The sequence below is a fragment of the Pseudomonas sp. NPDC077649 genome (assembly GCF_044542855.1).
Classification (GTDB): Bacteria; Pseudomonadota; Gammaproteobacteria; order Pseudomonadales; family Pseudomonadaceae; genus Aquipseudomonas.
Genome location: NZ_JBITVF010000001.1, coordinates 1156171 through 1268979, shown reverse-complemented (window position 1 = coordinate 1268979; position 112809 = coordinate 1156171). Strand labels below are relative to the sequence as shown.

The window sequence follows — 112809 nt, the reverse complement described above, 5'->3', positions numbered from 1 at the left end:
TAGCAAAGCGTCTCTCCAAAGCGGTGATCGCCAACTACGACAGAGTAAACGAGAAGGTCTTGTTCATCAAAATGACGCACGCGTATCTTCTTCGGTCTTTCTTTGGCTTCGTGGCTCTGCTCCTCATCCAAGCCAGCTGGCCTATGGGAGCGTCCATCGTCGACGTGGTCTTTGAATACTTCGAGTCGAGTGAGAAACTCTCCAGCCTAATCATGTGCTTTTCATGATCATTAGAGTTTAGGTAGCGCCTTTTTAAGGTGCCTGAGTCCTCGGTTAGAAAGTAAAAAGCAGCTAGTATTCACCAATGGTGAACAATGGAAACTGCAATATCACGAATTTGCCCGGTTTCATGTGCGAAATTATGGAGAGCGTTGCTCGGTGAAAATTAGAAAGATTACGATCAAGAACTTTCGTGGGGTGAAAGAGCTTGACTGGAACCTTCCAGCAGCCGATATCTTCTGCCTCATAGGGAAAGGTGATTCTTCCAAGTCAACTATCTTGGAAGCAGTCCGATATGCGTTCTACCCTCAATGGAACCTCTCCCTCAGCGACTCGGATTTCTATCAATGCAAGGTTGAGAACTCCATCGTCATCGAAGTCACGATAGGCGACTTGATTGAAGAATTCTGCTCGCTCAACAAGTACGGCAACTACCTCCGGGGCTGGGACGCAGCAGCACTGAAGCTCACGGACGAGCCGGATGACCATCTAGAGAATGTTTTGACCGTACGGCTCACGGTTGAGAAGGATTTGGAGCCAAAGTGGATCGCGCTCTGCGACCGCAGTCCCGAAGGTGTTCCGTTCAAGCAAGCCGACAGAAATAAAGTCAGTGTGGGCCTCATCGGTGCATACAGTGAGAGGCAACTTTCGTGGGCGACTGGAACTGCGTTAGCCAAGCTGACTGAAGCACAGAGTCTGAATGAATTGCTGGCGAACGCCTCCAGGTCTGCCAGGACGTCGCTGGACGCTGATCGGCCAGTCACTCTTAAGAACTTTGACGCTGCGGCTGCGAAGTCGCAGGAGCTAGCTAAGCTGCTGGGTGTCCCCGTACTGGACACCTACAAGGCTCACCTCGATCTGACCTCCATAAACCTAAAGGTGGGCGGGCTGGCCTTGCATGACGGCGACCTGCCGCTGCGTCAGTTGGGCCTTGGATCGCGCCGCATGCTACTGTGTGGCATTCAGACGGTGGGCCTGGAAGAAGGCCATATCACCTTGTTTGATGAGGTGGAGTTTGGCTTGGAGCCGCATCGGATCACCCGTCTCATCAAGCACGTTAGAGATGACAAGCGCGGGCAGTACTTCCTCACGACCCATTCTCCTATCGTGCTGCGCGAACTCACGGTGAAAGAGCTTCACATCGTTCACAACAAGGGCGGTGTGGTTCAGATCATTTCTGCTGCCAAAGAGGGCCTTGAAGAGCACGAGATGCAGGGGAAGATTCGGTCAAGCACCGAAGCATTTCTGGCGAAGAAGGTGGTGGTGTGCGAAGGCGCTACAGAGGTCGGCTTCCTGAGAGGTTTTGACGACTACCAGGTAGAGAACAAGAAGGATCCGTTTTCTTTCCACGGCGTAGCGCTGCTAGATGCGAAAGGAGCCAGCAAGGTGAAGGCACTTGCGAAGGCTTTCAAATCTCTTTGCTATGACGTGGCGGTGCTCGCAGATAGTGACGCTGAGGATCAGTTTTCTCGCGCCGATGAGGAAGAGCTTATTGAGTTGGGAATTCCGGTCCAGGTGTGGAGCGAGAAGCTTTCACTGGAGGAGCGGGCTTTCCAAGATCTGCCGTGGGCCAATGTGTTGGCCAGTGTGAGGCTCGCTCAAGAGGAGCTAGGCCTCCCTACCCACGAGCAGGTGCGATCCAAGTTCCTTGAGGACCTGGACAAGGACATTGGCACGTGGAAAGACAGTCTCAAGCTCCGAATTGCCATAGGTGTCGCGGCGAAGAAGGCCGGTTGGTTCAAGGACACCACCAAAGGAGACCTATGGTTCAAGGCTATAAGCCCGGCCTTCCAGGACGCTGCTTTCGGCAAAAAGAATCTTGCGCTTGAACTCGGCAAGCTTTGGGCGTGGGCAGAGCATGTCTGAGGAACTGGCAATCAAGCTCAACGATTGCACAACCAAAGGGTATGTGATCGCGCCTGCTGGATACGGAAAGACGCATCTCATCGCATTGGCAGTGCGGGCTTCTGGCGGCAGGCAACTGATCTTGACCCACACCTTTGCGGGCGTGAACTCGATCAAGACCAAGATGACTGCACTTGGTGTTCCTGCCTCCAAATATCAGGTGGACACGATTGCAAGCTGGTCGCTGCGCCTTTGCTTGGCTTACCCCAAGACTTCGAGGTGGGAGACGGAAAATCCGACCAGCAAGCAGTGGAACAAGCTCTATGGGTGCTGTTCTGGTTTGCTGGAGAAGAAGTTCATTCGTCATGTGGTAGCGGCCACCTACGCTGGCGTCTATGTAGACGAGTATCAGGACTGCTCCGATTCGCAGCACTCGCTTGTCTGCGCCTTGGCAGAGTTCTTGCCCTGCCGGATATTGGGCGACCCCATGCAGGCCATCTTTGACTTTGACGAAGGCAAGCCTGTGGACTGGGATGCGAGCGTCTATCCCACTTTTGGCTGTTTGGGTCAGTTGGAGACTCCTTGGCGCTGGGAGAGAGCAGGAGAGCCAGAGCTTGGTGCTTGGCTAAAGGGGGCGCGAAAGAAAATAGAGCAGGGCCAGAAGATTGACCTGCTTGGCGAGCTACCACCCAGCGTGGTTCGTGTCTACACCAAGCCCGAATACCTTGCTTCACAACAGTATTCGTCGCTCTGTGAACTGCTAGGTCACAACGAGAGCGTGATTGCTCTGCATGGTGGGGACCCGCGCTCCAAAAACAAGACTCACCGCTTGGCCCAAACCATGGCTGGACGGTTTTCCTCCATTGAAGAAGTTGAAGGTAAAGACCTTCACTCGTTCCTCAAGAAGTTTGGAGCCGCGAAGACCGTCCAGGCAGGCTTTCTTCTCGCATTAGATTTTGCAAAGAAGTGTTTCACTGGCGTGAGCAACGCATTGACTGCCGGCACCAAACGAGGGGAGGTGGCGAAACAAAGTAAAGGGACCAAATACCCATTGGTCTTGCATGCGGCGAATGACTACCTGAACAACCCAACAAGCAGCCACCTCAAGTCATTCTTCCTGGCATTGAAGGCCAACCCAGAGACTTCGGCCTATCGCCGTGATCTGCTGTATCGCCTCCTCAACGTGCTGAAGATGCACATTGACGGTGAAGGAGTAACTCTCTCAGAGGCTGCAAACATGTACCAGCGCGAGATGAGGCATACGGGACGACCTATCAGCCACCGAAAGCTCATCGGGACAACACTGCTGGTCAAGGGCCTAGAGTACGATCATGCGGTCGTTCTCGATGCGGACGCACTTGACGCCAAGGATCTGTATGTCGCGATGACTCGTGGATCGAAGTCCCTCACCATCATTGGGACAAGCAGATATTTGCCAGCGGAATAGTCATGACGCCATGACTGAGTAGAATCGGCGGCCCTGAGGACGCATAGTGAGGCCCTCTAAGCCTGAGCGCATCAGTCCGCTTTTGGCCGGTTTCTGCCTAATGCGACCGGCCGCTACGAGTCGACTGTCGCCGCTCGTGGCTGTCTGAAACCAGCACTCTGTTCAGACGGGCTTTCTCCGATTGAAAAAAGATCTTTGCGCGACTCGACAGCATAACCTTAATTTTCTGACTCGTAGCCATGGCTACCTCAAAGACTTTCTGGAATCTATATTTATCTGCAAGAGGTCAACTGAGTTCAGATGCTTAGTCCTATGGTACAACCATCAGCGCCTGCTGAGTTCAATCGGATATATCCCACCTGCGGAGGCTGAGGCAAACTTCCACCAGCAACAAGCAGGTCATGCCATGGCGGCCTGACTCCAATAGCCCCTCCTCCCGGTGACACTCAAGTTACCTGTGGTAGCCCTGTAGAGCCTCCTGATTACAATCCCCCCCGCAACCGGGGTGAAAATACCGGTCACGAGTTAGCGAAATAAGCGGTCACGTTCACTGAAATCCGCATCTTCGGAAGTAGCCCTGGGTAGTTACCTGGTTTGCTTTCGTACGTGCCCAAGCAGAACCTGGATCGGGTGGGGAATAACCCGCCCCTCTTGGCGCTTTACCTGGCTGCGGCACGAATAGCCGTCAGCGACCAGCCGTCCCTCTATACCATGCGTCACTACTAGCGGCTGCCAGGACTGGCTGTAGATGGTGTCGGAGGTTTTCGCATTTCTGATTTCGTGGCCATAGGTGCCGGACATCCCGCAGCAGCCACTCGGCAGCACTTGAAGCTTCAAGCCCATATGCTCAAACACCTTCTGCCACAAGCTGACGCTACCTGGTTCGTTGGTCTTCTCCGTGCAATGCGGAAGGAACTTATAGGTCTCGACAGACGGCCCGCTGGGGAGCGGCTGAAGGACGCAGGCCAACCACTCTTGTGGCAGGAGCACGTTCGGTGCCAACCCATCGCCGAGGGTCTTCCGGTACTCCTGCCGATAGACGAGGGTCATCGCAGGATCTAGGCCTACAAGGGGTACTCCGTAGTCCTGTAGTTGACGCAGCGACTTCGCGTTGAACTGAGCGGCTTTCTCGAATGCCCGTAAGAAGCCTTGGACTTGGAGAGGCTTCCCATTGGGGGCAAATGGAGCAAGGAAAACACGGAAGCCGAGTCGAGTAATCAGCTCGATCCAGTCTGCGGCTAGCTGGGTTTCGAAGTAGCGCGTGAAGGCATCCTGAATAAGTACGACGCTGTGCTTACGCTGGTCGGCGGTCAGTGCTGCAAGTTTTTCGGGCGTGGCAATCTCAACGTGCCAACGCTCACATGCCGACTGGAAATCGAATTGGCTCAGCAAAGGACTGTCCACCATCCCGGCGATCTTCTCGAGAAGGTATCGCACTGGATGGGCCCCCATCAGCGCGTTGTAGATGCGCGGGACTCTGGCGAAATAGGGAATGCTGAACTCCAGCGAGCCAATCAGGTAGTCCTTCAGCGGACGCAGGTACCGGCTGTGGTAAAGCTCCAGAAACCGTGTTCGGAACTCAGGGACATTCACCTTGACCGGGCATTGTCCGGCACACGACTTACAGGCCAGGCAACCAGACATGGCGTCGTAAACCTCGTGCGAGAAATCCTTTTGGCCAGCCATACGAGCAATTGAGTTGGCAGTTCGACGGAAGAAATCGCTGACACCATTCGATGACCGAACTCGCTGACTGACAGCGAGGACATCGACTTCATTTTCACCCTGCAAACGCAGCCACTCGCGGAGCATAGCGGCTCGCCCTTTGGGCGAGTGAATCCTGTTGCGGGTAGCCTTCCAGGACGGACACATTGCGTCATCGAAGTCGTAGTTGTAGCAGGCACCGTTGCCATTGCAGTGTACGGCTGATTCGTAGTTTGCCCACACGCGCTCGTCGATCACGCGGTCTAGCTCTCCCCGCAACTGGACTTCGTCCACCAGGGTCAGCCGTGCCGTAGGCGCTGAACTCGGCGTAGCAATTTTCCCTGGGTTGAACTGGTTGTATGGATCGAAGGAGGCCTTGAGCTCCTGAAGTGCGGGGTACAGCTCACCGAAGTAGTCGGGAACATACTGCGAGCGTAGCCCCTTGCCATGCTCACCCCAGAGCAGGCCACCATACTTTTGCGTGAGGGCGGCCACTGCATCGGAGATCGGGCGAATCAGCGCCGCTTGAGCAGGATCCTTCATATCCAGTATCGGTCGCACGTGTAGCACACCCGCGTCGACATGGCCGAACATGCCGTACTGGAGTTCGTAGCTATCCAGTAGTGCACGGAACTCTTGGATGAAGTCGGCGAGGTTTTCCGGGGGCACCGCCGTGTCCTCAACGAACGGCTGCGGTCTCGCCTCACCAGGCACATTCCCGAGCAATCCCACGGCCCGCTTACGCATGGTATAGACCCGTTTCACCGCTGCTTCACCAATGGCCAGGGTATGGCCAAGCCGAAGAACGGATTGGTCGGTACTCAGGTGCTCTACGAACTCATGAACGCGCTGCTCGAGTTCGGCGAAATCGTCCCCGCAGAACTCGATCAGGTTGATCCCTAATGTCGGTTCGCACCCGTTCTCTGGGAAGTACTCGGATACCCCGTGCCAAACAATATCCTTCATGGCCAACAGCAGTACCTTCGAATCCACCGTCTCGATGGACAGAGGCTTCAGCTCCATCAGGGCCTTTGCGTCGCGGAGCGCGTCCATGAAGCTGGCATAGCGGACGTTCACCAGAATGGTGTGTTGCGGAATCGGCAGCACGCTGAGTTTGGCCTCAACAATGAAGCCTAAGGAGCCCTCCGAACCACACAGCACGCTGTTGAGATTGAAGCGTCCGTCCGCTTCGCGCAGGTGCACCAAGTCGTAGCCAGTAAGACATCGATTCAGCTTCGGAAATTTGACCGCAATTAAATCAGCTTGAGTGTCGGCAATACTGCTAGCACATCGGTACACCTCTCCGATTCGATCCTTACGCGCCCTGGCAAGCCGCAGGTCGTTCTCGCTCAGGGCCTTGCTGTGAAGGCGATCGCCCCCAAGCAGCACGGTAGAGAGTTCAAGGACGTGGTCACGTGTTTTGCCGTAGGTGCAACTGCCTTGCCCACTTGCGTCAGTATTGATCATGCCGCCGATAGTGGCTCGATTGGACGTCGATAGCTCCGGGGCGAAGAACAGTCCATGTGTTTTTAGGGCCGCATTGAGCTGATCTTTGACGACACCACCTTGTACGCGAGCCCAGCGCTCCTCGACATTAATCTCCAGAATGCGATTCATATGACGAGATATATCCACCACAATCCCGTCAGTCAGCGACTGGCCGTTGGTACCCGTACCGCCCCCGCGAGGAGTGAGTACTACCTGCCTGTGATCAGGCTGCGCCGCGAGGTTCGCGAGTAGCTCGACATCCGCTACATCCTTCGGGAAAACCGCCGCGTGGGGCAACCGCTGGTAGATCGAGTTGTCGGTGGCCAAAACCGTGCGCGCGCCGTAGTCGCGGGCTATTTCACCGCGAAATCCCCCCGTTTCCAGTGCGCGGAGAAAGCCATCGTATTGCACGTGCGGTTCACTGTTGGGTGGCAGGACGGCAATCATGGAAGTTACCCTTGGCAGGAAAGCGACAGATCGCTGGAAATAGGTGCCATAGCCACCGCTGTAGGGTCGCCAACGAATGGAAAGGAAAAACTGGGAGGACGGCAAAACCATCCTCCCCCGCAGCGTCAGGCGCGGTCAGCCTCTTCCAGGATTAGGTCGGCCGCGCGCTCAGCAACGGCCATCACTGCGCCCTGAATGTTGCCCGAGATCATCGAAGGCATGACGGAGGCATCTACCACACGAAGCCCTTTCAAGCCACGCACGTGGAGTGTCGAATCCACTACGGCACCCTCGTCCTCGCCCATCCGACAGGTACCCAACGGGTGATAGATGGTCTGGCCGTTCTCGCGAGCGAAGTCCAGCCATTGGCTGTCAGTACGAGTGGCCGAGCCAGGGCTCACTTCTTGTTCGACCAAGTCACGCATGGCAGGTTGCTCCATGATCCGTCGAGCGACCTTCATCCCATTGACCATGCTGGTTCGGTCTTCTTCTTCGGCAAGGAAGTTCGGCCGAATGGCGGGCATTTCGTTAGGGTCGGCAGACTGGATGTGAATGCTGCCTTTCGACTTCGGCCGCAGTTGGCTTACGCCGATAGTCAGCCCCGGATGCTTGTCCAGAATGCGTTCGGCTGCGTTTGCATAACTGGCATGGACGACAAAGAATTGCACGTCAGGCGTCGGCATTGATGGCTCGGTCTTGATAAAGCCATGTACCAGGCCGGTTCCCAGCGTCAGGATCCCAGTTCGCTTCGTGAAGTACTCGGTCACTGCCAACCCAAGCCGCCACCCTCGTGCCATTTCATTGAGCGTGACTATGCCGTCCTTGAGGCGCCAGTTCATGCGAGTGGCGAAGTGATCGATGTAATTCTCGCCAACACCATTCAGCTCATGTCGAACCTTGATACCGACGTCCGCCAGAACATCTGCGCGCCCAATTCCTGACAACTCCAACAGATGGGGAGTCTGGATAGCACCGCTACAAAGGATTACCTCTCGGTTTGCTTTGACCGTGAACTCCTTACCGTTCTTCCGATAGGTGAGGCCGCGACAGTGCTGACCTTCTAGCTCAATACGCAGCACATGAGCATTGGTTTCGATGTGAAGATTGCTGCGCTTGCGCGCACGCTTCAGGTAACCATCCACCACACTCCACCGACGCCCTTGGCGCTGAAGGACTTGGTAGTAGCCGAAACCAGCCTGATCATTGCCGTTGTAATCCTCGTTGTAACTATGGCCGTCCTGAAGAGCCGCCTCCATGAACGCATCCGACACAGGGAAACGCTCACTTACCTGGTGAACATGCATCGGGCCGTCGTGACCACGATTCTCGCCGCCTTGAGCGTAGTTCTCGAACTTATTGAAGTAGGGTTTCAGGGTGTCGAAATTCCAGCCCTTGGCCCCAAGCTGTTCCCAGTGATCGTAATCACCCTTCTGTCCGCGCACGTAGATCCCACCATTGATCAACGTTGAGCCGCCAAGCCCCTTGCCTCGTGGCACCGAGATTTCCCGTCCCAAGGTTCCATCTTCCGCTTGAGTCTTGAAGCGCCAGTTGTACTTCTTGTTTGTCAGCAGTTTGCTGAACCCTGCGGGGATGGGTATCCAGAAACCATTGGGTTCTCCACCAGCTTCCAGAACCAGTACACGGAAACGTCCAGAGGTAGTAAGGCGATCAGCCAGAATGCAGCCGGCTGTTCCGCCGCCAACGATGATGTAGTCGAATGTGCTCATGGTTACGCTCGTTCTTATTTGGACGCCATAACGGCTGCCATCAGCTCAATTTGACAAAGCAACATTGGGAGACCTTGGTGCACCCGGCAGCCGACCTCTTTGGCCGCAGCCAGCAGAGGTGTGATTGCCGGTTGCATGATGATCTCGGCCACGATCTGGTTCGAAGTCAGCTTGCTGGCATCGCAGGGCAAGGCATCACCTGGTCGTAGGCCCAGCGAGGTACCGTTCACGACAAGGTCATGATCTGAAGGATCGGAGGTACCGACTGAAAGCTCGACGGCAGGAAAGGAAGCGGCGATGCGCTCGACAAGGTCTTGCGCCTTCTTCGCCGTCCGGTTGGCGATGGTCAGGCGCTTCACGCCGGCTTCCGCCAACGCAAAGGCGATTGCATTAGCAGCACCACCCGCGCCGGCAAGATAGGCAGAAAGGCCCTTCGGCTCAATCCCCGCTTGACGTAAACCAGCTACGAAACCGGCGCCATCCAGGATGTCGCCATGCAGCTTGCCCGCTTTGGTTCGGGTCACGACGTTCACTGCACCGACAACCCGTGCAGCTTCAGTGACCGAGTCGCAAAGGTCGACGATGGTGGTTTTGTGCGGGACGGTAACGATGAAGCCTTCCAGGCTTTGAATTCCCCGTAGCCCTGCGACCACAGTAGGCAGATCTTCCGGGGCTACATGAAAGGGAACTAGGACACCATCTTCTCCACGGGCAGAAAAGAGATCGTTCATCGCCGCCGGGGTTTTCACATGATGAATGGGGTCAGCGATGATGGCGTAGACCTTGGTATTGCCACTGATACTGTTGATATTGGTCATGGCGTCACGCGAGTGTGTAGGCAGTTTTCACGGAGGTGTAAAACTCGCGAGCATAGGTACCCTGCTCCCGAGACCCATAGCTCGAATCCTTCCTCCCCCCAAATGGCGCATGGTAATCCACGCCGGCGGTAGGAACGTTCACCATCACCATCCCGGCTGTAGAACGTTCCTTAAAGTCCGAGGCGTGCTTCAGCGAGGTGGTACAGATGCCGGATGACAGGCCAAACTCTGTGTCGTTGGCGACAGCAATGGCCTCTTCGTAGTCCTTCACCCGAATCACGCTCGCCACCGGCCCGAATACCTCTTCCCGGTTGATTCGCATCTGATTGTCGGTATCGACGATCAGGGCCGGAGAGAGGTAGTAACCAGGCGTGGCGCGCTGAAGAAGCTCTCCGCCGAACACGACTCGCCCCCCCTCCTCGCGAGCGATCTGGATGTAGTCGCAGTCCTGTTTAAGTTGTGCCTGCGAAACAACCGGGCCAATGTCGCACCCTTTCGCCAAGGCGTTATCGACCTTGAGTCCGGCCAGGCGCTGAGCAACTGCCTCAACGAATCTGTCGTGGATGCCGTCCTCAACGATGAGTCGGCTCGAAGCGGTACAGCGTTGACCAGTGGAAAAGTAGGAGCCAGATACTGCGACCTCGACAGCCTGTTCGAGGTTGGCGTCATTCAGGATGACCAGGGGATTCTTGCCCCCCATCTCCAACTGGACTTTGGCTCCTCGCTCGACGCAGGTCAGGCCTATGCGGCGGCCGGTACCAGTAGACCCGGTGAAGGTGATGGCTTTGACCTTTCTCGATTTGGCCAAGACATCTCCGACTTTGGAGCCCGGCCCCATGACCAAGTTGAAAACGCCCGCTGGGAGCTGGCCGGCCCTAACGATTATCTCGGACAGCGCCCAGGCGCTGCCGGGAACCAGATCAGCAGGCTTGAAGACTACGGAGTTTCCGAAGGCGAGTGCCGGAGCGATCTTCCACGCGGGAATTGCGATCGGAAAGTTCCAAGGGGTGATGATGCCGATAACACCTTCCGGCTCGCGGCGAACATCTGCCTCGACGCCTAGGCGAATTGGGATCAGCCGCTCACCTGAGAGGCGAAGGGCTTCGCCTGCAAAGAACTTGAAGACACGTCCCGCCCGGACAACCTCTCCGATACCTTCTGGGAGCGTCTTGCCCTCTTCACGCGCCAATAGCGTTCCGAGCTCTTCACGGCGACTCAAAATTTCAGTTCCAATGCGATCCAGTGCGTCGCTGCGTTGTTCTGCAGTCAGTTTTCGCCATTCCTGAGCCGCATCGTATGCCGCATCAATCGCGAGTTCTGCTTGGGCAGTATCTGCTCTCGCATATTCGCCAACAATATCGTTCGTATCGGACGGGTTGATATTTAGATTTATATCAACACCTGAAGCCCATTCCCCGGCAATGTAATTCTTATGCATGCATGCTCCTGTGGATGGAAAAGGTGAAGTTGCTTACAAGGAAGAAAAAACTTCAAAACGCAATACGGCGCGAAAGCAAGTTTCGTGAAAAAAGACCCCAAAAGCCCCAGCAGACGTCATTAGTAAAAGCAACGCTCGGTTTTCACCTTAGAAAAACAACGGACGTCTCGGATTATGGCCAGACAGTATTTCAGGACTTTTACCAAGTCTAGGTCTTTGACTGTGACAGGGGGTCATACCCAGTATGACGAAAACACGCAAATGGATAAGTCATTACTGAGACTAGGATTTTCGCCAAAATTCAGTCGAAAAATTGCTCAACCTAACTATATTTCCATGCACTCAGCAGCAGGCGAGTCAGGTACCGCCCATGAATCCACATCATAGACGGTGTGACTCTTGGCTTATTTCTGTGACTACAAGCTTGAGCTACGCTGCCAACAACTGGAGACCTTAAATAGTAACTCTTAGCTCCGGCCATACAAATAATCCCTTGTGAGGAGTCCACGATGAGTACCACGCCGAAACCTGATGAACTCGCGATTCCCTACCAACTGCCCCAAGCACCCTTCATGTCAGCCGACATGGTGCATCCGGGTGTCATGACCAAATGGCTTGAGGACGACAAACTCTGGGTGCCCGTAACCAAGAGCGTTTCCTTCAAGCCACTGCTGCTGAGCGTGAGCGGCGGTTACTACATTAACCTGCTGCGTGTTCGCCAAGCAGGCGTCCTGTCACGTCATCGTCACACTGGTGCAGTGCATGCCATCGTGCTGAAGGGTCGTTGGTACTACCTGGAGCACGACTGGGTCGCCGAGGAAGGCTCCTTTGCCTACGAGCCGCCGGGTGAAACCCATACGCTGTTCGTCCCAGCAGATGTGGAAGAAATGATCACTTGGTTCCACGTTCAAGGCGGGTACACCTACGTGGATCCGCAAGGTGTGGCTGTCGGCTACGAGGACGTGTTCACGAAACTTGAAGCCGCCCGCAAGCACTACAAGGAGATCGGGCTGCCGGATGATTACATCGAGCAGTTCATTCGCTGATCTTCGCCTTATCTGAAAAAGCGCGCTTTGGGTGCGCTTTTTCTTTAAGTGCAAGTTATGGGCTGCCAGCCTGATATCATCGAGGCAGAAATGGCGCTGAGTGACCTCATGGATAACTACTCGCAGATGCTTGCCTTCATATGGGCTACCGAACACGGGAATTTTTCGGCGGCTGCACGCGCCCATGACATGTCACCGTCAGCGATCAGCAAACTCATATCTCGCCTGGAAGATCGACTCCAAGTTCGGTTGTTCCAACGCGGCACACGCAGCCTCACCTTGACGGAGGAAGGCAGTGCGTACCTGCGAAGTGCCAAAGCCGTAATGGATGCGATGGCCGAAGCGGACTCCTTGGCCGAGGCTTTACCGTCTAGGGTAAGCGGCACCTTGCGGTTGCACACCATGACGACGTTCGCCAAGCATCAAATCATCCCTTGGCTATCGGACTTCCTAAAGCAGTATCCCGCTCTGTCCGTCGAGATTCAGGTGGGCGCCCAGTATGTCGACCAGTTCGAGCAGGGGCTGGATCTCGCCATCCATAGTGGGGTGTTGCCCAGTTCATCGCGGATAGCGAGGAAGATCGGTGAAAGTGAATGGGTCACCTGTGCATCGCCCGAGTACCTGGCCGCCCACGGAGAGCCTCAGCATCCGCAAGACTTGCTGCAACACAGCTGCTTTAACTTCAGTTTCGACAGTCCTTGGAATAACTGGTCGTTCAAAGTGGCCGGTGAGCCCGTGACAGTGCCCGTAGTGCCGAAATCCACATTTGCTCAGGGAGATCTGCTGCGTGAGATGGCTTTGGCCGGTGCGGGGATCGTCAGACTGGCTGATTTCCATATCGGGGCCGACATCAAGGCAGGAAGGCTGGTGCCACTGCTGAGCGATTTCCGATTGGGAATCAAGGAGCCTATCTACATGATCTATTCCAACCGAAAGAACCTGAGCCCAAGGATCAAGGTGTTTCGGGACTTCCTGGAAGCAAGGCTAAAAGAGCATCCTTGGACCCTCTTAGCCGCCGCGGGGTAGCCATCTGTGGTGTAAGAGGTCACTGACGACGCAACCTTCTTCGTGCGTACCCCTCCCTTAAACCCGATGCTGACAGCAGTATGAGGTGGCTCGTACACCCCGGGCACCTTCACCGTCGAACGGCATATCCGTGGCAAGTGGGTCTGCGCCAAGTGTGAACCCCAGTGCCTGCGCAGGTGATCGACAAGGGCATCCCGACTGCTGGGCTACTGGCTCAGGTCATAGTGGCCAAGTTCGCCGATCACCTGCCGCTGTACCGCCAGGAAAAGATCTTCGCCCGCGCCGGGCTGGCCATCGCGCGTTCAACACTGGCGCAGTGGGTCGGCGCTTGCGGCGTCCAGTTTCAACCCCTGGTCGATGCCCTGCGCGACTGCCTGCTCCAGCAGGACGTCATCCACGCCGACGCCCCCCCCCAGTGCAGATGCTCGCCCCGGGTAAGCAGAAAACCCAGCGGGCTTACGTCTGGGCCTATGCACCCAGCCCCTTCGCCGACTAAGGCTGTGATCTACGACTTCAGGCCGAGCCGGGCCGGCGAGCACGCGCGCAGCTTCCTCCTGGGCGACTGGCAAGGCAAACTGGTCTGCGACGACTTCGCCGGCTACAAGGCCAGCTTCGAGCAAGGCATGACCGAGATCGGCTGCATGGCCCAAGCCCGGGGCAAGTTCTTCGATCTGCATGTCGCCAACCAAAGCCAACTGGCCGGGCAGGCCCTCCAGTACATCGGTCAGCTGTACAAGGTGGAGCGCGAAGGGCGAGAGCTGCTCGCCGAACAGCGAAACTGCGCCAGGACAAAGCCAGGCCGATCATCGATGGCCTGCATAGCTGGATGCTTGGGCAGCGGCAGAAGGTGCCGGAAGGCAGCGCGATCGACGCCCTGTTCCAACTGTCCATGGCGGCGAGCAACCTGGTACGCCTGCCGAAGTTGCTGGCTGCAGGCACAGCGGCATGAACGCGCTGACAGGAGAGGTGCACCCGGAGCCTGCCAAAACGGGCTATTTCACCCGTTCAGCACCCCTTGATAGGGTTTGATCGACTGCGAGCAATGCCGCTGCAAAGCCGTGCTCGCAATCATCACGCCGAGTTTCAACAGGCTGCTAGAGGATCAGCGCATTAACCAGCCACCGGCCACATCGATTACCTGGCCAGTAATGAAGTCGCTTTCATTCGACGTTAGGAAGCATGCTGCCTGTGCCACCTCATCGGGTTGCCCCAATCGGCGAAGCGGTGTCTCTGCGATGACCGCCTCATTGGCTTCATCAGAGACTGATTTGACCATCGGCGTTTCGATACGCCCAGGGGCCAGAGCATTGACATTAATGCCGTGCGGGCCCAGTTCACCGGCCAAGTGACGCGTGAATCCAATAATGGCAGCCTTGGTAGCGCTGTAATGAGCTGCCACGATCGGCAGGAAGGCACTACCTGCGACCGAGGACATATTCACGATGCGTCCATAGCGCTGTTCAACCATGTTGGGAGACAGTGCTCGAGCCAGGTTGAACGATCCGGTGAGATTGATCCCAACGACCCAGTTCCACTCCTCCGGTGACATCGACCAGATCGAGGCGGGTTGCCCATCGTGCTTTGGCGAAACCCCGGCGTTGTTGATCAGAGTGTCGACCGAACCAAGTTCGGAAGTGAGCGCCTGGCATGCGATTTCGCATTGCGCGAAATCCGAGACGTCGGCCTGATGCCAAGCAACCTTGTAGCCTTGCTCCCGCAGAGCCATTCCTCGCTGGCTCACCTTCACTTCGTCAGCGTCCAACAGGGCGACCGCGGCGCCCTCAACGCAGTACCGCTCAGCGATTGCTGCGCCGATACCACTCGCCGCACCGGTCACTAATACAACACGCCCATGATGGCGAAGATTATTCACTCCATTCATCTGCATCTCTCCGAAAGCCATAGGCCTACAGGCCCAGGTAAGCCCGCTTCACATGTGGGTTATCGAGAAGTTCTTGTCCTGTACCCGACAGGGCAATTTCACCGTTCTCCAGCACATAACCCCGATGTGCGATACGCAGCGTATGGACGATATTTTGCTCAACGATCAGCACCGTTGTGCCGAGATCCAGAATTTTGTCGATGATTCCGAAAACCTGGGAAACCAGCAGCGGAGAAAGTCCCAGAGATGGTTCGTCGAACATCAGTAGTTTGGGATCTGCCATCAGCCCACGGGCAATGGCCACCATCTGCTGTTCCCCGCCCGACAGAGAGCCAGCATTCTGGTCGAGTCGTTCACGCACCCGAGGGAATAGGTCTAGCACCTGCTCCAGACGCTGCTTGTAACCTGCCCTGGCGCCCTTCTTGTAGGCACCCATCAGCAGGTTGTCGCGAACGCTGATGAAGGGGAACAGCTGCCGGCCTTCGGGAATCAGGGTGATACCTGCGTCAACGATTTCATCGGGTCTTTTACCGTCGATGCGCTGTCCTTCAAACTCGATGCTTCCTTGGGATGGCTTAACGATTCCGCAGAGACTACGCAGGGTCGTGGTCTTGCCCGCACCGTTGGCCCCCACGATGGTGACGACCTCGCCTTTCTTGACTTCGATCGAGACGCCCCGCAGCACCTCAGTGCCGTCATAGCCCGAGTGAACATTGGTGAGCTTAAGCATGGCTGTACTCCTTACCCAGGTATGCCTCGATGACTTGGGGATCATTCACCACGTCGTTTGGTGCGCCCTGCGTGAGCAGACTGCCGGAGCTGATCACGATGATGCGGTCAGACAGGCTCATGGTCGCTTGCATGATGTGCTCGATCATCAGCACGCTGACGCCTGTATCACGGACGCGCCGAATGATTTCGATCGCCTTGGTTACGTCGGCAGGGTTGAGTCCTGCCATAACCTCATCTAGCAGTAGTACACGGGGACGAGTTGCCAGAGCTCGGGCCATTTCTAGACGCTTCATGCCACCCACTGTGAGGTTGCGTGCTCTGGTATCCAGCAACTTGGTGAGGTCGGTCAGTTCGGCGACCTCGTGGGCAATGAGTCGAGCTTCCTCCGGGTCGCTGGTATGCATGAATGCGCCCAGCATAATGTTTTCGCAAACGCTCAGGTCAGCGAAAGGCTGGACGATCTGGAAGGTGCGCCCAATACCGGCAACCGCGAACTGAGCCGGGTTGTTTGGAGTGATCCATTCTCCCTCGGCAGTTCGTACACGAACCTCACCCTTGGATGGCAGGATGAAACCGGACAGCTGGTTGAATACCGTGGTCTTGCCGGCACCGTTAGGCCCGATCACACCCACTATCTCACCTTCATGAAGGGTGAGTGACACATTGTTGGTTGCGTGCAGACCACCGAAGAATTTGTGCAGGTTTTCCGCAACCAGGATCGGCTGACCTTTGGTTGGGCTTGCCTTAACAGGAGCCGGGGCAGATTGCGGTTTGGGTTGTACTTCACGCTTACCGGGAAGGCTGTCAATCCACTTACAGACTCGAGCCCCGAATTGGCCGACCAGACCGCGCGGAATGGTGAGCACTACCGCGACGAGTACCAGTCCATAGACTAAACCATGGAGGCCGCTGCTCATATCACCTAGCCAGCCGCGCGCCAGCTCAGCCAATGGCAATACCAGCAGGGTGCCTACCAGTGGCCCGGAAACAGTACCGAGGCCGCCAATCAGTGCGAACATAGCAACCTGAATCGACATCTCCAGGGAGAACATGGCACCCGGTTCGATGAAGGTGAGATACATCGCATGAAAGCTGCCGATCAGGCTGGTCAAGAATGCTGAGATAATCACCGCAGTCAGTTTGACTCGCACTGCACTGACACCCACAGCCTGGGCAGCGTCCTCACGCTCACGCACCGCGATCAGATAGTAGCCAAGGCGCGAATTCTTGATCTTCAAGCACACTAGGAGCGTCACAATCAGAAACCCAAACGCAATCAGCAGATAAGGCCAACGCTCACGGAACAGCATCCATTCCAGACCAAGTTGCAGAGGAACTGCCAGGCCAGCTGCACCGCCAGTCAGGTCATGCTGATTGATGGCCAACAACCGAATGACCTCTAGCACTGCGATAGTGGCCAGAGCGAAGAAGGGGCCACGTAGGCGGAAGCACGGCCAGCTGATCACGACAGCCAACAAGGTCGACAGTACCGCACCTACAAACATACCTATCCAAGGGCTAAGCCCCAGGTTGATGACCAGCAAAGTGGCCGTGTAGGCACCCACGCCATAGAAGGCGGCATGTCCCAAGGACAACTGGCCGGCGAAGCCACCGACAATGTTCCAGGCACTGGCAAGAGCTGCATAGCTGCACACCAGAATGAACAGGTGATACACGAAAGGAGAGTCGATCGAGAGCGGAATGATCAACAACAGCGACAATACGAGCGCGCTCATGTAAACGCGGGGATGAGTTAGATTCATGGTGTCGCGCTCCTTATTCCGAGCCACGGCCCGCACCGAACAAACCGGTGGGGCGGAAAATCAGAATGCCGAGAAAGATCAGGAAGTACACGACCTCCTTCAGATCCGGGGCAATGTAGTAACCAGCGAGGCTATCGACGATGCCGATCAGCAGCGAACCCAGCAAAGCACCGGAGAGACTTCCCAGACCGCCGAGCACGACGATGACGAAGGCTGTCAACACGAAGAAGGTACCTACTGTGGGAAAGACGGGGTATTGCGGAGCAATCATGCCCGCAGCAATCCCGAGGCACCCGCAGCCCAGTCCGAAGGCGAAGATGTAGATGTTTTTGACGTTTACGCCCATCAACTGAGCAGCATTTCGATGCTGAGCAGTTGCCCGCACCGCACGCCCCAGGAAGGTGTTCTGCAAGAACCATTGCAAGGCACCAATCAACAGGAGCGATACAACAAACGTCGCTACCTGACCGGTACTTGCGCGGAAGCCTACGACGCTCATAGTTCCAGTGCCGAGACCGGAGGGGTTCGAAACCGTAAGCACGTTGGCACCGAAGGCCATCAGAGCGGCATTCATGAGCGCGATAGAGACGCCTACAGTTGCAAATATCTGAATGTGCCCTTCAGCACTAAGCAACGGTTGAATAATGAACCGCTGCATGGCTGCACCTGCCGCAAAAAGCAACAAAGTAGCTGGCACAACAGCCATGTAGGGATGAAGCCCGAAGTGCTGGTTCAGCAGATAGACGGCGTAGAGACCGACCATCAGGAACTCTCCGTGGGCGAAGTTCACCACACGGACAATCCCGAAAATCAGAGTCAAGCCAATGCTGATAATGGCCAAAGTGCCGCCAAGCAGAATACCGTTCAGCACTAGCTGCAGGAAGATTTCCATTTTAATGCACCCTCAAGTAGAGCGAGCGAAGCCGTGGGCTCACAGAGAGCCCATCGAGCTTCCAGTTCATCAGGGTTGAGCCACTAAATACGGCTTGGCGACCGCTGCAGCTTCCGGGTAGACGGTTTTCAGCTTTCCGCCTTGCCACTGCATGATGGCAATCTCGGCACGCTGGTTCTGACCGCGCTCATCGAACTTGGCACCGATCCCAGCGGCGGTCTTGCCTACCTCAATATCGACCTTGGAAACGGCTTCACGGATAGCGTCTGGGTTCAGGGACTCCGCCTGCTCCATGGCGTCGAGGAAAATCTTCGCGCCCACATAGTTGATCAGGCTATGACCGGAACGCGGCTCAGTGCCATATCGAGCTTGATAGGCTTCAGCGAACTCACGAATGCCAGGTGCACCGCTCTCGTTAGTTTCGAACTGCGGGAAGTCCACATCAAGGACGCCCTCCATGTTCTGCGCGCCGACCACCTTGAGCGTGTCTTGCATCGAGTAGCCACCACCAGCACCGATTAGCGCTTTTGGGGCAAACCCGGCTTCACGAATCTGCCGGAAGAACAGTGTCGTATCGTTCTGATAGGAGGTCTGAAGCACGATGTCAGCCTCCGCTCCCTTCAAGCGTAGAACCAGGGATGAGAGGTCGACTGCTTTCGCCGAATAGGGAAGCACTTCAACTACATTAAGGCCCTGTTCTTGGGCAATCTGCTTTTGGAAGGTAGCAATCGTTGTACCGTAGAGGGCGTCCTCGTGAATGATGGCGACCTTCAGGTTTTTGGGATCGAGACCCAGCGTCGGGGCAACAATCTCGGTTATCGCCTTGATGGTGCCCTCCGCAAAGTTCTTCGCCGTGGGATTGCTACGGAAGATGTACTTCAGGCCACGATCAGTGATGTTGTCCGCCACCGCACCGAGTTCGAAGTAGGGCACCCCGGCTAACTCGGTAACCTGCGTAGCGGCAAAAGCTAGAGCAGAGGAATAACTACCAAACACCGCGCTTACGCCTTCGACGGCGGTTAGTTTCCGCGCCGCCCCCACCGCCTGTGCGGCATCTACCGCATCGGCCTTGATCAACTTGATCTGTTCGCCCTTCACACCACCTGCGGCATTTCGCTCTGCGATGGCGATTTCCAGACCTCGATAGCTTTCGTCGCCCAGCAACGCGAGGCCACCGCTGAAGGGGTAGAGCGCACCGACTTTGATGTCTGCATAGGCAGAAATGGATGAACCCAGCACCATGGCGGCCAGGGTAGTTTTGATCCAGCGATTCGATTTCATTGTTTTCTCCTGGCTGGGCGCCTAGCACGTCTTGACGCCACTTGAACCGGTTCAAGTTTTGGTTTCAAAAAACGCCTTGCGGCGCCAGGATCCCTCTTGAACGGCAGATTTTTGGACTTGTTGTGTACCAAGATTTTTTTTGAAGCGGTTCATTTTCTACGCCTCAGGATGCCATACTGTCAAGCAGGAGATCTCACCATGACCCAGAACCAGAAACCCAAACTGAGGGACGTCGCCAGACTTGCCGGCGTTTCTGTAGGTAGCGCATCGCGTGCTCTTTCTGCGCCGAACGCAGTCAAACCGCTGACCTTGGCAAAGGTGGAGGCTGCTGTCCGTGAACTCGGTTACGTGCGGGACGGTGCGGCTCGAGCCCTAGCTTTAAGGCGCACATACAGTATTGGTGCCGTATTCCCGACCTTAAACAACCCAATTTTTGCCGACGTTGTTCAGTTCCTGCATCAACGCTTGTATGAGCGGAAGTACCAACTGATCGTTGCATCTCACGAGTACAACCGGGCCCGTGAGGTCGAGAGCATCAACAACCTGATTGACCGGGGCGTGGAGGGAATCCTGCTCGTTGGCACGGATCACGATCCTGCCGTCTTTGAAAGCCTACGAATTGCAAAACGCCCTTTTATTCTCATGTGGTCACTGGATGAGTGCCGAGATCATTACTGCGTCGGCTTTAGCAACGAGAAATGCGGCACGTTGATCGCCCGCCATCTCCTTGAGCTAGGACACACCCGCATCGCCGTGCTGGGTAGTGATCACCAATACAACGAACGCATCCGTTTCAGGCTAAAGGGGATTCGCGACACAATGCGGGAAAAGGGCTTAGATCTCCCAGATTCGCATGTCATTCTGCAGCCATTCTCGATAGAGGGAGGCCGCGCCGGGCTACGTTTAGCGATGGAGCTAGAGCCTAGACCAACTGCATTGATCTGTAGCACAGACATTCAAAGCATAGGTGCCAATGCCGAAGCCCAAAGCATGAACATTCGCGTACCGACCGACCTATCGATCACGGGGTTCGACGACATCAGTTTCTCAGCAGTCTCTTCTCCGCCTCTGACAACTGTGCGCATCGGGATCGCAGACATTGGCCGAATCAGTGCCGATAACATCGTTTCTCTAATAGAAGGAAAGGCTGTAGCCCGGCAAGAACGAATTCAGGTCGATCTCGTTGTTCGCGAGAGCACCGCTCCGCCTTTAAGGAAATCCTGAAGAAGACTTCCCGAATTTAGTGAAATACGCCGATCCCATTGCCCGAGTTTCCCGATAAAACAGATGACCTTTGCCGACGCCGAGTACTCCGGCAAGCAGAAGCGCTTGGCCTTGCTCTGGATATCGTCCTCGTTGGGTACACCATCTTTCACCGGCCGACGCGGGCGTAGCAGGCGCATATCGTCGTCAGCCCAGTGCCTATTGTCCTCCGGTGTCAGGACTTGGAAATCCATTTTGAACCAGCGCATGCCCTAGTATTCGCTCACCCCTGCCTCCTTCGCTCTCGACGCCATAATCATTCTGATCCTCATAGCCGCTCGGCTGGATAAGATCGCAGGGCATTGAAAATTCGCGCCACACGATGCACGCAGCTGATAGCACTGCGCCACTGAATGACTCTACCTTGTACCTGTACCGCCCGGGTAGAGCATGGGCTCATCAAGGGAGCGGCAACCACGATAGGCCGCTCCTTGTCGATGAGCGCCGTCTTCGTGGCGCATGTGATGGCTTACCGCAGTGCTATCCTGAAAAGGTCGCCCAAAAGAGCTTTCTTCCCCCGAACGCAGTGCCTGTGATGAAAACTGGTCTGAAGCGGCCCCTTCGGAATCGCCTTCATCAATTTTGTAAACTTGGTGAGCCAATCACCAGAGCTGCGGTCTCATCTCCTGCCGCCTCGATAGCTCAAAGTTGGCGCACGCGCTCCTAGCTGCCAACCACCGCCGCTATCTGCCCATTATGATCGAGCTGTGGTCAGGTCAGATGCAATTTCGTATCCCGCAGGAGCCGGGGTAACGCGAGCCTCTTAATCGGACCGAGCCAATCGCCTGAAGGGGCAACTTGTTCCAGGCACTCAAGAGCGTAAGTGCTTTGTTGGGAGGTTCTATGAAAGTCACAGCGTTGGAGCCAGCCGAGTCTGTCAGTGATGTCCTTTGCGATGTTTGTCGTGATAGTACGCGGGTTGAAGGGTATGGACTGCAATTCGGAACCCTTAGTGCGCGTTGGGGATTCGGCTCGGCTCATGATGGTGAGCGTTATGAGATCCATCTGTGCGAGCCCTGTTTTTTCAGAACACTCTCCGGCCTGCGGCGTGATCGCATGGTGAACGCCATGTTCAGTGACGAGGACGAAGACTTAAGCAATTTCGGGCTAATTGCGCGAGACGACTTTTTCAACGACGGCGGTGGTTCATCCAATTGAGTCGATAGTCTCGCAGATCGTGTTCAAGGCAACTTCTAATCGGTAGTGAGTGGCTAAACCTGCCGTGCTGAGGCATGTCTAAAACTACTGCCTGTAGGATCGCAAGGCGCATAGAAGGCTAAACACCTCTCAGGAGTGGGAGCTTGAAATCCCAGGTATTCGCTCCGGCTTCCTGCAGGGGGCAACACCCCTCGCGTATTGCACGCTCCCAGCTAAGTCGTTTCCGTCAGATCATGGCACCAACAGTCTGTATTTTATTTTCTTTGGCCGGAAGCGGGGAGACACGGCCTCCCAAGTAGCTCTTTTCCCGGTAGGATACCGCGGTAAAGTGTTGTCACGATGAAGCGTCTCCTCTCTCTAACAAAAGGCTTACCCATGTCCAAACTTGCTGAATTCAAAGCCCTTGAAGCTCAACTTTCCGCCCAACTCAAGCAGCTCGATGCGCTGAAGAATGATGGTGAATTGCAGCGCGAAATCGAGTTCGAGGAAAAACTCCGTGGGCTCATGGCTGAGTACGGTGTCAACCTAAGCGGCATTATTTCTCTTCTGGATCCGCAAACACGCCTGAGTTCGATTACCGCCGTGCCGGCAGCACGCAACCAACGCCGGCAGCGCCAGGTCAAGGTCTATAAGAACCCAGAAACCGGTGAGGTGGTTCAGACAAAGGGCGGCAACCACAAAGTACTGAAGGCTTGGAAAGAGCAGTACGGAGCTGAGAAAGTGGACGGATGGCTGCAATAACGCAGCGTCTTCAAGGAAGGAAAAGCCAGGCACTGCCTGGCTTTTCTCTTTATGAACCCCTACCCCCTTGCCATCCCGATGAGGGATGCCAATCTGGATAACCATATCGGCCGTACTTGAGATAGTCGGCAGACTCGAGGCCAAGAGGAATCGGAGTAAACCCGGAGGGTACAGCGGGTAGCTGTTGTCTGCTGACGGCGAATCCAATTGTGGACGTGTATCGTTGAGGCCGCACCAGCACCCGAGGCACTGGCCTGGGCGCCCTCATCGACGATCTGGATCTTGAAGGATTTGGGCTAGGAGCGATGCTCGCCTGGTATGGGGCATTCTAAAGGGCTTCAAATGGTGTCCACCAAAAAAAGGTGGACACCCTGCCGCTAGTTAGAAGAATTGGGGAGGTGTGTTGGCCAGACTCTTACATCTAACCCAGCCCCCACACTACGGACGGCGTAGTTCGCCAAAAGGCATGTCTGGCTCAATGTAACGTAAGGCCGCCTTGGCATCACGCCAACCGACATAGCTCATCAAGGCTTTGGTACTCCACTGGTTGCGGCTAGCCCAGGTCGCAAATCCTCGACGCAATGAATGGCTGCTATACCGCTCACTGTGCAAACCACTGCACACCATCACCCGACGGAGAATTCGAGAGATGCTGTACGCGTGCAGCCCTTCTGCCGCCAGATTGCCCCAACGATCAACAGCACGAAACACCGGCCCCTGGCTCACCCCCAATACGTCAATCCAGTCCTGATAGGCTTGAACGGGGCATAGGCGCTCTAAAGCCGGCACGGAGAAAGATTGTCCACGATTGTCTCGGTCACCTTTACTGCTAGGTAAAAACAGCGTCATGCCCTCCCCGCCCCTCGCCTGAACAAACTCCACACGGAGCCTACACAGATCATCACTGCGGAAAGCACGCCAGAAGCCCAGCAAGATTAGGGCGCGATCCCGGCGACACTGCAGTAGCGCTTTGTTATCCGCAGCCTCCTGCGCTAAAAGCCAGTCGATACAGCGAGTCAGCTCGGCCAATTGCAGCGGTTCAGCCTGACGCTCAAGTCGGGGGTGCAGGGCCTGAATGCCTCGGAGCACGTCGCGTACTTGAGGCGCCTTGGTCGGATCGACAAAGCCCTGGTTCAGGTGCCACCTAGCCAACGCGGCGAGATTCGCGCGCAGGGTTGAGGTGGCCAGGGTGTCGGCGTAGTCCGCCAAGTAGCGAGCCACGGCCTCACTGGTGGCAGGCAAGAAGCCCCCCCAGGTTACCTCGAAATGCTCAAGCGCCTGGCTGTAACGGCGCTGGGTACTCTCGCGTCGGGCAGCCTGCCGGTAGCGCTCCACCTTCTCCGTCATCGCAACACCCTCCGGCGTACCGGGGAAACCACCTCTGTGGCCTAAATCGGAGCTGAGGTTTGAGAATCACCCATTCTCAAACGCCAGTTCGTCCGAATTTCAACCATCGCACTGCACAGCGGTACAGGTGTAATTCCATACTGGAAAAACAGTATGAAATTGTCGGAGTAACAACATGGCTCGTGCAGGTATCAACAAGGCGCTGGTGCAGCAGGCCCGTGATGCTCTACTCGCCCGCGACCAGCGTCCCAGCATCGAGGCGGTGCGCATTGAGCTTGGCAACACCGGCTCGAAAAGCACTATTCAGCGCTTCCTAAAAGAGCTGGCCAGCGAGGAGCCACGTCCGCCGACGGTCTGCCTGAGTGAAGAATTGCAGACAGTTATTAGCAGTTTTATCAGCAGTGTAGCGGAGCGTCTTGCTAGCGAAGCCCAGGACGCGGTGGCAGCCGATCGTGCTCGTCTAGAACGGCAACAAGCGGCCTATGCCCACCAACGCGATATTGATCAGGCCCGTCACAACGAACTGCAGAATACGCATCAGCTTATCCTTCAGGAACGTCGTGAAAGCCAAGTCCGTGAACGTGCCGTAGGCGAACAGCTGCAACAGCTGGAAGTCGAACGACAGCGACTGCTAAGCGCCGAACAGCATTACCTAGAGCTGCTCGGCGAACGGGCCAAACAGATCCAATCACTCGAAGAAAAACACCAACACTCGCGTGAGGCTTTGGCCCACTATCGGCAGCAACAGCTCCGCCAACGCGAGGAAGAAATCAATCGTCACGAATCCCAAGTGCAGCAGCTGCAAAAAGAGCAACGACGCCTGCAGGAACAACTGTTGCTCAAGCAGGAGGAGCTAAACCAGCTGTACCGTGATTTGGAACGACTTCACACCGAACAACGGCTTCGAAGCCAGGAGCTGCACAGCCAAGCGCAGGAGCTCGCCCGCTGGCCCCAGCTGCACCAAAAGCTGCAGGCCGCGCTGCAGGAAGAACAAGAACGATGCCGGACGCTGCAACTTCAAATATCGATTCTGCACGAGAAGGCACGACGCTATGTGCTTGATCATCGCCAAGATCGCCGTGACCTAAGAGCCCAGGCGCGACAAATTGGGCAACTGCATACCCTACTATCAGGGCAGAGCAATATCTAAACAACGCCATGGCCAATGTGGGAATGCCATGAGCTTGATCACCAGCCGTATGCATTTCCACATCCGCTGAATTCATTCCATGGCCATCTTCCCCACGAAACAGGTACCATCACGCGAAGCGTCCGTTCTGGTGGCGAAATGCCTGCACACGGGGGAACAGCTGGATTCCCTACACGCGCTTGACCTACAGTCGAGCAGCCTACAATCCTCCAGCTAGTTTTTTTATTGGGCGAGCTCGCCGAGAGCGTTGCCGCGAGAACGTACCGAAGCTAACTCCAGAGAGTTCAGCTTGGCCAATGGCTGACCTTAAGCGCCAGGGAGGCTCAGATGAGCGATGATGTAGTTGAGAACGGTAGCAGTGACCTGCCCAGCGTTGAGATAGCTACCCCAACCTCCGAGAACTTGATTGTCGAAGATACGTCGCCAATCGAGCCAATCGAACCGGCGCCAGTCAAAACGGTGAAGATTCAAACCACCGTCGTCGCCAAGCTCAACCTCGCCGACTACCAGAATGCTGTTCCGCTAATCCGTGAACTACGCGTCATCAACGAGACCACAACGAAGTACAGCGATCTAGAGCTTACGCTGTCCTCCGATCCAGCAGTTTTCAAGCCGAAAACCTGGCATATCTCTGAGCTCGGGGCGACGGTTTTTCGGCAAATTCCAGGACTCGACCTGGCCGTCGACGGAGGCATGCTCGCCAAACTGACCGAGGCCGAGCACTCGACACTCAACTTCGTCCTGACCTGCAGAGCCGACTCTCCTGAAGAGCCCCGCACAGTCATTGCTCAGACTGAACTCCCGCTGGAGGTATTGCCACGGAATCAGTGGGGGGGACTGGCCCACCTTCCGGAATTAACAGCCGCGTTCGTGCAGCCCAACGATCTGGCCGTGGAGGCCCTGCTTAAGAAGGCGGCCGAACTGTTGCGCAAGAACGGCAAGAATGCCGCTCTTGATGGTTATACCAGCGGCCCAGAGCATGCCTGGGAAATCGTTTCCGCAGTCTGGAGTACGGTGGTGTCCATGGGTCTGGACTATGCGCTGCCACCGGCCAGTTTCGAGAGAGACGGGCAGAAAGTGCGAAGCCCTAGCCACCTGACTGAGCACGGTCTTGCGACCTGCTTCGACACCACCATGCTGTTTTGTGCCCTACTTGAGCAAGCAGGCCTTAATCCTCTGATCATCTTTACGCATGGCCACGCGTTTGCCGGCGTATGGCTGAAGAACGAAGAGTTCACGACAACCGTCGTCGACGATATCGCCGCGCTGCGTAAGCGCATGAAGCTCAACGAACTCGTGCTGTTCGAAACCACCCTCGTAACCCAGCGTCCGTCGGTGGGGTTGCGTTACGCCATCGAGCGTGGCGCGGATCACCTTGCAGAAGGTAAAGAGGCTACGTTCGAAATGGCGCTCGACATTCGTCGAGCACGCTTGCAGCGAATCAAGCCAATGGCCAGCGGCGATGCGCAGGTTCATGGCAGTGGTGCCGCTCAAGAAGAAACCACTCCAGTGGTTGCGCCCGAGATCGAAGCGCCCATGGCCTTACCGAGCGACGTCGCAGATACCATGGATGTCGCCGGCCTCGACCCTCGGGATCGTCTCGGTCGCTGGCAGCGCAAGCTGCTCGACCTGTCTCTACGAAACAACCTGCTCAATTTCAAAGCCGGAAAAAAAGCGCTGAAGCTGGAGGCGCCTAACCCAAGTGCGCTCGAAGATCTGTTAGCCACCGGCAAGCAAATCAAACTGATGACACGACCGGATCTGATGGATGGCGCTGATCCGCGCGACAAGGAGCTTTACGAAGCCCGTGAGCATGAAAACGTTCGGAGGCAACACGCCCTGGATGCACTTAAGCGCAATGAGGTATTCATCGCCCTGTCGCAAGCAGAACTCGACAGCCGCTTGATCGAGCTGTACCGGGGAGCCAGGACCAACCTTCAGGAAGGGGGCGCCAACACCCTGTTCCTCGCTCTTGGATTCCTTTCATGGACACGGGAGGATCGGGACAACCAACGCTATCGTGCACCGCTGATCCTGATTCCGGTGACGCTGGAGCGGAAAAGTGCGCGCTCGGGCTTTACGATCATCCTGCATGACGACGAACCACGCTTTAACCCGACCCTGATCGAAATGCTGCGCCAGGACTATGATCTGAACCTTGGCGTTGCCGAGGGCGAGTTGCCGCGAGACGAATCGGGCCTGGACATCGATGCGATCTGGCGCAATGTCGCGCATGCAGTCAAGGACATCAAAGGCTGGGAAGTGAGCGAGGACGTTGTTCTCTCAATGTTTTCCTTCGCCAAATATCTGATGTGGAAGGATCTCACCGAGCGCACCGATGCTCTGCGGGACAACCCAGTGGTGCGTCATCTGCTGGATACGCCCCGCGACGCGTATGCCTCAGCCACCAATACCCCCTTCCCTGCCAGCAACAGGCTCGACGCCGAGTACAGTCCGAAGCAGGTTTTCTGCCCCCTGCCCTATGACTCTTCTCAGCTGTCGGCGGTGCTGGCTGCGTCACAGCAGAAGGACTTCGTCCTGATTGGGCCGCCGGGAACCGGCAAAAGCCAAACCATCGTGAACATGATCGCCCAGTTCATCGCCGAAGATAAGCGCGTGCTTTTCGTCTCGGAGAAGATCGCAGCGCTCAATGTGGTGTACCGCCGCCTACGCGAAGTGGGGCTGGGCGAGTTCTGCCTGGAGGTCCACTCCAATAAGGCGAGCAAGACGGATGTGCTGTCGCAACTCAATGCCGCTTGGCAGGCTCGCGGCAACGCGGACGCTGAGACCTGGAAAGTCGAGGCCGAACGCCTTGAGTCGCTGCGCACGGGCCTCAACATCTATGTCGATCGATTGCACCATCGTTACCCAAATGGGCTGAGCATCTACGACGCAATCGGCGCCACCATCGCCGGCCAAGACCTGCCCGTCGTTTCGCTGTCATGGCCCTCACCGCTGATGCACGACCGAGAGGCGTTGCATCGCCTGCTGGAAATCACTGATCGCCTGGAAGTAAATGCGCAATCGATTGGGTACCACAAGCTGACCGAACACCCCCTTGGCGCTATTAGCCAGCACGATTGGTCACCAACCTGGCAGCAGCAGGTAATCCTAGCCGCGCGCGACGTTATCCCAGCAATCAATTCGACTGCGATGGACGCAGCAAACTTCATTGGGGCGGCTAACCTTCCCAACGCAGAGCTCACTCTTACCGTGCGCGACGGCCTCTCCGCTCTCGCCACCACCCTGCCCCAGGCAGCCGGACAGGATTGGCGATTCGCCCTTAGGCCAGATGCCCGCCTCATTGCACAGCGCCTACAACAAGGTTGTGAGCTGGTTAACTTGCATCGCGAGATCAACGGCAAGCTTCCAGCGCCCTGGTCGCAAACCACGATTACTGCGTGCCAAGATGGCTTGGAGCTTCTTGAACAGTACACCCGGCTGACGCAGTCGTTGCCGGAGCCACTCTCCGTTCCGACCATGGTCGTGCTGTCACAGGCACTCAAGCTGTTTGACGAAATCGCAGCACTGCTTCAGTGCCTATCGGTTACCTACGGCCCCGGCATTGAAGATCTGGATGTCGCCGCGTTACTTGACGAATGGAACCAGGCCGACCAATCGTTCTGGCCTAAGTCCTGGCTGGGTAAGCGGCGGATCAAGCAGCAACTGAGCCAGGTCATCGACGGTAACTCCGAAGCCAACATCCCCGTCGACCTCCAGAACCTGGCCTCAATCCGGACTGTGCGTCAGCAGATAGAAGGCCTGCGGCTCGGTTCCGAAACCGCCGAGTTCTGGCGGGGAGCGAGCTCAGATCCGGCTGTAATCCACCAGGTGAAAACGCTTCAAGTCGCCATTCAAGCAGCCAAGGAGAACCGTGGCTGGGAGGATGTAGGCTTTGAACTGATCAGTCAGGGTGTGGCCGGCCCTGCGCTGAAGGGCACACTTGACGCGATGCGTGAACAACGCGCGCTTGAGCGGAAAATTACTGCCCACGGCGAGTCTCTGAAGTTAGCCGACGCAGACCTATGGCAGGGTCTCAACACGAGTAAAACCAATCTCGCTGCCGCGATTGCGTTCCAGAAAGAACGTCGTGCGATAGTCGAGGAAGGGTGCCTGGAACAGGACCATGACCTGATCGCCACCGGCAAGTGTGGGCCGGCACTGCAGGCAGAGCACAACTTGCTCAAACAGCGGGCAAACAGCGAACGGAGTCTGAAGGAATACGCAGAGCTACGTGACCTCGCCGCCGGCATCTGGACCGGTTTACACACCAAGACAGACGTGGCTTTGGCCGCAGTGAATTTCCAAGGGTACATCGCAACCGCCGTTTCCCAGCTGGCACGTACCCCCGATGAAATCACCGCCCTGAAGTCGGCGTTGACGCAGCTACTGGGTGATGGCAACGCCCTCCTCGAATCGCAAGGGCTGGTTAACCAATATGGTCGGCAGTACCTGGATTCCTCGGCAAAGCTCAATAGCAGCCTGGAGCGACTGGCCTCGGTTGGGCACTTCAGCAACGAAGGCACTGAACGTATTGGCGGCCTTTCCCTAGACGCGCTACGTCAGCAGTGTGAAGGTATCGTCCAGGCCGAGCACAGCCTGCATGCTTGGAGCGCATGGTGCAAAGTCCGCGACGAAGCATCCGGGCTGGGGCTCCGACCACTCATACAAGCCCTTGAAGATGGACTCCTTGCTCAAGGCACGATCAAGAAAGTGTTCCAAGCCAACTATGCTCGCTGGTGGTTGAATGCGACGGTCGACCAAGAGCCGACTATTCGCAACTTCGTCAGCGTTGAGCATGAACAACGCATCCGAGATTTCCGCGCGCTCGACGAGCAGCTTACCGCCCTCACCCGAGACTTGCTGCGAGCTCGTCTGTGTGCCGGGCTGCCGACTCCCGACAGCGTCACTCAAGCCTCGGAATGGGGCGTACTGCGCCACGAGATTTCGAAGAAAACCCGGCACAAGCCACTTCGTGAACTGATGTCGACGATTCCATCAGCCCTGGCAAAACTCACGCCGTGCATGCTGATGAGCCCACTATCCATTGCACAATACCTTTCGACGACATCGACTGTTTTCGACGTGGTCATTTTCGACGAGTCCTCACAAATTCCGGTGTGGGATGCCATCGGCGCCATCGCACGGGGACGCCAAGTGATCATGGTTGGGGACCCGAAGCAGATGCCACCAACCTCTTTCTTCGATCGCGCTGAAACGACGAATGAAGACGATGATATCGAACCGGATCTGGAGAGCATCCTGGACGAGTGCCTGAGTGCAAACCTGCCAACGCTCGATCTAAATTGGCACTACCGCAGCCGGCACGAAAGCCTGATCACTTTCTCCAACCATCGGTACTACAAAGGCAACCTGGTCACCTTCCCGGCACCGGTCACATCAGATCGAGCGGTAAGCCTGAATATCGTTCAAGGCGTCTATGACAGGGGCGGCTCACGCACCAACTTGGGCGAAGCAAAAGCCCTAGTGGCACATCTCGTGGCACGCCTGCGCACCCGCGAGGCGAAGGAGAACAAGCTGACCTTCGGCGTCGTTACCTTCAACGGCGAGCAGCAGCGCCTCATTGAAGACCTGCTTGATGCCGAGCGGCGCAAGGACCCCTCACTCGAGAGCCACTTCGCCGATACGCAGTTGGAACCGGTCTTCGTCAAGAACCTGGAGAGCGTGCAGGGCGACGAGCGGGACATCATCTACTTCTCCATCACCTATGGCCGAGATGCCGCAGGCCATATGACGATGAGTTTCGGGCCGATGAACCGTCCAGGCGGTGAACGCCGCTTGAACGTTGCGGTTACCCGCGCTCGCCATGAGCTACTCGTATTCTCCACCATGAGCCCGGACCTCATCGATCTGGCCCGCACCCAGTCCATCGGCGTACGAGACATGAAGCACTTCCTCGAATTCGCCGAGCGGGGTCCGCGGGCAATCATCGAGGCGACTGCAGACAGCCTGGGGAGCTTCGACAGCCCCTTCGAGGAACAGGTCGCCAAGGCGTTGGGCCGCAAGGGCTGGCATGTTGCGACGCAGATTGGCGTCTCTGCGTTCCGGATTGACCTCGCCGTGGTTCACCCGGACGCTCCGGGCCGCTACCTAGCGGGCGTTGAATGTGACGGTGCCACCTATCATCGCAGCGCCACGGCCCGAGACCGCGACAAGCTCCGCGAGCAGGTGCTACGTGGCCTCGGCTGGGAGATATTGCGTGTCTGGTCGACCGACTGGTGGATCAACCCCATCGGAACCGCCGAAAAACTCCATGAGTGCCTGGAAGCTCTACTGACTGAAAGCCGTGCCCGCCACGCCAGTGCGCAAGCCGATTTGGCACACCGCGCTGACGTGATGGAAGAGGAAGTAGAGGTCGCCAGCGAAGACGCACCACCGATGGAGGAGATTGCCCTGCCTGTTGGCAGCATGGCCGACGCCCCTCCGGTCAGCAACCAATATGCGAGGGCATTTACCCCCACGTCTGGTGCCATACGTGAACAGCAGTCGGCGGTGTACCGTAAGGTCGATCCGCTTGCCGCCGTTGCGTCCGTCGACCCGGAGGCATTCTTCGATGAGCATTACAACGACGTTCTGGCCGCCATGATCGCTCACGTCGTGGTCCATGAGGGCCCGGTGCTTGACGTTATCCTGGCTCAGCGGATTGCACGGGCGCATGGCTGGGTACGCACAGGCAATCGCATTCGGGAACGCGTCAGCCGGCTAGCGGAGAAGTCGCACCGCAAAACGGTAGAAGATGTCGGCGACTTCTATTGGCCATTCCATCTCGAAGATGACAGCGCAGTGTCGTTCCGAAAGGCCGCCGATAGTGACAGCCTACGCGCCGTGGATGAGATCAGTCAGAAAGAGCTTGAGGCTCTGGCGCGAGAATCCCTGGCGCGCGGGGAACTGGTCGATAACCTGCTCTATGCCATGGCACGTGCTATAGGGCTGCAGAAAGTCTCTGCACAGAGCAAGCAGCGACTTGAACAGGTCATTGCGAACGTGAACCAGGCTGCCGCTCTGTAGGGATAGAGAAGGCGGAGGTCACTCCGCCGTCTCACTTGCTGGTTGGTGCCCCGGGTTCCTGATCTCCTGGACTGCGGGGGCCAAAGCTCGGTGGGCAGATCCATGGTCGCCAGCGAAGACCGGCCAAGCACAACGAGGGGAAGCCAGCGATGCTCAGGTTCATTAAAGCGTCGCTGAGAGGAAATCCTTCGCCAACAGAGCCTTAACCGGCGCGAATCCCGCTGTCTTCTTGAACGACATGTTGTGAGCGAAATTCCTCATCGAGTCCGACGGGTCAATCGCATCGAGGTTGAGCGACTCGAGCGTCCGCCGAGAGATCGCCACACTGAGCAAGGGTAACTCTTCCAGATGCCCCGAGGTCGTGTTGAGGAGCCGATCCGTAGCGGTGACGATGACCAGGTCATCGGGCAATATCGCCATCAGCTCTCGACCAACTCGCAATACGCAACTGCAGACGTAGTCCTGCAGCAACTCGTTGTATTTCCCCGTCGGGAGTTTCTTCGTCGACAGCTTGCCACTCTGGAGCAGGCTCTTGCTCTCCGCTGGAATGACGCGATCACCGTGGACCCCGAGAAACGCTTCAACCAGCCCCCCTTCCTGGATGACAAACTTGACCGATGCGCCCAGCATGGAAATGTCTTCGAACGGGTTCAACAGTTTGATCGCATCCAGCTTGACTTGGCCTTCCCCTCTCAGCAAGCGCTGGGCCAATGCGTAGTCCGATTGCCATTCTGAGTGCTCGATCTGCCAGGCCTCGATCGCTTTCGCAAAGCGGATGGAATCTTCCGAACGGCCTTTGTCGACGGCCTTTTGCAACGACGAGATCTGACGCTGTTGCATGCCGAACAAACGCGCAAAAAAACCAGGCCGATAGCCTTCCAAACGTGATTGTGCCTTAAGCTCTGCCGTGGCATTCCGCTCTGGTTCTCCCGGTTCAGGTCGGGTCAAGTAGCTTGCCCAATCGACCTGCTCGGAGCATTCCCTATGAACCGAAAGCAGGACTTCGATGTAGTTGTCATAGACCTCCACCTCGTAAGCAGCCTGCTCAAGCGCCTCCATCTTGGCGTATTCCTTACGACGCTTCTCGAGTTCTCTCTGCCTACGCTGCGCGTGTCTTTCTGCTCGGCGGGACGCAGCCTGCATAGAGCGCAATGTTCCTTTCCAGCCCATGATCTTGATCCCTTGTCTTTTTCTATTAGCCGCTGGGTTCGGAAAACCGAAGAATGATCATATAGCCATCACTGGCCAACTGAAACGTCGGCAGGCATGGGAAGCACATGAAGCACAGTCGTGAGACGAAGTGTCGCTTACGTCCCAGCAGACAGACTTGAACCTACTTATAAGTTGCCGAATTGTGAGACTGAATGGACTCATATCCTAAAAGCCCAATCAAACCACTCAAGTAGCACTGATGGAGGCGCAACGATAACGTCTTAGCCTCCACCTCCAGCGTACTGCCACACAACTCGCCAGCTATCTGGATAGCTCCCGCTTACCCCCCTTACACGTTACACCAACGCTCAGTATGGTAGGTGATCACGCCCCAGCCAGGAAAGCCCGGTCGCTTTCGGTCATGAAGCGAGAGCTAGTGACAGATGGCGTGTTTGGTCGGAAACTGGCTCTGAAGGCGAGCACACTGCACGCCATGTCAACCGCAGAGCGAGAAAATAGTCATGACAACGGTGCATGAGCGGACCCGAAGTGTGGTGCAGACGCGTGATTTCCTTCGTGAATTGATCAACGACGATACCGTACCGGAAACGCTTCGAAGTCAGGCCAGCGTTCTCTTGCGCCATTACCCATCCCCAGAGCAAATCTGGCAGGCCGGTCGACTGGAAGAACATCGCAGAACCAAGCTCTGTCTTATCGAGGAAAAGAGCGGTCCATTGCCGCCCGTGCTGGGGCTGTGGCTGGCATCCGATTTCCTGTTCTGTGATCAGCGACCGACTGCAAAAGCGGACAGCAGATCAGAACCACCCAAGGCTCCCTAATCGCGCTGTCACCAACTACGTAGCAATTCGAGAAAATGAAAAATACTTCGATCGCCGAAAAGGTGAGAGCGAAAGTGAAGCGAATGCGCAAAGCGCAGCCATTTACACTAGAACGCTTTTGCTCACTCGGCCCAAGTAATCAACACGCTGTTCGCCTCGCCATAGCGCGAATGGTGAAACAGGGGGACTTGGAAAGAGTCTATCGCGGTGTTTACATGCGGCCCAAGCAATCACCCTATGTGGGACTGATTCGAGCAAACGCGATTCAGGTCGCCAGAGTTCTCGCAAAAAAATATGGGCACATCTTACAAGTGCATGGGGCCGAAGCAATAAGACGTCTAGGACTAAGTACGCAAATGCAGGTCACGCCTGTGTATTACACTAGCGGTTCTAGTAGCGTCATTCGCGTGGGGAAATCAAGTGTACGCCTCCAACACAAACCCGCAACATGGTTTCTGCATGCCAACAGCAAGCTGGGACTAATAGTCTCAGCATTACTATACCTCGGACCGGCAGCCCACACAGTCGAAAATATTTCGACAATTGGCAGGCACCTAAATGAGACAGAACGTCAACTATTGAAATCGAGTCCTCTACCCAAGTGGATATATGCCTTCGTAGACGCGCTCGACCCACTCTAACCCTGCCCTCCGCCGAGCTCAAAGTATTCTCGTGACTTCAACAGCATTGTAGCTATTGAAGAGATACGAGGTGACACCATCTCCATCCCAGCACATAGGTGACTCGCTGAAGAATTTGGGGACACTGCCGTCGTCGACCATGCGAGATATTTCAAGGTGCTATAGACAACTATTCAACTTTGGGAAAACCACAATGATATCCATTTAAGGTAACTGGGTGATCGAGCCAACGATTGCGCTTTCTTTGCCAAACTTGCTGGAGCACCGTGGGCATCGTTTCGGGCAAGCACACGGACTTATTGCCCTCGTACAACAGGTCCAACACCGTACTGCACTGCACTGGCGAGAGATTCCACCACAACAACGCCAATTGCTGATCATGCGTAGACAACCAGCCCGCCTGACCACACCGCTCGATTAACTCTAGATTAAGCTTATGAATGTCTGGCCACGCAGTCCACGGAGTTACAGCAGAAGGACTGGCACGTATATCAAGAACTGACGGGCTTAACTGGCGGTGAACCTCGTTCGCTACAAACAGAATCGGTGACTGCACGCTAACCCAACCGAAGACTCGAACGAAGTTGTGCGCAAGCCACTGTCGGTACATCATAAAGCGACGGTGGTGAGTACGCAGCAACACCAAGTGAACACAAAAACATGGCCAATCCACGCGGTCGAACAACAGCGCAGTTAATCTTCCCATAGCCCCGTCAAGCGGTTGATCTGCTACACGGATGGTATCGGCCAACTCGTCCCAATCCATTGCAGCAGCCGACTCGGAAATTAGAGCCCAGAACGGATTATCAAAGACTTGGCGCAACGAAGGAAAACGATTGGATAGACCGTCCCGCACCCAGCTGGCAAGAGTGGCCCCCTCAAATGCACGACGCCACTGCTTGCGCACGTCCGAACACAGATTTGGGTGGCACTGAAGATACCAGGCTGCCATCGAATCAGGCTTGTGAGGGCGCCCAGCCATATCTGCGGCGGCGTGAACAAATGCCCGGCCACGCAGCCCTCGGGTGGTCCGGTCGAGATGAGGAAATCGCATGGATGATCCTCACAGTTCAAAGGCCCGTTCAGCCTGCGCGGCAATCCATCCTCAACAGCTTGCTCTACAACATTGAAGATAGAGCGTTGCGCGGAAAATTCGTCAATTATATTGAACACTAATTTCGGCCAGAGTCAAACCAGCTGGATAGGCGCATACTTAAACTTCAAAAATGTAGTTTTATTACAAATAGCGATTGAGCATATCGAGTCATTTCTATAGATACCTTTAGCCTAACAAGAGGTCGCCATGAGAAAGCATTCCGCCGTTAGAGTAACGGGCGAAAGCATACCCTGCGAACTTATAGATTTTGACGTAGCCCAACTGGATGTACTTATGCAGGATGGACGCCACTCTCCCGTTAGCTTGCGTGCTGACCGGCCCTTTTTAAGCATGATGGCATTCAAACATTCAAATCAAGTTTTGTGTTATGCGATCACTATGAAATACCCGACCGCTAGCCATCCCCTCACGAGCTTGGTTTTCCCCAAACAATCCGCCTCCATGCTTGGCGGAAGTAACTTTGTTATTCATGCTGATCGCGCGCTGTTCAGCCCGGAACTTATTGAAAAACACTTTAGTACGGCGGTCTTCGCACTCAGTACCCAGCACTCTATGCCGAAATGCTTCCTCGAACACGCCCTCAGAAATCTGACACAAGCCCTGCGTAGCACAGTGTCAGACTCTGCACGTTGGGGGAGCGCTGAATATCCGAAATCAACAAAACTTGAAGAGTTGAAACAACTCATTAACGATTTCATTGGGACGTACAATATTGTTAGCAAGGAAAATCCTCATCCGGTATTAACATCCCAGATGCCGAACCATCAAGGTGAGCAAAAATGACCACTCTTATCACAGGCGGTGTGGTTGAACAACTTACCGAAGTAGCCACTGCTGTCGAGGCTGTGCATCCTCGCCACGGACGGATGGGGAGCCGAGTCACAAAATTCTCTTCGCGGAAAAATCGCTCAGTCGTCACCTGTGATTCGTTGCTCGAGGCAGCCTTTTGCCTGGAACTCGAACGGCGCAACGATGTTGTTAACTATGAAGCCCACCCCTACACTCTGAAGTTTATCGGAACAAACTACCGTTACACGCCTGATTTTCTGGTTTTCTTTACTAACGGGTCACAGCGCCTGATTGAAGTCAAAAATGACCAAAGCTTTGAAGACAAGGCCACTAGCGCCAGGATTACACGCTATGCTGACCTGCTAGCCACACATGGTTGCATGCTGGAATACCTTGCAGCGTCGCATTTCTACCAAAAAATCCGTTCTGCCAATCTCGCTTTTCTGTATCACCAGTCTTTCCCTAGCAACGGCGAAGGTACTGATAAACTTTGTGCCCTACTGGCGTCACGTCAACAACCTACGAGTATTGGTGATTTGCTCAATCTTGGGTTTCTGCCAGGTAACATCGCGCATGCCGTATTTTACGGCGCACTCGACATTGACCTTTCCAACGCAATCACCTGCTCCACCAGAGTGCGGAACAAACGACAACACTCACCCTAAAAACGGCATTTAAGTAGAAACTTTTTCGAATCAATACTAAATCTTGCTTTTGTGTATTTAAGGCCAACACGTGGTTCGCTCACGTACTACCTGATCAAGCATGCTTGCGAAAACGATGGGCACTTCTCAGACCTTGACAATACTCGTAGGCGAGCACTGGAGGCTCCGCACTGAAATTTATCAGGTCACCTCCGTGGAGCCTGAGAGGGCCCAACTGCGTAGCCTTAGTCGACCCGATCATATTTTGATTCATCACATTGACCAACTATACCAAGCCTACCGCAGAGGGAACTTGGTGAAAGTTCAGGAGGCACCTTTTATAGACGGTTCTAAGCGCATCATCAGTGCGCTAGACGATTCCGCGAAAAACGAACTAAATAGGCGCCTCTTCTATGTTCGGGCTGGCGAAACTGAGCTTGGCGGCCAACTTCCTCGCCAATTGACTGAGGCTTTGATAGCACGAGTGAAATCTGAAATTTCTGACCCTTCGCCTCCTTGTTATACAACCTTATATGAATGGACCAGATCCTACCGCCTCGCTGGGGGCAACCCGATCGCTCTGATCCCGACGAAACGCCGAACTCGCCAACTTCGCGTAACCCGCCAACCCGCCGTAATCCAAGAGTTAATCGATTACTGGATCCAAGAGTTGTACTTTCAAAATACGCCGATTACCGCAACAGAACTGATTGATGTCATCATTTCTAGTATCGAGGACTTGAACGAACGACGTGCGATCACGGACCAACTGCACGTTCCCAGCAAAACGACACTCTGGAGGATCATTCAGGAAATTGATCCCTACGAAAAAGATCTTCACCAGAAGGGCAAACGTCTTGCGCTGAAAAATCAACACTGGAGCCAGAAGACCAGCTCGCCCTTTCGCCTACTTGAGCGCATCGAGGGAGACACCCAAGAAATGGACGTCTTTGTCCGAGGCGCCGGCGGTGACATATTAGGTCGACCATTCCTGAGCCTCTTTCTTGACATTAAGTCCCGGTGCGTCAACGCATACGACATTTCATTGAATCCTCCCTGCATAGAGAAAACCTTGCGTGCGTTGAAAAACGGACTGGTATCAGGAAACCCATACGCTGGACTAGGGCAATATTACGTACTCGATAACGGCAATGAGTTCGCGGGAAAGAAGCTGTCCGAAGTTATGGACCTATTGGGTGCACACATAATTTTCTGCGAACCCTACTCACCTAATCAAAAGCCGCATGTCGAGCGATGGTTTAAAACGCTCAACACGCAATTCTCCCACCATTTGAGCGGAACCACCTTTTCCAATCCCGATGATCGAGGGGATTACAATCCAGCAGAACATACGATTTATACATTGGAGGAGCTCATACTGAGATTTGAAGAGTTTCTTCAGGTCTATCACAACAATTTCCACAGGTCGCTCAACGACTCCCCACATAATACCTGGGTTAACAACCTGGATCGGTTCTCGCCGCCCCGGCTCTTTGACGCCAGCGACGTGCGTCGACTGATGTTGAGTAAACGTTATGCAGCCACCACTGGCGACACCATAGGCTTTGAAAAACTACGATGGACCGCACCCGGCATACGTCGTCTCACTCAACGATCTGTAAAACGGGTCAGGCTGTGCATCTTCTACGATATCAGTGATCTTGGCAGCGTAACGATTTGCCACCCCAGTTGGCCCGACGAGCTCATCACCGCTAAAGCAGTGGATATGGATTATCAGTCCAACCTCACGCTCGAAATGCATCACTTAGTCCAGCAAGAACTCAGACAGAGCACGGAAAAATTCGATTTCAAAACAGCGCGCCGGGCGCGCGTCAAGCTAATCCTGAGTTTGCACGCCGACAAAAGCAATCGGGGACGAAAGCGCCAAGCGCGGCTGGAGGAAAATCGGTCCACCTACCTGCCTCCACCGTCTTCCGGCCAAGCAGCCAAGCCAGCGACCACGTCACCGCCGATCTATCCCGAAGTGACTCTGATCGACTCAAATCCACTCGAGTTCGCAAGTACAGTGCAGGTGCGCCATGAGTAATTCAAACACTCTCCTCTTGAACGAATTCTCATCTCAGATAGTGCTGTTCCCAGCTTTCCACCATGCCTACACCAAGCTGCAAAAAAGTGTTGAGACCACGCAGCAACGCGGGGTGCCAAATTCGGCGATGGTGATCGGCCCATCTGGCTCAGGGAAATCGACGTTATGCGAAATCTTCAGGGACTCTTTCGGCCCCCCCCACGAAGAGGCTTATCCCGACGGGATCTACACTATTCGACCTGCTTTTTATTGCAGCACTCCTTCGCCAGTCACCGTTAAATCATTTGCCAAAACAGTCGTGCAGAGACTCGCTCCAATAGGCAAGCGGCCCGACCTTCGAGGTGATACCACAGAGTTAACGTTTCGCATGTCGGAGCTTTTCAAGACGTGCCATATCCAAGTGTGTGAATTTGATGAATTTCACTACTTGGTCAAGCCTGAAGCGGTAAAGGCGAAGGCAACCGTAATTAACTGGCTGATCACCTTACTCAATGAAAGCCACCTCTCATTCGTATTAGCGGGAACCGATGATTGCTTGGAACTGTTAGATCAATGCGACGCCCTAGCCCGTCGCTTTCCATTTGTTATCGAACTGAAATATCTTTCGTATAGCGAAGACAACGCGTCGGACTATATGGTTCTTCTGTCAAAGCTTGACGAGCATATTCAAGGCATTGCGCAAATATCCGGGGGATCCAAATTGACAGACACCGACATAGCCGCGCGCCTATTCGTCGCCACATCGGGAAATCTGGAATATATTCGAATGATTATTCACGGAGCACTGCAAAACGCGCTCCCTCACCGAAGTTCGGGTCTTAGCTTGTCCGATTTCAAGAGATCGGCAGCCTTGCTCAACCTTAAGTTCAGCAAGTCTACTTGCCCCTTCGATGAAACGCTGAGCAACTGTTACCATAAAATATATGGTTCGAACCATGAAAACGCTTAATTTTATACCTATCCCTTTACCCCATGAAAGCCCAACAAGCGTAATCCGGCGACTCTGCCGACGCAACGGGTATTCCAAAGGTAGTAAATTCATCGCGTTTCACTTTGCACCGGGAAACAAAAAGGTTTGCTCTCTGCTTCAAGGCAGCCGTTTCGAACGTTTTATTACATCAAACCTGGATGAGCATCTGCGGGATCAGGTACGGAACAGTTTCTATAGTACAGGCGAACAATCCTGGGGGCCAATCAGCATCGGCAAGCTCCACATGAGTCGTCGTCTCTTACGTCGAGTTGACGCCGCATTGTGCACGGAGTGCGTAAGTGATGGATGGGAACATTCACTGAAGGATATTTATCTAACCTCACACTGCCCAATCCACAACAGGCATTACTTGTTCTTCTGCCACAAATGCCACAAGCATCTGTCTTGGATTAACCAGCTGTCAAATCACTGCGACTGCGGCGAACTACTCAAATCTCCCACGTGCTCTTGGGAAGACGCACTTCCAGAGCGACGCTTGATGGAGTTATTAGAAGCTGAAGATCAGCTTCGCTTCGACCGAGTAACTGCAATTCTTCGCCATTTAGATACGGATCTGAAAAAAATCAGCACCACTCCGATACACGAGAAATTTTCCGCAGCGATAGCACTCGTATTTGACGACGTTGAGCGAGCGGCCCTGTCTCTTTCTCATGCCTACAACATACCGGACCCATTAGAAATAGAGGTTCTGCTGAGAAAGTTACAGCCGGTCATCCCACATTCCATAGCAACACAATTGCGCTGTCATTTCGAAAAACTCCCTGCTCGCCCTTTCTACACTCCATCTTCCATCCGAATCCCCTCGGCCCTAATGCCGGACCTGCTTCAAATTAGCCAAGAGGAATGGAGAAGTCTTAGGGTGGACAAAAGTTTTACAAAGCTACTCTCAACTCATACTGGCCGCCAACCTTACACGGTTGAGGACTTGTCGCAGGTTACTGAGGTAATAAAAGCATCAAACCGCGCAATCGGTAGAAGACAGAGTGTAGAAATGGCGATCCGTGACGGCTTTTACTACGATCGCCAGGAAGCCTTCACAAAGCTTTCCGTCTGCGAACGGCACTTTGCGTATCTACTTAAACACAATATACTTGGAAAAAAACAGGTCTTCAATTCAAAATCTTATGTTTCGAAACGCACCGTCGATGACTTTGTGGATACCCACATTCAACTTCGTAAACTTTGTCATCACCTCAAAACATCGGCCACCGCTATCCATCTGGCACTAAAAAAACTTTCCATTCAATACCCAATTTTTTCAGAATGGTACGGCCCGCCTTTTTTCATAAACATCAAAGACGTACCAGCTATAGAGGCGACCATACGAGACCTGCCCACCCGGAAATACTCCTTGGGAGAGTTTCAATCTCGAAAAGTTTGCCTGCCTAGTTTAACAACTGTGATCCCTATCTCCCAGGCCGCATCATTTCTGCACGTGCATCCACGAACAGTTATCTATTATCGAGATCTGGGACTGCTCGCCCACCACAAAGACGATTTAAACCTCATCAACCATGAAGATGTGCTGAAATTCCATCAAAGATTTGCCACCCCTTCAAACCTCGGAAAAGAACTCAACATAAGCTCAAAGATGGTAACACGCGTCCTGCAAAACCTCGGTATATCTCCAATAGCAGGACCAACCATCACTGGCACAGTGAGTCAGATATTTGATCGATCAAAACTTCCGTCGGACTTTACGCATCGTGTAAACCCCTTTAACGATGACTTTGGGATGTACTGGCTGCAAAGAAAAATCTTGACTGTCGAAGAGGCCGCCAATAGCCTTGGGATTACCAAACATGATACAACGCAGCTTATCCGCTTAGAGGTCAAACCCAAGCGAGCGCCATGCTATCAACACTACGCGGGAGTTTCTATTAAAGAGTTTTCCATTCTCGAGACCTTATTAAAAACACTGACGCCGCTATCAGATTTTTTATCGTACCGCGAGATGACACACGCCGCCTTTGTTCGGCGCTTTGCCACACCCAAGTACATTAAAATAGTGAAAGTTGGAATTACCGAGTATCTCACTCCTTCTGACTTGCAAAAACTCAACGCACTGCTAACCGAGTATTGTAGCCTTGGAGAAGCGGACAAAATTCTTAAAGCCCCAAAAAATACAGCAGGTAAAATGCTTTCAAACAACAAAATCCAAGCACATTTCCTACCAAACTATTACTACAAACAACCTCTTCTCCGAATTGATGACGTGAGGGAGTTATCTAAAAGTCGGCACAATAGATCCTGATTCAGTCGCCCCCCACTAAATCGCAGATACAACAAAGAAGTTGTATGTAAATAAATCAAGGAATGCTGCTTATCGCTAGGACAAGTAGTATCTATCGAACCTCTTTCTCTCCAAGGAGGATGCTAGCGTCGACGATTATTATGCCTATCACGACACGACACGACCTCACGACCTCACGACCTCACGACCTCACCGAGCCTATTCCGGCAAATCGTACTCCGTAGCCAAATTTCCCAAATGGCTCCCTGGCTAGCACCATATTAATTTACTTGATCCCAGCCCATGTTATTTATGCGTCCAGTCTATTTCACTGGGCATGAAGCCGAGTCGAGAAAATTCAGATTTCCTGAAAATCTAGTTCAGCATTGGTGAAATCCCAAACAGGGGAAGCGCTTTGCATCAACCCTGGCGTTTCAGCAATTCATGAAAACCTTCGGGGTCTAGACCGTTAGGACAGATTAGAAAGCGCTTTACCTGATTACGGATGTTCGGGGTAGCGAGAGAAACTAAAAGCCCCGCCTAGTGCGGGGCTTTTTATTGAGGGAAAAGACCATGAAAATAAAAAAATTTCGCATATTAAGATTTAAATCAATCATTGATACTGACTGGATAAGCTTCTCTCCGGACCAAGTAACTGTATTAATAGGGCAAAACGAGTCAGGAAAATCATCAATACTTGAAGCCCTATCAAAAACATTTAGCGCATACAAGCTCACCAGCAACGAAATCAGAGCCGGCGAAGAGTCGCCCGAAATTTATTTAGAATACTCCCTAGACGAAATCGCCATTAAGGAGTTGCTACAGAAATACAATAAACACCAAGCAGCAGAGATTATCGAGATACTTAGGGCAAAAAATTTCACTCTAACATCAAAATTTTACTGGGCACCATCTGACTCACCAGAGGGAGGGTACACTGGCTTCCATGAGGTGATAGATGACGAAGTTAATACTTTCCTATCAACCCCCCTCCCAGCCGACGATACAAATGAAGCAGAAAACAAAATTTTAACGGAAGAAGAATTTTCGTCCTCCATATTCTCCTACGCGCCCAACTTCCACTTTTTCGACCATGAGTCTGGCTTACTCCCAAGCACTATTGATATCCCGAGCGATTACAAGCTAACCGACAGGGGCTTCGCTGCCGCAAAAAGCTATTTAGCTTATGCGGGAATTGAACTCAGCCAATTACTCACACAAGACCTGAGAACACAGAAATCAATTTTGCACAGAGCCAACGAAAGAATTAGCCAAGAGTTTTCATCGTTTTGGAGTCAGACCATTGGAAAATCGAATAAGATTAAATTCGAATGCAGCCTAGAAAAACACGATGCATCAATACCTGAGAAAGCAGGAAAACCATTTCTGGCCTTTTTCATCAGCGATGGTTTAAATCGACTTTATCCCCATCAAAGAAGCACTGGAGTAAGATGGTTTCTATCATTCTTCCTCCAGTTAAAATCCTCAGAAAAACGAGGAAAAGCCAGAGTATTCTTACTTGACGAGCCCGGCTCAAATCTACACTCAAAAGCCCAAAAGGACGTGCTCGGACTTATAAACAAACTCAGCAAAGACATTACCATAATTTATTCAACCCACAGCCCCTCTCTAATTGAGTACGAGAAACTATTCAGAATATATGCCGTCTATAGAAATGATGACCTCGATGATAGCCCAACCCTGATCACTGAAGCTCATAAATTAGGCGCCTCATCCAGCGACACACTTTCCCCGCTAATGAGTGCAATGGGAGCAGACTTCTCTCAACAACAAACCATACAAAAAACCAACAACGTCATCCTTGAAGAGATAAGTGGGTTCTACTATCTAAAGTCCTTCTGGCGGCTAACCAAAGAGTCCATGCAGGCACATTTCATTGCCGCAACAGGTGTCAATAAAATAGAGCCTTTAGCCTATATGTTCACAGGCTGGGATCTAAAATTCATAATCGTGGTAGACGACGACAGCCAAGCAAGAGCCGCCTACAACTCCCTAAAGAGAAACCTCTACCAAGACAATGATGACCTTGCAAGAAGCAATATGCTAAAAATACCTAACTGCCAAGGAATTGAGGACATATTCTCAAAGGATGACTATGCAAAGTACATATCCCAACAAAGCCCAGACCAAGTCAAAACAACCAACTCAGAACACATAAAGAGAAGCAACATATCCAAGCCAATTGCAGCATATAAATTCATGCTCTCTGTTGAGAACAATGAAATAACACTAGATGATCTTTCAGCCGAGACAAAAACAAATATATCCAATCTCGTACAGCTAATAACCCATAGAATATCAAGCCAAACTTAGCGAGCGATCTTGTATCCCCACGAAAAGCGAGTAGCCCAGATAACCGCTGATGGTGGATGAAAAAAGCGTCATCCACCCTACGATCTGGACGCCCGAACGCGGGGTTGCGGTTCTGTAGGGTGGACAACGCGAAGCTTGTCCACCGTGATAACCAAACCACCTCCGGCAATAACTGTCGCATTCGGCTTTTGCTGTTCCATCCACAATCTCGCAGACGACGCCAAGCGCCCCTTCAGGAGGCCGAGCGGAATCGTTGTGCAGGGGGTGAGCCGCATGGATGCGGCGAAAGGCGTAAAGGGCCAGGGACGGCCCTTGTACGCCGACCCCGGAACAACGATGGAGCGAGGGAAGTCTGGCGCAGCCAGACCCGAATGGCGGGGCTAGACCTTTTGGTTACTTTTGGGGCAATGCCAAAAGTGACCCGCCGTAAGGGCGGAACCGCTAGTCCAGACGATAAAGAAGCGGCGTATGTATGCCGGGAGCGAGTAGCCCGGATAACCGCTGATGGTGGATGAAAAATGCGTCATCCACCCTACGATCCAGACGCCCAAACGCGGGGATACGGCGAAAGGCGTAAAGGGATAGCCATCCCCCAAATGGCGGATGAAAAAGCGTCATCCCCCTTGCACTACCAAAGTCACCTCTAAAAAAGTTCTGGAAAGGCGATATACCGTCACTCCCGCGAAGGGGGGAGCCCAGTTACTCCGGAAGTTCTGGATTATTCCCCTTTGGGCCAGCGCAAGCGCTGTTCAGCGATAAAGCCGCTGTCCCGCCTGCGCGGCAATGACGACTATTTCGGAGCGTCCCTAACTCAGCGGCCTACAAGGTACACAACCCACCCGGCACCGCCATCACCCAATCCCTCACCGCCCGAATGGTCGGATCGTTCCTGCGGCTTTCCGGGTACACCAGAAAGAACGGCTTGCCCTCAATTTCCGGGCCGAAGGGTTGCACCAGGCGCCCTTCCCTCAGCTCGTCCTCGATCAGCTGGCGGCTCATCAGCGCCACGCCCTGGGCGCCGATGGCGGCCGAGACGGCGTGGGTCTCGTCGGAGAAGACCAGCCCGGCGTTGACGTCCAGCCCCGGCACCTGGGCCTGCTTCTGCCACAGGGCCCAGTCCAGCGGCGAGGAAACCGCAGCCTGGTTGCGAAAGTGGATCAGCGAATGCCTGGGCAGCTCGGCGGCATCGTGCAGGCCGAGCAGCGGGCTGCAGGTGGGGATGAAGCTGTTGTCGAACAGCTTCTCCGCCACCAGCCCCGGCCAGCGGCCGTCGCCGTAGCGGATGGCGATGTCCGCGGTGACGCCATCCAGCGCCACCGGCTCGTGCGAGGCGTGGATGCGCAGGTCGATGGTCGGGTGGGCCTCGCGCAGCAGGCAGACCCAGGACAGCAGCCAACGCATCGCCACCGCGGGCGTGGTGCTGAGGGTGATGGCCTGGCGACTGGGCACCGCGCTGAGCCGTTCGACCGTGGCGCTGATGCTGTCGAAGGCGGTTTCCAGCGCCTGCCGCAGCTCGCGGCCCTGGGCGGTCAGTTCGAGCTGCCTGGGCTTGCGCAGAAACAGCGCGACGCCGAGCGATTCCTCCAGTGCGCGGATCTGGTGGCTGATCGCCGTGGCGGTCACCGAGAGCTCTTCGGCGGCCCGCTTGGCGCTCTCATGGCGCGCGGCCGCCTCGAAGGCCCGCAAGGCCGATAGCGAAGGTAACCAGCGCTGCGCCATACATGAACCTCTCTCATCCGTAACGGAAAATAATCGTCGTTTGTCGCCCATGCAGGCTGCAACTTAGCCTGAGTCTGCTGCGAAACACAGATGAGTTCAACTTCGTAAAGGAGACGCGACATGCCCCATATCCTGCACCTGGACGCCAGCGCCCGCCCCGGCCTCGCCGGCAAGGACCTGCACGGCTCGCACAGCCGCCACCTCAGCCAGCACTTCGTCGGCCAGTGGCGGGCCCGCCGCCCACAGGACAGCCTCACCTACCGCGACATCGGCCAGAACCCGCCACCTTTCATCGACCACGACTGGATCGCCGCCGCCTTCACCGCGGAGCCGCAGCGCGAGCCGTGGATGCGCGACACCCTGGCGGAGAGCGACCGGCTGATCGACGAGCTGATCGCCGCGGACGTGCTGGTGATCGGCGCGCCGCTGTACAACTTCAGCATGCCGGCCGCGCTCAAGGCCTGGATCGACCAGATAGTGCGCACCGACAGAACCGTGGCATTCGACGCCAGCAAGCCGCTCGATCCCTATGTACCGCTGCTGTCCGACCGGCCGCGGCACGCCGTGATCCTCAGCGCCCGCGGCGGGGTCGGCTTCGACGCCGGCGGGGCGATGGCGCACATGAACCACCTGGAGTCGAGCCTGATCACCGCCCTCGGCTTTATCGGCATCACCCGCGTGCACCAGATCGCCATCGAGGGCCAGGAAGTGGGCGGCGAGCTGCTGGCCACCTCGGTGGCGCAGGCGCTGAGTCGGGTCGATGCGCTGGTGGTGGAACTGCAGCGGGAGTTGCAGACTGAGCGGGTCGCGGAACCGGCTTGAGACTCCAGACAACGGCGCCGGGCAACACTCGGCGCCGGCTCGAACAACGACGGGATTCTCACCCGCACGCTCGGCGCAATCGGCCTAGGGAACCTTCTGCACCTTTGCTCCCCTAAGCCGCACGACCTAATCACTGCGGAGAAGCCCCACATGCATACCCTCACCCGCCTCTGCCTGCTCAGCGCTGCCGCTCTTTCCCTGACGGCCTGCTTCGACAAGGAACCGGAAGATGTCACCAACAAGCTGTGCATCTACAACACCGATCCGCAGGCCGAGCGCTGCAAGGCCGGGCAGATGGCCTGGTTCCGCCCGGACAACGACCAGCTGATCAGCGAGCAAGCGGCGCTCAGCGTTGCTGCCGCTTACTGCGACTTCAACCACGAGGTGATGCACAACCGCGCCGGGGTGGTCTGCGTGTTCACCGACAAACGCCTGGACAGCGTCAAGTAGTTCGCAGGGTGGACAACGCGAAGCTTGTCCACCATGGTTCAAGCATCCCACCGCTCAAGGATGAGCCGCCATGCCCGACTACCGCCGCGCCCTCGCGCCCGGCGCCACCTACTTCTTCACCGTCAACCTGCGCGATCGCAGCAGCGATCTGCGGATTCGCGAAATCGACCTGTTGCGCGAGACGGTGCGCGCTACTCGGGCACGTCATCCCTTCCGTATCGACGCTTGGGTGGTGCTGCCCGAGCATATGCACTGCCTGTGGACGCTGCCACCCGACGATGCCGACTTTGCCCTGCGCTGGAAGGTGATCAAGTTCGCCTTCGCCAAACGCTTGCCGGCCACCGAACCCACCACTGCGACGCAGCGCAGACGTGGGGAACGTGGCATCTGGCAGCGGCGCTATTGGGAACATCTGATCCGGGACGAACGGGACTACCAGCGCCACTTCGATTACATCCACTACAACCCGCTGAAACACGGCCACGTCGAGCGCCTGGCGGACTGGCCCTATTCGAGCTTTCACCGGGCGGTGGCAATGGGAATTTACGGCAGGGACTGGTGCGTAGGCCCCTCGCCTGAGGATCAGGGCTTTGGGGAATGAAGGGCTGTGGTGGAAAACGCCGCGCGGTTTTCCACCCTACATGACCAGGACGCCCGATTACCGCCGCCCCAATGGTGGATGAAAAGAGCGTCATCCACCCTACGCCAGGCTCGGCATGATCGTTCGTAGCGCGTGTTCAGCTCCCCCTCAAGTCCCTTGGTGTTACAGTCCAGCCGCCCTGGCCCGCGCGGCGTGCAGTTTCTTGTAGCTGTCGATCAGGCGCAGGTGCTTGTCGAGGCCTTCGAGCTGCATGCTGGTCGGGGTCAGGCCATAAAACCGCACGCTGCCATTGACCGAACCTATGGCCGCGTCCATCCGCTCGTTACCGAACATGCGGCGGAAGTTGGGCTCAAAGTCGGCCATGTCCAGCTCGTCGTCCAGCTGCACTTCCAGCACCACGTTGAGCGCCTGGTAGAACAGGCCGCGCTCGACCGTGTTGTCGTTGTACTGGAGGAAGGCCTCGGTCAGCTCCTTGGCCTCGTCGAACTTGTTCAGCGCCAGGTAGATCAGCAGCTTGAGCTCGAGGATGGTCAGCTGGCCCCATACGGTGTTGTCGTCGAACTCGACGCCGATCAGGGTGGTGATGTCGGTGTAGTCGTCGACCTCGCACTGCTCCAGGCTCTTGAGCAGGCTCCTCAGGCGCATGTCGCTCAAGCTGTGCAGGTTGAGGATGTCGGAGCGGAACAGCAGCGCCTTGTTGGTGTTGTCCCAGATCAGGTCCTCGACCGGGTAGATTTCCGAGTAGCCCGGCACCAGGATGCGGCAGGCGTTGGCGCCGAGGTCGTCGTACACCGCCATGTACACCTCCTTGCCCATGTCTTCGAGGATGCCGAACAGGGTGGCGGCCTCTTGGGCGTTGGAGTCCTCGCCGTGGCCGGAGAAGTCCCACTCGACGAACTCGTAGTCGGCCCTGGCGCTGAAGAAGCGCCAGGACACCACGCCGCTGGAGTCGATGAAGTGCTCGACAAAGTTGTTCGGCTCGGTCAGCGCCTGGCTCTCGAAGGTCGGCTGCGGCAGGTCGTTGAGGCCCTCGAAACTGCGCCCCTGGAGCAGTTCGGTGAGGCTGCGCTCCAACGCCACCTCGAAGCTCGGGTGCGCGCCGAAGGAGGCGAACACGCCGCCGGTGCGCGGGTTCATCAGGGTCACGCACATCACCGGGAATTCACCGCCGAGCGACGCATCCTTGACCAGCACGGGAAAGCCCTGCTCCTCCAGACCCTGGATGCCGGCGAGGATGGCCGGGTACTTGGCCAGCACCTGCTGCGGCACGTCCGGTAGGGCCAGCTCGTTCTCCAGGATCTCGCGTTTGACCGCGCGCTCGAAGATTTCCGACAGGCACTGCACCTGCGCCTCGACCAAAGTGTTGCCGGCGCTCATGCCGTTACTGAGGTACAGGTTCTCGATCAGGTTGCTGGGGAAGTACACCGTCTCGCCGTCGGACTGGCGCACGAAGGGCAGCGAGCAGATGCCGCGCGCCTTGTTGCCGGAGTTGGTGTCGTACAGGTGCGAGCCGCGCAGCTCGCCGTCCGGGTTGTAGATGGCCAGGCAATGCTCGTCGAGGATCTCTTCCGGCAGCGCGTCCTTGGGGCCGGGCTTGAACCAGCGCTCGTTGGGGTAGTGCACGAAGGGCGCGTTGGCGATTTCCTCGCCCCAGAACTGGTCGTTGTAGAAGAAGTTGCAGTTCAGCCGCTCGATGAACTCGCCCAGCGCCGAGGCCAGCGCGCTCTCCTTGCTGGCGCCCTTGCCGTTGGTGAAGCACAGCGGCGACTGGGCGTCGCGGATATGCAGCGACCAGACATTGGGGACTATGTTGCGCCAGGAGGCGATCTCGATCTTCATCCCCAGTTCGGCGAGGATGCCCGACATATTGGCGATGGTCTGCTCCAGCGGCAGGTCCTTGCCGAGGATGCGCGTGCCCGGGCCTGCGGTCAGCGCCGGCATCAGCAGGGCCTGGGCATCGGCGTCCAGGTTGGCCACCTCCTCGATGACGAACTCGGGGCCGGCCTGCACCACCTTCTTCACCGTGCAGCGGTCGATGGAACGCAGGATGCCTAGGCGATCCTTCTCGGAGATGTCCGCCGGCAGCTCGACCTGGATCTTGAAGATCTGCTGGTAGCGGTTTTCCGGGTCGACGATGTTGTTCTGCGACAGGCGGATATTGTCGGTGGGGATGTCGCGGGTCTGGCAGTAGAGCTTGACGAAGTAGGCCGCGCACAGCGCCGAGGAGGCCAGGAAATAGTCGAACGGCCCCGGCGCCGAGCCATCGCCCTTGTAGCGGATGGGCTGGTCGGCAATCACCGTGAAGTCATCGAACTTGGCTTCGAGACGGAGGTTGTCGAGAAAGTTGACCTTGATTTCCATGCGGGGGTACCAGACAGCAGCGAGACGAAATGGCCGCCATTATCCGGCTTTTGCGCGGGAAGTCTCGTCTTGCCGCCGCGCGGGGATCGGCGCAGTGGGTACGCCGGGTAAAACGCGGCGCGGTTTTCCGTCCTAGGGCCTGGCCGCAGCGCGGGATGCAGGGCGTCGCGCCATCAACGCTTGACGCAGGCGAACAGCGCATTGCCGGAGGCGCCGTCCCAGGGCAGCAGCCTCTGGTAGTCGTGCTCCAGCACCTGCACCTCGAAGTACGGCGCCAGCAGCGTCTGCAGCTCGGCGAAGCTCACCGCCACCATGGGGTGTTCGTCGTGCCAGACCTGGGTCGCGTCGGCCACCGTTCGTTCGATGCGCAACCTCAGCGTCTGCCGCTCGCCCTCGCCCTGGTAGTGCCAGCCGGAGCCGAAGCGCAGTTGGCCGTCGGCATGCTCGGCGCTGTGGCAGACGAACGAGGCGTTGTCGATCTTGTGCTTGTCCACCGCGTTGAAGCAGAACAGCCCGCCGACGGCCAGGGCGCCATGCACGCTGGCGATGCAGGCCTGCAGCCGCTCGATGCTGGCGCTGTAGTGGATGGAGTAGAGAAAGCAGGTGATCAGGTCCAGCGGCTCGTCCGCGCTGAAGCCGCACATGTCCTGCCGGGCAAAGCGTGCCTCCGGGCAGCGCAGGGCGGCTCTATCGAGCATCGGCTGATTGATGTCGAGGCCGCCGCTCGCATAGCCGGCATCGAGAAAATGCCGCACGTGCGGGCCGGTGCCGCAGGCCAGGTCGAGGTGGCGCGTGCCGCCGTTGCCGAACAGCTGCTGCAGGCGATGCACGCAGTGGCTCTGCGCCTGGTAGTCGATATCGGCGCAGAGCAGATCGTAGTAACCCGACAGGTCGGTATAGAGGGCGTTGCCGGACATGCTGACCTGGGGCTGGGCCGGGTGATTCGAGGGCGCGCATCATAGCCCAAGCCGGCCACCGGAAGCACCGGCAGGGCGGCGAGCGGTAGCGCCGGCTGCAAGCCCGAGCGCTACAGGGCCGCGGTGGGCCGACCGGCGTCGCGCCAGCCGGCGAAGCCGTCGATCAGGTAGCGGGCATCGAGCCCCATCGCTTCGAGGGTGGCGGCGATGCCCTGGCTGATTTCGCGGCCATGGGCGCAATAGAGCACCACCGGCCTATCCCGCGGCACCGAATCCTTCCAGGCGAGCAGCGTCTCGGGCGCATGCCAGTGCGCGCCGGGGATGGCGGCCGCATCCGCCAGCCGTGCCGCCTCGCGGCGCACATCCAGCAGGGTGAAACTGCGCCCCGCCGCTTGCCACTCGAGCAATTCGCAACTGCTGATCCGGCCCATGCCACACCTCCGAGTTGGCTGACAGATGCACCGCCTGCGGCGCTGCGCGGTCTAGAACCCCCGGGCCAGCACGATATCGAACGTCCCGCGCCGGCCCTGGCCATCCGCCTCCAGGGCGATGACGTTGTCCGGGTGCTGGCTGGCCCAGGGGTCCTCGGCGATATGGGGGTCACCGGCGAAGTACAGTTGCAGGGTCACCGGCACGTGCAGCGCCTCCATCACCCGGAAGTGGATGTGCGCCGGCCGGGTGATCCCGCCGTACTGCTCCAGCCCCGGCAGGTTCGGCGGCACCGGGTAACGCCCGGGCATCACCGTCTCGATGCGGTAGCGCCCCTGGGCGTCGGTGTAGAGCATGCCGCGCAGGTGAAAGCGGCCCTTGTCGGTGTAGTTGCCCGGGGTCTGGGTGTCGTACAGGCCGGCGCCGTTGGCCTGCCAGACTTCGACCAGGGCGTTGGCGATCGGCGTGCGGCAGTCCGCGCTGAGCACCGTGCCGCTGACCACCAGCCGCTCGCCCGCCTCTTCTGGCCCGGCCAGCTGCGCCAGAAATGGCGCGCCGAAGCGGTAATAGGGGCCGAGGATATCGCCGGTCGTGGGCCGACAGAGCTGCTGCGCCAGGGCCGGCGCGGCCAGCAGGCCACCGCCGAGCACGGCGCCGCCATAGAGAAAGTGACGCCGTGTAAGGCCGGCGCCAGGCCTTTGCCGTTTATCCACCGCCGCCTCCTGGCCGGGAGCGCCCCGGCATGCCGAGCACGGCAGCCCGAGCCCGAATGCAGTCAGTCTAGCTCGCCGTCCGCGACGTGACGCTGGCACCGAGCGCCGCTTGTCCAGGCGAGATCCGCCGGCGACGGGGCCGAGGATGCCTTGTCAGGCCGGCGCCAGGGATGTGCCGCCGACCATTGCCGGCATCGATAGTTACCATCAGGTCAATGAAGTTCTCTTAAAAATTCACCTGCGTACCATCTGCTCCATACCCAAGCAGCAACCACCCCGGAGCACACCACCATGAAACGCCAACTCATCCTCAGCTTCGCCTTCTCCGTACTGGCAGCCAACGTATTCGCCGCTTCTTCCGCCCAACCTGTTGTCGCCGAGGGCGGTGCCGACCGCCTGATCGAAAGCCGCATCGCCGAAGGTGGCTCGGACCGCCTGATCGAAAGCCGCATCGCCGAAGGTGGTTCGGATCGCCTGATCGAGAACCGCGTCGCCGAGGGTGGCTCGGATCGCCTGATCGAGAACCGCGTCGCCGAGGGTGGCTCGGATCGCCTGATCGAGAACCGCGTCGCCGAGGGTGGCTCGGACCGCCTGATCGAGAACCGCGTCGCCGAGGGTGGCTCGGATCGCCTGATCGAGAACCGCGTCGCCGAGGGTGGTTCGGACCGCCTGATCGAGAACCGCGTCGCCGAGGGTGGCTCGGATCGCCTGATTCAGAACCGCGTCGCCGAGGGTGGCTCGGATCGCCTGATTCAGAACCGCGTCGCCGAGGGTGGCTCGGATCGCCTGATCCAAAGCCGCGTGGCCTGATCCAGCGCCCCTGATGATCGAGACCAGCGCATGACGACAACGCCACTGCAGCCAGAAAAAGACCGGCCCAATCAGCCGGTCTTTTTTTATCCGCCGGCAGCCACGCCCACGAGGCGCGCCAGGCCGCACGAGGCGCCCATTGCACTGCGCGGCGGAAAACCCTGTGCGGTTGACCAGCCGTCTTGCCAAGCTCCGGAACTTCGCCTATCCAGAAAGGTCTGTGCTGCGCCGCCGCCCCGGCGGTTTTCCCTCAACGGACGGCCCACAAGGCCTGTGAAGCAAGGACTCTTATGAACGCGAACCCACTGCCGCTGATCGCCCTCCTCGCCTGCGCCCTGCCGCTGGCCGCCTGCGCCGCCACGCCCGAGGCGCTCAAGCCCTACCCGACCGCCGCCGACGGCTACGCCCGCCATGTCATCGAGCTGCCGGCGCAGGCCAACGAGGCCGAGCACAAGGTGGAGCTGATCGCCGGCAAGACCCTGGAGGTGGACTGCAACCAGCAGCGCCTCGGCGGCCAGTGGCAGGAGAAGACGGTCGAAGGCTGGGGCTACAACTACTACCAGCTGGGCCAGGTCGGCCCGGCGGTCAGCACCCTGATGGCCTGCCCCGACGGCAGCCGCAAGCAGGCCTTCGTCCAGGTCGGTGGCGAGCCCATGCTGGTGCGCTACAACAGCAAGCTGCCGCTGGTGATCTACGCCCCGGCAGATGTCGAGGTGCGCTACCGCGTCTGGTCGGCCGCAGCCGCCACCAGCCCCGCTCCGCGCCAGTAAGGCCCACCGGTTTGGCGCCCGCTAGCCATGGCGGGCGCCGCCACCCGGCAGCTCGGCGTGCCCTGCGCCCGGCAGGCGGCTACAATGCGCGCCTTGCCCGTGCCGCCGGATAAAAGAAAACGCCATGTCCCTGCCCAAACACCACCTGGAACTGCTCAGCCCCGCCCGCGATGTGGCCATCGCCCGCGAGGCCATCCTGCATGGCGCCGACGCCATCTACATCGGCGGGCCGAGCTTCGGCGCGCGGCATAACGCCTGCAACGAGGTGAGCGAGATCGCCGAGCTGGTGGAATTCGCCCGCCGCTACCACGCGCGGGTGTTCACCACGATCAACACCATCCTCCACGACGACGAGCTGGAGCCGGCGCGCAAGCTGATCCACCAGCTCTACGACGCCGGTGTGGATGCGCTGATCGTGCAGGACATGGGGGTGATGGAGCTGGATATCCCGCCGATCGAGCTGCACGCCAGCACCCAGACCGATATCCGCACCCTGGAGCGGGCCAAGTTCCTCGATCAGGCCGGCTTCTCCCAGCTGGTGCTGGCGCGCGAGCTGAACCTGCAGGAAATCCGCACTATTGCCGAGGCCACCGACGCGGCCATCGAGTTCTTCATCCACGGCGCGCTGTGCGTGGCCTTCTCCGGCCAGTGCAACATCTCCCACGCGCAGACCGGGCGCAGCGCCAACCGTGGCGACTGCTCGCAGGCCTGCCGCCTGCCCTACACCCTCAAGGATGAAAAAGGCGGGGTGATCGCCTACGAGAAGCACCTGCTGTCGATGAAGGACAACAACCAGAGCGCCAACCTGCGCGCCCTGGTCGAGGCCGGCGTGCGCTCGTTCAAGATCGAGGGGCGCTACAAGGACATGGGCTACGTGAAGAACATCACCGCCCATTACCGCAAGGAGCTCGACGCCATCCTCGAGGATCGCCCGGACCTGGCCCGCGCCTCCAGCGGCCGCACCGCGCACTTCTTCCTGCCCGATCCGGACAAGACCTTCCACCGCGGCAGCACCGACTATTTCGTCACCGAGCGCAAGGTGGATATCGGCGCCTTCGACTCGCCGACCTTTACCGGGCTCTCCGTTGGTCATGTCGAGAAGGTGGGCAAGCGCGACCTGATCGCCGTCACCCATGAGCCACTGTCCAACGGCGACGGCCTCAACGTGCTGGTCAAGCGCGAGGTGGTGGGTTTTCGTGCCAATATCGCCGAACTAAAAGGCGAGTTCGAGGAGGAAGGCGAGAAGCGCTACCGCTACCGCGTCGAGCCCAACGAGATGCCCGAGGGGCTTTTCCGCCTGCGCCCGAATCACCCGTTGTCACGCAACCTCGACCACAACTGGCAGCAGGCCCTGCAGAGGACCAGCGCCGAACGCCGTATCGGCATCAGCTGGCAGGCCGAGCTGCGCGAGCAGCAGCTGAAACTGACCGCCACCAGCGAGGAAGGCGTCAGCGTCGAGGTCGCCCTGCCCGGCCCCTTCGGCCCGGCCAACAAGCCGGAGCAGGCGCTGGACGGCCTGCGCGACCTGCTCACCCAGCTCGGCACCACCATCTACCACGCCCAGGGCGTGACCCTGGACGCGCCGCTGGCCTTCTTCGTGCCCAACTCGCAGCTCAAGGCGCTGCGCCGCGAGGCCATCGAGGCGCTGACCGCGGCACGCGTCGCCGCCCATCCGCGCGGCAGTCGCAAGGCCGAAGCCATTCCTGCGCCGGTCTATCCGGAGGCGCATTTGAGCTTCCTCTACAACGTCTACAACCAGAAGGCCCGCGACTTCTACCATCGCCACGGCGTGCAGCTGATCGACGCGGCCTACGAGGCGCACGAGGAAGCCGGCGAGGTGCCGGTGATGATCACCAAGCACTGCCTGCGCTTCTCCTTCAACCTGTGCCCCAAGCAGGCCAAGGGCGTCACCGGCGTGAAAACCCGCGTCGCGCCGATGCAGCTGATCCACGGCGATGAGGTGCTGACCCTGAAGTTCGACTGCAAGCCGTGCGAGATGCACGTGGTCGGCAAGATGAAGGGGCATATCCTCGGCCTGCCGCAGCCTGGCAGCGCCGCCACCCAGGTGGTCGGCCAGATCAGCCCGGACGACCTGCTCAAGACCATCCGCCAGAAGCCGGGCTATAGCCACTGAGCCTGGTATTTCGTCGTGTTCGGTGCGCCGTGCGCACCGGGGGTTGCCGAGGAGGCCCTCAGCTAAGCGGGCTAAGCATCTCGATCTGGCGAACCTCGAAATCGCGACGCAGGTAGTCCATGCGCTTCTCGTGGAATGCGCGCATATGCGGCAGCGCCGTGTGCTCGGCGAACGCCTCCGGCGACGCCCAGACCTCGTAGAAGATAAACAGCGTGGGGTCCTGCGCGTCGCGCAGCATGTGGTACTCGATGCAGCCGGGCTCGGCGCGGCTGGGCTCGACATGGGCGCGGAACAGGCGCTCGAAGGCCTCGGCCTGCTCCGGTCTGGTGTGGGCGTGAAGGATAAAGGCGTGCATGCAAGACCTCCTGCAAAAGCGTTGTTTGCCGCACTCTAACGCAGGATAAATCCGGACATTCGTGCCTTTCACTCAACAATCATTTGCCTGACCCACTCTGTTTCCCGCGCGGGTGCGCCGCTAACCTGCCGCCATTCTTTTGCGGAGACAGCCATGAAAAACATCCTTCTGCTCGACGGCGGCAAGCAGTTCGCCCACTCCAACGGCCAGTACAACGCCACCCTGCACGAGGCCGCCGCGGCCTTCCTCGACCGCGCCGGGTTCGATATCAAGACCACCTTCATCGATGGCGGCTACGACATCGAGGAAGAGGTGGAGAAATTCCTCTGGGCCGACGTGGTGATCTACCAGATGCCCGGCTGGTGGATGGGCGCGCCCTGGACGGTGAAGAAGTACCTCGACGAGGTGTTCACCGCCGGCCACGGCAGCCTCTACGCCAACGACGGCCGCACCCGCTCCGACGCCTCGCAGAAGTACGGCAGCGGCGGCCTGGTACAGGGCAAGCAGTACCTCCTGTCGCTGACCTGGAACGCCCCGCAGCAGGCCTTCGACGACCCCAGCGACTTCTTCGAAGGCAAGGGCGTGGACGCGGTGTACTTCCCCTTCCACAAGGCCAACCAGTTCCTCGGCATGACTGCCCTGCCCACCTTCCTCAGCACCGACGTGATGAAGCAGCCGGATATCGAGCGCGACGTGGCCCGCTACCAGCAACACCTGGCCGAGGTGTTCGGCGTCCACTGAGCCCCGGCTCAGCGCCCGCCGAACAGCGCCGTCCAGTAGATCCCCGCGTCGCTCTGCGGGTCGCTGGCGTAGGCCGCGCCGAGGTCCTGGTACTGCGGGTGCATCAGGTTGGCGCAGTGCCCGGGGCTGGCGAGCCAGCCCTCGACCACCTTGGCCGGCGTATCCAGCGCCGCGGCGATGTTCTCGCCAATCTGGCCGCCGGCATAACCGGCCAGTTCGGCGCGGTCGCCGGGGGTGCGGCCGTCGCGGCCCTGGTGGGCGAAGAAGTTGCCGTTGGCCATGGCCCGGCTGTGCGCTTCGGCGGCGCTGCCCAGCTCGGCGTTCCAGGCCAGCGGCGCGGCGGCGACGAAGCTCTGGCCGCCGCACTGGCGCGCCTGGGCGCGGGCGGCGTTGATCTGCTCCAGCAATTTCTGCCCCTCCGCCTGCCAGTCGCCCAGGCGGCCGCTGAGCAGCGGTCGCGCCAGGACGATGCGCCAGTCGCGCTCGGCGCGGCTGACGCCGATATCGACGAACTGCGGGTCGAGCAGCACCCGGCAGAAACTTTCCGCCAGCGCCTGCATCGCCGCCTGCGCATCGCGCGGGCCGGACAGGCTGATGGCCTGCACGTTGACCAGCGGATAGCCCGCCGCACTCAAGGCCTGCTGCAGATCACCGGTGCCGGCCGCCGGCAGCAGCAGACGCGCATCGCTGGCCAGCGGCGGCAACGGCTCGGAGGCGTGCACGCCGCAGCGCTGCACCTCGCCGCGATAGGCGTTGATCGCCTCGACCAGCGCCCCCTCCTCGGCCGCCTGCGCCGCCACGGCGAACAGGCCCAGTGCCAGAATCAGTGCAGAAAGGGACAAGCGCATGGAACTCTCCTTAACAAGCCGACGGCACAGATGATGCGCGATTACCGCCGTCCAGGCCTACCCCCCGGCGGCGGCGCAGCGCGCTTATCGGCCGCCCCATTACCCTGCGCCGCCAGGGGGCGTATGGTGATAGTCCCATCCCTCACGGAGGAACCGCCATGTTCAAGGTAACCCGCAACGGCGACCAGCGCCTCGATGTGGACTTCGCCGGCAAACTGGACAGCGACGCCATGCGCGCCGCCCTCGACGAGCTGACCCAGGCCGCCGAAGGTATCGAGCACGGGCGCATGCTCTATCGCATCGGCAACTTCGAGTGGCCGACCCTGGGCGCGGTGGGTGTCGAGCTGGCGCGCATCCCGCAGCTGCTGCGCTTTATCCGCCAGTTCGACCGCGTGGCGGTGGTGGCCGATCAGCAGTGGCTGCGCACCGCCAGCCAAATGGAAGGCGCGCTGATTCCCGGCCTGACGATCAAGGCGTTCGACTCGATCCGCGAGGCGGAAGCCGAGGCCTGGCTGCAGCAGTGAAGGCATCGCGCTGCCGGAGGCGATCCGGCAGCGCGGGCCGCGGCGGCATCAGCCGAGCTGGTCGACCATCACCGCGTTGCTGTAGACCAGGCTGCCGTCGCTGGCGCGGTGGCCGACCAGGTGGAACTGGCCGCGACGGTCTTCGCCACTGAGGTAGACCCGCCACTGGCAATCGGACAGCGGGCCGCATTCGGCCGGGGTGACCAGCTCCATCGCTGCCATGTCGGCATCGACCATCATGTCCTTGCCGCCGCTCTTCTGCAGCTCTTCCTCGGCGCGTTCCAGGCGTAAGTGATCGGCCTCGCTGACGCGGAAGTGAAAGGTGCCGATGGGCGTGGATTTCTGCTCACCGTTGCCCTTACGCCAGCCTTCGATGGTCAAGGTATTCATATCCGGACCTCCTGAAAGTGGGTGCCACAAGCCCGCCGCCCGCGGCTAGGCCATTGGACAACAGTTTAGTCGACAGGCTGCAGACACAGGACAGGCGGCAGCGGCGTTTGCTTGGCCGGTCGATTCGGTTAGGCTCTGCCCCTCAATCAAACGGAGGTATTCCCATGGCCCGCGCCACTGCCCGTCACATCCTGGTTGCCAGCGAAGACAAGTGCAACGAACTGAAAACCGCCATCGAAGGCGGCGCCGACTTCGCCCAGCTGGCGAAGGACAACTCCACCTGCCCGTCCGGCCGCAACGGCGGCGACCTGGGCTCCTTCGGCCCGGGCCAGATGGTCAAGGAATTCGACACCGTGGTGTTCAGCGCGCCGGTCGGCGTGGTCCAGGGCCCGGTGAAGACCCAGTTCGGCTACCACCTGCTGGAAGTCACCAGCCGCCAGGACTGATCCGCGCGGCGCTGGCGTCGGCACCCGGCCGACGCCGTCACTCCAGCCCCGCCGCCCCCTGCGCCCGCCACAGGCGCAGCCGCTCCAGCAGCTTGCCGCCCCACACATTGATCAGCAGCCCACCCATCACCAGCGCCGCGCCGACCAGTTGCAGCGCGCCCAGGCGTTCGCCCAGCAGCAGCGCCGCGCAACCGATGCCCACCACCGGCACCAGCAGCGAGAACGGCGCCACCTGGCTGGCCGGGTAGCGCGACAGCAGGCGACTCCACAGGCCATAGCCGAGAATGGTCGCGGCGAACGCCAGGTAGGCCAGCACCAGCAGCGCCTCCACCCCGAAGCCGCGCAGCGCGCTTTCGATCGCCGCCGGCCCTTCCAGCCACAGCGACAGCCCCAGAAAAGGCAGCGGCGGCACCAGGCTGCCCCAGACCACCAGGCCGACCAGGTTCACCCGGCCCAGCTTGCGCGTGACGATATTGCCCAGCGCCCACATCGCGGCGGCGCCAATGGTCAGGGCGAAGCCTGCCAGGGTCATCGCCTGGCCGCCCTGCAGGCCGATCAACGCCAGCCCGGCGGCTGCCACCAGCAGGCCCAGCAGGTTGCTGGCGCGCAGGCGCTCGCCCAGCAGCAGCGCGGCGAAGAACAGGGTAAAGAAGGCCTGCGACTGCAGCACCAGCGAGGCCAGCCCGGCCGGCATGCCCACATGCATGGCGTAGAACAGGCAGGCGAACTGGCCCAGCGAGATGGTCAGGCCGTAGGCCAGCAGCCAGCGCAGCGGCACCTGTGGCCGGCGCACGAAGAGAATCGCGGGAAAGGCGGCGAGCAGGAAACGCAGCGCGCCGAGTAGCATCGGCGGCATCTCGTGCAGGCCGAGCTTGATCACCACGAAGTTCAGGCCCCAGACGACTATCACCAGCAGCGCCAGCAGCAGATCTTTGGGCGACATGGGGCAATCCTCGCGGTCAGGGAGCGGCCATTAGAACAAGCACATAGCCTGCGCGGCAGACACAGTGAGCGCGGAAAAACGCCACACAGTGCGCTGATCGCCCGTCCTGTGCCGCTGGCCGTTCTGCCGCGCCGCGCCCTTTGCTACCCTGCGCCCTCCTTCGCCGCGGCCACTGCCATGAGCCTGTCCGACTTCCTCCTGTTCGCCGTGCCGGCGATCTTCCTCACCGGGCTGTCCAAGGGCGGCTTCGGCGGCGCCCTGGGCGGCATCGCCGTGCCGCTGCTGGCGCTGGCCACCTCGCCCAAGCAGGCGGTGGCGATCATGCTGCCGATCCTCTGCCTGGCCGACGTGGTGGGGCTGAAGGCCTACTGGGGCAAGTGGGACGCGGCCAACCTCAGGGTGATGCTGCCCGGCGCGCTGATCGGCATCGTCATCGGTGCGCTGACCTTCGAGCTGTTCGACGAGCGCAGCATCGGCCTGCTGATCGGGGTGATCGCGGTGGGCTTCGTCGCCCTCGGCCTGCTCGCCGGCAACCAGGCGCCGCGGCCGCTGCACAAGGGCCGCGGCATCCTGCTGTCGAGCCTGGCCGGCTTCACCAGCTTCGTCGCCCATGCCGGCGGGCCGCCGGTGATGATGCACCTGCTGCCGCAACAGCTGGACAAGCTGCGTTTCGTCGCCACCATCAACCTGTTCTTCCTGCTGACCAACGCGGCCAAGCTGCTGCCCTACGCCGCCCTGGGCCAGTTCAGCCGGGACAACCTGCTGCTGAGCCTGATGCTCGCGCCCATAGTGCCTATCGGCGTGTGGAGCGGCCTGTGGCTGCAGTCGCGGGTCAACCACCAGTGGTTCTACCGCATCGCCCGGCTGGGCATCCTGCTGGCCGGCGTGCAGCTGATCTGGCGCAATCTGTAGCCCTCGTCGCCCCTGCAGGAACGGCCTCAGCCGCGACGCTGGCGGCGCTGCGGGGGATTCGGTCCGCAGAAGCTACAGCCCGAGGATCTCGCGCAACTCGCGCGCCGTCGGCATCCGCGCCGAGATGCCGCTGGCGAAGTCGAAGCGCTTGGCCGTGGCCAGCGGCCCGACTATCACCGGATCGAAACCGGCATCGGTCACCAGGCGCGCCGCCACCTGCAGCGCCGCCTCGTCATCGCCGGCCAGCGGGATGGCCAGTTTCTCGCCGCTGCGATGGGCCTGGTTGCGCAGGTTGTGGGCGGAAATGGCGTTGAACGCGCGCACCAGGCGCACGCCGGGCAGAAAGCGCTGCGAGGCCAGGCCGGCACCCAGCCCGCGGGCCTCCTCGGCCATCGGCCCGTCGCGTTCCGGGCGCGGATTGCCGGCATCCAGCAGCACCTTGCCGGCCAGCTCGCCGGCAAGGTCGCGGCCGATCTGCGGCGTGGCGGCGTAGGGCACCGCCAGCAGTATCACCTGGCCGAACTCGGCCGCCTCGCGCGGGGTGCCGACCCGGGCGCGCTCGCCCAGCTCCAGGGCCAGCGGCTGCAGACGCTCGGGATGACGCGAGGACATCATCACCTCGTGCCCCGCCTCGACCCACAGCCGCGCCAGCGCGCCGCCGATATTGCCGGTGCCGATGATGCCGATGCGCAAGGCGTCCGCGTGCGCCAGCGCCGGGGCGCCGCCCAGCAGCACCAGCAGGCCCAGCGCGGTGGCGAAACGATGCAGGAAAGGGGACATGGCGACCTCCTCGAACGCGTCACGGCGACACAGGCCAAGCATAGAAAAGCTGCACGCGACGACCGTCGCCGATTCGCAACAGGGTGTTGCCCGCCAGCTATGCTTGAAAGGCGATAACGCATGACAGCCGGCTGCAGGGGCCGAGGAGGTGGTAGTGACCCGAATGCATTTACCCAGTCAATGACCAACTTCCCGGAGACACGACCATGAGCAAGAGCATGGATTCCCACAAAGAAGGCAAGAAGAAGCCGCTGAAAACGGCACACGAGAAACGCATGGCCAAACGCGAGAAGAAACACGGCCAGACCCTGCTCGGCAGCCACTCGCCCAACGCCTGAGCCCCAGCCTGCCGGCGCAGAACCGCTGCGCCGGCGCTTCCCCCGCCGCCAACGCCATCCGGGAAATTGCGCGTGCCGCCGGCGCCGCAAGGCACTAGAATCCGCAGCCTAACCGATCGTCCGGCCGCCCCCGCGCCGCGACGCCGTCTCACCTATCGGCCAGGAGACCCCAGATGGGCGCCCAGTGGAAAGCCAAACCCAAAGAAGCCGCCGCCAATGCCCGAGGCAAGATCTTCGGCAAGCTGGTGAAGGAAATCATGATCGCCGCGCGTAACGGCGCCGACCCGGACACCAACGCCAAGCTGCGCCTGGCCGTGCATCAGGCGAAGAAGGCCTCGATGCCCAAGGACACCCTGGAGCGCGCGATCAAGAAAGGCGCCGGCCTGTCCGGCGAGGTGATCAACTACGAGCGCACCCTCTACGAAGGCTTCGCCCCGCATCAGGTGCCGCTGATCGTCGAGTGCCTGACCGACAACGTCAACCGCACCGTGGCCGAGATCCGCGTGCTGTTTCGCAAGGGCCAGCTCGGCGCCTCCGGCTCGGTGAGCTGGGACTTCGACCACGTCGGCCTGATCGAGGCCAGCACCGAAGACGGCGCCGACCCGGAACTGGCCGCCATCGAAGCCGGCGCCCAGGACTTCGTTCCCGATGACGAGGGCGCGACCCTGTTCATCACCGAGCCGACCGACCTCGACGCCGTGTGCAAGGCGCTGCCGGAGCAGGGCTTCACCGTCAACTCGGCCAAGCTCGGCTACCGCCCGAAGAACCCGGTGAGCAGCCTGACGCCGGAGCAGCTGGAAGAAGTCGAAGCCTTCCTCGAAGCCATCGACGGCCACGACGACGTGCAGAATGTCTACGTCGGCCTGGCCGGCTGATTCCGCTCGCTTAAGCACTTTGCCCCCTCACCCACTGATGGGCGAGGGGACAGAGGTCTCACCTGCTCGACACTCGCGACACCTGCCATGAACACCACCCTGCATATCGCCGCCGCCTGCCTGTTCGACCAACGGGGCCGCCTGTTGCTGGTGCGCAAGCGCAACACCCGGTTCTTCATGCTGCCCGGCGGCAAGCGCGAAGCCGGCGAGGATGCCCTGGCCGCCCTGCGCCGCGAACTGCATGAAGAATTGGAACTGCAGCTGGACGACGCGGCGCTGCACCCGCTCGGCCGATTCCAGGCAAGCGCCGCCAACGAGGCCGATACCTGGCTGCAGGCGGAGATCTTCCACGCCGCCCTGCCCCACGCCGTACATCCGGCGGCCGAGCTGGAGGAACTGCGCTGGTACGCCGCCGGCCAGCCCTTCGACGGCGAGCTGGCGCCGCTGCTGCGCGAGCAGGTGCTGCCCGCCCTGGCCGCGCGCCTTTATTGATCCACGGCAACGCGCGGCCACGCGGCCAAGCGCTAGGCTGCGCCGATAACCAGAACCCTTAGTTTTGCGTGCAAACCCACAGCAACCCGAGGTTTGCCATGAGTATCAGCTCCGCCCAGATCTGCCAGGCCGCCGACCAGCTGCAGGGCTTCGTCGGCTTCAACGCCAAGACCGGCCAGTACCTGCTGCGTTTCTCCGAGGACAGCTTCGGCCTCGACGTGCCGGCCGAGACCATCACCCCGACCTGCGAATACGTCTGGCACGCCGAGGCAGACGGCCTGATGCGCCTGGATCGCCAGCGCCTGGCCTGGCTGCAGGAGCAGCGCATCGACGAGCGGGTCAACCTCGGCGAGGCGCTGCGCCTCTACCTGCGGCGCAGCGACCTGCCGGAGATCCGCGCCGAACGCCGGCGCCTGGCGCCGGCCTGAGGCACGCGCGCCAACCCGGGCGGCGTATCACCGATGCCAAGGGTGCCCCTTCGGCTCAGCCCAGCAGCTGCATCGACGCGGCGCCGAGGCCGGCGCCGATCAGCAGCAGCAAGGCGCCGCCCAGCCATAGCCTGCCGGCGCTGGCCGCTGGCGCCGCGGTGGTGGGCGCCGTCCTGGCCTGAGCGGCGCGCAGCGGATTGGCCGCCGCCGGCGCGGCCTTGGCGCTGGCGCGCGCCACCTGCGGTACCGGCGCGATCTGCGTGGCACCGCCAGCGGCCTTAGCGGCCAACGCCGGCGGCAGGTCGGCCACGCGCATGAACTGGGTGGCATCCTCGTCCGGCGTCTCGCTCAGGCTGACCTTCGGCCCGATCACCAAGAGGCTCACCGAGCCCATCTTCAACTGGTCGCCCGGCTGCAGCACGGCGGTTCTGACCTTCTGCTGGTTGACCGTCACGCCGTTGGCCGAAGCCAGGTCCTTGACCTCCAGCACGTCGTCCTTGAGGAAGAACTCGCAGTGCCGGCGCGACAGCTCCGGGTCGCCGAAGCACAGCTCGCACTTGCTCGAGCGGCCGAAGGTCATCGAGCCGTGGATATGGAACTTGCGCCCCTGGTGCTCGCCCTGGATCACCTGGAGGAACCAGCGCGGCGCGGCGGCCTCGGGACGCGCCGCGCTCTTCGCCGGGTCGACCAGCAGCAGCTCGACGCCACCCAGGCGCACGCGGTCGCCGTCGCGCAGCTGAAAGCGCGTGCCGATGCGCTGGTCGTTGACGTAGGTCGCGCCCTGGCTGGCATCGCTGAGGTAGTAGTAACCGTGATCCTGGCGAATCTCGGCATGAAAGCTGGCGATCCCGGCATCGCCGAGCACCAGCTGGTTACGGCTGTCCTGGCCGATGGTCAGGCGTTCTTCGGTCAGCCAGACCGGCGCTTGGCGGTTATCCAGGAACTGCAATCTGAGCATCTCGGGCGCCTCGGATCAGTCGAAAAGGTTGTTCAGCAAACGTTTGATCGGATTCTGCTGGGCCGGTGGCGCGCTGCGCGGCCGGCTCGCCGCCTGGCTGCTGCGCACGCGCTGCTGGTGGCCGTCGTAGAGCGCCAGCAGGCGTTCGTTGTCGGGTTCGGCCTCCAGCCCCTGCTTGATCTGCTCCAGCGCCAGGTTGTACTCGCGCCGCGCATAGGCCGCCTCGCTCTGCTCGATGAAGCGCTGCGCCACGCGGTTGATCCCGGCCTGCGCCAGCAGGTTGTCCGGCTCCCAGCCGAGCACCTGGCGGAAGTAGTGCACCGCGCTGTCGTCCTCGGGCAGGATCAGCAGGCCCTCGCCCAGGCGCTGCTCGGCCAGTTCCAGGTACTGCTGGATGCGCGCCTGCAACACCCGCTGCAGGCCGTCGGCGGCCTGGGCGTTATCGGCATCCAGGGCCAGCGCCTGGCGGAAATAGTAGTCGGCGTTGTCCTGCGCCGGGGCGAGCAGCTGGCCTTCGCTCAGGCGCGTTTCGCCGAGGGCGAGCAGCCCGGCGAGGCGCTGCTGCAGCTGCCAGTAGTAGCCGCCGGCGCTGCCGGCGCCGAGCAGCAGCACACCGAGCAGGGCCCAGGGCAGCCAGCGACGCTTGGCCCTGCGCGGCGCCGGCCCGAGCGCCGGGCTCAGGCGGGTGTGATCCTGCTCGGCGTCCTGCAGTTCGTCGAGGCTGGCCAGCAGCACGTGGCAATCGGCGAAGCGATCCTCCGGGTCCTTGGCCAACATGCGCTCGAGCAGCCACTGCCACTCGCCCAGCGGCTCGGGCAGGGGCGGCAGTTGCAGCTGCAACTGGTTCATCAGGGTCTGGGTGTAGTTGGCGCCGCGAAAGGGGTTATGCCCGGTCAGCATCTCCAGCAGGATCACGCCGAGGCTGTAGATGTCGCTGCGCGCATCCAGCGCCTGGCACTGCGCCTGTTCCGGGCTGCTGTAGGCCGGGCTGCCAACGGCGATGCCGGACTGGGTCAGCTCGCTGTCCAGCTGCAGCTGCTTGGCCACGCCGAAGTCGGTGAGCGCCGCGGTGCCGTCGTCGCGAAACAGGATGTTGCCGGGCTTGATATCGCGGTGCACCAGGCCGCGGTCGTGCACCAGCGCCAGGGCGCTGGCGATCTGCCGGACGATGCGCAGGGCGCGCGCCGGCTCCAGGCGCTGGCCCTTGTACTGGGCCAGGTCGCCGCCGGCCAGGTATTCCATGGCGAGAAAGTGACGACCGTCGGCCAGCTGGTCGATGCGGTAGATGGTGATGATCGACGGATGCTGCAGGGAGGCGACGATATGGCCTTCCTGGATGAAGCGCTGGGTGAAGGCCTGGTCCTCGCGGTGCAGCAGCACCTTGAGCGCCACCTGGCGCTGCAGCGCCTGCTCGGTGGCCAGGTAGACCTCGGCCATGCCGCCCTTGCCCAGGCGGCCGTGGATGCTGTAACCGGGTACGCTGATCGGAGGCTGACTCATGCGGCTGGACTGGCGCTCAGGATTGACGGGGTTTGAACAGTTTGCGCAGCAGACCGCGGGGCGGCGCCTCGCGCGGTTCGGCAGCCGGGGCGAGGCCCAGGACGATGCAGCTGATATTGTCCCTGCCGCCATGGCTATTGGCCAGCCCCACCAGTTGCTCGACCATCGCCTCCAGGGTCTCGGCCTCGGCGCAGCAGCGCTGGATCGCCGCGTCGTCCAGCTCGCCGGTGAGGCCGTCGCTGCACAGCAGCAGCAGCTCGTCGGGCGCCAGCCGGGCGTGCAGCAGGCCCACCTCCGGCGCCTGCTCGCCTTGGCCCAGGCACTGCAGGATCAGGTTGCGCCGCGGGTGCTGGCGCGCCTCCTCGGCGCTCATCTGGCCGGCGTCGACCATGGCCTGCACCCAGCTGTGATCGTGGCTGAGCTGCTCGATGCGCTCGGCGCCGATGCGATAGGCGCGGCTGTCGCCGACCCAGGCCAGCTCGAATCCATCGCCCGCCAGGCGCACCGCCACCAGGGTGCTGCCCATGCTCGCCTCTCCGGCGCCCGGCCCTGCCGCGTCGGCAATCGCCCGGTGCGCGGCGTGCACCGCTGCGGCCAGCTCGGCGCCCTGCTGCAACGCGTCGATCAGGCCCTGCAGCGCCAGGGCGCTGGCCACCTCACCGCGCTCGTGGCCGCCCATGCCGTCGGCCAGCGCCCATAAACCGAGCTCGGGGCGACAGGCCAGGGCATCCTCGTTGTGCGTGCGCACCTGGCCGGCGACGCTTTGCGCGGCGAATACCACGGATGGAGGCGATGACTGGGACACGCGCAGATCCTTGAACTGATGGCGGGCGGCCCATGATGCGGCGGCGCTGGCGAACTGTCACCGGCCAGCCGGTTGCAAATGCGCAGCGGTTAACCAAACCGGGCTCAAGCGCCGGAGCGACTCGTCGGCCTGGCGCAAATGCTGGCACTTTGCTCAGGATCTACCCTTGCCATAAGCGGTCAAAGCTCTGCATGCTTGCCACATAACAACGACAAGAACGCTTATGGCCATCAAGACTGCCCGCTTGCTCAAGCGCCTGCGCGAAGATTTCCAGCTGTCGATCATCACCCTGATGGGCCTGTTCGGCGTCCTGGGCATCTCCCCCTACGCCGTGTACCGCCTGCTGCACGGCAACTACCTCGTGGGCATAGCCGACACCATCATCGTGCTCTCCACCCTGTTCGCCGTGTTCTACGCCTGGCGCACCCGCGACACGGTCAAACCGGGCATCTACCTGGCCACGGTGTTCTCCATCGGCTCGACGCTGATCGCCATCAACCTGGGGGTCAACGGCCTGTTCTGGATCTACCCGCTGATCCTCTTCAACTTCTTCATGGTCACCCCCCGCAAGGCCCTGCTGGCCACCGCCCTGGTGCTCGCCTGTCTGGTGGCGCACGCCCTGCTGGTGCCCGGCAGCGTGTTCGACAGCCACTACCAGATGGTCTCCTTCCTAGTCACCGGGATGATGGCCAGCGTGCTCAGCTTCATCTTCGCCGTCCGCACCCGCACCCAGCGCGACCAGTTGCAACTGCTGGCCATCCACGACCCGCTGACCGGCGCGCGCAACCGCCGGGCGATGAACGAGGAACTGAAGATCGCCATGTCCAGCCACCGCCGCCACAGCGACAGCTTCGGCCTGCTGGTGATGGACCTGGACCACTTCAAGCAGATCAACGACCGCTTCGGCCACCACATCGGCGACCAGGTGCTGGTGGCCTTCGTCGAACTGGTCAAGCGCTGTTCGCGCAAGGAAGACCGCCTGTTCCGCTTCGGCGGCGAGGAATTTCTCCTGCTGCTGCCCAACACCGAACTCGACGGCCTGCATGCCGCCGCCCAGCATCTGCTGAAGCGCGTCGAGAGTGAACTGGAAAGCCCCGGCGGGCCGGTGACGGTGTCCATCGGCGGCGCCATCCTGCGCAGCGGCGAACACTGGGAAAGCTGGCTGCAACGCGCCGACGAGTGCCTCTATCAAGCCAAGAGCGGCGGCCGCAACCGCGTGGTCATCGACCGCAACGAACCCGCACCACAAGGGACCGCCGCCCACCACGCCGCGGAGCGCCGGCGCTGACGCCACGCCCGCCTGGCAAGGCCGACCGCGCTCAGCGGCTGCGCTGCTGCTGGTAACTGCCGCTGCCGGGTTGCAGTTCCAGACGCAAACCGCCGGGATACTCGATGCTCTGCCGAATGCCGCCGCGTACCTCGCTGGCATGGCTGCCGTAGCGGCTCTCCTCGCGCAGCGGCGCCTGCGGCAGGCGCTGGCCGCCATAGAGATCGTACTGCTGAAAATGCGCCGAACCGGACACACTGCCGCTGGCGCCGGGGCTGACATAGCTCTTGGGAATCACCCGGATCGGCTGCGTGACATCGGCCCAGGAAGGCAAGGCCCATGCACAGAGCAGGATCGGCAGCAGCAGTCGAAGCAACATGGGCACCTCACAGGCAGAACCAAGGTTCCCGGCATTCTACGCCCGAAAACGCCAAGGGCCTGCATCGCTGCAAGCCCTTGGGTTGGATGGTGCCGGAGACAGGAGTCGAACCTGCGACCTTCGCATTACGAATGCGCTGCTCTACCAACTGAGCTACACCGGCGGAAGACGGCGGCATTATGCGAGTTGGCGCGGCGCGACTCAAGCCGCTGGCGGCTCAGCTGTCGAGCAGTTCGATGCGGTCGTCGTGGATGCGGATCAGGCCCTGCTTGTACAGGCCGCCGATGGCCTTCTTGAAGTTGCCCTTGCTGACGCGAAAATGTTCGGCGATCAGCTCGGGCGGGCTCTTGTCGCCCAGCGCCAGGCTGCCGCCCTGGGCGCGCAGGCGTTCGAGAATCTGCTCGCCGAGGCCGCTGGCCGCCTCATGGCCCACCGGCTGCAGGCTCAGGCTGATCTTGCCGTCGGCACGCACTTCCTTGATATAGCCCTTCTCGCGCATGCCGTTGCGCACGAACTTGAACAGTTCGTTCTTGTGGATCAGGCCCCAGTGCTGGCCGTTGATGATGGCCTTGAAGCCCAGGTCGCTGCGCTCGACCACCAGCAGATCGACCTCCTGACCCACCTGGTAATTGGCCGGGGTCTTGTCCAGATAACGGTCCAGACGCGCGGTGGCGGTGAGGCGGCGGGTGCGCTTGTCCAGGTAGAGGTAGACCACGCAGTAATCGCCGAGCTGCAACGGACGCTTCTCCTCGGAGTGCGGCAACAGCAGGTCCTTGGCCAGGCCCCAGTCGAGGAACAGGCCGATGCGGTTGATATCCACCACCTTGAGGCTGGCGAACTCGCCGAGCTGGATCTTCGGTTTCAGGGTGGTGGCGATCAGCTTGTCTTCGCTGTCGAGGTAGAGGAACACGTTGAGCCAGTCGTCCACCTCGCTCGGCGTGTCCTTGGGGATATAGCGCTTGGGCAGGAGGATTTCGCCGTCCGCACCGCCGTCCAGGTACAGACCGAAGTCGGTGTGCTTGACCACCTGCAAAGAATTCATCCGCCCGATTAAGGCCATCGCGTTCCACCTCGCCAAAACAGCCGGCCATTCTACCCGAGTTCGGCTGTGCCAGGGTTAGGCGCGCGGTTAATCGACAGCCGGTCGAGAAGTGCTTTAAGTGCCTTGAAAACAAGCGATTAGCCGGCATCCAGGGCCTCGACGAGCGGCCCCGCCAGAGCGGTCCCAGACGATTAGGCGAGCAGGCGGCGCCCCGATCAGGCACAATGGCCGACCGCCCATCGTCGAGAGATAAGGTCATGGCCACCCTGCGCGTCAAGTCGTCCACCAGCAAAGTCAGCAAGCCGGCCCCTGCCGTGGAAACCCGCGAGTCCATCGAGGCCCAGGTGGCGGCCTTCCTCCAGGGCGGCGGCGAGATCCAGCAGATCGCCAAGGGCGTCAGCGGCCAGACCTACGGCGGCACCCGGCAGATCACTATCAGCAAGAAGTAATGCCCGCGGGTGCGCAGCGCGCACCCGGCATCCCCCTCCCCCGCGTTACTCGCGCGCCAACCCCAGGCGCAGCAGTCGTCCGTCGCTCGCATCCGTCAGCACGTAGAGAAAGCCGTCCGGCCCCTGGCGCACGTCGCGAATGCGCGCCTTGAGCGGTTGCAGCAGACGCTCCTCGTGCACCACCTTGTCGCCGTCGAGTTGCAGGCGGATCAGCGCCTGGCCGGCCAGCGCGCCGATGAACAGGTTGTGCTGCCAGGCCGGGAAACGCTCGGCGTCGTAGAAGGCCATGCCGCTGATGGCCGGCGATTTTTCCCAGACGTGGTGCGGCGGTTCGGTACCGGCGACGGCCTCGCCCTTGGCCTCGGGAATCGGCAGCAGCGAGTAGTTGATGCCATGGGTCGCCAGCGGCCAGCCGTAGTTCTTGCCCGCCTCGGGGATGTTGATCTCGTCGCCGCCGCGCGGGCCGTGCTCGTGGCTCCACAGGCGGCCGCTCCAGGGGTTGAGCGCTGCGCCCTGCTGGTTGCGGTGGCCGTAGGACCAGATTTCCGCACGGGCGCCGGCCTGGCCGACGAAGGGGTTGTCCGCCGGAATGCGCCCGTCGGGATGGATGCGCACCAGCTTGCCCTGCAGCTTGTCCAGCGCCTGCGCGGTGGGGCGCTGGTTGTTGTCGCCGAGGGCGATGAACAGGTGGCCGTCGCGGTCGAACACCAGGCGCGAGCCAAAGTGCGTGCCGCTGGACAGCTTGGGCTGCTGGCGGAAGATCACCTCGAAGCCCTCCAGCGCCGTGGCATCGGCGGACAAACGGCCGCGCCCGACCGCCGTGCCGGCCGCACCGTCGCCGGCCTCGGCGTAGGACAGGTAGACCAGACGGTCGGCGGCGAAATCCGGCGACAGCACCACGTCGAGCAAACCGCCCTGGCCCACCGCGAATACCTCGGGCACGCCGCCCAGCGGCGCCGATAACGCGCCGTCCGGAGCGATCCGGCGCAGGCGTCCGGGACGCTCGGTCACCAGGTAACCCTGGCCATCTGGCAGGAAAGCCAGGCCCCAGGGGTTGGCCAGCCCCTCGGCAACGGTCTCGATCTGCAGCTGCCCCATCTCGCTGGGCAGTTGGCGGGACTCGGCCAGGCTCGCCTGGCTGCTCAGCAGCGCTGCCAGGCCAAGGCTGGCAAGCAGGTGTGGACGCAACATCGGGGCTCCTCCATGCGAGTCGCGGAACGAGTCCGCATAGTGCTACAGCGGTACGTCCGAGACAGCCCCGCAAAAGGTTTCGCCAGGTTTCAGTCGCTCAGGTAGCGACGCTCGATCAGCTGATAAGCACCGCTCGCGCGCAACTGGCGCAGGCCCTGGTCGAAGCGCTGGCACTGCGCCTCCAGGCGAAAGCCGACCCGGTAGGCGGTGGGGGGAAACAGCGGGTACCAGGCCAGCGGCTGGCTGACGTCGACCTGCTCGGCCACCTCGCGATTGAAATACTGGATGATCCGCGGATCGCCGATCACCACCTCGACCCGGCCACTGTAGAGCAGGCGGTTGCGATTGATCTGCAGGGCCTCCTCGCGGTAACGCGGATTGCCCTCGGCCATGCGTTGGAACTCCGCGCCCAGCAGCAGGCGGGCGCGCTGGAAGGCGCTGACCGAGTAGCTGCCCAGGTCGGCGATGCGTTCGATGCGGTAGCCGCGCGCGGCCAGGGCGACGGCGGCGTTGTGGTAGTGGATATAGATGTCCGAGTAGAAGGCCTCGACGCCGCTGCGTTCGTTAGTGGTGGTGATGGCGTCGATCTCGCCGCGGCGCAGCATCAGGTGCAGGCGCTCCATGGGCGCGTAGTAGGCCGCCATGTCGAACCCCGCCAGGTGCGCGGCGCGGTCCACCAGCTCGTATTCCAGACCGCGCGGCTCGCCCTCGAACACGTAGGGCGGCTTGTGCGTGCCGAAACCGACGCGCAGCGTCTCGCCGCACGCCCCCGCGGCCAGCCACAGCAACAGCACGCCTACCCAGCATCTGTACATGCCACGTCCCTGACTCGAACGAGCCCTGAGCATAGACGGCGCCGGCCGCCCATCACCAGAGTGGATGCACGGCGATTCATTCCGCTTTGCCCGCGCGCGGCTAGACTGGCTCCACGCATTTCTGCGCCTGCCCCAGGAGAATCATCATGCTCAAAGCCCAATACCAGCAACGCGGCCCGGTGCCGCAGGACGTGATCGAAGCGGTCGAGCTGCAATTGCCGGCGCCGGCCGCCGGCCAGGTGCGGGTCAAGGTGCTGGCCGCGCCGATCAACCCCTCCGACGTGCTGACCCTGACCGGCGCCTACGGCATGCTGCCGCCGCTGCCGGCCATCGGCGGCAACGAGGGCGTCGGCCGGGTCGAAGCGCTCGGCGAGGGCGTCGGCAACCTCAAGGTCGGCCAGAACGTGCTGCTGCCGGTGGGCTGCGGTACCTGGGTCAGCGCCCTCAATGCGCCAGCCGACAAGCTGATCCCGCTGCCGGACGCCGACCCGCTGCAGCTGGCCATGCTCACCGTCAACCCGCCGACCGCCTCGCTGCTGCTCAGCGAGTTCGTCGACCTCAAGCCGGGCGACTGGGTGATCCAGAACGCCGCCAACTCCGGCGTCGGCAGCTACCTGATCCAGCTGGCCAAGCTGCGCGGCTTCAAGACCATCAACGTGGTGCGCCGCGAATCGGCCGTGGCCGGCGTCGAGGCCGAAGGCGGCGATCTGGTGCTGGTGGACGGCCCCGACCTGGCCAAGCGCGTGCGCGCGGCCACCGGCGGCGCCGACGTGCGCCTGGGCATCGATGCGGTGGGCGGCGCCAGCACCGACCATATCGCCGCGACCCTGTGCAACGGCGGCGTGCTGGTCAACTACGGCATGATGAGCGGCCAGCCGTGCCTGGTATCGCCGGCCTCCTTCGTGTTCCGCGACGTCACCCTGCGCGGCTTCTGGCTGGCCAAGTGGTTCCAGCAGGCCACGCCAGCCGAGCAGATGAAGGTGTTCGGCGAGCTGGTGCAGCTGATCGCCGGCGGCAAGCTGAAGACCCGCGTCGCCGCCACCTACGACCTGGCCCATATCAAGGACGCCGTGGCCGCGGCCGCCAGCGGCGAGCGCGACGGCAAGATCCTGCTGGTGCCCTGAGATGGGTGCGCATGGCGCACCCTCCCCCCGAAGCTCACACGGCGCCCCTACTCCCGTAGGGTGCGCCGTGCGCACCACCCCACGATCAAGCCAAAGCAGCCCCAGCCAACCCCTCGCGCATGCGCAGCGCATCCTGCTGGAAGCAGCGGGCGGCCTGCAGCAGCGCCAGCAGGGTGAGAAACAGCGCTACCGGAATCAGCAGCATGGCGTCGTGCAAACCGACGGCCTTGAACGCCTCGCTCATCTCGCTGGCGCCGGCCGCGTGCATGGCCGCCTGGGCGTAGTGATCCGACAGCCAGCCCACCGCCAGTGGGCCGAGGCCGCCGCCGAGCAGGTACAGGCCGGCGAAGAACAGGGCCATGGCGGTGGCGCGCAGGCGCGGCTCGACCACGTCCTGGATCGCCGTGTAGACGCAGGTGTAGAAGTTGTAGGAGAACAGCCAGCCGAGGCTGAACAGGCCGACGAACAGCGCCGTGTCGATGCGCCCGGCGCTCAGTGCCCAGGCGGTGCAGAGGCAGGCCAGCAGCATGCTGAAAGCCGCGAACAGCAGACGGCCATTGGCCCAGCGCTGGTGCACCTTGTCCGCCAGCCAGCCGCCCAGGGTCAGGCCGAGCAAGCCGGTCAGCCCGACTATCACCCCGGTGGCCATCGCCGCATCCTGCAACTGCAGACCGAAGTAGCGCTGCAGCATCGGCACCATGAAAGAGTTGCAGGCATAGGAGGCGAAGTTGAACGCCAGCCCGGCCAGCACCAGCCACCAGAAGGTACGGATCGCCAGCACCTTGCGCAGCGGCTTGTCCACCGGCGCGCTGCTGACCCGGGTGCTCTCCGCCGCACCGCGCGCCGGCTCGCGGATAAAGAACAGGAACAGGGCGAGGATCAGCCCCGGCACGGCGGCGATCAGAAAGGGCGCGCGCCAGCTGTCGAAGGCCTGGACCATGGCGCCGATGGTGAAGAAGGCCAGCAGCAACCCCAGCGGCAGGCCGAGCATGAAGATGCCCATGGCTCGCGCGCGCTTGTGCGCCGGGAACAGGTCGCCGATCAGCGAGTTGGCCGCCGGCGCGTAGCTGGCCTCGCCGATGCCGACGCCCATGCGGATCAGCAGGAAGCTCCAGAAATTCCAGGCCATGCCGTTCAGCGCGGTCAGCCCGCTCCAGGCGGCCAGGCCCCAGCCCATGATCTTGCGCCGGGCGCCGGTGTCGGCCATGCGCCCCAGCGGCACCCCGGCCAGGGCGTAGACGATGGTGAAGGCGGTGCCGATCAGCCCCAGCTGCAGGTCGCTGAGGCCCCATTCCAGGCGGATCGGCTCGATGATGATGGCGGGGATGGTGCGGTCGAAGAAGTTGAACAGGTTGGCGAGGAATAGCAGGAACAGGATGCGCCAGGCGTTGGACGCTTGCTGGTTGGGCTGCATGGCAATCTCTCTTGTTGTTGTCCACGTCGGGCCTACTGCGGTGGCGCCTACCTTGGCAGCACCGGCCGAACCTTGGGTGAGGGGCAATCTAGAGGCTTTGCCGCGGCTTGTCTGCGACTATTCGCTGGATTTATGCACATCGATGGGGTGTTGACGCCAAAAAATCGTCCATATCCAGCTGGAATAATGCGAAGCGCTTTATTCCGTGCTAGAACCATGGAGCTGGCCAATTCATGGCCAATGGCCAATACCCCACCGACTCGCCGGACTGTCACCGATGAAAACCAAGAAAGACGCCGTTGCCGCCGCCAAGGAAGCCACCCTGGCCGATCTCGCCGACACCCTGCTGGTGCCGCCCGCTCCGCTCGCGCTGCCGGTGCGCGGCGATACCGGCGAGCAGTACCTGTATTTCACCGAACGCGACATCGAGCGCATCCTCGATAACCTCGACGGCCTGCGCAACCTGGTCTTCCCCCTGGGCGAGCCACTGGACGAGGGCGAGTCGAGCCGCATCCAGCAGTTCCCCTCGGTGTGCCTGATCGGCCTCGGCCGCTGCGGCTCGAACATCGCCCTGGACGTCGCCTCGCTGGTGTACAACGCCCGCCAGTTCTACCTGGAGGAATTCCACAGCGAGGCCACCGCCGCCGCCGAGCAGGCCTCGCGGCCCAGCCGCTGGATTCGCAGCAACCTGCTACGCGCCCCACACAAGAGCAGCAAGCCGGTGTTCCTGATCGAGCCGCTGGTGATGCTCGGCGACCTGGACAAGGACATCGAGGGCCGCATCCGCTTCTCGCGCAAGGGCGAGATGAGCGGCTTTCTCGACGACTACAGCAAGATGAAGATCATGGACCTGTCCGAGGTGCATGCCGGTGGCGCCGGCAACGCGCCGATCCTCGGCCAGTACCTGGCCAAGATCATCCTCAACAAGGACACCCAGCGCTTCTCCAACGAAGACTGGAAGTTCATCCACAGCTACCTGATCGACTCCTGCGGGATCAAGGCCAACCAGTCGCGCCTGTACTTCTATATCTTCAGCGCCGGCGGCGGCACCGGCTCGGGCATGGCCTCGGAGTTCGGCCTGGCGCAGCAGTTCGCCTACATGAGCAAGACCTTCGACAGCAAGGCCAACGTGGACGACGAGGCGCAGCGCGACCACGGTTTCGTCTTCGAGCCGATCTTCACCAGCGGCATCTGCATCCTGCCGAACATCTCCGACCAGCGCAGCGAGATGTCCGAAGCGCTGCACATCAACGCCGGGCGCCTGCTGTGCAAGTACCTGGCCGAGGAGTGGGACTTCTCCTACAACTTCGACAACGAGCAGAGCAGCGCCGAGAGCGTGATGCGCCGCATCCGCCCGTGGAACGCGATGATGCTGATCTCCAACGACATCATGCGCTACGCCGAGGAGAGCGGCGACGGCAGCATCCACAACATCGACGTGACCGCCATGGAGCGCCACGCCAACCAGTACATCTCGCAGCAGATCTTCAACATCCTCACCGCCCAGGCGGTCACCGGCGACTACGACCAGAACTACTTCCGCCGCGCCGGCATCGACATCGGCGAGACCATCCGCCTCGACGCCAACGACCTGTTCATGAGCCTGGCCGGACCGGTGGCGGTGGCCTACGCCGAATCCGTGGTGCCCGAACAGCCGGCCCAGCTCTCGGAGAAATTCCGCGTGCTGGACAAGGAGCAGCACGCGCCGCGGCTGAACATCGACGACCTGTTCTTCCGCTCCATCGACCTGCCGCACTTCAACAAGGTGACCCAGGCCATCGAGGGCATCAGCCTGCTGCCGATCGAGTCCAAGCGTTATCGCCAGGCCCTGGAGCAGTACAAGGCCAGCGGCTACGACGCGACGCAGCTGAGCGAGCTGCACTTCTTCAAGAACTGCTCATCGGTGGTGTCCATCGTCTCCCTGCCCAAGGACTACAAGCTGTCCTACATGGACCTGAACCGGCTCAAGACCCACCTCAACAACCTCTTCCCCAACACCACGCTGAAACGCTACGCCCTGGTGATCGGCGCCTCGGCCAACCTCTCGCTGACCACCCTGATCGTCAAGAGCCCGTGCCTGTCCGACGACTTCCTGACCCTGATCGTCGCCTACATCAAGCGCTGCTTCGCCCGCGACCAGTACCGCTTCGACGACAGCCTGGACGACGCCATGCTCGACTTCATCGTCGCCGAGCACTTCGACGAGGCCAAGCTCGATACCATGCTCAACGAGCACGAGGACCCGGCGAAGATCCTCGACACCAACTGGTACGCGATCAAGCCGATGTACGAGAAGAAGTACCGCGAGCTGATCCACGACGCCGACAAGTTCGTCTCGATCAACGACATCCGCCTGAGCCGCGGCAGCGTCAAGCAGGCGATCAAGTACCTGCGCGAGATCTACCGCCACCGCATCGGCAAGACTCGGGTGATCTCGCTCAACGATTACGGTAAAAGCGACTGACTTGGCACGTTTGTGCTTGACTGAGGAGGGCGTCGGGGCTGCACTGCGGGGGTGGCTATGGATGGGTGGTCGATTCGGTTTCTCGCGCAGCTGCCCGAGCAGGGCCAGCTGCTGCTGGACTGCAGCCACGATCCCTGGCTGACGGTGCTCGCCTACCTGGTCGCCACGGCCGGCAGCCTGGGCACCCTGGCGATAGTCGAGCACCTCGACCAGGTGCCGCAGCGCGGCATGCGCCTGGCCTGGGGCCTGGTCGGCGCGCTGTGCCTGGCCGGCGGCATCTGGTCGATGCACTTCATCGGCATGCTGGCCTTCCGCGCGCCGCTGGCCATCCACTACGACCTGGCCACCACCCTGCTGTCGTTGCTGGTGGCCCTGGCCGCCGCCCTGCTCGCCCTCTACTGCATGGCCCAGCGCGACGCTGGCCTCGGCCGCCGCGCCCTGGCCGCGGCGATCATCGGCCTGGGCATCGCCGCCATGCACTACAGCGGCATGGCCGCCATGCGCTCGACGGCGCAGGCCTACTACCACGGCGGGCTGTTCGCCCTGTCCATCGTCATCGCCATCGGCGCCAGCCTCGCCGCGCAGCTGCTGGCCCATCATCGGCGCAGCAGCAGCGCGCCCTACCGCCACTGGCTGAAGTACTCGGCCGCGCTGGTGATGGGCGCCGCCATCACCGCCATGCATTTCACCGGCATGGCGGCGCTGCACCTGGTGGTGCCGCAAGGCGCCACGCTCGAGGTGCAGGGCGCCGACAACAGCCTGCAGCTGGGGCTGAGCGTGGCCGCCATCACCCTGGCAGTGGTCGCCCTGAGCCTGGTGGCGTCCTGGGCCAACCGCAAGCTGGACGACAAGGAGCGCGACCTGCAGCGGGTCAACCACCTGCTGGCGCAGCTCGACCAGGCCAAGGCCTCGCTGGAACAGGCGGCGCACTTCGACCCGCTGACCGAGCTGCTCAACCGCCGCGGCTTCAACCGGGTGTTCGCCGCCACCCTGGAGGAACACGCCATAGTCGGCCGCGGCCTGGCGGTGATGTTCCTCGACATCGATCACTTCAAGCGGATCAACGACACCCTCGGCCACGCCGCCGGCGACGACCTGCTGCGGGTGGTCGCCCAGCGCATCCGCGGCGCCCTGCGCGAGCGCGACCTGATCGCCCGCTTCGGTGGCGACGAGTTCTGCGTGGTCGCCAGCCTCGACAGCAACGCCGCGCCGCGCGCCCTGGCCCAGCGTCTGCTGGAGCAGATGAAGGAACCGATAGAGCTGGCCGGGCGCAAGATCGTGATGACCACCAGCATCGGCATCAGCCTGTTTCCGCGCGACGGTGGCGGCGCCGACGAGCTGCTCAAGCATGCCGACCTGGCGCTGTACCAGTCCAAGGGCAGCGGACGCAACGTGGTGCACTTCTTCAACCCGCACCTGAAACAGAAGGCCTCGTTCGAGCTGCAACTGGAGGAAGACCTGCGCCAGGCGCTGCAGCAGGACAACGGCCTGACCCTGTTCTACCAGCCGATCATCGACCTGCGCAGCGGCGCCCTGCACAAGCTGGAGGCGCTGGTGCGCTGGCGCCACCCGCAGCACGGCCTGCTCACCCCGGAGCGCTTCATCGCCATCGCCGAGACCAACGGTTTTATCGACCAGCTCGACGACTGGGTGCTGCGCCGCGCCTGCCACGACCTGCGCGGCCTAGGCGAGATGGGCTATCCTGGGCTGAAGGTGGCGGTCAACTGCTCGGCGCTGAACCTGGGCAACGACCAGTTGCCCGGACGCATCGCGCAGATCCTGCACGACAGCCGCTGCCCAGGGCAGAGCCTGGAGCTGGAGGTCACCGAAAGCGCGCTGCTGAGCAATATCAACCGCGCCATCGGCCTGCTGGAGAGCATTCGCGCCCTGGGCGTGAGCCTGTCGATCGACGATTTCGGCACCGGCTATTCGTCCCTGGCCTACCTGCGCCGCCTGCCGCTGGACACCCTCAAGGTCGACCGTTCCTTTATCCAGGACCTCGCCGCCTCCAGCCAGGACCGCGAAATCGTCCACGCGATCATCGCCATGGCCCACGCCCTGCGCCTGAAGGTGGTGGCCGAGGGCGTGGAAACCAGCGAGCAACTGGCCTTTCTGCAGGAGCGCGACTGCGATCAGGTGCAGGGCTACCTGTTCAGCAAGCCGCTGCCGCTGGAAGAGATCGTCAGCCTGTTCCCCCCGCACTACCGGCCGCTGGAGCGGGTGGGCACGCGCTTCTAGCGCCAGCCATCCCCGGAGTGCATCCGGGCTCCGTCCTATCGACCGAAACGCGCCGAGCCAAAAAGCTCGCCGCTGAAGCGTCTCCTACATCAGCGGCACAGATACGGTGGGAGGGGCTTTAGCCGCGACGCGGAAAAGCGCCAGTCAAACACCGCCCGCGTACTCCCTGAACGGCTGCAACCAGCCCAGGCTGGCCTGGGTACCCGCCTCGCCCGGCTTGTACTCCGCCCCCAGCCAAGCGCCGTAGCCGCTCTCGCGCAGCGCACGCAGCAACGCCGGGAAGGCCAGCTCGCCGGTGCCCGGCGCACCGCGGCCGGGGCAGTCGGCGAACTGCACATGGCCGATGCGCCCGGCCAACAGGCGCATGCCGGCGACCAGGTCCAGCGCCTGACGGGCCATATGGTAGAGGTCGTACTGCGCCGCGAGATTCGGGTGATTCACCGCGCGCAGCAGCTCGTCCAGCTGCTGAGGGGTGTTGATCAGGAACCCCGGCATGTCGATGGGGTTGATCGCCTCCACCAGCACGCGGATGCCGAGCAGGGCGAAGGCCTCGGCGCTCTGGCGCAGGTTGGCGACCAGGCAATCCAGTGCCTGCTCGCGGCTGACGCCCGCGGCCAGGCGCCCGGGCAGCACGTTGACGCAGGCCGGGCGCGCCATGGCGGCGTAGGTCAGCGCCTGCTGCAGGGCGGCGTCGAACTCGGCCTGACGCGCCGGCACCGCGGCCAGGCCAGCGCCGCCGCTCATCAGGTCGCCGGCCGGCAGGTTGATCAGCACCAAGGGCAGGCCGGCACGCGCCAGCGCCTCCTGCAGAGCGATGGCCGGCAGCTCGTAGGGAAACTGGATCTCCACGCCGTCGAAACCGGCCGCCGCGGCGGCCTGGATACGCTCGCGCAGCGGCAGCTCGGTGAACAGCAGCGACAGGTTGGCGGCGATCTTCATGCCTCGCTCCCGCGCAGCAGCTCGACCAGAGTGGCCGGGTCGCGCTGCAGATTGCCCTGGCTGCCATGCAGGCGCATCAGCTGCGCCGCCAGGCCGCTCATCGGCGTGGCGCTGCCCTGCTCGCGCGACAGCTTGACCGCGGTGTCGAGGTCCTTGAGCAGGGTGCGCACGTGCCACTTGACCGGCTCGAAGCGGCTCTCGGCCATCTGCGGGGCGAGGATCTGCAGCGGCTTGGAGTCGGCGAAACCGCCGGCCAGCGCCGGCGCGATCAGGCTGGCGTCGACCCCGGCCTTCTCCGCCAGGGCCACCACCTCGGCGATCACCAGGGCGTTGCAGGCGACGATCATCTGGTTGCACACCTTGGTCACCTGGCCGGCGCCCACCTCGCCCATGCGCGTCAGGCGCTGGCCCAGGTGGGCGAGAATCGGCCGCACCCGCTCCACATCCTCCTCGCGGCCGCCGGCCATGATCGCCAGGGTGCCGGCCTCGGCGCCGGGGGTGCCGCCGGACACCGGAGCATCGACCCAGCGCATGCCGGTGCGCGCCTGAAGCTCCGCCGCCATCTCGCGGGTGGCGGCCGGCTCCAGGCTGGAGAAATCCACCAGCAGCTGGCCGGGCCGCGCGCCCTCGACTATGCCGCCGGGGCCGAACACCACCTCGCGCACCACCTCGGTGTTGGCCAGGCAGAGCATCACCACGTTGGCCTCGCGGCACAGCTCGGCCGGCGTCTCCACCCGGTGCGCGCCCTGCGCCAGCAGTGGCGCGCACTTGTCCGGCGAGCGATTCCACAGGGTCAGCGGGTAGCCGGCGGCGAGCAGGCGGCGGGTCATCGGCAGGCCCATCAGGCCGATCCCGGCGAAGGCCAGGGCGGGCAGCGTAGCGGTCATCGAGCAGCTCCTGAAACAGGGGAAAAACGCCATCTTAACCACAGAGTCAGGCCGGCGGCAGCGCAAGCCTGCTGCATCCTGGCCCTCGGCTCACTATACTCCGCGCGCTTTCCCCGCTATTGAACCGGAGAACCCGTCATGCTCAAGCACACCCTGGCGCTCGCCGCCGGCCTCGCCCTGTCCGTTTCCGCCGTCTTCGCCCAGGCCGCCGAGGTCCTCAAGGTCTCGGCCATCCCCGACGAAGCCCCCACCGAACTGCTGCGCAAGTTCAAGCCGTTGGGCGCCTACCTCGAACAGCAGCTGGAGATGAAAGTCGAATTCGTCCCGGTGGCCGACTACGCCGCAGTGGTCGAGGCGCTGGCCGCCGACCGCGTCGACATGGCCTGGCTGGGCGGCTTCACCTTCGTACAGACGCGCCTGAAGACCGGCAACGCCGTACCCCTGGTGCAGCGCGCCGAGGACGAGCAGTTCACCAGCAAGATCATCAGCGCCGACCCGGCGGTGAAATCGCTGCAGGACCTCAAGGGCAAGACCTTCGCCTTCGGCTCGGTGTCCTCCACCTCCGGCAGCCTGATGCCGCGCTACTTCATGCTCAAAGACGGCATCAAGCCGGAAGACTTCTTCAGCCGCATCGCCTACTCCGGCGCCCACGACGCCACCGCCGCCTGGGTCCAGGCCGGCAAGGCCGACGGCGGCGTGCTCAACGCCAGCGTGTGGGACAAGCTGGTCGCCGCCGGCAAGGTCGACGTCGACAAGGTCAAGGTGATCGCCACCACCCCGCCCTACTACGACTACAACTGGACCGTGCGCGGCAACCTCGACGCCGCGCTGCAGGGCAAGATCAAGGCCGCCTTCCTCGCCCTCGACCCGGCCAACCCCGAGCACAAGGCCATCCTCGAGCTGCAGGCCGCCAGCCGCTTTATCGAGACCAAGGTCGAGAACTACGCCGGCATCGAGGAAGCCGCTCGCGCCGCCGGCCTGCTGAAGTGAGCATCGCCCTGCGCGGCGTGGGCCTGACCCACGCCGACGGCACGCGCGCGCTCGACGGCATCGACCTGAGCCTGGCACCCGGCGAACGGGTGGCCATCATCGGCCCCTCGGGCGCCGGCAAGACCAGCCTGCTGCGCCTGCTGGCGAGCAACCTGGCGCCCAGCAGCGGCCAGCTCGAACTGCTCGGCGAAGATCCCTGGCGCCTCGGCAACCGCGCCCGCCAACGCCTGCGCGCGCGCATCGGGCTGATCCACCAGGCACCGCCTCTGCCGCCGCGGCAACGGGTGGTCACCGCGGTGCTGGCCGGCAAGCTCGGCCAGTGGCCGCTGGCCAAGGGCCTGCTCAACCTGCTGCACCCGCTCGACGCCGCCGGCGCCCAGGCCGCCCTGGCGCGCCTGGATATCGCCGACAAGCTGTTCCAGCGCTGCGACCAGCTGTCCGGCGGCCAGCTGCAACGGGTCGGCATCGCCCGCGTGCTGTACCAGGCGCCACAGCTGATCCTCGCCGACGAGCCGGTGTCGGCCATGGACCCGGTGCTGGCCGGCCACACCCTGGCGGTGCTCAACCAGGAGGCGGCCAGCCGCGGCATGACCCTGCTGGCCAGCCTGCACGCGGTGGAGCTGGCCCTGGCACATTTCCCGCGGGTGATCGGCCTGCGCGACGGGCGCATCGTCTTCGACCTGCCGCCGGCGGCCATCGAGCCGGCGGCGCTGGAGGCGCTGTACGCCAACGAACAACTGCAGCCGCTGCCGGCCTCGCTGCCGGTGCAGCCGCTCACGGTACAGATCCCGCGATGCTGAGCCGCTCCCCGCGCGACCCAGCCGCCCTGCCGCGGCTGCTGATCACCCTGCTGGCGCTGCTGCTGTTGTGGCCGGGGCTCGGCTTGAGCGAGCTGAACCTGGGCGTGCTGTTCGACGGCGACAACGCCCGCAGCATGGGCAACTTCCTTGCCGACTTCTGGCCGCCGGCGCACGACGGCGAGTTCCTCGCCCTGCTCGGCCGCGCCACCCTGGAAACCCTGGCCATCGCCACCGCCGGCATGAGCCTGGCGCTGCTGATCGCCCTGCCCGCGGCCCTGCTGGCCAGCCGCGCGCTGTCGCTGTCGGCGCTGCACCGCGGCGGCCGTCCGGCCTGGTGGGCGAATCTCGCGCGCTGGCCGGTGCGCGGCCTGCTGATCTTCCTGCGCAGCGTGCCGGAGATCGTCTGGGCACTGCTGTTCGTCCGCGCCGTCGGCCTCGGTCCCACCGCCGGGGTGCTGGCCATCGCCATCACCTACGCCGGCATGCTCGGCAAGGTCTACGCGGAAATCTTCGAGTCGGTCGACGCCCGCCCCAGCCGCGCCCTGCTGCTGGCCGGCAGTGGCCGCCTGAGCGCCTTCGCCTACGGCGTGCTGCCCAATGCCGCGGGAGAGATGCTGTCCTACACCGTGTACCGCTGGGAATGCGCGATCCGCGCCTCGGTGGTGATGGGCTTCGTCGGCGCCGGCGGCCTCGGCCAGCAGATCGACCTGTCGATGCGCATGTTCGCCGGCGGCGAGGTGGCCAGCATGCTGCTGGTGTTCCTCGCCCTGGTGCTGCTGGCCGACCAGCTCAGCCGCCTGCTGCGCGCGAGGCTGCTATGAGAACCGGCAACCTGATTCTGCTCGCCGCCCTGATCGCCGCGGTGATCGCTTCCTTCCTCTACCTGGGCATCGACCTGGCCGGCCTGGTCGGCGGCGACAGCCTGGCGCAGATGGCCAGGTACGCCGGCGGCTTTATGCAACCGGACTTCTCCGCCGCGCACCTGCAGGCCATTGGCCGCGGCGCCCTGGAAACCCTGGCCATGTCCGCCATCGGCACCCTGCTCGCCGCCCTGCTCGGCCTGGCACTGGCGCTGCCGGCCGCCGGGCGTTTCGGCGGCTTTGCCCTGCATGCCACACGCCTGCTGCTCAACGCCCTGCGTGCCATCCCCGAACTGGTGTGGGCCGCGCTGATGGTGCTGGCCGCCGGCCTCGGCCCCAACGCCGGCACCCTGGCCCTGGCCCTGCACACCGCCGGCGTGCTCGGCCGGCTGTTCGCCGAGGCGCTGGAAAACACCCCGCGCGAACCGGCCGAAGCCATCCGCCTGAGCGGCGGCGGGCGCATCAATGCCTTCTGCTACGGCACCCTGCCCGGCGTCTGGCCGCAACTGGTGGCCTATACGCTGTACCGCTGGGAGAACAACATCCGCATGGCCAGCGTGCTCGGCTTCGTCGGCGCCGGTGGCCTGGGGCAGATGCTCTACGTGTCGCTCAGCCTGTTCCAGGAAGCCCAGGCGGCCACGGTGATCCTCGCCATGCTGGTGCTGGTGCTGGCGGTCGATGGCCTGAGTGGCTGGGCGCGGCAGAGATGGGTCAGCGCCTGACGACGCGCGAACACTGCAGATCGGTCGCACCGGATCAGCGCCCCACTGCCGTCTAGACTCCTGAGTCTCAACCCATGGCGGGAGACTCAGGATGACCAGCAAGAACACCATCTGCCTCTGGTACGACCGCGACGCGCTGGAGGCGGCGACCTTCTATACCGAGACCTTCCCGGACAGCGCCGTGCTGGCCGTGCATCGCGCCCCCGGCGACTACCCCGCCGGCAAGCAGGGCGATGTGCTGACGGTGGAGTTCAGGGTGATGGGCATCCCCTGCCTCGGCCTCAATGGCGGCCCGGCGTTCCAGCACAACGAGGCCTTCTCCTTCCAGGTCGCGACCGACGACCAGGCCGAGACGGATCGCCTGTGGCACGCGATCATCGACCACGGCGGCCAGGCCAGCGCCTGTGGCTGGTGCAAGGACAGATGGGGCATCTCCTGGCAGATCACCCCGCGCGTCCTCACCGCCGCCATCTCCAGCCCCGATCGCGCGGCGGCCAAGCGTGCGTTCGAGGCCATGATGGGCATGAGCAAGATCGAGATCGCGCAGATCGAGGCGGCGCTGAAGTCTTGAGTCCCGGCGTTTGGCGCCGTGCGTTCGGACAACCAGGACGCGCCCGCGGAGCAAAGGCACGAGCTGGCAGCCTTGCGAGCCAGTGCCGCCGGTTGCCGAGTTAAAGGTTAAAGTTAGGCTTAAACCTTTAACCGGCTTGCAGCACAGGGGGCAGCACAGCTATGAAAATCGGCGAACTGGCGCAGCGCACCGGCCTTGCGGCTTCGCGCATTCGCTTCTACGAAAGCATCGGCCTGCTCAGGCTGGTGGAGCGGCAGGCCAACGGTTATCGCAGCTATCCGCAGGAGGCCGTGCTGGTGCTGAACCTGATCACCACGGCGCAGCAGGCCGGCTTCAGCCTCGACGAGCTGCGCACGCTGCTGCCGCAGGACCTGTCGCAGTGGGAGCACGGCAAGCTGCTCGACACCCTGCACGCCAAGGTGCATGACATCGAGGCGCTGGAGCAACGCCTGGCGCAGAGCAAGACGCACCTGCTGGCGTTGATCGACGAAATCGAAAGCAAACCGGACGACCTCGACTGCGCGGCCAACGCCAAGCGGGTGCTGTCGAAGATGAACCTGGGCGAGACCAGCGAGATGCCCAAACGCGCCGGCAAAACCGGCCAGCGCGCCTGAGGCTGCAATCACCTGGGGTGCGCCGCGCACCAGCCGTTGATGGCTGGCGCACGGCCCGCCCAACCTTTCACCGCGGCATCTGCGCCAGGGGCTCGGGCGCATGGAGCGCGCTCTGGAAGTCCGGCACGTATGCGTCCTTCATCATCCTGCCCAGCTGCAGCGACTCGATGTAGCTCGACAGACTGCCATCGCCGAGCTTGAGGCTCACCGAATCCGCGTTCGAGTTGGAGGCATGGCGCAGCTGCCGGGAAACGGCGTAGCCATAGGCCAGATCGCCGTCGTGGCCGATATTGATGAAGCTGTTGGTCACCAGTTCGGGTTCGTTGGACAGCTCGGCGAGCTTCTCCACCTCGAAGACGAGGTCGAGCCTGCCGGTTTCGCTGTCGGCGATCTCGAAGACGAGGCGCTTGTCGGTCTCGCGACAATCGATGGTGGTCAACCACTTCGGCAGGTTGTAGCCGACCACGCCCCGCACCCGCGCCAGCTCGGTATTGACCGGCAGCTTGAGCACCTGGCCCCAGAAGTCCTTGGACAGCGACTGGCCGACCAGGCTGATCGGCCCCAGGTTGGCGTTGCCGGGCTTGTTGGTGACGATGGACAGGGCGAATCGCGGGCAAATGCCCATTGACATTAAAGTGAGCTTAAAGGTTAAGGTCGCCTCACTTTCAGCCGAGGAAGCGCCCCATGAACCTGTTCGCCCCCCTTGTCCTGCCCAATGGCTCGACCATCCCCAACCGCATCGCCAAGGCGGCGATGGAGGAGAACATGGCGGACGCCGAGCATGCGCCGTCGGAACAGCTGATGCGCCTCTACCAGGCCTGGGCCGAGGGCGGCGCCGGCCTGCTGATCAGCGGCAACGTGATGGTCGACAGCCGCGCCATGACCGGCCCGGGCGGCGTGGTGCTGGAGGACGATGCGCAGCTGGCCAGGTTCGAGCACTGGGCGCGCATCGGTCGTGCCCAGGGCGCGCAGTTCTGGCTGCAGATCAACCACCCCGGCCGGCAGATGCAGGCCAACCTCGGCCAGCCGACCTGGGCACCCTCGGCGGTGGCGCTGGAGCTGGGCAAGCTGTCCAAGCGCTTCGCCACCCCGCTGGCGATGACCCAGGCGATGATCGACGAGGCGATAGCGCGCTTCGTCCGCACCGCCCGCCTCGCCGAACGGGCCGGATTCAGCGGCGTGCAGATCCACGCGGCGCACGGCTACCTGCTCAGCCAGTTCCTCTCGCCGCTGACCAACCGGCGCAGCGACCAATGGGGCGGTTCACTGGCAAACCGCGCGCGCCTGCTGCTGGAGATCGTCAAGGCGGTGCGCGCCGAGGTGGCGCCAGGCTTCGCGGTGGCGGTCAAGCTCAACTCGGCGGATTTCCAGCGCGGCGGCTTCAGCGCCGACGACGCGCAGCAGGTGGTCAGGCTGCTGGGCGAGCTGAAGGTGGACCTGGTCGAACTGTCCGGCGGCAGCTACGAGGCGCCGGCCATGCAGGGCGAGGCCCGCGACGGCAGCACCCTGGCCCGCGAGGCCTATTTTCTGGAGTTCGCCCGCGAGATTCGTGCGCTGGCGAGCATGCCGGTGATGGTCACCGGCGGCATCCGCCGTGCGCCCGTCGCCGAGCAGGTGCTGGCCAGCGGCGTCGAGATGGTCGGCATCGGCACGGCCCTGGCCATCGACCCCAACCTGCCGCGCGACTGGCAGCGCGGGCAGCACAACGCGCCGCAGCTGCCGCCGATCACCTGGGGCAACAAGGTGCTGGCGTCGCTGGCCAATATGGCCGTGGTCAAGCACCAGCTGCGCAAGCTGAGCCAGGGCCGCGACACCCACCCGCAGGTATCGCCGCTGTGGGCGCTGCTCCAGCAGCAGCTGAACGATATACGGCGCTCCCGTCAGTACCGTCGCTGGATGGCGCGGCGCGGACTGGCCAATGGCTAACAGGCCGTCCCAGGCGGCTGGTTATGGCAATCGCGCCTCTGAGCCGGCTCGCAATGGTCCGGCGCTTACTGGCCCGCAGCGTGCGTCGTGCGCACCGCCAGCGAGCTTATGGGTGGAACACACCGCGCGCCCTACGACAGCGCACTGGCGCTGCCCCCGGCCAGCCATCGCCATAAGCGCGTCGATGCCGAAACGGAGGATCGGCACGTCGGCATTTCCGCCGAAACCAGCAGTTGCGGCAGCAGATACCCGGCCTCGACCTCGCTCTGAGCACAGTACGAGTGGCGCATGGCCTGGGCGCTGTCGCGCCAGGTGGGAGTGGGATGGGTTTGCCCGTTCATCTCGCCTGCCTCCTCAGAGATCCAGCACCAGCGGCTGCGTGCCGCTTTCGCTCTGCGCCGGCACGGCGCAGCAGATCAGCACGCTGTCGTCTTGCGGCAGTTCGGCGGGCGGATTCGGGTAGTGCACCTGGCCGCTGAGCAGGCGCGTGCTGCAGGTGCCGCAGGAACCGCCACGGCAGCTGAACCCGGGCGCCAGGCCGCGGCTTTCCGCCAGCTCCAGCAGGCTGCCGCTGCCCGGCGTCCAGCGCGCTTCCTTGCTCGACGCGCTGAAGTACACCGGCACCGGCTCGGTTGCCGCTGGCGGCTGCACCAAGGTCGCTACCTGGCCGTCCGTGCGGCGTTTGAGCGTCGAGGGGCCGAACGCCTCGGCGTGGATGCGCGCGTCGGCGACGCTCAGCTCGCGCAGGCCATCGTAGATCGCCTGGGTAAAGGCTGCCGGGCCGCACAGGTAGAAGTCATGGTCGTCGAACGCCAGGGCCGCCTTGATCTGCGCCAGGTCGAGGCGCCCGTGCTGCTCGTAGTCGCGCCCGAGCACGGCATCGCTGCCCGGTGCACTGAGGGCTCGGTGGATGTGGAGCAGGCCATCGGCACGTTGCACCAGCTCGCGCAACTCGGCCTGGAACGGCAGGTCGGCCAGCGTGCGTGCGCCCTGGAAGAAATGGATGCGCCTGCCCTGCCCCAGCGCCACCTGTTCGCGCAGCATCGACAGCAGCGGCGTGATGCCGACGCCGGCGCCGATCAGCACCAGCGGCCGATGGGTGTCGCTGTTGAGGGTGAAGCTGCCCAGCGGCGGGCGTACCTCCAGCACATCGCCGACCCGGACCTGCTCGTGCAGATGCCGCGACACCCGGCCTTGCGCCTTGACGCTGATACGCAGGAAGCCATCCGACGGCGCGCTGGACAGGCTGTAGGTACGCAGCAGGGGTTCACCGCTGGCGCTGGCGATGCGAACGGGTAGATGCTGACCGGCGGCGAAGCCCGGCGCGGCGCCCTGCTCCGGCGCCAGCACGAAGGAGCGGATATCGCTGCTTTCCTGCTGCACACTCTGTACACGCCAGCGCTGCCACTGATTGCGCTGCTCACGCTCGCGCAGGCGCGCATCGGCTTGCGCCCAGGTGCCGGTCATCAGGCTGGTCGGCGCGTACTCATGGAAGTCCCAGCGCAGCGAAGCCGCCGCCGGGCGCAGCACCACCTGCTCGACGTCGAAGGTCCACAACCGCTCGGCGCCTTCGAAGGCCTGGATCAGCGGGCTGTCGAGGATGATCTCGGCGCGGCCAGCCAGTTGCAGCACGTCGCCCGTGGCGAAGTCGACGAACAGCAGCCCGGCGCGCGGATTGACGCTGAGGTTGCCCAGGGTATTGAAGTGCAGGTTGCCGGCGTAGTCGGGGATGGTCAGGCGCTTGCCCTCCACCCGCACGAAACCGGCGCGCCCGCCACGGTGCGAGACGTCCACCGAACGACGGCCATCGTCGTGCTCGACGTAGCTGGCGACGAAGAAGGTATCGGCGCTGCCGATCATCTCGGCGCTGCGCGCATCCAGTTCGCTCGCATCCAGGCGCTCGATGCCACGCTGGTGTACGCGGCGGTACTGGCGCAGCTGGATGTACTGCGGGCAGTTGCCGAAGGAATGCTCCACGTCGATCTCCAGGCGCTGCGCCGAGGCCTGGCGGACATGCCCATTGATGCGATTGCGCCGCCGCGTGTGCAGCTCGATGCCGAGCAGGCCGATGGCATCGCCCGCATGCAGTCCACGGGTAGCCGGATCGAGCGGATCGAGCGCCATGGCGGCCAGATCGAACGACAACTGACGCGGGTCGGGCGAGCCGACGAAGCCCTCCTCGCCTTCGATCAGGGTGGCCCAGGGCTGGCCGGCAGCATCCACGGCGCCGACGATCATGAACGGCAGTTGCCGGTAGAAGTCGCGATGCTGGTCCGGCATATGGTCGCGGATCACCTTCTGCCCGAGCACCTCCATGCGTTCGGCGACGCCGACCTGTTCCTGCAGTCGCTTTTCACCGGCATGCCAGGGCGACTGCCGATGACGGGGAAGCTGTTGCATGCTGCGCCCTCCTTCAAAAGGTGCTGCCGGTATGCCCGGCAGCATTTGCGTATCAGGCTTGCAGGCCGGCAGCGGTACGCGGCATCGGCACGAAACCCGGCAGCGCCTCGATGCGTGCCAGCCAGGCGCGGATGTTCGGATAGGGCTCCAGCGAGACGTTGCCCTCCGGCGCATGGGCGATATAGGAGTAGTTGGCGACATCGGCGATGCTCGGCTTGTCGCCGGTCAGGAACGGGCTGTCGCTCAGCTCGCCCTCCATCAGGGTGAACAGGGCGTGGGCGCGGTTGATCACTTCTTCGCTGTTGAACGAGTAGCCGAACACGGTGACCAGGCGCGCAGCGGCGGGGCCGAAGGCCACCGGACCGGCCGCCACGGACAGCCAGCGCTGCACACGGGCGGCGGCGGCCGGCTCCTGCGGCAGCCAGTCGTCGTTGCCGTAGCGCTTGGCCAGGTAGACGAGGATGGCGTTGGAGTCGGCGATGATGGTGCCGCCGTCATCGATCACCGGCACCTGGCCGAAAGGGTTGAGTGCAAGGAACTCCGGCGTCTTGTGCGCGCCCTTGGCCAGATCGACGAAGATCAGCTCGGTGGGCAGCTGCAGCAGCGACAGCATCAGCTCGGCGCGGTGGGCGTGACCGGAACGGGGAAAGTTGTACAGCTTGATGGCGGGACGGGACATGCGACGACTCCTTCGAGGTTGGCGTGGTTCCGCGCGAGACGACTGGCCTGCGCGACGATGGGGGCCATATTCGCCCCATCCAACCTGGAGAAGAATCACCACTATTGGCAATCCACTATTTCACTCTCTGCAATCAATTCAGGCCTGAAAGGCCGGATGGGCGCGCAGACGCGGCACGGCGAAGTCGAGGAAGCTGCGCACCCGTGCGGCCGCCCGGCGCCCCTCGCGGTAATACAGCTGCACCGGTACGGGCGCTGCGGCGAAGTCCTCCAGCACCGTTAGCAGTTGCCCAGTCTGCAACTCCTGATGGGCCTCGTAACTCAGGCAGCGGGTCAGGCCGAAACCGGCCAGCGCGGCGCGGATGGCCGCCTGCGGCGTGCTGCAGATCAGCCGCGGGGCGAGCTTGATCGGGCCTTCGGCGAAGCGCCATTCGCCGGCATGGCCGGTCGAGGAAGTGGCGATGGTGCGGTGCGCCGGCAGGTCGTCCGGGCTGACCGGCCGGCCCCGACGCGCCAGGTAGGCCGGGGCGGCACAGACCAGCGGCCGGACCTGGCCCAGCGGTACGGCGAAGCCGGACGAACTGGGTAGATGGCCGACCACCACGGCAAGGTCGATATCCTCCTCCAGCAGCCTGGGCGGCTCCTCGTGCGCCAGGGTGGTCAGGCTCATCTCGGCAAAGGCCGCCAGGTAGTCGACGGCAATCGGCATCAGCACCTGATGCGTCATCAGCAGCGGCAGGGCCAGGGTCAGTTGCCCGGCGGGGCTGGCGTGCAGCCCCGTCACGGAGCGCTCGGCCTCCTCCACCCGCTGCAGGATGCGCTGGCAGCTGTCGGCGAAAGCCGCACCCGCCGGGCTCAGGCTGACGCCGCGCGGACCGCGCAACAGCAGGGTGCTGTCCAGACGGCTCTCCAGCGCAGCAACGGTACGCATCACCGTGGCCTGCGACAGCTGCAGCGCCCTGGCGGCCGCCGCCAGGCTGCCGGCCTGCGCCACGGCGAGGAACACCTGCATTTCGCGGTGATGGCTCATGCTGCGGGTGGTGCGCCGGCCGCGCGCAGGGCCGGATCGGCGCGAAAGCTGGCGGCGCAGTGGTCGACGAAGGTGCGCACCTTGGCCGACACCTGGCGCCCGCCCTGGTGAATGATGTGCACCGGCAGGGCCGGTGGTTCGAAGGCTTCGAGCACCAGTTCGATCTCGCCGCGCGCCACCGCCTCGGCCACCTGGTAGGACAGCACGCGGGTGTAGCCCCAGCCCAGGCGTGCGGCGCCGATCGCCGCCTGGTTGGAGCTGACGGTAAAGCGTGGACGCGGCATGAAACCGAAGGGCCCGTCGGCGCCGATGAACTGCCAGTGCGACAGCAGGTTGCTGGCGCTGGACATGACGATGGGCGCATCGCGCAACTCATCCGGATGACGCGGGCGGCCGACGCGCTCGAGAAAGGCCGGCGCGGCACATACCACCGGGCGGATCTGCCCGACCTGCAGCGCCGGATGATCGCCCTCGGGCAGCGAGCCGATGCGCACGGCGACGTCGATGCCCTCCTCCAGCATGTTCACCACGCGGTCGACCAGCAGCGCATTGACCTCCACGTCCGGGTGGGTGTCGAGGTACTGGGCGATGCGTGGAATCAGGAACAGCTCGCCAAACATCACCGGCGCGGTCACGGTAAGCCGCCCGCGCGGGCGCACGCTACCGCCGGCGGCCAGCTCCTCGGCCTCCTCCAGCTCCAGCAGGATGCGCCGGCAGTCCTCGACATAGCGCTGGCCAGCTTCGGTCAGGCGCAGGCTGCGCGTGCTGCGCGCCAGCAGCAGGGTGCCGAGACGCGCCTCCAGCGCGGCGACCGCGCGGGTCACGCTGGGCGGCGAGATGCCCAGCAGCTTGGCGCCGCCGGCGAAGCTCTCGGCCTCGGTCACCGCCAGCAGCACCCGCATTTCCTGAAACCGGTCCATCGTCACCGCCTGGTTCTTGGTCGCGAGGGCACAGGATAGCGCTTCAGCGTCGACTCAAGGCCAGGCGCGCGGCGAACAGCACGAAGATCAGCCCGGTGCTGCGATCCAGCCACCTGATCACCGCCGCGCGCCGCAGCCAGTGGCCGAGCGGCTCGGTGGCGCCGATCAGCGCCAGCGCCCAGATCAGGCCGAGCGCCACATGGATGCCCACCAGAACGAAGGTCCAGGCGATCAGGGGTTGGCCCTGGGGGATGAACTGCGGCAGGAAGGAGACGTAGAAGATCCCCACCTTGGGGTTGAGCAGGTTGCCCAGCAGGCCGCGCAGAAACCAGTTGGCGTCGGGTTTGCCGCTCGCCTGCGCGAGGGCCAGCGAGCTGCGCGGGCGCAGCAGCAGGTTCAGCCCTAGCCAGGCCAGATAGGCCGCGCCGCAATACTTGAGCAGGTTGTAGGCGAACTCGGAAACCGCCAGCAGCGCGCCCAGGCCGAAGGCCACCGCCGCGCCCCACAGCAGGCAGCCGGCGTTGATGCCCAGCGCCGCGCGCAACGCCTGCCGGCGTCCCTCGACCGCGGTGGTGCGCAGCACCAGCGCGGTGTCGATGCCCGGCGTCAGGGTCAGCAGCGCGGCGGCGAGGGTGAAGGCGATCAGGTTCTCGGCGATGGGCATGAAGAACAACGCTCGGCCAGTAGGTGCTCAGAGCCCGTCCTGCTCCAGATGATCGAGGTTCACCGCCTCGCCCGGCTTGGCGTGCAGCTTGCTGCGGATGTCCTCGAAGATGGCGTCGTATTCCTTGTGCCCGCGCATGATCGGGCTGGCGTTGGCGTGCAGGCCGTGCTTGACCACCAGCCGGGAGATCACGCTGGCGAAGTTGAAGGCGGTGTCGCGGTGCATCTCGAACACTTCCTCGAAGGCCTTGCCGTCGATCTCGCCGACCAGGCGACCGTGCAGCATGGCGCCTTCCTTGGGGTCCTGGCGCACCTCGTAATAGAAGTCGATGGAATAGCTCGGCTGCCCGGCCATACCGGGCGGATTGCGGCGATGCAGGTGACCGGGTTCGAACATGGCACCACTCCTTAGTAACGGGTCTGAGCGTTCCGCGCGGGAACGCCGAGACAGTCTAGACCGGCTATCGCGCCGCTGCAGCGCGCCGTTTCAGTGCACGCTGGCGGCCGTCGCCCGCTCCTGCACCAGTACCCAGGGCGCCACCACCACCGCCCACAGCTGCGGGTCGCGCGCCAGCAGGTCCTCGGCGCGGGCATCCTCCAGCTTGCCGAGCAGGCCCCGGGCCATTAGCTCGGCGACCCGCGCCTGGTCGTTGCTGGCCACGGCCTCGGCGATCGCCACCAGATCCTCGCTGCCCTCGACCCAGAGCAGTGCACCCCGGGCGAAAAAGGGTTGCAGTTCCTGCCAGCGAATCGGCGCGGTTTCGCCAAGCAGCTTGGCATAGAGGGTGCTAGATTGATCCGTCATGGTGTGCCCCGTGTCGATGGCGATGAGTGCAGGCGCGCAATGATAGCGCCGGCAACTCTTCAGGCAACCGCGGGACGCTCGCTGAGCGACTGGGGACACGCCGTTTTTCTGTACATACCTTGCAATTTAGCGACACCCCCGCGATTCGCCTCCAGCTGCCGGCTTTTCAAGGCGCAAATCCGCGCTCTACACTGTTCCGGTACAGTTGCCGGGGGCATGACCGGGGTAACGGACCCGGTTCTGCAGCTTCGGCCGCAAGAACTACAACAACGAAAAACATAAGAGTGGAGCACTCATGAACAAGGCTACTAAGCAGATTTCCAAACTGTTTGCGGCAATGGCTCTGGCGGGGGCGGCCAGCTATTCGATGGCAGCCGACACCATCAAGATCGGCCTGGCCGGTCCGGTGACCGGTGCCGTGGCGCAGTACGGCGAGATGCAATTCATCGGCGCCAAGATGGCCATCGAGCAGATCAACAAGGCCGGCGGGGTGAACGGCGCCCAGCTCGAAGGCGTGGTCTACGACGATGCCTGCGACCCGAAACAGGCCGTCGCCGTGGCCAACAAGATCGTCAACGACGGCATCTCCTACGTGGTCGGCCACCTCTGCTCCAGCTCCACTCAACCGGCCTCCGACATCTACGAAGACGAAGGCATCCTGATGATCACCGCGGCCTCCACCAGCCCGGACATCACCGCGCGCGGCTATGAACTGGTGTTCCGCACCATCGGCCTGGACAGCCTGCAGGGCCCGACTGCCGGCAACTTCATCGCCGACAGCATCAAGCCGAAGAACGTCGCCGTGATTCACGACAAGCAGCAGTACGGCGAAGGCATCGCCACCGCGGTCAAGCAGACCCTGGAAGGCAAGGGCATCAAGGTCGGCCTGTTCGAAGGCATCAACGCCGGCGACAAGGACTTCTCCGCGATGATCGCCAAGCTCAAGCAAGCCGGCGTCGACTTCGTCTACTACGGCGGCTACCACCCGGAACTGGGCCTGCTGCTGCGCCAGTCGAAGGAGAAGGGTCTGGACGTCAAGTTCATGGGCCCGGAAGGTGTGGGTAACAAGGAAATCTCGGCCATCGCCGGCCCGGCCTCCGAAGGCCTGCTGGTGACCCTGCCGAAGTCCTTCGACCAGGATCCGAAGAACCAGGCGCTGGTCGAAGCCTTCAAGGCCAAGAACGAAGACCCGAGCGGCCCGTTCGTGTTCCCGGCCTATGCCGCCGTGCAGGTGATTGCCGAAGCCATCGAGAAAGCCGGCAGCACCGACACCGCCGAAGTGGCCGCAACCCTGCGCGCCAACAGCTTCGACACCCCGACCGGCACCCTCGCCTTCGACGAGAAGGGCGATCTGAAGGACTTCAGCTTCGTGGTCTACGAATGGCACCAGGACGGCACCAAGTCCGAAGCCAAGTAACAGTCCCGCCTGAACCCAAAGCCCACTGCAGCCGCAGTGGGCTTTGTTTATTAGAAGAATTCCGGTCTTGCGCTGCGTCACAAGCGCCGCTTTACGCAGGGCCCAGGAGTTAGGCAATGCCTGATCTTTACCACTACCTTCAACAGCTGATCAATGGACTCACCATTGGCAGTACCTATGCCCTGATCGCCATCGGCTACACCATGGTCTACGGCATCATCGGCATGATCAACTTCGCCCATGGCGAGGTTTACATGATTGGCTCGTACGTAGCCTTCATCGTAATCGCCGGACTCGCCATGTTCGGTCTCGACAGCCTGCCCATCGTGATGATCGCGGCGTTCTCCGCCAGCATCATCGTCGCCAGCGCCTACGGCTACAGCATCGAACGGGTGGCCTACCGCCCCTTGCGCGGCGGCAACCGCCTGATCCCGCTGATCTCCGCGATCGGCATGTCGATCTTCCTGCAGAACGAGGTATTGCTGGCCCAGGACTCCAAGGACAAGGCCATTCCCAACCTGCTGCCGGGCAACTTCATCTTCGGTGAAAGCGCCATGAACGGCGTGGTCATCTCCTACATGCAGGTGCTGATCTTCGTCGTCACCTTCGTGGTGATGGTCGGCCTGAGCATGTTCATCTCCCGCTCGCGCCTCGGCCGCGCCTGCCGCGCCTGCGCCGAAGACCTGAAGATGGCCAACCTGCTGGGCATCAACACCAACAACATCATCGCCCTGACCTTCGTCATCGGCGCCACCCTGGCCGCCGTGGCCGCGGTGCTGCTGGGCATGCAGTACGGCGTGATCAACCCGCACCTGGGCTTCCTCGCCGGGATCAAGGCGTTCACCGCCGCGGTGCTCGGCGGCATCGGCAGCATCCCCGGCGCCGTGCTCGGCGGCCTGGTACTGGGCGTGGCCGAAGCCTTCGGCGCCGACATCTTCGGCGACCAGTACAAGGACGTGGTGGCCTTCAGCCTGCTGGTGCTGGTGCTGCTGTTCCGCCCGACCGGCATCCTCGGCCGTCCGGAGGTTGAAAAAGTATGAGTGCGCCCTCCATGAGCAATCGCCTCAAGACCGCCTTCTTCAGCGCCCTGCTGGTGCTGGCCGTGGCCTACCCGGTGCTCGGCCTGAAGCTGACCACCGTCGGCATCAAGCTGCAGGTGCAGGGTGCCAGCCCGGCCGTGCTGTGGACCATCGCCGGTTGCGCCATCGCCATGTTCTTCTGGCAACTGTTCCGAACCCAGCTCGGCGCCGCCTGGGCCCACGCGCCCAAGCTGCCGAGCATGCCGAGCAAGGCGAGCAACTTCCTCACCCTGCCCTCGACCCAGCGCTGGGCGATCATGGGCCTGATCCTGGTCGCCCTGGCCTGGCCGTTCTTCGGTTCGCGCGGCGCGGTGGACATCGCCACGCTGATCCTGATCTACGTGATGCTCGGCCTCGGCCTGAACATCGTGGTGGGTCTGGCCGGTCTGCTCGACCTGGGTTACGTCGGCTTCTACGCCGTCGGCGCCTACAGCTACGCGCTGCTGTCGCACTACTACGGCCTGGGCTTCTGGGTGTGCCTGCCGATCGCCGGCCTGATGGCGGCGTTCTTCGGCTTCATCCTCGGCTTCCCGGTGCTGCGCCTGCGCGGCGACTACCTGGCCATCGTCACCCTGGGCTTCGGCGAGATCATCCGTCTGCTGCTGCGCAACATGACCGAGCTCACCGGCGGCCCCAACGGCATCAGCGGCATCGACAAGCCGACCCTGTTCGGCCTGTCCTTCGACCGCCGCGCCGCCGAGGGCATGCAGACCTTCCACGAGTACTTCGGCATCGCCTACAACTCGGTGAACAAGGTGATCTTCCTTTACCTGATCGCCCTGCTGCTGGTGCTGCTGACCCTGTTCGTGATCAACCGTCTGCTGCGCATGCCGATCGGCCGCGCCTGGGAAGCGCTGCGTGAGGACGAGATCGCCTGCCGCGCGCTGGGCATGAACCCCACCGTGATCAAGCTCTCGGCCTTCACCATCGGCGCCAGCTTCGCCGGTTTCGCCGGCAGCTTCTTCGCCGCGCGCCAGGGCCTAGTGTCGCCGGAGTCGTTCACCTTCATCGAGTCGGCGATCATTCTCGCCATCGTGGTGCTCGGCGGCATGGGTTCGCAGTTGGGGATCATCCTCGCGGCCATCGTCATGATCCTGCTGCCGGAACTGGCGCGGGAGTTCAACGAATACCGCATGCTGATGTTCGGCGCCCTGATGGTGCTGATGATGATCTGGCGTCCGCAGGGCCTGTTGCCCATGCAGCGTCCCCACCTGGAGTTGAAGCAATGAGCCGCGCGATTCTCGAAGTAAGCGGCCTCACCATGCGCTTCGGCGGCCTGCTGGCCGTCAACGAGGTGGGCCTGAGCGTCAAGGAAAAACAGGTGGTCTCGATGATCGGCCCGAACGGCGCCGGCAAGACCACGGTGTTCAACTGCCTGACCGGTTTCTACCAGCCCACCGGCGGCAGCATCCGCCTCGACGGCGAGCAGATCGAGGGCCTGCCGGGCCACAAGATCGCGCGCAAGGGCGTGGTGCGCACCTTCCAGAACGTGCGTCTGTTCAAGGACATGACCGCGGTGGAGAACCTGCTGGTGGCGCAGCACCGCCACCTCAACACCAACTACCTGTCCGGCCTGTTCAAGACCCCGGCGTTTCGCAAGAGCGAACGCGAGGCGATGGACTTCGCCGCGCACTGGCTGGAGCGGGTCAACCTCACCGAGTTCGCCAACCGCCCGGCCGGCACCCTGGCCTACGGTCAGCAGCGCCGCCTGGAAATCGCCCGCTGCATGATGACCCGCCCGCGCCTGCTGATGCTCGACGAGCCGGCCGCCGGTCTCAACCCGCGCGAAACCGAGGACCTCAAGCAGCTGATCGGCGTGCTGCGCGACGAGCACGGCGTCACCGTGCTGCTGATCGAGCACGACATGAAGCTGGTGATGAGCATTTCCGACCACATCTACGTGATCAACCAGGGCACCCCCCTGGCCGACGGTACGCCGGAGCAGATCCGCAACAATCCGGACGTGATCAAAGCCTACCTGGGGGAAGCCTAACCATGCTCAGTTTCAACAAGGTCTCCACCTTCTACGGCAAGATCCAGGCCCTGCACGAGGTCAGCATCGAGGTACAGAAAGGCGAGATCGTCACCCTGATCGGCGCCAACGGCGCCGGCAAGTCGACCCTGCTGATGACCCTGTGCGGCAGCCCGCGCGCCACCAGCGGCAGCATCCGCTACATGGGCGAGGAACTGGTCGGCATGGACACGCCGGACATCATGCGCAAGAGCATCGCGGTGGTGCCGGAAGGCCGCCGCGTGTTCGCCCGCCTGACCGTCGAGGAAAACCTGGCCATGGGCGGCTTCTTCGGCAGCAAGGGCGACAACCAGGAGCAGCTGGACAAGGTCCTGCAACTGTTCCCGCGCCTGCAGGAACGCTTCGCCCAGCGCGCCGGCACCATGAGCGGCGGCGAGCAGCAGATGCTCGCCATCGGCCGTGCGCTGATGAGCAAGCCCAAGCTGCTGCTGCTCGACGAACCGTCGCTGGGTCTGGCGCCGATCATCATCCAGCAGATCTTCGACATCATCGAACAGCTGCGCAAAGACGGCGTGACCATCTTCCTGGTCGAGCAGAACGCCAACCAGGCGCTGAAGCTGGCCGACCGTGGCTATGTGCTGGAGAACGGCCATATCGTCATGCAGGGCAGCGGCAGCGACCTGCTCAGCGACCCCAAGGTACGCGACGCCTACCTCGGCGGCTGAACCCGGCCGATGCAAGCGGAACCGCCCTTCGGGGCGGTTTTTTATTCTGTAGGGAGCGCCCTGCGCCACAACGCGGGCGACGAATGCCCGGTGCGCGACACACCCTAGGAAACGCTGAACTCTTAAGCGGATATTTCCGCCCTCTTGCGCCCTGCCCGTCTGGCATTAGGCTCAAGGTCTCCGCCCTCGAGAGAGCACGCTCATGTCGCTGCGCAAGCCCCTGCTTCTGCTGCTGGCCTTGGCCCTGCTGCTCGGCGCCTGCAGCCGGGTCGACCTGGCCTACCGCAATCTGGACTGGCTGATACCGTGGAAACTGGACGACTACCTGGCGCTCGACGAGCAGCAGCGCGCCTGGCTCAAGCCGCAAGTACAGCAGCACCTGGCCTGGCATTGCCGCGTCGAGCTGCCGCGCTACCTCGACTGGCTGGAGGCCAACCAGGCGCTGCTGGACGCCCCCGACAGCGAGGCGCTGGCCGCGCAGCTGCAGGCCTTCGACCAGGCCCTGCAGCGCATCGCCGTGGAAATCACCCCGAGCAGCGTGCAGCTGCTGCGCGGCCTGAGCCCGCGCCAGGTCGAGCAGCTGTTCGAGGCGCTGGACGAGCAGAACGCCAAGCTGCGCGAGGAATTTGTCGAACCGCCGCTACCGCAGCAGATCGCCCAACGCGCCGAGCGCATGAACCAGCGCCTGCAGCCCTGGTTCGGCAACTTGAGCGCCACGCAGACCGCCCGCGTCGAGGCCTGGGCCGCCAGCCTGGGGGCGCAGAACCGGGTCTGGCTGGACAACCGCCTGGCCTGGCAACAGGCGCTGCGCGAAACCCTCGAGGTGCGTCGCGGCGAGGCGTTCGAGGCGCGCATGCGCGCGCTGCTGCAACAGCGCGAGCGCTTCCATACCGAGGCCTACCAGGCCAGCTATGCGACCAGTCGCCGGGCGCTGGTCGACCTGTTCGCCGACCTGCTCGCCCAGGCCGACGAGCCCCAGCTCAGCCGCCTGCGGCAGCGCCTGAACGGCCTGCACGCCGACCTGGCGAAGCAGCAGTGTCAGGCAAACCGGGCAGTCGCCAATCGCTGACAAGGCCTGGGGTGGGCAACGCCCAGCTTGCCCTGCAGCGCCATGCCCCCGGCAAGGGAATGTGGAAACGCTGCGCGGTTTTCCACAGCACCTCCCCCGGGGGCCCGTGCGTACTGATTGAGCGACATACCCACGAGGGGCGGCCTGCGGGTTCGCCTCCGGATCACGGGCTAGGATTTGGCTATGGCGCAAACCGCCGCTCGAATGACCCGGGACAATATTTGCCGCCACGCCCCCGCCTAGACTCACTCGCTCCCGAATCCGCACGGAGCGCAACAGCATGACCTTCGATGTCGCCATCATCGGCGCCGGCCCGGCCGGTTTGTGCCTGGCCCGCGCCCTGTCCGGCCAGGGCCTGGCCGTCGTGGTGCTGGAGCGCCAGGCCGAGCAGGCGCTGGCAGCGCCGGCCTTCGACGGGCGCGAGATCGCTCTGACCCGGGCCTCGCAGGCGCTGCTCGAACGCCTCGGCCTGTGGGCGCGCCTGCCGGCCGAGGCCATCGCCGAGCTGCGCGACGCCCAGGTGTTCGACGGCCCCTCGCTGTTCGCCCTGCAGATCCGCGCCGAGCAGGCCGGCGCCGAGCGCCTCGGGCATCTGGTGGCCAACCAGGCGATCCGCCGGGCCGCCTACCAGGCCGTGGGCGAATGCGCCGATGTGCAATTGCGCTGTGAGGCGAGCGTGCGCGCCATCTGCCAGCGCGAACGCGAGGTGGAGCTGGTTCTTGAGGACGGTCAGTTACTGAAAACCCGTCTGCTGGTGGCTGCCGACAGCCGCTTCTCGGAGACCCGCCGCCAGCTCGGCATCGGCGCCCAGCTCAAGGACTTCGGCAAGAGCATGCTGGTGTGCCGCATGCAGCACGAGCGCGATCACCAGCAGATGGCCTGGGAGTGGTTCGGCTACGGCCAGACCCTGGCCCTGCTGCCGCTCAATGGCCGCCAGTCGTCGGTGGTGTTGACCCTGCCACCACGGCAGATCGAACGCCTGCAAGGGCTCGACGAGACGGCCTTCGCCTGGGAGATGGAACGGCGCTTCGAGCGCCGCCTGGGCACCATGCGGCTGGTCAGCAGCCGCCACGCCTACCCGCTGATCGGCGCCTACGCGCGGCGCATGGTGGGCCGGCGCTGCGCGCTGATCGGCGACGCCGCCGTGGGCATGCATCCGGTCACCGCGCATGGCTTCAACTTCGGCCTGGGCAGCGTGCAGCGGCTGAGCGAACTGCTGCTGGCCGCGCAGCACAAGCGCCAGGACCTCGGCGCGGGCGATCTGCTGGCGCGCTACGAACGCCGGCAGCGCCTGGCCACCTGGCCGCTGTACCAGGCCACCAATCTGCTGGTGGAGCTGTACACCGACGACCGCCTGCCCGTGCGCCTGCTGCGCGGCGCCGGGCTGCGCCTGGCGCAGGGGCTGCGGCCGTTGCAGAGCGGCATCGCCCGGCACCTGACGGCGCGCACCTGAGCCAGGCTCAGAACCACTGATCGTTGCGCTTGCGCTTGACCCGCAGCATGGTCGGCAGGATCAGCCCAAGCAGCAGCCCGGCGCCGGCGATACCGCCGCCGTAGACCATGTAGCGCATCAGCACCTGCTGCTGCTCCTCGCCCAGCTGCGCCTGGGCATCGCGCAACTCGGCGCGGGCCGTGGTCAGCTCGCTGTCCAGCGCGCTGCGGGCTGCCTGCAGCTCGTCGATCAGTTGCTTGCGCGAGTCCAGGGTCTCCTGCATGCCCTGCACGCGGGCCTTCCAGGCGTCGTCGATGCCTTTCAGCTCGGCGGACAACTCGGCCACCTGCTGCTCCAGCTGCGGCAGGCGCTCGGCCTGGCCGGGCACGGCCTGCAGGTCGCGGCTGGGAATCCACACGGCGTTGCCGTTCTCCGCGCGCACCTGGCTGTAATCGCCCTGGCTGCGCAGCAGCTCGACCTTCTGCCCGGAACTCAGCGTGCCGACGATGCGGTAACCGTCGGTCGGCCCGCTGCGCACGTAGGTGTTCAGGCTGTCGCTGACCCAGCGCGCATTGCCGGCCTCCTCGGCCTGTGCCGCAGGGGCGAGCGCCAGCAGACCGCCGAACAGACAGGCGGCGAAGGGTCGAGTCGGAATAACGGGGAAATGACGGGATAAGGACATGGGCGATCTTCACGTGGCGACGAAAACGAAGCCCGCCGGGCGGGCGCGGTGCGAGGTCGGCCACAGGCAGCGCCATGGGCTGCAGCGGAGGTACCGGAGGCGCGCTGAGGAGGCCTTCAGCCAGCCGGCCAATGGCCACCCGCGCCGCCCCGGCGGGCCGACAGGAGAAAGACCGGGGCGAGCGCCGTGAGTTCACTCGCGCGCCTGGAGGCGAGACGGGTGGCCTCAGCTGTCGCGAAACAGATCGTGCGCATCGAGCAGGCGCCAGGCGATCTCCGGACGCTTCTCCAGGGCGCGGCGGATCGCCGCCGGGATCGCCTGGCGGGTCTTGCGGCACAGGCCCGGCTGCTCGTCGAAGCGAAAGCCGATGCCGCGCATGCTGCGCACCTCGCCATGGCCGGGAGCGATATGCAGGCCAATGCCGAGCTGCTCGAACATGCGCTGCTGCAAGCGCTCGAGTTCCTCCAGGCTCTGCAGGTTCTCCAGGCGCTCGAGCAGGCGCTGCTCCTCCTGACGGGTGAGCAGCAGGATGCGCGTGTCGGCGCCCGGCGCGTCCAGCAGCTGTTCGCGCCGACAGTCGCAGACGCCCGCTGGGCAGGGATGACGAAGCGGTGGCAGGGAAGTCATGGGCTAGGATCATAGCCAGCCGCGAATGCCGTTGCCCACTGCCGCGTCGTGCAGGGCGATGGCCGGGCCAGGCAACCTCTTGCCGCCGCCGGGGTCTGAAGCCCTGATCCACCAAGGAGCGGCTGCGCATCCGCGTCGACGCCCTGCGTTGAGCAGGCCCTGCAGCAGCCGTTAAGCTGGCCCCACTCTCACCCGCACAAGGAAGACCACCATGCTTCGCCTCACCACAGTCGCCGCCGCCCTGCTGCTCTCGGCCAGCGCCTTCGCCCTGTCCCTCTCCGACCTGAGCCAGCAGGACGCCAGCGGCGGCCTCAAGGACGCGCTGATCCAGGGCGCCCAGGTGGCGGTCAAGCAGCTCGGCACGCCCGGCGGCTTCAGCGACAACCCGGACGTGCGCATCGAGCTGCCGGGCCACCTCGGCAAGGCCGCCAAGACCATGAAGATGATGGGCATGGGCGCCCAGGTCGAGCAGCTGGAGGCGAGCATGAACAAGGCCGCCGAAGCCGCCGTGCCGCAGGCCCAGGCGCTGCTGGTAGACGCCGTGAAGAAGATGACCCTGGCCGATGCCAAGGCGATTCTCGCCGGCCCCGCAGACTCCGCCACCCAGTACCTGAACCAGAGCAGCCGCGAGCAGATCCGCGCCAAGTTCCTGCCCATCGTCAAGCAGGCCACCGACCAGGTCGGCCTGGCCCAGCAGTACAACGCCTTCGCCGGCCAGGCCGCGGCCTTCGGCGTGGTCGACGCCAAAAGCAGCACGGTGGAAGGTTACGTCACCGAGCAGGCGCTCAACGGCCTGTTCGAGATGATTGCCGTGCAGGAAGCGAACATCCGCCAGAACCCGGCCGGCGCCGCCACCAGCCTGGCGAAGAAGGTATTCGGCGCGCTCTGATCGCCGCCTGCCGCGACAGCGCCCCGCTCGGCCCCCGGCCGGCGGGGCGTTTTACCTGGTGGCCAGCTCAGGGCCGGCTGAGCGCGCCGAGCTGCGGCCGGGCAAACAGGTAGCCCTGCATGTAGCGGATGCCCAGTTCGATCAGCGCGTCGCGCTCGCCGGCGCTTTCGATGCCTTCGGCGATGATGCGGATGCCCAGCCGCCGCGCCACCAGGACGATGCCGGCGACTATCGCCTGGCGCACCGGGTCCTGGTCGATGCCGCGGGTCAGCACCATGTCCAGCTTGAGCACGTGCGGCTGGAAGGTGGCCAGCAGGTTGAGCCCGGAGTAGCCGGCGCCGAAGTCGTCGATGGCGGTGGTGAAGCCCTGCCGGCCGTATTCGGCGAAGATCCGCTTGAGGTGCTCGGCATCGTGGATCTGCTCGCCCTCGGTGACCTCGAACATCAGCCGCTCGCGGGGGAATTCGAAACGCCTGGCCGCCTCCAGCGTCGCGCGGATGCAGGTCTCGGCGCGGTACACCGCATTGGGCAGGAAGTTGATGCTGAGCAGGCAATCGGGGATTTCGTGCAGGCCGAGACGAGCCGCCTGCTCGATGGCCTTGACCCGGCAGGCCTGGTCGAAGCGATAGCGGTTGCCATCGTTGACCCGCCCGAGAATCTCCCCCGCCGACTCGCCGTTGACGCCGCGCACCAGCGCCTCATAGGCGAAGGGGCGCCGCTCCTCGACATCCAGAATCAGCTGAAAGGCCATGGTGAAGTCGAACCCCAGCGCCTCGGGGTTGCGGCACTCGGCGCAGCCGAGCGGGCGAAAGGGTTGGGGGAAGAAACTCTGGCTGTCACTGTTCATGGGAGCATCCTGGTCAGGGGCGAAGACCACCGTTGGCGCGGGCCCGTCGCGGGAGCCCGGCACTTCGTAACTGACAAAAGCGCAACGCCTCGGCTCGGGCGGCGAACCGCCGCGGCCGACGGACGAAGGATAGCCTGCTCCGCGCCATCAGAGCCGGAAGGAGGCCACCTGTTTTTCCAGGGACAGCGCCAGCTGCTGAAGGGCCTGCGCAGTACGCGAGGTATCCGCCACCGCTTCGCTGTTCTGCTGCGACATCTGCGCGATGCGCTCGACGTTGCGTGCCACGTCCTGGCTGGCCACGGTCTGTTCGCGCAGCGCCAGGGAAATCTGGTCGACCACGCCGACCACGCGCCCCGAAGCTTCGCGGATGCTGACGATGGCGTTGCCGGCCTGGCTGGCCTGCTCCACTCCGCTGCTGACCTGCTGCACGCCGACCTCCATGTTGCCCACCGCATTGCGCGTGCCGTTCTGGATCTTCTTGATCATTTCGGCGATCTCCTGGGTGGAATTGGCCGTGCGTTGCGCCAGCAGGCGCACCTCGTCGGCCACCACGGCGAAACCGCGCCCCTGCTCGCCGGCCCGTGCCGCCTCGATGGCCGCGTTGAGCGCCAGCAGGTTGGTCTGGTCGGCGATCTCCTTGATCACGTTGACGATGGAGGAAATCTGGTCCGAGTGCTGGCCCAGCTCGCCGATCTGCGCGGCCGCGCCCTGCACGGTGTCGGCGATGCGCTGCATGCTCGACAGGGTGTGCTGGATCACCGTACCGCCCTCCGACGACTGCCGCCCCGACTCGCTGGACAGGCTGTGGGCCTCGTTGGCGTTGTCGGCGACATGGTTGATGCTGACGGTCAGCTCCTCCACCGTGGCGGCCATGCTGGACGCCGCGTGGGACTGCTCCTGCGTGGACACCGACAGCTGGCTGGCGGCGCTGGAGATGTTCTGTGCGGCGCCGACCAGCTGCTCGGCGCCGCTGCGGATCTGCCCGATCATCTCGCGCAGTCGCTCCTGCATGGTGGCGAAGGCGTCCAGCAGCACGCCGATCTCGTCGCGGCCGGCGCGCTCGATGCGCGTATCGAGACGCCCCTCGGCGATGCTGCGCGCCACGTCGACGACCGGCTGCAGGCGTCCGGCGATGCTGCGCGACAGGGCAAAGGCAACGCTGATGGCGAGCACCGCGGCAATCAGCCCGCCGCTCAGCAGAATTGCCAGCGACGACGACTTGGCCGCTTGCATGGCGAGGTTGCGCTGCGCGAGCAGGCCATTTTCCTCGGCCTGCAGATCGGCCAGCAGCTGGCGCATGGCGTCCATCTTGGCCTTGTCGCGCCCCGCGCTGATCTGCGCGATGACCGCCTCCATCGACTGCGCACCGGCCACCACCTGGCGGCGTAGCTCGACATTGCCGTGGATGTCCTCGCGCTCCCACTGATCGTGCAGGGCCTGCAACTGGCTCAGGCGCTGCTGCTGCTTGGGGTTGTCGGCGGTCAGACGGCGCAGTTGCGCGAGGTGTTGCTGAAAGCTGCGCTCGCCCTCGTTCAGCGGAGCGAGAAACTGCTCGCCGCCGGTGATGGCGAAACCGCGCATGCCGGTCTCGATATTGATCAGGCTGGTCAGCAGCGAGGCTGACTCGTTGAGCACATCGTAGGTATGGATATTGCGCTTGACCGTGCTGTCGACCTCGGCAAAACCGCGCCAGGTCGACAACACCAGAATCAGGATGATCAGCAGAACGACGCCGAAACCCGCATACAGCTTCTGGGAAATGCTGAGATTGGCAAACATGGAGGCCTCTGAATCGAAAGGGCAGACAGTGCGCCGGGGCTGACGGCCCTCGGCGATGCTCGGAGCGCCGGCAGGAAAAGGCACCGGTGGCGATGGCCAGCGCAAAAATGGCACAGCGCCATTATGCATATCGATACAAAAACTGTACAAGATATTCTCTATGTACAACTTAGACCCTATCTATCACGCCCCCTGGCAGGTCCGCACCAAGCCTTCGCCGCCCCTGCCAAAGCCGCTGGCGAAGGCCAGCCCCGCCCAAAACGAAAGCCCCGCCGGGCTTGTGGCCGGGCGGGGCTTTCGGGTTGCCGTTGCCGATCAGGCGCAGGCGGCTTGCATCTGCCGATGCGTGTCGATGAGGTGCTGCACCACGCCGGGATCGGCCAGCGTGGAGATGTCGCCGAGAGCATCGTATTCGGCGGTGGCGATCTTGCGCAGGATACGGCGCATGATCTTGCCCGAGCGGGTCTTGGGCAGGCCCGGCGCCCACTGGATCACGTCCGGGGTGGCGATCGGGCCGATTTCCTTGCGCACCCAGTTGCGCAGCTCCTGACGCAGCTGCTCGCTGGCCTCCTCGCCGGCGTTGAGGGTGACGTAGACGTAGATGCCCTGCCCCTTGATGTCGTGCGGCACGCCGACCACGGCGGCCTCGGCGACTTTCGGGTGGGCGACCATGGCGCTTTCCACCTCGGCGGTGCCCATGCGGTGCCCCGAGACGTTGAGCACGTCGTCGACCCGGCCGGTGATCCACCAGTAGCCGTCCTCGTCGCGGCGCGCGCCGTCGCCGGTGAAGTACATGCCCTTGAAGGTGTTGAAGTAGGTGTCGACGAAGCGGTCGTGGTCGCCGTACAGGGTGCGCGCCTGACCCGGCCAGGAGTCGATGATCACCAGGTTGCCTTCGGCAGGCCCTTCGATGATGTTGCCCAGGTTGTCCACCAGTGCCGGCTGCACGCCGAAGAACGGCCGCGCGGCGGAACCCGGCTTCATCGCGTGGGCACCCGGCAGCGGGGTCATCAGGCAGGCGCCGGTTTCAGTCTGCCACCAGGTGTCGACGATCGGGCAGCGGCTCTGGCCGACGTTCTCGTAGTACCAGTGCCAGGCCTCGGGGTTGATCGGCTCGCCCACCGAACCGAGCAGGCGCAGGCTGGAGCCGTCGGCGCCGGCCACGGCGGCCTTGCCCTCGGCCATCATTGCGCGGATCGCGGTCGGCGCGGTGTAGAGGATGTTGACCTTGTGCTTGTCGACGATCTTGGCCACGCGGGTGACGTCCGGGTAGTTCGGCACGCCCTCGAACATCAGGGTGGTGGCGCCGTTGGCAAGCGGGCCGTAGATCAGGTAGGTGTGGCCGGTGACCCAGCCGATGTCGGCGGTGCACCAGAACACCTCGCCCGGGCGGTAGTCGAACACCCGCTCGTGGGTCAGCGAGGCATATACCAGGTAGCCACCGGTGGTGTGCAGCACGCCCTTGGGCTTGCCGGTGGAGCCGGAGGTATAGAGGATGAACAGCGGCTCCTCGGCGCCCATTTCCTTCGGCGCGCAGACGCTGCCGGCGACCTTCATCAGGTCTTCGTACCAGATGTCGCGATGCTGGTTCCACTTGATCGCCGAGCCGGTGCGCTTGGCCACGATGACCTTCTGCACGCTGTGGGTTTCCGGGTTGGTCAGCGCGTCGTCGACGTTGGCTTTCAGCGGCACCTTCTTGCCGCCGCGCACGCCTTCGTCGGCGGTGATCACCACCTTCGACTTGCAGTCGATGATGCGCCCGGCCAGGGCCTCCGGCGAGAAGCCGCCGAATACCACCGAGTGGATGGCGCCGATGCGTGCGCAGGCCAGCATGGCCACCGCCGCCTCGGGGATCATCGGCATGTAGATGGTCACCACGTCGCCGCGGTGCACGTCCTGGCCACGCAGGGCGTTGGCGAACTTGCACACCTGCTCGTGCAGCTGGCGGTAGGTGATTTCCTGGTGCTCGGCCGGGTCGTCGCCTTCCCAGATGATCGCCACCTGATCGCCCCGCTCTTCCAGGTGACGGTCCAGGCAGTTGTAGGAGACGTTGAGGGCGCCGTCGGCGAACCACTTGATGTCGACGTGGTGATCGTCGAAGGAGGTCTGCTTGACCTTGGTGTAGGGCTTGATCCAGTCGAGGCGTTTGCCCTGCTCGCGCCAGAAACCGTCGGGGTTGACCACCGACTGTTGGTACATGGCCTTGTAGGTGGCCTCGTCGGTCAGGGTCCTGGCGGCCGCTTCCGGGCTCACGGGATAAAGAGACGCAGCACTCATGGATATACCTCGATGGCGAGTTGTTTTTTTATGCTGCCTTTTGTATCCCCCGACCCTTCGTGTGGCCATTCGACCATGGTCTTACCGCTCTAAGACCATGGTCTTGCGGCAGTTTTTCAGGTGTCAGGGGCGGTTCGACGCCTCGGCAGCCTGGATCAGCTCGGCGCCGATCTCGCCCTCGAACTTCTTCCACACCGGGCGCATGGCCTCGCGCCACTGCGCGCGCTGCGCCGGGGTCAGCTCGATGATCTCGGTGGTGCCGGCCGCGGCGATGGCCTGCTTGGCGCTCTGGTTCAGCGCATCGGCCTGACGGTTCACCTCGACGGTGACCTCGGCCATGATCGCCTCCAGCTCGCCGCGCACGTCATCGGGCAGGCCCTTCCAGAAACGGGTGTTGGTGATCACCATGTAGTCGATCAGGCCATGGTCGGACTCGGTCATGTACTTCTGCACCTCGTGCACCTTCTGGCTCTGGTAGTTCGACCAGGTGTTCTCGGTGCCGTTGACCACGCCGGTCTGCAGGCCCTGGTAGACCTCGGCGAAGCTCATCTTGCGCGGGTTGGCGCGCACCGCCTTGAACTGCTCCTCGAGCACTGCCGAGGCCTGCACGCGGAACTTCAGACCGCGGGCATCCTTCGGCTCATGCAGCGGCTTGTTGGCGGACATGATCTTCAGACCGTTATGCCAATAGGCCAGGCCGGTGATGTTCTTGTCCTCCATGGAGGTCAGCAGCGCACGGCCGGCCGGGCCGCCCTGGAAGCGATCGACCGCGGCCATGTCGTCGAACAGAAACGGCAGGTCGAAGATCTGCACCGGCTTGGCGTACTGCTCGAACTTGGCCAGGGACGGCGCCAGCAGCTGCACGTCGCCGAGCAGCAGCGCCTCCATTTCCTTGCCGTCGCCGAACAGCGAGGAATTGGGGTAGACCTCCACCTTGACCCGGCCCGGCAGGCGCTCTTCGGCCAGCTGTTTGAACAGCAGCGCGCCCTGGCCCTTGGGCGTGTTGTCCGCCACCACATGGGCGAACTTGATGAGGATGGGTTCCTCGGCAGCCTGAACCAGCCCGGCACAGGAGAGGATGGCAGCGCAGACGAGCGCCTTGGCGGTGAGTTTGAACATGACGTTACCTCGTTGTTGTTGTAGGTCGGTACGTGGGACGAAGGGGCCGGCGACGCAGCGCCGCCGACCGGTGTTCAGGCCGGGCTCTCGCCGGCGCGTTGCAGCAGACGACGGGCACGGCCCAGCACCGGGGCGTCGACCATCTGGCCGTCGACCACGAACACGCCTTCGCCGCTGCTGGCCGCTGCCATCAGGCGACGGGCCCAGGCCAGCTCCTGGTCCGTCGGGCGCAAGGCGTCGTGGACGATCGCCACCTGGGTCGGGTGGATGCACAGCAAACCGTCGAAGCCCATGTCGCGGGCATCGCGCGCGGTGCGGGCCAGGCCGTCGCGGTCCTCGATGGCGGGAAATACGCTGTCGAGCGGCGCGGCCAGGCCTGCCGTGCGCGAATGCAGCAGCAAGGCATAACGGGCCTGGTCGAGGATGCGTTCGGCACCGGCGCTGCCGCTGGCGAGCCCGAGATCCAGGCCCAGGTCGAGGGCGCCGAAGGACAGGCGCTCGACGCCCTCGCCGCGGGCGATTTCCGCCAGCGCCAGCAACCCCGCCGCACTCTCGATGATCGGCCACACCGGCTTGCCGCAGGCCACCACCCGTGCGACCTGGGCGGCACTTTCCACCTTGGGCAACAGCACGCCGACGACACCGGCATGACGGCCGCAGAGTTCGATATCGGCGCCGTGCCCGGCATGTTCGGGGGCGTTGATCCGCACCAGCATCCGCGCTTCAGGGTTGGCCGTGAGGAAGGCTTCGAGATGGGCCCGCGCCTCGACCTTCAGGCTCTCCTGCACGGCGTCTTCCAGATCGACGATGACCGCGTCGGCACCCACGGCCAGCGCCTTGGGGATGCGCTCCGGGCGGCTCGCCGGCACGAACAGGGCGCTGCGGATAACGGAATGGCTCATACGGCCCCCCGCTGATGCAGGCGCTGGATATCACCGGCGGCGTAGCCCAGCTCGGCGAGCAGCGCATCGGTGTGCTGGCCCAGCGCCGGGACGGCATCCATACGCGGTTCGAAGGCGCTGTTGCGCCCCGGCGGCAGCAAGGCCGGCAGGCTGCCGCTGGGGCTGTCGACCTGGCGCCAGCGCTGGCGCGCCTTAAGCTGCGGATGGGCCCAGACGCCAGCCATGTCGTTGACCTGGGCATTGGCGATCTGCGCCTGCTCCAGGCGTTCGATCACCTGCGCCGCGCTCAGGCGGGAGAAGGCCTCGACGATGATGGCGCGCAGCTCGGCGCGGTTGGCCGAACGCTTGAAGTTGGCGGAAAAGCGCTCGTCACCGGCCAGCGCCGGCTGCTCCAGCACCTTGGCGCAGAACGCCTGCCACTCGCGCTCGTTCTGCAGACCGAGCATCACCGTGCCGCCGTCGCCGGCCGGGAACGGGCCGTAGGGATAGATGGTCGAGTGCGCGGCGCCGGCGC

Annotated in this window: 98 protein-coding genes, 1 tRNA gene and 4 pseudogenes (2 of these 103 cut by a window edge); 52 read left to right on the top strand and 51 right to left on the bottom strand. The window is 62.2% G+C overall.

Features of this window, described 5'->3' with window-relative positions; genetic code table 11:
* From ACIGFL_RS05830 to ACIGFL_RS05820, 3 genes are all read left to right on the top strand, one after another.
* A protein-coding gene (locus tag ACIGFL_RS05830; RefSeq protein ID WP_397496442.1) for a hypothetical protein crosses the window boundary here: on the top strand, positions 1 to 227 show its 3' portion. Its footprint begins 460 nt before the window's first position; only the last 227 of its 687 coding nucleotides appear in the window; its start codon lies off the left edge, out of view; its stop codon occupies positions 225 to 227.
* A 151-nt stretch (positions 228 to 378) separates the two neighbouring features.
* Positions 379 to 2085: an ATP-dependent nuclease gene (locus ACIGFL_RS05825; protein WP_397496441.1), complete on the top strand. Its 1707-nt coding sequence runs from the start codon at positions 379 to 381 to the stop codon at positions 2083 to 2085.
* On the top strand, positions 2078 to 3511 hold the full coding sequence (locus ACIGFL_RS05820; RefSeq protein ID WP_397496440.1) for a UvrD-helicase domain-containing protein: 1434 nt from the start codon (positions 2078 to 2080) through the stop codon (positions 3509 to 3511). The genes ACIGFL_RS05825 and ACIGFL_RS05820 overlap by 8 nt, the downstream gene beginning before the upstream one ends.
* A gap of 585 nt (positions 3512 to 4096) precedes the next feature.
* Here ACIGFL_RS05820 and ACIGFL_RS05815 read toward each other — a convergent pair.
* The 4 genes from ACIGFL_RS05815 to ACIGFL_RS05800 all read right to left on the bottom strand — a co-directional run bounded on the left by ACIGFL_RS05815 (position 4097) and on the right by ACIGFL_RS05800 (position 11133).
* Positions 4097 to 7150 carry an FAD-binding and (Fe-S)-binding domain-containing protein gene (locus ACIGFL_RS05815; protein WP_397496628.1) on the bottom strand — a complete coding sequence of 1018 codons (3054 nt, stop codon included), beginning with the start codon at positions 7148 to 7150 and terminating at the stop codon, positions 4097 to 4099.
* 125 nt (positions 7151 to 7275) lie between these two features.
* Positions 7276 to 8877, bottom strand: a complete 1602-nt coding sequence (locus tag ACIGFL_RS05810) for a GMC family oxidoreductase (RefSeq protein ID WP_397496439.1) — start codon at positions 8875 to 8877, stop codon at positions 7276 to 7278.
* Between the two features lie 14 nt (positions 8878 to 8891).
* Positions 8892 to 9695, bottom strand: coding sequence for a shikimate dehydrogenase family protein (locus tag ACIGFL_RS05805; RefSeq protein ID WP_397496438.1), 804 nt, complete (start codon positions 9693 to 9695; stop codon positions 8892 to 8894).
* 4 nt (positions 9696 to 9699) lie between these two features.
* Complete coding sequence (locus ACIGFL_RS05800) at positions 9700 to 11133, bottom strand: aldehyde dehydrogenase family protein (protein ID WP_397496437.1); 1434 nt, start codon at positions 11131 to 11133, stop codon at positions 9700 to 9702.
* A 509-nt stretch (positions 11134 to 11642) separates the two neighbouring features.
* Between ACIGFL_RS05800 and ACIGFL_RS05795 the strand changes: the two genes are divergently transcribed.
* The 3 genes and pseudogenes from ACIGFL_RS05795 to ACIGFL_RS05785 form a co-directional block, all read left to right on the top strand.
* Complete coding sequence (locus ACIGFL_RS05795; RefSeq protein WP_397496436.1) at positions 11643 to 12179, top strand: 2,4'-dihydroxyacetophenone dioxygenase family protein; 537 nt, start codon at positions 11643 to 11645, stop codon at positions 12177 to 12179.
* Between the two features lie 108 nt (positions 12180 to 12287).
* Positions 12288 to 13205, top strand: a complete 918-nt coding sequence (locus ACIGFL_RS05790; protein ID WP_397496627.1) for a LysR family transcriptional regulator — start codon at positions 12288 to 12290, stop codon at positions 13203 to 13205.
* Positions 13206 to 13369: 164 nt separating this feature from the next.
* Positions 13370 to 13987: pseudogene (locus tag ACIGFL_RS05785) on the top strand (IS66 family transposase); the annotation flags it as partial.
* Positions 13988 to 14307: 320 nt separating this feature from the next.
* Here the strand turns inward: ACIGFL_RS05785 and ACIGFL_RS05780 are convergent.
* The 5 genes from ACIGFL_RS05780 to ACIGFL_RS05760 form a co-directional block, all read right to left on the bottom strand.
* On the bottom strand, positions 14308 to 15087 hold the full coding sequence (locus tag ACIGFL_RS05780) for an SDR family oxidoreductase (protein WP_397496435.1): 780 nt from the start codon (positions 15085 to 15087) through the stop codon (positions 14308 to 14310).
* 25 nt (positions 15088 to 15112) lie between these two features.
* Positions 15113 to 15817, bottom strand: coding sequence for an ABC transporter ATP-binding protein (locus ACIGFL_RS05775; protein ID WP_397496434.1), 705 nt, complete (start codon positions 15815 to 15817; stop codon positions 15113 to 15115).
* Entirely contained in the window at positions 15810 to 17582 is a 1773-nt protein-coding gene (locus ACIGFL_RS05770; RefSeq protein ID WP_397496433.1) for an ATP-binding cassette domain-containing protein, read from the bottom strand. Before ACIGFL_RS05770 ends, ACIGFL_RS05775 begins: the two co-directional genes overlap by 8 nt.
* A gap of 13 nt (positions 17583 to 17595) precedes the next feature.
* Complete coding sequence (locus tag ACIGFL_RS05765) at positions 17596 to 18474, bottom strand: branched-chain amino acid ABC transporter permease (RefSeq protein ID WP_397496432.1); 879 nt, start codon at positions 18472 to 18474, stop codon at positions 17596 to 17598.
* A gap of 69 nt (positions 18475 to 18543) precedes the next feature.
* A complete protein-coding gene (locus ACIGFL_RS05760) occupies positions 18544 to 19755 on the bottom strand; it encodes an ABC transporter substrate-binding protein (RefSeq protein WP_397496431.1) in 1212 nt (403 codons plus the stop codon).
* 198 nt (positions 19756 to 19953) lie between these two features.
* Here ACIGFL_RS05760 and ACIGFL_RS05755 point away from each other — a divergent pair, with 198 nt between their 5' ends.
* The 3 genes from ACIGFL_RS05755 to ACIGFL_RS05745 all read left to right on the top strand — a co-directional run bounded on the left by ACIGFL_RS05755 (position 19954) and on the right by ACIGFL_RS05745 (position 22917).
* Positions 19954 to 20979, top strand: a complete 1026-nt coding sequence (locus ACIGFL_RS05755) for a substrate-binding domain-containing protein (RefSeq protein WP_397496430.1) — start codon at positions 19954 to 19956, stop codon at positions 20977 to 20979.
* A gap of 882 nt (positions 20980 to 21861) precedes the next feature.
* Positions 21862 to 22176, top strand: a complete 315-nt coding sequence (locus ACIGFL_RS05750; protein ID WP_397496429.1) for a hypothetical protein — start codon at positions 21862 to 21864, stop codon at positions 22174 to 22176.
* A 375-nt stretch (positions 22177 to 22551) separates the two neighbouring features.
* Complete coding sequence (locus ACIGFL_RS05745; RefSeq protein ID WP_397496626.1) at positions 22552 to 22917, top strand: histone-like nucleoid-structuring protein, MvaT/MvaU family; 366 nt, start codon at positions 22552 to 22554, stop codon at positions 22915 to 22917.
* Positions 22918 to 23355: 438 nt separating this feature from the next.
* Here ACIGFL_RS05745 and ACIGFL_RS05740 read toward each other — a convergent pair whose 3' ends face one another.
* Entirely contained in the window at positions 23356 to 24264 is a 909-nt protein-coding gene (locus tag ACIGFL_RS05740) for a site-specific integrase (RefSeq protein WP_397496428.1), read from the bottom strand.
* Between the two features lie 175 nt (positions 24265 to 24439).
* Here ACIGFL_RS05740 and ACIGFL_RS05735 point away from each other — a divergent pair, with 175 nt between their 5' ends.
* Positions 24440 to 25414: a DNA-binding protein gene (locus ACIGFL_RS05735; protein ID WP_397496427.1), complete on the top strand. Its 975-nt coding sequence runs from the start codon at positions 24440 to 24442 to the stop codon at positions 25412 to 25414.
* Positions 25415 to 25741: 327 nt separating this feature from the next.
* Positions 25742 to 32443 carry a DUF3320 domain-containing protein gene (locus ACIGFL_RS05730; protein ID WP_397496426.1) on the top strand — a complete coding sequence of 2234 codons (6702 nt, stop codon included), beginning with the start codon at positions 25742 to 25744 and terminating at the stop codon, positions 32441 to 32443.
* A gap of 162 nt (positions 32444 to 32605) precedes the next feature.
* Here ACIGFL_RS05730 and ACIGFL_RS05725 read toward each other — a convergent pair whose 3' ends face one another.
* Entirely contained in the window at positions 32606 to 33613 is a 1008-nt protein-coding gene (locus ACIGFL_RS05725; protein ID WP_397496425.1) for a hypothetical protein, read from the bottom strand.
* 503 nt (positions 33614 to 34116) lie between these two features.
* Here ACIGFL_RS05725 and ACIGFL_RS05720 point away from each other — a divergent pair.
* Positions 34117 to 34434: a BPSL0761 family protein gene (locus ACIGFL_RS05720; protein WP_397496424.1), complete on the top strand. Its 318-nt coding sequence runs from the start codon at positions 34117 to 34119 to the stop codon at positions 34432 to 34434.
* Between the two features lie 35 nt (positions 34435 to 34469).
* Positions 34470 to 35075 carry a DUF6088 family protein gene (locus ACIGFL_RS05715; protein WP_397496423.1) on the top strand — a complete coding sequence of 202 codons (606 nt, stop codon included), beginning with the start codon at positions 34470 to 34472 and terminating at the stop codon, positions 35073 to 35075.
* Positions 35076 to 35244: 169 nt separating this feature from the next.
* On the opposite strand, the gene ACIGFL_RS05710 is transcribed toward ACIGFL_RS05715, so the two are convergent.
* Positions 35245 to 36129, bottom strand: a complete 885-nt coding sequence (locus ACIGFL_RS05710; RefSeq protein ID WP_397496422.1) for a hypothetical protein — start codon at positions 36127 to 36129, stop codon at positions 35245 to 35247.
* A 249-nt stretch (positions 36130 to 36378) separates the two neighbouring features.
* Here ACIGFL_RS05710 and ACIGFL_RS05705 point away from each other — a divergent pair, with 249 nt between their 5' ends.
* From ACIGFL_RS05705 to ACIGFL_RS05680, 6 genes are all read left to right on the top strand, one after another.
* A complete protein-coding gene (locus tag ACIGFL_RS05705) occupies positions 36379 to 36975 on the top strand; it encodes a hypothetical protein (RefSeq protein ID WP_397496421.1) in 597 nt (198 codons plus the stop codon).
* The gene (locus ACIGFL_RS05700; protein WP_397496420.1) at positions 36972 to 37646 is read left to right on the top strand and encodes a Tn7 transposase TnsA N-terminal domain-containing protein; all 675 of its coding nucleotides are present in this window, start codon (positions 36972 to 36974) and stop codon (positions 37644 to 37646) included. The genes ACIGFL_RS05705 and ACIGFL_RS05700 overlap by 4 nt, the downstream gene beginning before the upstream one ends.
* Before the next feature lie 295 nt (positions 37647 to 37941).
* On the top strand, positions 37942 to 39672 hold the full coding sequence (locus ACIGFL_RS05695; RefSeq protein ID WP_397496419.1) for a hypothetical protein: 1731 nt from the start codon (positions 37942 to 37944) through the stop codon (positions 39670 to 39672).
* Positions 39665 to 40621, top strand: coding sequence for a TniB family NTP-binding protein (locus ACIGFL_RS05690; protein WP_397496418.1), 957 nt, complete (start codon positions 39665 to 39667; stop codon positions 40619 to 40621). The genes ACIGFL_RS05695 and ACIGFL_RS05690 overlap by 8 nt, the downstream gene beginning before the upstream one ends.
* Positions 40622 to 41141: 520 nt before the next feature.
* The gene (locus tag ACIGFL_RS05685; RefSeq protein ID WP_397496417.1) at positions 41142 to 42917 is read left to right on the top strand and encodes a hypothetical protein; all 1776 of its coding nucleotides are present in this window, start codon (positions 41142 to 41144) and stop codon (positions 42915 to 42917) included.
* A 552-nt stretch (positions 42918 to 43469) separates the two neighbouring features.
* Positions 43470 to 45230 (top strand): ATP-dependent nuclease, encoded by a 1761-nt coding sequence (locus ACIGFL_RS05680; RefSeq protein WP_397496416.1) that lies wholly within the window; start codon positions 43470 to 43472, stop codon positions 45228 to 45230.
* A gap of 819 nt (positions 45231 to 46049) precedes the next feature.
* On the opposite strand, the gene ACIGFL_RS05675 is transcribed toward ACIGFL_RS05680, so the two are convergent.
* Positions 46050 to 46949 (bottom strand): LysR substrate-binding domain-containing protein, encoded by a 900-nt coding sequence (locus ACIGFL_RS05675; RefSeq protein ID WP_021446318.1) that lies wholly within the window; start codon positions 46947 to 46949, stop codon positions 46050 to 46052.
* Between the two features lie 120 nt (positions 46950 to 47069).
* On the opposite strand from ACIGFL_RS05675, the gene ACIGFL_RS05670 reads away from it, so the two are divergent.
* The 3 genes from ACIGFL_RS05670 (at position 47070) to ACIGFL_RS05660 (ending at position 48822) form a co-directional block, all read left to right on the top strand.
* Positions 47070 to 47771: an FMN-dependent NADH-azoreductase gene (locus ACIGFL_RS05670; protein WP_122107438.1), complete on the top strand. Its 702-nt coding sequence runs from the start codon at positions 47070 to 47072 to the stop codon at positions 47769 to 47771.
* Positions 47772 to 47921: 150 nt separating this feature from the next.
* On the top strand, positions 47922 to 48221 hold the full coding sequence (locus tag ACIGFL_RS05665; protein ID WP_397496415.1) for a hypothetical protein: 300 nt from the start codon (positions 47922 to 47924) through the stop codon (positions 48219 to 48221).
* Positions 48222 to 48291: 70 nt separating this feature from the next.
* Positions 48292 to 48822 carry an REP-associated tyrosine transposase gene (locus ACIGFL_RS05660; protein WP_397496414.1) on the top strand — a complete coding sequence of 177 codons (531 nt, stop codon included), beginning with the start codon at positions 48292 to 48294 and terminating at the stop codon, positions 48820 to 48822.
* Between the two features lie 162 nt (positions 48823 to 48984).
* Here the strand turns inward: ACIGFL_RS05660 and ACIGFL_RS05655 are convergent, their stop codons facing one another.
* From ACIGFL_RS05655 to ACIGFL_RS05640, 4 genes are all read right to left on the bottom strand, one after another.
* Entirely contained in the window at positions 48985 to 51183 is a 2199-nt protein-coding gene (locus ACIGFL_RS05655; protein WP_397496413.1) for an OsmC domain/YcaO domain-containing protein, read from the bottom strand.
* A gap of 173 nt (positions 51184 to 51356) precedes the next feature.
* Complete coding sequence (locus ACIGFL_RS05650) at positions 51357 to 52100, bottom strand: class I SAM-dependent DNA methyltransferase (protein ID WP_397496412.1); 744 nt, start codon at positions 52098 to 52100, stop codon at positions 51357 to 51359.
* A 110-nt stretch (positions 52101 to 52210) separates the two neighbouring features.
* Positions 52211 to 52531, bottom strand: coding sequence for a rhodanese-like domain-containing protein (locus tag ACIGFL_RS05645; RefSeq protein ID WP_397496411.1), 321 nt, complete (start codon positions 52529 to 52531; stop codon positions 52211 to 52213).
* Between the two features lie 51 nt (positions 52532 to 52582).
* The gene (locus ACIGFL_RS05640; RefSeq protein WP_397496410.1) at positions 52583 to 53242 is read right to left on the bottom strand and encodes a twin-arginine translocation signal domain-containing protein; all 660 of its coding nucleotides are present in this window, start codon (positions 53240 to 53242) and stop codon (positions 52583 to 52585) included.
* A gap of 291 nt (positions 53243 to 53533) precedes the next feature.
* Here ACIGFL_RS05640 and ACIGFL_RS05635 point away from each other — a divergent pair, with 291 nt between their 5' ends.
* The 3 genes from ACIGFL_RS05635 to ACIGFL_RS05625 all read left to right on the top strand — a co-directional run bounded on the left by ACIGFL_RS05635 (position 53534) and on the right by ACIGFL_RS05625 (position 56956).
* Positions 53534 to 54052, top strand: a complete 519-nt coding sequence (locus ACIGFL_RS05635) for a phage infection protein (RefSeq protein WP_397496409.1) — start codon at positions 53534 to 53536, stop codon at positions 54050 to 54052.
* A 290-nt stretch (positions 54053 to 54342) separates the two neighbouring features.
* Complete coding sequence (gene eco / locus ACIGFL_RS05630; protein ID WP_021445676.1) at positions 54343 to 54822, top strand: serine protease inhibitor ecotin; 480 nt, start codon at positions 54343 to 54345, stop codon at positions 54820 to 54822.
* Positions 54823 to 54946: 124 nt separating this feature from the next.
* Positions 54947 to 56956 carry a U32 family peptidase gene (locus ACIGFL_RS05625; RefSeq protein ID WP_397496408.1) on the top strand — a complete coding sequence of 670 codons (2010 nt, stop codon included), beginning with the start codon at positions 54947 to 54949 and terminating at the stop codon, positions 56954 to 56956.
* Between the two features lie 58 nt (positions 56957 to 57014).
* On the opposite strand, the gene ACIGFL_RS05620 is transcribed toward ACIGFL_RS05625, so the two are convergent.
* A complete protein-coding gene (locus tag ACIGFL_RS05620; protein WP_397496407.1) occupies positions 57015 to 57311 on the bottom strand; it encodes a putative quinol monooxygenase in 297 nt (98 codons plus the stop codon).
* Positions 57312 to 57464: 153 nt separating this feature from the next.
* Here ACIGFL_RS05620 and ACIGFL_RS05615 point away from each other — a divergent pair, with 153 nt between their 5' ends.
* Positions 57465 to 58052 (top strand): NAD(P)H-dependent oxidoreductase, encoded by a 588-nt coding sequence (locus ACIGFL_RS05615; protein WP_397496406.1) that lies wholly within the window; start codon positions 57465 to 57467, stop codon positions 58050 to 58052.
* Between the two features lie 8 nt (positions 58053 to 58060).
* Here the strand turns inward: ACIGFL_RS05615 and ACIGFL_RS05610 are convergent, their stop codons facing one another.
* Complete coding sequence (locus tag ACIGFL_RS05610; RefSeq protein WP_397496405.1) at positions 58061 to 58900, bottom strand: CAP domain-containing protein; 840 nt, start codon at positions 58898 to 58900, stop codon at positions 58061 to 58063.
* 158 nt (positions 58901 to 59058) lie between these two features.
* On the opposite strand from ACIGFL_RS05610, the gene ACIGFL_RS05605 reads away from it, so the two are divergent.
* On the top strand, positions 59059 to 59424 hold the full coding sequence (locus tag ACIGFL_RS05605; RefSeq protein WP_021445079.1) for an STAS/SEC14 domain-containing protein: 366 nt from the start codon (positions 59059 to 59061) through the stop codon (positions 59422 to 59424).
* A 48-nt stretch (positions 59425 to 59472) separates the two neighbouring features.
* On the opposite strand, the gene ACIGFL_RS05600 is transcribed toward ACIGFL_RS05605, so the two are convergent.
* Positions 59473 to 59814 carry a hypothetical protein gene (locus ACIGFL_RS05600; RefSeq protein ID WP_021445078.1) on the bottom strand — a complete coding sequence of 114 codons (342 nt, stop codon included), beginning with the start codon at positions 59812 to 59814 and terminating at the stop codon, positions 59473 to 59475.
* 164 nt (positions 59815 to 59978) lie between these two features.
* Between ACIGFL_RS05600 and ACIGFL_RS05595 the strand changes: the two genes are divergently transcribed.
* Positions 59979 to 60260, top strand: coding sequence for a peptidylprolyl isomerase (locus tag ACIGFL_RS05595; protein WP_021445077.1), 282 nt, complete (start codon positions 59979 to 59981; stop codon positions 60258 to 60260).
* A gap of 37 nt (positions 60261 to 60297) precedes the next feature.
* On the opposite strand, the gene ACIGFL_RS05590 is transcribed toward ACIGFL_RS05595, so the two are convergent.
* A complete protein-coding gene (locus ACIGFL_RS05590) occupies positions 60298 to 61203 on the bottom strand; it encodes an EamA family transporter (RefSeq protein WP_397496404.1) in 906 nt (301 codons plus the stop codon).
* 177 nt (positions 61204 to 61380) lie between these two features.
* Between ACIGFL_RS05590 and ACIGFL_RS05585 the strand changes: the two genes are divergently transcribed.
* Positions 61381 to 62115, top strand: a complete 735-nt coding sequence (locus ACIGFL_RS05585; protein WP_397496403.1) for a sulfite exporter TauE/SafE family protein — start codon at positions 61381 to 61383, stop codon at positions 62113 to 62115.
* 72 nt (positions 62116 to 62187) lie between these two features.
* Here the strand turns inward: ACIGFL_RS05585 and ACIGFL_RS05580 are convergent, their stop codons facing one another.
* Entirely contained in the window at positions 62188 to 62895 is a 708-nt protein-coding gene (locus ACIGFL_RS05580; protein ID WP_397496402.1) for an NADPH-dependent F420 reductase, read from the bottom strand.
* A 511-nt stretch (positions 62896 to 63406) separates the two neighbouring features.
* Between ACIGFL_RS05580 and ACIGFL_RS05575 the strand changes: the two genes are divergently transcribed.
* The 3 genes from ACIGFL_RS05575 to ACIGFL_RS05565 all read left to right on the top strand — a co-directional run bounded on the left by ACIGFL_RS05575 (position 63407) and on the right by ACIGFL_RS05565 (position 65028).
* Complete coding sequence (locus tag ACIGFL_RS05575) at positions 63407 to 64108, top strand: YebC/PmpR family DNA-binding transcriptional regulator (protein WP_122107449.1); 702 nt, start codon at positions 63407 to 63409, stop codon at positions 64106 to 64108.
* A gap of 87 nt (positions 64109 to 64195) precedes the next feature.
* Positions 64196 to 64600: an NUDIX domain-containing protein gene (locus tag ACIGFL_RS05570; RefSeq protein ID WP_397496401.1), complete on the top strand. Its 405-nt coding sequence runs from the start codon at positions 64196 to 64198 to the stop codon at positions 64598 to 64600.
* Between the two features lie 98 nt (positions 64601 to 64698).
* Positions 64699 to 65028, top strand: coding sequence for a DUF2025 family protein (locus ACIGFL_RS05565; protein ID WP_397496400.1), 330 nt, complete (start codon positions 64699 to 64701; stop codon positions 65026 to 65028).
* A 55-nt stretch (positions 65029 to 65083) separates the two neighbouring features.
* Here ACIGFL_RS05565 and ACIGFL_RS05560 read toward each other — a convergent pair whose 3' ends face one another.
* The 3 genes from ACIGFL_RS05560 to ACIGFL_RS05550 are packed head-to-tail and all read right to left on the bottom strand — an operon-like array spanning position 65084 to position 68291.
* Entirely contained in the window at positions 65084 to 65986 is a 903-nt protein-coding gene (locus tag ACIGFL_RS05560) for an FHA domain-containing protein (RefSeq protein WP_397496399.1), read from the bottom strand.
* A 15-nt stretch (positions 65987 to 66001) separates the two neighbouring features.
* Positions 66002 to 67486, bottom strand: coding sequence for a protein kinase (locus tag ACIGFL_RS05555; protein WP_397496398.1), 1485 nt, complete (start codon positions 67484 to 67486; stop codon positions 66002 to 66004).
* A gap of 16 nt (positions 67487 to 67502) precedes the next feature.
* Entirely contained in the window at positions 67503 to 68291 is a 789-nt protein-coding gene (locus ACIGFL_RS05550) for a PP2C family protein-serine/threonine phosphatase (RefSeq protein ID WP_397496397.1), read from the bottom strand.
* A gap of 223 nt (positions 68292 to 68514) precedes the next feature.
* On the opposite strand from ACIGFL_RS05550, the gene ACIGFL_RS05545 reads away from it, so the two are divergent.
* Positions 68515 to 69579 (top strand): diguanylate cyclase domain-containing protein, encoded by a 1065-nt coding sequence (locus tag ACIGFL_RS05545; protein WP_397496396.1) that lies wholly within the window; start codon positions 68515 to 68517, stop codon positions 69577 to 69579.
* 31 nt (positions 69580 to 69610) lie between these two features.
* Here the strand turns inward: ACIGFL_RS05545 and ACIGFL_RS05540 are convergent, their stop codons facing one another.
* The 3 genes from ACIGFL_RS05540 to ACIGFL_RS05530 form a co-directional block, all read right to left on the bottom strand.
* Positions 69611 to 69937, bottom strand: a complete 327-nt coding sequence (locus ACIGFL_RS05540) for a hypothetical protein (protein WP_122107456.1) — start codon at positions 69935 to 69937, stop codon at positions 69611 to 69613.
* Positions 69938 to 70024: 87 nt separating this feature from the next.
* Positions 70025 to 70100: transfer RNA gene (locus ACIGFL_RS05535), tRNA-Thr, on the bottom strand.
* Positions 70101 to 70154: 54 nt separating this feature from the next.
* Positions 70155 to 70997: a S1 RNA-binding domain-containing protein gene (locus ACIGFL_RS05530; protein ID WP_397496395.1), complete on the bottom strand. Its 843-nt coding sequence runs from the start codon at positions 70995 to 70997 to the stop codon at positions 70155 to 70157.
* A 239-nt stretch (positions 70998 to 71236) separates the two neighbouring features.
* Between ACIGFL_RS05530 and ACIGFL_RS05525 the strand changes: the two genes are divergently transcribed.
* A complete protein-coding gene (locus tag ACIGFL_RS05525; protein ID WP_021441765.1) occupies positions 71237 to 71428 on the top strand; it encodes a hypothetical protein in 192 nt (63 codons plus the stop codon).
* 45 nt (positions 71429 to 71473) lie between these two features.
* Here the strand turns inward: ACIGFL_RS05525 and ACIGFL_RS05520 are convergent, their stop codons facing one another.
* Together ACIGFL_RS05520 and ACIGFL_RS05515 are read right to left on the bottom strand one after the other, a co-directional pair.
* Positions 71474 to 72619, bottom strand: coding sequence for a PQQ-dependent sugar dehydrogenase (locus ACIGFL_RS05520; RefSeq protein WP_397496394.1), 1146 nt, complete (start codon positions 72617 to 72619; stop codon positions 71474 to 71476).
* A gap of 89 nt (positions 72620 to 72708) precedes the next feature.
* On the bottom strand, positions 72709 to 73434 hold the full coding sequence (locus ACIGFL_RS05515; RefSeq protein ID WP_397496393.1) for a substrate-binding periplasmic protein: 726 nt from the start codon (positions 73432 to 73434) through the stop codon (positions 72709 to 72711).
* Between the two features lie 146 nt (positions 73435 to 73580).
* On the opposite strand from ACIGFL_RS05515, the gene ACIGFL_RS05510 reads away from it, so the two are divergent.
* Positions 73581 to 74558 (top strand): zinc-dependent alcohol dehydrogenase family protein, encoded by a 978-nt coding sequence (locus ACIGFL_RS05510; protein WP_122107460.1) that lies wholly within the window; start codon positions 73581 to 73583, stop codon positions 74556 to 74558.
* Positions 74559 to 74643: 85 nt separating this feature from the next.
* Here ACIGFL_RS05510 and ACIGFL_RS05505 read toward each other — a convergent pair whose 3' ends face one another.
* Entirely contained in the window at positions 74644 to 75972 is a 1329-nt protein-coding gene (locus ACIGFL_RS05505) for a spinster family MFS transporter (protein WP_397496392.1), read from the bottom strand.
* Positions 75973 to 76249: 277 nt separating this feature from the next.
* On the opposite strand from ACIGFL_RS05505, the gene ACIGFL_RS05500 reads away from it, so the two are divergent.
* Positions 76250 to 78436: a hypothetical protein gene (locus tag ACIGFL_RS05500; protein WP_397496391.1), complete on the top strand. Its 2187-nt coding sequence runs from the start codon at positions 76250 to 76252 to the stop codon at positions 78434 to 78436.
* Positions 78437 to 78493: 57 nt separating this feature from the next.
* Entirely contained in the window at positions 78494 to 80674 is a 2181-nt protein-coding gene (locus ACIGFL_RS05495; protein ID WP_397496390.1) for a putative bifunctional diguanylate cyclase/phosphodiesterase, read from the top strand.
* 144 nt (positions 80675 to 80818) lie between these two features.
* Here the strand turns inward: ACIGFL_RS05495 and ACIGFL_RS05490 are convergent, their stop codons facing one another.
* Both ACIGFL_RS05490 and ACIGFL_RS05485 read right to left on the bottom strand, forming a co-directional pair.
* Positions 80819 to 81613 (bottom strand): hydroxypyruvate isomerase family protein, encoded by a 795-nt coding sequence (locus ACIGFL_RS05490; RefSeq protein ID WP_397496389.1) that lies wholly within the window; start codon positions 81611 to 81613, stop codon positions 80819 to 80821.
* A complete protein-coding gene (locus ACIGFL_RS05485; protein ID WP_397496388.1) occupies positions 81610 to 82500 on the bottom strand; it encodes an NAD(P)-dependent oxidoreductase in 891 nt (296 codons plus the stop codon). The genes ACIGFL_RS05490 and ACIGFL_RS05485 overlap by 4 nt, the downstream gene beginning before the upstream one ends.
* Before the next feature lie 138 nt (positions 82501 to 82638).
* Between ACIGFL_RS05485 and ACIGFL_RS05480 the strand changes: the two genes are divergently transcribed.
* From ACIGFL_RS05480 to ACIGFL_RS05455, 6 genes are all read left to right on the top strand, one after another.
* A complete protein-coding gene (locus ACIGFL_RS05480) occupies positions 82639 to 83490 on the top strand; it encodes a putative selenate ABC transporter substrate-binding protein (RefSeq protein ID WP_397496387.1) in 852 nt (283 codons plus the stop codon).
* Entirely contained in the window at positions 83487 to 84290 is an 804-nt protein-coding gene (locus tag ACIGFL_RS05475) for a phosphonate ABC transporter ATP-binding protein (protein WP_122107467.1), read from the top strand. Before ACIGFL_RS05480 ends, ACIGFL_RS05475 begins: the two co-directional genes overlap by 4 nt.
* Positions 84284 to 85111: an ABC transporter permease gene (locus ACIGFL_RS05470; RefSeq protein WP_122107468.1), complete on the top strand. Its 828-nt coding sequence runs from the start codon at positions 84284 to 84286 to the stop codon at positions 85109 to 85111. The genes ACIGFL_RS05475 and ACIGFL_RS05470 overlap by 7 nt, the downstream gene beginning before the upstream one ends.
* Positions 85108 to 85872, top strand: a complete 765-nt coding sequence (gene phnE / locus ACIGFL_RS05465) for a phosphonate ABC transporter, permease protein PhnE (RefSeq protein ID WP_397496386.1) — start codon at positions 85108 to 85110, stop codon at positions 85870 to 85872. The genes ACIGFL_RS05470 and phnE overlap by 4 nt, the downstream gene beginning before the upstream one ends.
* 91 nt (positions 85873 to 85963) lie before the next feature.
* Positions 85964 to 86443 (top strand): VOC family protein, encoded by a 480-nt coding sequence (locus ACIGFL_RS05460; RefSeq protein WP_397496385.1) that lies wholly within the window; start codon positions 85964 to 85966, stop codon positions 86441 to 86443.
* Positions 86444 to 86604: 161 nt separating this feature from the next.
* Positions 86605 to 87057: a MerR family transcriptional regulator gene (locus tag ACIGFL_RS05455; protein ID WP_397496384.1), complete on the top strand. Its 453-nt coding sequence runs from the start codon at positions 86605 to 86607 to the stop codon at positions 87055 to 87057.
* A gap of 67 nt (positions 87058 to 87124) precedes the next feature.
* On the opposite strand, the pseudogene ACIGFL_RS05450 reads toward ACIGFL_RS05455, so the two are convergent.
* Positions 87125 to 87661: pseudogene (locus ACIGFL_RS05450) on the bottom strand (acetoacetate decarboxylase (ADC)); the annotation flags it as partial.
* A gap of 80 nt (positions 87662 to 87741) precedes the next feature.
* On the opposite strand from ACIGFL_RS05450, the gene ACIGFL_RS05445 reads away from it, so the two are divergent.
* A complete protein-coding gene (locus tag ACIGFL_RS05445; RefSeq protein WP_397496383.1) occupies positions 87742 to 88983 on the top strand; it encodes an NADH:flavin oxidoreductase/NADH oxidase family protein in 1242 nt (413 codons plus the stop codon).
* A gap of 131 nt (positions 88984 to 89114) precedes the next feature.
* On the opposite strand, the gene ACIGFL_RS05440 is transcribed toward ACIGFL_RS05445, so the two are convergent.
* From ACIGFL_RS05440 to ACIGFL_RS05405, 8 genes are all read right to left on the bottom strand, one after another.
* Positions 89115 to 89324, bottom strand: a complete 210-nt coding sequence (locus ACIGFL_RS05440) for a hypothetical protein (protein WP_397496382.1) — start codon at positions 89322 to 89324, stop codon at positions 89115 to 89117.
* 13 nt (positions 89325 to 89337) lie between these two features.
* Entirely contained in the window at positions 89338 to 91383 is a 2046-nt protein-coding gene (locus ACIGFL_RS05435; protein ID WP_397496381.1) for a pyridoxamine 5'-phosphate oxidase family protein, read from the bottom strand.
* Positions 91384 to 91435: 52 nt separating this feature from the next.
* On the bottom strand, positions 91436 to 92062 hold the full coding sequence (locus tag ACIGFL_RS05430; protein WP_397496380.1) for a glutathione S-transferase family protein: 627 nt from the start codon (positions 92060 to 92062) through the stop codon (positions 91436 to 91438).
* A gap of 138 nt (positions 92063 to 92200) precedes the next feature.
* Complete coding sequence (locus ACIGFL_RS05425) at positions 92201 to 93091, bottom strand: LysR substrate-binding domain-containing protein (protein ID WP_397496379.1); 891 nt, start codon at positions 93089 to 93091, stop codon at positions 92201 to 92203.
* Entirely contained in the window at positions 93088 to 94011 is a 924-nt protein-coding gene (locus tag ACIGFL_RS05420) for a LysR family transcriptional regulator (protein WP_397496378.1), read from the bottom strand. The genes ACIGFL_RS05425 and ACIGFL_RS05420 overlap by 4 nt, the downstream gene beginning before the upstream one ends.
* A gap of 43 nt (positions 94012 to 94054) precedes the next feature.
* Entirely contained in the window at positions 94055 to 94675 is a 621-nt protein-coding gene (locus ACIGFL_RS05415) for a LysE family translocator (protein WP_397496377.1), read from the bottom strand.
* A gap of 27 nt (positions 94676 to 94702) precedes the next feature.
* On the bottom strand, positions 94703 to 95071 hold the full coding sequence (locus ACIGFL_RS05410) for a DUF5064 family protein (protein ID WP_122107484.1): 369 nt from the start codon (positions 95069 to 95071) through the stop codon (positions 94703 to 94705).
* 90 nt (positions 95072 to 95161) lie between these two features.
* On the bottom strand, positions 95162 to 95479 hold the full coding sequence (locus ACIGFL_RS05405; RefSeq protein ID WP_397496376.1) for a DUF2288 domain-containing protein: 318 nt from the start codon (positions 95477 to 95479) through the stop codon (positions 95162 to 95164).
* A 295-nt stretch (positions 95480 to 95774) separates the two neighbouring features.
* Between ACIGFL_RS05405 and ACIGFL_RS05400 the strand changes: the two genes are divergently transcribed.
* From ACIGFL_RS05400 to ubiM, 7 genes are all read left to right on the top strand, one after another.
* Entirely contained in the window at positions 95775 to 96896 is a 1122-nt protein-coding gene (locus ACIGFL_RS05400; RefSeq protein ID WP_021442919.1) for a branched-chain amino acid ABC transporter substrate-binding protein, read from the top strand.
* Between the two features lie 116 nt (positions 96897 to 97012).
* The gene (livH, locus tag ACIGFL_RS05395; protein ID WP_021442918.1) at positions 97013 to 97936 is read left to right on the top strand and encodes a high-affinity branched-chain amino acid ABC transporter permease LivH; all 924 of its coding nucleotides are present in this window, start codon (positions 97013 to 97015) and stop codon (positions 97934 to 97936) included.
* A gap of 11 nt (positions 97937 to 97947) precedes the next feature.
* On the top strand, positions 97948 to 99204 hold the full coding sequence (locus ACIGFL_RS05390; protein ID WP_122107486.1) for a high-affinity branched-chain amino acid ABC transporter permease LivM: 1257 nt from the start codon (positions 97948 to 97950) through the stop codon (positions 99202 to 99204).
* Positions 99201 to 99968 (top strand): high-affinity branched-chain amino acid ABC transporter ATP-binding protein LivG, encoded by a 768-nt coding sequence (gene livG, locus ACIGFL_RS05385; protein WP_021442916.1) that lies wholly within the window; start codon positions 99201 to 99203, stop codon positions 99966 to 99968. The genes ACIGFL_RS05390 and livG overlap by 4 nt, the downstream gene beginning before the upstream one ends.
* 2 nt (positions 99969 to 99970) lie before the next feature.
* Complete coding sequence (locus ACIGFL_RS05380; protein WP_021442915.1) at positions 99971 to 100672, top strand: ABC transporter ATP-binding protein; 702 nt, start codon at positions 99971 to 99973, stop codon at positions 100670 to 100672.
* Positions 100673 to 100874: 202 nt separating this feature from the next.
* Positions 100875 to 101741, top strand: coding sequence for a DUF6279 family lipoprotein (locus tag ACIGFL_RS05375; protein ID WP_397496375.1), 867 nt, complete (start codon positions 100875 to 100877; stop codon positions 101739 to 101741).
* 280 nt (positions 101742 to 102021) lie between these two features.
* The gene (gene ubiM / locus ACIGFL_RS05370) at positions 102022 to 103194 is read left to right on the top strand and encodes a 5-demethoxyubiquinol-8 5-hydroxylase UbiM (RefSeq protein WP_397496374.1); all 1173 of its coding nucleotides are present in this window, start codon (positions 102022 to 102024) and stop codon (positions 103192 to 103194) included.
* Between the two features lie 7 nt (positions 103195 to 103201).
* Here the strand turns inward: ubiM and ACIGFL_RS05365 are convergent, their stop codons facing one another.
* Both ACIGFL_RS05365 and ACIGFL_RS05360 read right to left on the bottom strand, forming a co-directional pair.
* Positions 103202 to 103855: a TIGR04211 family SH3 domain-containing protein gene (locus tag ACIGFL_RS05365; protein ID WP_397496373.1), complete on the bottom strand. Its 654-nt coding sequence runs from the start codon at positions 103853 to 103855 to the stop codon at positions 103202 to 103204.
* Positions 103856 to 104080: 225 nt separating this feature from the next.
* Complete coding sequence (locus ACIGFL_RS05360) at positions 104081 to 104482, bottom strand: hypothetical protein (protein WP_021441952.1); 402 nt, start codon at positions 104480 to 104482, stop codon at positions 104081 to 104083.
* Positions 104483 to 104693: 211 nt separating this feature from the next.
* Between ACIGFL_RS05360 and ACIGFL_RS05355 the strand changes: the two genes are divergently transcribed.
* Positions 104694 to 105371: a DUF4197 domain-containing protein gene (locus tag ACIGFL_RS05355; protein WP_397496372.1), complete on the top strand. Its 678-nt coding sequence runs from the start codon at positions 104694 to 104696 to the stop codon at positions 105369 to 105371.
* A 67-nt stretch (positions 105372 to 105438) separates the two neighbouring features.
* Here ACIGFL_RS05355 and ACIGFL_RS05350 read toward each other — a convergent pair whose 3' ends face one another.
* The 7 genes and pseudogenes from ACIGFL_RS05350 to ACIGFL_RS05320 all read right to left on the bottom strand — a co-directional run.
* The gene (locus tag ACIGFL_RS05350) at positions 105439 to 106218 is read right to left on the bottom strand and encodes an EAL domain-containing protein (protein WP_397496371.1); all 780 of its coding nucleotides are present in this window, start codon (positions 106216 to 106218) and stop codon (positions 105439 to 105441) included.
* 147 nt (positions 106219 to 106365) lie between these two features.
* Positions 106366 to 106953 (bottom strand): annotated as a pseudogene (locus tag ACIGFL_RS05345) (methyl-accepting chemotaxis protein); the annotation flags it as partial.
* Positions 106954 to 107220: 267 nt separating this feature from the next.
* A pseudogene (locus tag ACIGFL_RS05340) lies at positions 107221 to 107997 on the bottom strand (CHASE3 domain-containing protein); the annotation flags it as partial.
* A gap of 315 nt (positions 107998 to 108312) precedes the next feature.
* Positions 108313 to 110274 carry an acetate--CoA ligase gene (acs, locus tag ACIGFL_RS05335; protein ID WP_397496370.1) on the bottom strand — a complete coding sequence of 654 codons (1962 nt, stop codon included), beginning with the start codon at positions 110272 to 110274 and terminating at the stop codon, positions 108313 to 108315.
* 123 nt (positions 110275 to 110397) lie between these two features.
* Positions 110398 to 111393 (bottom strand): TRAP transporter substrate-binding protein, encoded by a 996-nt coding sequence (locus ACIGFL_RS05330; RefSeq protein WP_397496369.1) that lies wholly within the window; start codon positions 111391 to 111393, stop codon positions 110398 to 110400.
* 74 nt (positions 111394 to 111467) lie between these two features.
* On the bottom strand, positions 111468 to 112295 hold the full coding sequence (locus ACIGFL_RS05325; RefSeq protein WP_397496368.1) for an HpcH/HpaI aldolase/citrate lyase family protein: 828 nt from the start codon (positions 112293 to 112295) through the stop codon (positions 111468 to 111470).
* Positions 112292 to 112809 carry the 3' portion of a CaiB/BaiF CoA transferase family protein gene (locus ACIGFL_RS05320; RefSeq protein ID WP_397496367.1) on the bottom strand. 685 nt of this gene lie beyond the right edge of the window, so the window shows 518 of its 1203 coding nt (coding positions 686-1203); the start codon falls outside the window, past its right edge; it ends in the stop codon at positions 112292 to 112294. Before ACIGFL_RS05320 ends, ACIGFL_RS05325 begins: the two co-directional genes overlap by 4 nt.

Bases quoted from the DNA above. Each gene is read 5' to 3' on its own strand.
- ACIGFL_RS05820 (WP_397496440.1), top strand. From the start codon at position 2,078: ATGTCTGAGGAACTGGCAATCAAGCTCAACGATTGCACAACCAAAGGG.
- ACIGFL_RS05815 (WP_397496628.1), bottom strand. From the start codon at position 7,150: ATGATTGCCGTCCTGCCACCCAACAGTGAACCGCACGTGCAATACGAT.
- ACIGFL_RS05810 (WP_397496439.1), bottom strand. From the start codon at position 8,877: ATGAGCACATTCGACTACATCATCGTTGGCGGCGGAACAGCCGGCTGC.
- ACIGFL_RS05805 (WP_397496438.1), bottom strand. From the start codon at position 9,695: ATGACCAATATCAACAGTATCAGTGGCAATACCAAGGTCTACGCCATC.
- ACIGFL_RS05800 (WP_397496437.1), bottom strand. From the start codon at position 11,133: ATGCATAAGAATTACATTGCCGGGGAATGGGCTTCAGGTGTTGATATA.
- ACIGFL_RS05795 (WP_397496436.1), top strand. From the start codon at position 11,643: ATGAGTACCACGCCGAAACCTGATGAACTCGCGATTCCCTACCAACTG.
- ACIGFL_RS05790 (WP_397496627.1), top strand. From the start codon at position 12,288: ATGGATAACTACTCGCAGATGCTTGCCTTCATATGGGCTACCGAACAC.
- ACIGFL_RS05780 (WP_397496435.1), bottom strand. From the start codon at position 15,087: ATGAATGGAGTGAATAATCTTCGCCATCATGGGCGTGTTGTATTAGTG.
- ACIGFL_RS05775 (WP_397496434.1), bottom strand. From the start codon at position 15,817: ATGCTTAAGCTCACCAATGTTCACTCGGGCTATGACGGCACTGAGGTG.
- ACIGFL_RS05770 (WP_397496433.1), bottom strand. From the start codon at position 17,582: ATGAATCTAACTCATCCCCGCGTTTACATGAGCGCGCTCGTATTGTCG.
- ACIGFL_RS05765 (WP_397496432.1), bottom strand. From the start codon at position 18,474: ATGGAAATCTTCCTGCAGCTAGTGCTGAACGGTATTCTGCTTGGCGGC.
- ACIGFL_RS05760 (WP_397496431.1), bottom strand. From the start codon at position 19,755: ATGAAATCGAATCGCTGGATCAAAACTACCCTGGCCGCCATGGTGCTG.
- ACIGFL_RS05755 (WP_397496430.1), top strand. From the start codon at position 19,954: ATGACCCAGAACCAGAAACCCAAACTGAGGGACGTCGCCAGACTTGCC.
- ACIGFL_RS05750 (WP_397496429.1), top strand. From the start codon at position 21,862: ATGAAAGTCACAGCGTTGGAGCCAGCCGAGTCTGTCAGTGATGTCCTT.
- ACIGFL_RS05745 (WP_397496626.1), top strand. From the start codon at position 22,552: ATGTCCAAACTTGCTGAATTCAAAGCCCTTGAAGCTCAACTTTCCGCC.
- ACIGFL_RS05740 (WP_397496428.1), bottom strand. From the start codon at position 24,264: ATGACGGAGAAGGTGGAGCGCTACCGGCAGGCTGCCCGACGCGAGAGT.
- ACIGFL_RS05735 (WP_397496427.1), top strand. From the start codon at position 24,440: ATGGCTCGTGCAGGTATCAACAAGGCGCTGGTGCAGCAGGCCCGTGAT.
- ACIGFL_RS05730 (WP_397496426.1), top strand. From the start codon at position 25,742: ATGAGCGATGATGTAGTTGAGAACGGTAGCAGTGACCTGCCCAGCGTT.
- ACIGFL_RS05725 (WP_397496425.1), bottom strand. From the start codon at position 33,613: ATGGGCTGGAAAGGAACATTGCGCTCTATGCAGGCTGCGTCCCGCCGA.
- ACIGFL_RS05720 (WP_397496424.1), top strand. From the start codon at position 34,117: ATGACAACGGTGCATGAGCGGACCCGAAGTGTGGTGCAGACGCGTGAT.
- ACIGFL_RS05715 (WP_397496423.1), top strand. From the start codon at position 34,470: ATGAAAAATACTTCGATCGCCGAAAAGGTGAGAGCGAAAGTGAAGCGA.
- ACIGFL_RS05710 (WP_397496422.1), bottom strand. From the start codon at position 36,129: ATGCGATTTCCTCATCTCGACCGGACCACCCGAGGGCTGCGTGGCCGG.
- ACIGFL_RS05705 (WP_397496421.1), top strand. From the start codon at position 36,379: ATGAGAAAGCATTCCGCCGTTAGAGTAACGGGCGAAAGCATACCCTGC.
- ACIGFL_RS05700 (WP_397496420.1), top strand. From the start codon at position 36,972: ATGACCACTCTTATCACAGGCGGTGTGGTTGAACAACTTACCGAAGTA.
- ACIGFL_RS05690 (WP_397496418.1), top strand. From the start codon at position 39,665: ATGAGTAATTCAAACACTCTCCTCTTGAACGAATTCTCATCTCAGATA.
- ACIGFL_RS05685 (WP_397496417.1), top strand. From the start codon at position 41,142: ATGGAGTTATTAGAAGCTGAAGATCAGCTTCGCTTCGACCGAGTAACT.
- ACIGFL_RS05680 (WP_397496416.1), top strand. From the start codon at position 43,470: ATGAAAATAAAAAAATTTCGCATATTAAGATTTAAATCAATCATTGAT.
- ACIGFL_RS05675 (WP_021446318.1), bottom strand. From the start codon at position 46,949: ATGGCGCAGCGCTGGTTACCTTCGCTATCGGCCTTGCGGGCCTTCGAG.
- ACIGFL_RS05670 (WP_122107438.1), top strand. From the start codon at position 47,070: ATGCCCCATATCCTGCACCTGGACGCCAGCGCCCGCCCCGGCCTCGCC.
- ACIGFL_RS05665 (WP_397496415.1), top strand. From the start codon at position 47,922: ATGCATACCCTCACCCGCCTCTGCCTGCTCAGCGCTGCCGCTCTTTCC.
- ACIGFL_RS05660 (WP_397496414.1), top strand. From the start codon at position 48,292: ATGCCCGACTACCGCCGCGCCCTCGCGCCCGGCGCCACCTACTTCTTC.
- ACIGFL_RS05655 (WP_397496413.1), bottom strand. From the start codon at position 51,183: ATGGAAATCAAGGTCAACTTTCTCGACAACCTCCGTCTCGAAGCCAAG.
- ACIGFL_RS05650 (WP_397496412.1), bottom strand. From the start codon at position 52,100: ATGTCCGGCAACGCCCTCTATACCGACCTGTCGGGTTACTACGATCTG.
- ACIGFL_RS05645 (WP_397496411.1), bottom strand. From the start codon at position 52,531: ATGGGCCGGATCAGCAGTTGCGAATTGCTCGAGTGGCAAGCGGCGGGG.
- ACIGFL_RS05635 (WP_397496409.1), top strand. From the start codon at position 53,534: ATGAAACGCCAACTCATCCTCAGCTTCGCCTTCTCCGTACTGGCAGCC.
- eco (WP_021445676.1), top strand. From the start codon at position 54,343: ATGAACGCGAACCCACTGCCGCTGATCGCCCTCCTCGCCTGCGCCCTG.
- ACIGFL_RS05625 (WP_397496408.1), top strand. From the start codon at position 54,947: ATGTCCCTGCCCAAACACCACCTGGAACTGCTCAGCCCCGCCCGCGAT.
- ACIGFL_RS05620 (WP_397496407.1), bottom strand. From the start codon at position 57,311: ATGCACGCCTTTATCCTTCACGCCCACACCAGACCGGAGCAGGCCGAG.
- ACIGFL_RS05615 (WP_397496406.1), top strand. From the start codon at position 57,465: ATGAAAAACATCCTTCTGCTCGACGGCGGCAAGCAGTTCGCCCACTCC.
- ACIGFL_RS05610 (WP_397496405.1), bottom strand. From the start codon at position 58,900: ATGCGCTTGTCCCTTTCTGCACTGATTCTGGCACTGGGCCTGTTCGCC.
- ACIGFL_RS05605 (WP_021445079.1), top strand. From the start codon at position 59,059: ATGTTCAAGGTAACCCGCAACGGCGACCAGCGCCTCGATGTGGACTTC.
- ACIGFL_RS05600 (WP_021445078.1), bottom strand. From the start codon at position 59,814: ATGAATACCTTGACCATCGAAGGCTGGCGTAAGGGCAACGGTGAGCAG.
- ACIGFL_RS05595 (WP_021445077.1), top strand. From the start codon at position 59,979: ATGGCCCGCGCCACTGCCCGTCACATCCTGGTTGCCAGCGAAGACAAG.
- ACIGFL_RS05590 (WP_397496404.1), bottom strand. From the start codon at position 61,203: ATGTCGCCCAAAGATCTGCTGCTGGCGCTGCTGGTGATAGTCGTCTGG.
- ACIGFL_RS05585 (WP_397496403.1), top strand. From the start codon at position 61,381: ATGAGCCTGTCCGACTTCCTCCTGTTCGCCGTGCCGGCGATCTTCCTC.
- ACIGFL_RS05580 (WP_397496402.1), bottom strand. From the start codon at position 62,895: ATGTCCCCTTTCCTGCATCGTTTCGCCACCGCGCTGGGCCTGCTGGTG.
- ACIGFL_RS05575 (WP_122107449.1), top strand. From the start codon at position 63,407: ATGGGCGCCCAGTGGAAAGCCAAACCCAAAGAAGCCGCCGCCAATGCC.
- ACIGFL_RS05570 (WP_397496401.1), top strand. From the start codon at position 64,196: ATGAACACCACCCTGCATATCGCCGCCGCCTGCCTGTTCGACCAACGG.
- ACIGFL_RS05565 (WP_397496400.1), top strand. From the start codon at position 64,699: ATGAGTATCAGCTCCGCCCAGATCTGCCAGGCCGCCGACCAGCTGCAG.
- ACIGFL_RS05560 (WP_397496399.1), bottom strand. From the start codon at position 65,986: ATGCTCAGATTGCAGTTCCTGGATAACCGCCAAGCGCCGGTCTGGCTG.
- ACIGFL_RS05555 (WP_397496398.1), bottom strand. From the start codon at position 67,486: ATGAGTCAGCCTCCGATCAGCGTACCCGGTTACAGCATCCACGGCCGC.
- ACIGFL_RS05545 (WP_397496396.1), top strand. From the start codon at position 68,515: ATGGCCATCAAGACTGCCCGCTTGCTCAAGCGCCTGCGCGAAGATTTC.
- ACIGFL_RS05540 (WP_122107456.1), bottom strand. From the start codon at position 69,937: ATGTTGCTTCGACTGCTGCTGCCGATCCTGCTCTGTGCATGGGCCTTG.
- ACIGFL_RS05530 (WP_397496395.1), bottom strand. From the start codon at position 70,997: ATGGCCTTAATCGGGCGGATGAATTCTTTGCAGGTGGTCAAGCACACC.
- ACIGFL_RS05525 (WP_021441765.1), top strand. From the start codon at position 71,237: ATGGCCACCCTGCGCGTCAAGTCGTCCACCAGCAAAGTCAGCAAGCCG.
- ACIGFL_RS05520 (WP_397496394.1), bottom strand. From the start codon at position 72,619: ATGTTGCGTCCACACCTGCTTGCCAGCCTTGGCCTGGCAGCGCTGCTG.
- ACIGFL_RS05515 (WP_397496393.1), bottom strand. From the start codon at position 73,434: ATGTACAGATGCTGGGTAGGCGTGCTGTTGCTGTGGCTGGCCGCGGGG.
- ACIGFL_RS05510 (WP_122107460.1), top strand. From the start codon at position 73,581: ATGCTCAAAGCCCAATACCAGCAACGCGGCCCGGTGCCGCAGGACGTG.
- ACIGFL_RS05505 (WP_397496392.1), bottom strand. From the start codon at position 75,972: ATGCAGCCCAACCAGCAAGCGTCCAACGCCTGGCGCATCCTGTTCCTG.
- ACIGFL_RS05500 (WP_397496391.1), top strand. From the start codon at position 76,250: ATGAAAACCAAGAAAGACGCCGTTGCCGCCGCCAAGGAAGCCACCCTG.
- ACIGFL_RS05495 (WP_397496390.1), top strand. From the start codon at position 78,494: ATGGATGGGTGGTCGATTCGGTTTCTCGCGCAGCTGCCCGAGCAGGGC.
- ACIGFL_RS05490 (WP_397496389.1), bottom strand. From the start codon at position 81,613: ATGAAGATCGCCGCCAACCTGTCGCTGCTGTTCACCGAGCTGCCGCTG.
- ACIGFL_RS05485 (WP_397496388.1), bottom strand. From the start codon at position 82,500: ATGACCGCTACGCTGCCCGCCCTGGCCTTCGCCGGGATCGGCCTGATG.
- ACIGFL_RS05480 (WP_397496387.1), top strand. From the start codon at position 82,639: ATGCTCAAGCACACCCTGGCGCTCGCCGCCGGCCTCGCCCTGTCCGTT.
- ACIGFL_RS05470 (WP_122107468.1), top strand. From the start codon at position 84,284: ATGCTGAGCCGCTCCCCGCGCGACCCAGCCGCCCTGCCGCGGCTGCTG.
- phnE (WP_397496386.1), top strand. From the start codon at position 85,108: ATGAGAACCGGCAACCTGATTCTGCTCGCCGCCCTGATCGCCGCGGTG.
- ACIGFL_RS05460 (WP_397496385.1), top strand. From the start codon at position 85,964: ATGACCAGCAAGAACACCATCTGCCTCTGGTACGACCGCGACGCGCTG.
- ACIGFL_RS05455 (WP_397496384.1), top strand. From the start codon at position 86,605: ATGAAAATCGGCGAACTGGCGCAGCGCACCGGCCTTGCGGCTTCGCGC.
- ACIGFL_RS05445 (WP_397496383.1), top strand. From the start codon at position 87,742: ATGAACCTGTTCGCCCCCCTTGTCCTGCCCAATGGCTCGACCATCCCC.
- ACIGFL_RS05440 (WP_397496382.1), bottom strand. From the start codon at position 89,324: ATGAACGGGCAAACCCATCCCACTCCCACCTGGCGCGACAGCGCCCAG.
- ACIGFL_RS05435 (WP_397496381.1), bottom strand. From the start codon at position 91,383: ATGCAACAGCTTCCCCGTCATCGGCAGTCGCCCTGGCATGCCGGTGAA.
- ACIGFL_RS05430 (WP_397496380.1), bottom strand. From the start codon at position 92,062: ATGTCCCGTCCCGCCATCAAGCTGTACAACTTTCCCCGTTCCGGTCAC.
- ACIGFL_RS05425 (WP_397496379.1), bottom strand. From the start codon at position 93,091: ATGAGCCATCACCGCGAAATGCAGGTGTTCCTCGCCGTGGCGCAGGCC.
- ACIGFL_RS05420 (WP_397496378.1), bottom strand. From the start codon at position 94,011: ATGGACCGGTTTCAGGAAATGCGGGTGCTGCTGGCGGTGACCGAGGCC.
- ACIGFL_RS05415 (WP_397496377.1), bottom strand. From the start codon at position 94,675: ATGCCCATCGCCGAGAACCTGATCGCCTTCACCCTCGCCGCCGCGCTG.
- ACIGFL_RS05410 (WP_122107484.1), bottom strand. From the start codon at position 95,071: ATGTTCGAACCCGGTCACCTGCATCGCCGCAATCCGCCCGGTATGGCC.
- ACIGFL_RS05405 (WP_397496376.1), bottom strand. From the start codon at position 95,479: ATGACGGATCAATCTAGCACCCTCTATGCCAAGCTGCTTGGCGAAACC.
- ACIGFL_RS05400 (WP_021442919.1), top strand. From the start codon at position 95,775: ATGAACAAGGCTACTAAGCAGATTTCCAAACTGTTTGCGGCAATGGCT.
- livH (WP_021442918.1), top strand. From the start codon at position 97,013: ATGCCTGATCTTTACCACTACCTTCAACAGCTGATCAATGGACTCACC.
- ACIGFL_RS05390 (WP_122107486.1), top strand. From the start codon at position 97,948: ATGAGCAATCGCCTCAAGACCGCCTTCTTCAGCGCCCTGCTGGTGCTG.
- livG (WP_021442916.1), top strand. From the start codon at position 99,201: ATGAGCCGCGCGATTCTCGAAGTAAGCGGCCTCACCATGCGCTTCGGC.
- ACIGFL_RS05380 (WP_021442915.1), top strand. From the start codon at position 99,971: ATGCTCAGTTTCAACAAGGTCTCCACCTTCTACGGCAAGATCCAGGCC.
- ACIGFL_RS05375 (WP_397496375.1), top strand. From the start codon at position 100,875: ATGTCGCTGCGCAAGCCCCTGCTTCTGCTGCTGGCCTTGGCCCTGCTG.
- ubiM (WP_397496374.1), top strand. From the start codon at position 102,022: ATGACCTTCGATGTCGCCATCATCGGCGCCGGCCCGGCCGGTTTGTGC.
- ACIGFL_RS05365 (WP_397496373.1), bottom strand. From the start codon at position 103,855: ATGTCCTTATCCCGTCATTTCCCCGTTATTCCGACTCGACCCTTCGCC.
- ACIGFL_RS05360 (WP_021441952.1), bottom strand. From the start codon at position 104,482: ATGACTTCCCTGCCACCGCTTCGTCATCCCTGCCCAGCGGGCGTCTGC.
- ACIGFL_RS05355 (WP_397496372.1), top strand. From the start codon at position 104,694: ATGCTTCGCCTCACCACAGTCGCCGCCGCCCTGCTGCTCTCGGCCAGC.
- ACIGFL_RS05350 (WP_397496371.1), bottom strand. From the start codon at position 106,218: ATGAACAGTGACAGCCAGAGTTTCTTCCCCCAACCCTTTCGCCCGCTC.
- acs (WP_397496370.1), bottom strand. From the start codon at position 110,274: ATGAGTGCTGCGTCTCTTTATCCCGTGAGCCCGGAAGCGGCCGCCAGG.
- ACIGFL_RS05330 (WP_397496369.1), bottom strand. From the start codon at position 111,393: ATGTTCAAACTCACCGCCAAGGCGCTCGTCTGCGCTGCCATCCTCTCC.
- ACIGFL_RS05325 (WP_397496368.1), bottom strand. From the start codon at position 112,295: ATGAGCCATTCCGTTATCCGCAGCGCCCTGTTCGTGCCGGCGAGCCGC.